At 62.4% G+C, this 109,799-nt stretch carries 126 protein-coding genes, 2 tRNA genes, 1 other RNA gene and 3 pseudogenes (1 of these 132 running past the window's edge); 71 read left to right on the top strand and 61 right to left on the bottom strand.

Features of this window, described 5'->3' with window-relative positions; genetic code table 11:
* The 16 genes from WOB96_RS09305 to WOB96_RS09230 form a co-directional block, all read right to left on the bottom strand.
* Positions 1-61, bottom strand: the 5' portion of a protein-coding gene (locus WOB96_RS09305; RefSeq protein WP_341371021.1) for an oxidative damage protection protein. Its footprint begins 212 nt before the window's first position; only the first 61 of its 273 coding nucleotides appear in the window; its start codon is at positions 59-61; its stop codon lies beyond the left edge, outside the window.
* Between the two features lie 85 nt (positions 62-146).
* Positions 147-1,229 (bottom strand): A/G-specific adenine glycosylase, encoded by a 1,083-nt coding sequence (mutY, locus tag WOB96_RS09300; protein ID WP_341371020.1) that lies wholly within the window; start codon positions 1,227-1,229, stop codon positions 147-149.
* Positions 1,219-2,613, bottom strand: coding sequence for an AsmA family protein (locus WOB96_RS09295; protein WP_341371019.1), 1,395 nt, complete (start codon positions 2,611-2,613; stop codon positions 1,219-1,221). The genes mutY and WOB96_RS09295 overlap by 11 nt, the downstream gene beginning before the upstream one ends.
* On the bottom strand, positions 2,610-4,304 hold the full coding sequence (ptsP, locus tag WOB96_RS09290) for a phosphoenolpyruvate--protein phosphotransferase (protein ID WP_341371018.1): 1,695 nt from the start codon (positions 4,302-4,304) through the stop codon (positions 2,610-2,612). The genes WOB96_RS09295 and ptsP overlap by 4 nt, the downstream gene beginning before the upstream one ends.
* Positions 4,301-4,567, bottom strand: a complete 267-nt coding sequence (locus WOB96_RS09285; protein WP_341371017.1) for an HPr family phosphocarrier protein — start codon at positions 4,565-4,567, stop codon at positions 4,301-4,303. Before WOB96_RS09285 ends, ptsP begins: the two co-directional genes overlap by 4 nt.
* 16 nt (positions 4,568-4,583) lie before the next feature.
* On the bottom strand, positions 4,584-5,045 hold the full coding sequence (locus WOB96_RS09280; RefSeq protein WP_341371016.1) for a PTS sugar transporter subunit IIA: 462 nt from the start codon (positions 5,043-5,045) through the stop codon (positions 4,584-4,586).
* Positions 5,042-5,950, bottom strand: a complete 909-nt coding sequence (rapZ, locus tag WOB96_RS09275; RefSeq protein ID WP_341371015.1) for an RNase adapter RapZ — start codon at positions 5,948-5,950, stop codon at positions 5,042-5,044. Before rapZ ends, WOB96_RS09280 begins: the two co-directional genes overlap by 4 nt.
* A complete protein-coding gene (gene hprK / locus WOB96_RS09270; protein ID WP_341371014.1) occupies positions 5,943-6,974 on the bottom strand; it encodes an HPr(Ser) kinase/phosphatase in 1,032 nt (343 codons plus the stop codon). The genes rapZ and hprK overlap by 8 nt, the downstream gene beginning before the upstream one ends.
* 2 nt (positions 6,975-6,976) lie before the next feature.
* Positions 6,977-7,432 (bottom strand): PTS sugar transporter subunit IIA, encoded by a 456-nt coding sequence (locus WOB96_RS09265; protein ID WP_341371013.1) that lies wholly within the window; start codon positions 7,430-7,432, stop codon positions 6,977-6,979.
* Positions 7,433-7,440: 8 nt separating this feature from the next.
* Positions 7,441-7,770: a ribosome hibernation-promoting factor, HPF/YfiA family gene (gene hpf, locus WOB96_RS09260; protein WP_341371012.1), complete on the bottom strand. Its 330-nt coding sequence runs from the start codon at positions 7,768-7,770 to the stop codon at positions 7,441-7,443.
* 22 nt (positions 7,771-7,792) lie between these two features.
* Positions 7,793-9,223, bottom strand: a complete 1,431-nt coding sequence (locus WOB96_RS09255) for an RNA polymerase factor sigma-54 (protein ID WP_341371011.1) — start codon at positions 9,221-9,223, stop codon at positions 7,793-7,795.
* 48 nt (positions 9,224-9,271) lie between these two features.
* A complete protein-coding gene (gene lptB, locus WOB96_RS09250) occupies positions 9,272-9,994 on the bottom strand; it encodes an LPS export ABC transporter ATP-binding protein (RefSeq protein ID WP_341371010.1) in 723 nt (240 codons plus the stop codon).
* The gene (lptA, locus tag WOB96_RS09245) at positions 9,991-10,509 is read right to left on the bottom strand and encodes a lipopolysaccharide transport periplasmic protein LptA (RefSeq protein WP_341371009.1); all 519 of its coding nucleotides are present in this window, start codon (positions 10,507-10,509) and stop codon (positions 9,991-9,993) included. The genes lptB and lptA overlap by 4 nt, the downstream gene beginning before the upstream one ends.
* On the bottom strand, positions 10,499-11,065 hold the full coding sequence (lptC, locus tag WOB96_RS09240; protein WP_341371008.1) for an LPS export ABC transporter periplasmic protein LptC: 567 nt from the start codon (positions 11,063-11,065) through the stop codon (positions 10,499-10,501). Before lptC ends, lptA begins: the two co-directional genes overlap by 11 nt.
* Positions 11,062-11,601, bottom strand: a complete 540-nt coding sequence (locus WOB96_RS09235; RefSeq protein WP_341371007.1) for a KdsC family phosphatase — start codon at positions 11,599-11,601, stop codon at positions 11,062-11,064. The genes lptC and WOB96_RS09235 overlap by 4 nt, the downstream gene beginning before the upstream one ends.
* Positions 11,598-12,587: a KpsF/GutQ family sugar-phosphate isomerase gene (locus tag WOB96_RS09230; RefSeq protein WP_341371006.1), complete on the bottom strand. Its 990-nt coding sequence runs from the start codon at positions 12,585-12,587 to the stop codon at positions 11,598-11,600. Before WOB96_RS09230 ends, WOB96_RS09235 begins: the two co-directional genes overlap by 4 nt.
* Before the next feature lie 188 nt (positions 12,588-12,775).
* Here WOB96_RS09230 and WOB96_RS09225 point away from each other — a divergent pair, with 188 nt between their 5' ends.
* From WOB96_RS09225 to WOB96_RS09200, 6 genes are all read left to right on the top strand, one after another.
* Positions 12,776-13,210, top strand: a complete 435-nt coding sequence (locus tag WOB96_RS09225; protein ID WP_341371005.1) for a hypothetical protein — start codon at positions 12,776-12,778, stop codon at positions 13,208-13,210.
* A 103-nt stretch (positions 13,211-13,313) separates the two neighbouring features.
* Positions 13,314-14,870 (top strand): type IV pilus assembly protein FimV, encoded by a 1,557-nt coding sequence (locus tag WOB96_RS09220; RefSeq protein ID WP_341371004.1) that lies wholly within the window; start codon positions 13,314-13,316, stop codon positions 14,868-14,870.
* Positions 14,871-14,878: 8 nt separating this feature from the next.
* A complete protein-coding gene (locus tag WOB96_RS09215; RefSeq protein WP_341371003.1) occupies positions 14,879-16,012 on the top strand; it encodes a response regulator in 1,134 nt (377 codons plus the stop codon).
* A gap of 58 nt (positions 16,013-16,070) precedes the next feature.
* Positions 16,071-16,610, top strand: a complete 540-nt coding sequence (locus tag WOB96_RS09210; protein ID WP_341371002.1) for a GTP-binding protein — start codon at positions 16,071-16,073, stop codon at positions 16,608-16,610.
* A 2-nt stretch (positions 16,611-16,612) separates the two neighbouring features.
* The gene (locus tag WOB96_RS09205) at positions 16,613-17,248 is read left to right on the top strand and encodes a roadblock/LC7 domain-containing protein (protein WP_341371001.1); all 636 of its coding nucleotides are present in this window, start codon (positions 16,613-16,615) and stop codon (positions 17,246-17,248) included.
* A 100-nt stretch (positions 17,249-17,348) separates the two neighbouring features.
* Positions 17,349-17,711 (top strand): roadblock/LC7 domain-containing protein, encoded by a 363-nt coding sequence (locus WOB96_RS09200; RefSeq protein ID WP_341371000.1) that lies wholly within the window; start codon positions 17,349-17,351, stop codon positions 17,709-17,711.
* A gap of 67 nt (positions 17,712-17,778) precedes the next feature.
* Here the strand turns inward: WOB96_RS09200 and rimO are convergent, their stop codons facing one another.
* Both rimO and WOB96_RS09190 read right to left on the bottom strand, forming a co-directional pair.
* Positions 17,779-19,095, bottom strand: coding sequence for a 30S ribosomal protein S12 methylthiotransferase RimO (gene rimO / locus WOB96_RS09195; RefSeq protein ID WP_341370999.1), 1,317 nt, complete (start codon positions 19,093-19,095; stop codon positions 17,779-17,781).
* Between the two features lie 50 nt (positions 19,096-19,145).
* Positions 19,146-19,640, bottom strand: a complete 495-nt coding sequence (locus tag WOB96_RS09190; RefSeq protein ID WP_341370998.1) for a hypothetical protein — start codon at positions 19,638-19,640, stop codon at positions 19,146-19,148.
* Between the two features lie 181 nt (positions 19,641-19,821).
* Here WOB96_RS09190 and glyQ point away from each other — a divergent pair, with 181 nt between their 5' ends.
* The 8 genes from glyQ (at position 19,822) to WOB96_RS09150 (ending at position 26,248) form a co-directional block, all read left to right on the top strand.
* Positions 19,822-20,697: a glycine--tRNA ligase subunit alpha gene (glyQ, locus tag WOB96_RS09185; RefSeq protein ID WP_341370997.1), complete on the top strand. Its 876-nt coding sequence runs from the start codon at positions 19,822-19,824 to the stop codon at positions 20,695-20,697.
* Entirely contained in the window at positions 20,694-22,778 is a 2,085-nt protein-coding gene (gene glyS, locus WOB96_RS09180) for a glycine--tRNA ligase subunit beta (RefSeq protein ID WP_341370996.1), read from the top strand. Before glyQ ends, glyS begins: the two co-directional genes overlap by 4 nt.
* Before the next feature lies 1 nt (position 22,779).
* Positions 22,780-23,325: a D-glycero-beta-D-manno-heptose 1,7-bisphosphate 7-phosphatase gene (gene gmhB, locus WOB96_RS09175; protein WP_341370995.1), complete on the top strand. Its 546-nt coding sequence runs from the start codon at positions 22,780-22,782 to the stop codon at positions 23,323-23,325.
* On the top strand, positions 23,322-24,038 hold the full coding sequence (locus WOB96_RS09170; RefSeq protein WP_341370994.1) for a lysophospholipid acyltransferase family protein: 717 nt from the start codon (positions 23,322-23,324) through the stop codon (positions 24,036-24,038). The genes gmhB and WOB96_RS09170 overlap by 4 nt, the downstream gene beginning before the upstream one ends.
* Before the next feature lie 76 nt (positions 24,039-24,114).
* The gene (locus WOB96_RS09165) at positions 24,115-24,381 is read left to right on the top strand and encodes a hypothetical protein (RefSeq protein WP_341370993.1); all 267 of its coding nucleotides are present in this window, start codon (positions 24,115-24,117) and stop codon (positions 24,379-24,381) included.
* 32 nt (positions 24,382-24,413) lie between these two features.
* Entirely contained in the window at positions 24,414-25,004 is a 591-nt protein-coding gene (locus WOB96_RS09160; RefSeq protein WP_341370992.1) for a cob(I)yrinic acid a,c-diamide adenosyltransferase, read from the top strand.
* 64 nt (positions 25,005-25,068) lie between these two features.
* The gene (locus WOB96_RS09155) at positions 25,069-25,608 is read left to right on the top strand and encodes a TlpA family protein disulfide reductase (protein WP_341370991.1); all 540 of its coding nucleotides are present in this window, start codon (positions 25,069-25,071) and stop codon (positions 25,606-25,608) included.
* Positions 25,609-25,702: 94 nt separating this feature from the next.
* A complete protein-coding gene (locus tag WOB96_RS09150) occupies positions 25,703-26,248 on the top strand; it encodes a C40 family peptidase (RefSeq protein WP_341370990.1) in 546 nt (181 codons plus the stop codon).
* Positions 26,249-26,254: 6 nt separating this feature from the next.
* Here WOB96_RS09150 and WOB96_RS09145 read toward each other — a convergent pair whose 3' ends face one another.
* Positions 26,255-27,481: an OmpA family protein gene (locus WOB96_RS09145; RefSeq protein ID WP_341370989.1), complete on the bottom strand. Its 1,227-nt coding sequence runs from the start codon at positions 27,479-27,481 to the stop codon at positions 26,255-26,257.
* 228 nt (positions 27,482-27,709) lie between these two features.
* Between WOB96_RS09145 and WOB96_RS09140 the strand changes: the two genes are divergently transcribed.
* A complete protein-coding gene (locus WOB96_RS09140; protein WP_341370988.1) occupies positions 27,710-28,648 on the top strand; it encodes a carbohydrate kinase family protein in 939 nt (312 codons plus the stop codon).
* A gap of 48 nt (positions 28,649-28,696) precedes the next feature.
* On the opposite strand, the gene WOB96_RS09135 is transcribed toward WOB96_RS09140, so the two are convergent.
* Positions 28,697-29,083 carry a rhodanese-like domain-containing protein gene (locus WOB96_RS09135; protein WP_341370987.1) on the bottom strand — a complete coding sequence of 129 codons (387 nt, stop codon included), beginning with the start codon at positions 29,081-29,083 and terminating at the stop codon, positions 28,697-28,699.
* A 140-nt stretch (positions 29,084-29,223) separates the two neighbouring features.
* On the opposite strand from WOB96_RS09135, the gene WOB96_RS09130 reads away from it, so the two are divergent.
* Both WOB96_RS09130 and lgt read left to right on the top strand, forming a co-directional pair.
* Positions 29,224-30,453, top strand: a complete 1,230-nt coding sequence (locus tag WOB96_RS09130) for an EAL and HDOD domain-containing protein (RefSeq protein WP_341370986.1) — start codon at positions 29,224-29,226, stop codon at positions 30,451-30,453.
* 6 nt (positions 30,454-30,459) lie between these two features.
* Complete coding sequence (lgt, locus tag WOB96_RS09125; RefSeq protein WP_341370985.1) at positions 30,460-31,245, top strand: prolipoprotein diacylglyceryl transferase; 786 nt, start codon at positions 30,460-30,462, stop codon at positions 31,243-31,245.
* On the opposite strand, the gene WOB96_RS09120 is transcribed toward lgt, so the two are convergent.
* A complete protein-coding gene (locus WOB96_RS09120; protein ID WP_341370984.1) occupies positions 31,246-31,716 on the bottom strand; it encodes a hypothetical protein in 471 nt (156 codons plus the stop codon).
* A gap of 416 nt (positions 31,717-32,132) precedes the next feature.
* On the opposite strand from WOB96_RS09120, the gene WOB96_RS09115 reads away from it, so the two are divergent.
* Both WOB96_RS09115 and WOB96_RS09110 read left to right on the top strand, forming a co-directional pair.
* Complete coding sequence (locus WOB96_RS09115; RefSeq protein WP_341370983.1) at positions 32,133-32,276, top strand: entericidin A/B family lipoprotein; 144 nt, start codon at positions 32,133-32,135, stop codon at positions 32,274-32,276.
* 223 nt (positions 32,277-32,499) lie between these two features.
* On the top strand, positions 32,500-33,549 hold the full coding sequence (locus tag WOB96_RS09110) for a complex I NDUFA9 subunit family protein (RefSeq protein ID WP_341370982.1): 1,050 nt from the start codon (positions 32,500-32,502) through the stop codon (positions 33,547-33,549).
* Position 33,550: 1 nt separating this feature from the next.
* Here the strand turns inward: WOB96_RS09110 and WOB96_RS09105 are convergent, their stop codons facing one another.
* Complete coding sequence (locus WOB96_RS09105) at positions 33,551-34,759, bottom strand: class I SAM-dependent methyltransferase (RefSeq protein ID WP_341370981.1); 1,209 nt, start codon at positions 34,757-34,759, stop codon at positions 33,551-33,553.
* 19 nt (positions 34,760-34,778) lie between these two features.
* Here WOB96_RS09105 and WOB96_RS09100 point away from each other — a divergent pair, with 19 nt between their 5' ends.
* Positions 34,779-35,522: a pteridine reductase gene (locus tag WOB96_RS09100; RefSeq protein ID WP_341370980.1), complete on the top strand. Its 744-nt coding sequence runs from the start codon at positions 34,779-34,781 to the stop codon at positions 35,520-35,522.
* Here the strand turns inward: WOB96_RS09100 and folK are convergent, their stop codons facing one another.
* Both folK and folB read right to left on the bottom strand, forming a co-directional pair.
* Positions 35,523-36,017 carry a 2-amino-4-hydroxy-6-hydroxymethyldihydropteridine diphosphokinase gene (gene folK, locus WOB96_RS09095; RefSeq protein ID WP_341370979.1) on the bottom strand — a complete coding sequence of 165 codons (495 nt, stop codon included), beginning with the start codon at positions 36,015-36,017 and terminating at the stop codon, positions 35,523-35,525.
* Positions 36,010-36,366, bottom strand: coding sequence for a dihydroneopterin aldolase (gene folB, locus WOB96_RS09090; protein ID WP_341370978.1), 357 nt, complete (start codon positions 36,364-36,366; stop codon positions 36,010-36,012). Before folB ends, folK begins: the two co-directional genes overlap by 8 nt.
* 71 nt (positions 36,367-36,437) lie before the next feature.
* Between folB and plsY the strand changes: the two genes are divergently transcribed.
* Both plsY and WOB96_RS09080 read left to right on the top strand, forming a co-directional pair.
* The gene (gene plsY / locus WOB96_RS09085) at positions 36,438-37,037 is read left to right on the top strand and encodes a glycerol-3-phosphate 1-O-acyltransferase PlsY (RefSeq protein ID WP_341370977.1); all 600 of its coding nucleotides are present in this window, start codon (positions 36,438-36,440) and stop codon (positions 37,035-37,037) included.
* A 64-nt stretch (positions 37,038-37,101) separates the two neighbouring features.
* Positions 37,102-37,668: a DUF1003 domain-containing protein gene (locus tag WOB96_RS09080; protein ID WP_341370976.1), complete on the top strand. Its 567-nt coding sequence runs from the start codon at positions 37,102-37,104 to the stop codon at positions 37,666-37,668.
* 20 nt (positions 37,669-37,688) lie between these two features.
* Here WOB96_RS09080 and WOB96_RS09075 read toward each other — a convergent pair whose 3' ends face one another.
* Both WOB96_RS09075 and tsaD read right to left on the bottom strand, forming a co-directional pair.
* Positions 37,689-38,213, bottom strand: coding sequence for a tetratricopeptide repeat protein (locus tag WOB96_RS09075; RefSeq protein ID WP_341370975.1), 525 nt, complete (start codon positions 38,211-38,213; stop codon positions 37,689-37,691).
* Positions 38,210-39,214, bottom strand: coding sequence for a tRNA (adenosine(37)-N6)-threonylcarbamoyltransferase complex transferase subunit TsaD (tsaD, locus tag WOB96_RS09070; RefSeq protein ID WP_341370974.1), 1,005 nt, complete (start codon positions 39,212-39,214; stop codon positions 38,210-38,212). The genes WOB96_RS09075 and tsaD overlap by 4 nt, the downstream gene beginning before the upstream one ends.
* Before the next feature lie 205 nt (positions 39,215-39,419).
* Here tsaD and rpsU point away from each other — a divergent pair, with 205 nt between their 5' ends.
* From rpsU to WOB96_RS09040, 6 genes are all read left to right on the top strand, one after another.
* On the top strand, positions 39,420-39,635 hold the full coding sequence (rpsU, locus tag WOB96_RS09065; protein WP_341370973.1) for a 30S ribosomal protein S21: 216 nt from the start codon (positions 39,420-39,422) through the stop codon (positions 39,633-39,635).
* A 1-nt stretch (position 39,636) separates the two neighbouring features.
* A complete protein-coding gene (locus tag WOB96_RS09060) occupies positions 39,637-40,089 on the top strand; it encodes a GatB/YqeY domain-containing protein (RefSeq protein ID WP_341370972.1) in 453 nt (150 codons plus the stop codon).
* 33 nt (positions 40,090-40,122) lie between these two features.
* Positions 40,123-42,447, top strand: a complete 2,325-nt coding sequence (locus WOB96_RS09055) for an endonuclease MutS2 (RefSeq protein ID WP_341370971.1) — start codon at positions 40,123-40,125, stop codon at positions 42,445-42,447.
* Positions 42,447-44,222 carry a DNA primase gene (gene dnaG, locus WOB96_RS09050; protein ID WP_341370970.1) on the top strand — a complete coding sequence of 592 codons (1,776 nt, stop codon included), beginning with the start codon at positions 42,447-42,449 and terminating at the stop codon, positions 44,220-44,222. Before WOB96_RS09055 ends, dnaG begins: the two co-directional genes overlap by 1 nt.
* Before the next feature lie 108 nt (positions 44,223-44,330).
* Positions 44,331-46,196 carry an RNA polymerase sigma factor RpoD gene (rpoD, locus tag WOB96_RS09045; RefSeq protein ID WP_341370969.1) on the top strand — a complete coding sequence of 622 codons (1,866 nt, stop codon included), beginning with the start codon at positions 44,331-44,333 and terminating at the stop codon, positions 46,194-46,196.
* A gap of 93 nt (positions 46,197-46,289) precedes the next feature.
* Positions 46,290-46,366, top strand: a tRNA-Ile gene (locus WOB96_RS09040).
* 72 nt (positions 46,367-46,438) lie between these two features.
* On the opposite strand, the gene WOB96_RS09035 is transcribed toward WOB96_RS09040, so the two are convergent.
* Positions 46,439-47,581, bottom strand: coding sequence for a tyrosine-type recombinase/integrase (locus tag WOB96_RS09035; RefSeq protein ID WP_341370968.1), 1,143 nt, complete (start codon positions 47,579-47,581; stop codon positions 46,439-46,441).
* 3 nt (positions 47,582-47,584) lie between these two features.
* Positions 47,585-48,100, bottom strand: a complete 516-nt coding sequence (locus WOB96_RS09030; protein WP_341370967.1) for a hypothetical protein — start codon at positions 48,098-48,100, stop codon at positions 47,585-47,587.
* Between the two features lie 136 nt (positions 48,101-48,236).
* Between WOB96_RS09030 and WOB96_RS09025 the strand changes: the two genes are divergently transcribed.
* From WOB96_RS09025 to WOB96_RS08975, 11 genes are all read left to right on the top strand, one after another.
* Positions 48,237-48,491, top strand: coding sequence for a helix-turn-helix domain-containing protein (locus tag WOB96_RS09025; protein ID WP_341370966.1), 255 nt, complete (start codon positions 48,237-48,239; stop codon positions 48,489-48,491).
* Positions 48,492-48,506: 15 nt separating this feature from the next.
* Positions 48,507-49,634 (top strand): DUF7146 domain-containing protein, encoded by a 1,128-nt coding sequence (locus WOB96_RS09020; protein ID WP_341370965.1) that lies wholly within the window; start codon positions 48,507-48,509, stop codon positions 49,632-49,634.
* A complete protein-coding gene (locus tag WOB96_RS09015) occupies positions 49,631-50,716 on the top strand; it encodes an AAA family ATPase (protein WP_341370964.1) in 1,086 nt (361 codons plus the stop codon). Before WOB96_RS09020 ends, WOB96_RS09015 begins: the two co-directional genes overlap by 4 nt.
* A 340-nt stretch (positions 50,717-51,056) precedes the next feature.
* A complete protein-coding gene (locus tag WOB96_RS09010; protein WP_341370963.1) occupies positions 51,057-51,503 on the top strand; it encodes a hypothetical protein in 447 nt (148 codons plus the stop codon).
* On the top strand, positions 51,500-51,820 hold the full coding sequence (locus tag WOB96_RS09005) for a hypothetical protein (RefSeq protein WP_341370962.1): 321 nt from the start codon (positions 51,500-51,502) through the stop codon (positions 51,818-51,820). The genes WOB96_RS09010 and WOB96_RS09005 overlap by 4 nt, the downstream gene beginning before the upstream one ends.
* A gap of 66 nt (positions 51,821-51,886) precedes the next feature.
* Positions 51,887-52,750: a hypothetical protein gene (locus WOB96_RS09000; protein WP_341370961.1), complete on the top strand. Its 864-nt coding sequence runs from the start codon at positions 51,887-51,889 to the stop codon at positions 52,748-52,750.
* A 2-nt stretch (positions 52,751-52,752) separates the two neighbouring features.
* Entirely contained in the window at positions 52,753-53,115 is a 363-nt protein-coding gene (locus WOB96_RS08995; protein WP_341370960.1) for a hypothetical protein, read from the top strand.
* 432 nt (positions 53,116-53,547) lie between these two features.
* Complete coding sequence (locus tag WOB96_RS08990; protein WP_341370959.1) at positions 53,548-53,823, top strand: hypothetical protein; 276 nt, start codon at positions 53,548-53,550, stop codon at positions 53,821-53,823.
* 673 nt (positions 53,824-54,496) lie between these two features.
* Positions 54,497-54,961: a tyrosine-type recombinase/integrase gene (locus WOB96_RS08985; protein ID WP_341370958.1), complete on the top strand. Its 465-nt coding sequence runs from the start codon at positions 54,497-54,499 to the stop codon at positions 54,959-54,961.
* Complete coding sequence (locus WOB96_RS08980) at positions 54,958-55,290, top strand: DUF6883 domain-containing protein (RefSeq protein ID WP_341370957.1); 333 nt, start codon at positions 54,958-54,960, stop codon at positions 55,288-55,290. Before WOB96_RS08985 ends, WOB96_RS08980 begins: the two co-directional genes overlap by 4 nt.
* 9 nt (positions 55,291-55,299) lie before the next feature.
* Positions 55,300-55,509: a DUF4926 domain-containing protein gene (locus WOB96_RS08975; protein ID WP_341370956.1), complete on the top strand. Its 210-nt coding sequence runs from the start codon at positions 55,300-55,302 to the stop codon at positions 55,507-55,509.
* Positions 55,510-55,530: 21 nt separating this feature from the next.
* On the opposite strand, the gene WOB96_RS08970 is transcribed toward WOB96_RS08975, so the two are convergent.
* Positions 55,531-55,728, bottom strand: coding sequence for a hypothetical protein (locus tag WOB96_RS08970; RefSeq protein WP_341370955.1), 198 nt, complete (start codon positions 55,726-55,728; stop codon positions 55,531-55,533).
* Between the two features lie 561 nt (positions 55,729-56,289).
* On the opposite strand from WOB96_RS08970, the gene WOB96_RS08965 reads away from it, so the two are divergent.
* The gene (locus WOB96_RS08965; protein ID WP_341370954.1) at positions 56,290-56,439 is read left to right on the top strand and encodes a hypothetical protein; all 150 of its coding nucleotides are present in this window, start codon (positions 56,290-56,292) and stop codon (positions 56,437-56,439) included.
* A 114-nt stretch (positions 56,440-56,553) separates the two neighbouring features.
* Here the strand turns inward: WOB96_RS08965 and WOB96_RS08960 are convergent, their stop codons facing one another.
* The 12 genes from WOB96_RS08960 to WOB96_RS08905 form a co-directional block, all read right to left on the bottom strand.
* The gene (locus WOB96_RS08960; RefSeq protein ID WP_341370953.1) at positions 56,554-56,979 is read right to left on the bottom strand and encodes a response regulator; all 426 of its coding nucleotides are present in this window, start codon (positions 56,977-56,979) and stop codon (positions 56,554-56,556) included.
* Between the two features lie 85 nt (positions 56,980-57,064).
* The gene (locus WOB96_RS08955; RefSeq protein ID WP_341370952.1) at positions 57,065-57,385 is read right to left on the bottom strand and encodes a helix-turn-helix domain-containing protein; all 321 of its coding nucleotides are present in this window, start codon (positions 57,383-57,385) and stop codon (positions 57,065-57,067) included.
* Positions 57,378-57,824: a hypothetical protein gene (locus tag WOB96_RS08950; RefSeq protein ID WP_341370951.1), complete on the bottom strand. Its 447-nt coding sequence runs from the start codon at positions 57,822-57,824 to the stop codon at positions 57,378-57,380. Before WOB96_RS08950 ends, WOB96_RS08955 begins: the two co-directional genes overlap by 8 nt.
* A gap of 69 nt (positions 57,825-57,893) precedes the next feature.
* A tRNA-Arg gene (locus WOB96_RS08945) sits at positions 57,894-57,970 on the bottom strand.
* 57 nt (positions 57,971-58,027) lie between these two features.
* Entirely contained in the window at positions 58,028-59,461 is a 1,434-nt protein-coding gene (locus WOB96_RS08940) for an MFS transporter (RefSeq protein ID WP_341370950.1), read from the bottom strand.
* Positions 59,462-59,568: 107 nt separating this feature from the next.
* Positions 59,569-60,351, bottom strand: coding sequence for a TIGR00282 family metallophosphoesterase (locus WOB96_RS08935; protein ID WP_341370949.1), 783 nt, complete (start codon positions 60,349-60,351; stop codon positions 59,569-59,571).
* Between the two features lie 68 nt (positions 60,352-60,419).
* Positions 60,420-61,013: a 5-formyltetrahydrofolate cyclo-ligase gene (locus WOB96_RS08930; protein ID WP_341370948.1), complete on the bottom strand. Its 594-nt coding sequence runs from the start codon at positions 61,011-61,013 to the stop codon at positions 60,420-60,422.
* Between the two features lie 31 nt (positions 61,014-61,044).
* A non-coding RNA gene (ssrS, locus tag WOB96_RS08925) (6S RNA) lies at positions 61,045-61,217 on the bottom strand.
* Between the two features lie 10 nt (positions 61,218-61,227).
* Positions 61,228-61,545, bottom strand: a complete 318-nt coding sequence (locus tag WOB96_RS08920; RefSeq protein ID WP_341370947.1) for a cell division protein ZapA — start codon at positions 61,543-61,545, stop codon at positions 61,228-61,230.
* Positions 61,546-61,547: 2 nt separating this feature from the next.
* The gene (locus tag WOB96_RS08915; protein ID WP_341370946.1) at positions 61,548-61,799 is read right to left on the bottom strand and encodes a hypothetical protein; all 252 of its coding nucleotides are present in this window, start codon (positions 61,797-61,799) and stop codon (positions 61,548-61,550) included.
* A gap of 48 nt (positions 61,800-61,847) precedes the next feature.
* Entirely contained in the window at positions 61,848-63,857 is a 2,010-nt protein-coding gene (locus WOB96_RS08910) for a UvrD-helicase domain-containing protein (RefSeq protein ID WP_341370945.1), read from the bottom strand.
* The gene (locus WOB96_RS08905) at positions 63,857-64,588 is read right to left on the bottom strand and encodes an SDR family NAD(P)-dependent oxidoreductase (protein WP_341370944.1); all 732 of its coding nucleotides are present in this window, start codon (positions 64,586-64,588) and stop codon (positions 63,857-63,859) included. The genes WOB96_RS08910 and WOB96_RS08905 overlap by 1 nt, the downstream gene beginning before the upstream one ends.
* 96 nt (positions 64,589-64,684) lie before the next feature.
* On the opposite strand from WOB96_RS08905, the gene WOB96_RS08900 reads away from it, so the two are divergent.
* On the top strand, positions 64,685-65,089 hold the full coding sequence (locus WOB96_RS08900) for a truncated hemoglobin (protein ID WP_341370943.1): 405 nt from the start codon (positions 64,685-64,687) through the stop codon (positions 65,087-65,089).
* A 53-nt stretch (positions 65,090-65,142) separates the two neighbouring features.
* On the opposite strand, the gene WOB96_RS08895 is transcribed toward WOB96_RS08900, so the two are convergent.
* From WOB96_RS08895 to WOB96_RS08840, 13 genes are all read right to left on the bottom strand, one after another.
* A complete protein-coding gene (locus tag WOB96_RS08895; RefSeq protein ID WP_341370942.1) occupies positions 65,143-65,340 on the bottom strand; it encodes a DUF2283 domain-containing protein in 198 nt (65 codons plus the stop codon).
* Between the two features lie 65 nt (positions 65,341-65,405).
* A complete protein-coding gene (locus tag WOB96_RS08890; RefSeq protein WP_341370941.1) occupies positions 65,406-65,573 on the bottom strand; it encodes a hypothetical protein in 168 nt (55 codons plus the stop codon).
* Positions 65,574-65,648: 75 nt separating this feature from the next.
* Complete coding sequence (locus tag WOB96_RS08885) at positions 65,649-65,996, bottom strand: DUF3024 domain-containing protein (protein WP_341370940.1); 348 nt, start codon at positions 65,994-65,996, stop codon at positions 65,649-65,651.
* Positions 65,997-66,103: 107 nt separating this feature from the next.
* Positions 66,104-66,607: a hypothetical protein gene (locus tag WOB96_RS08880; protein ID WP_341370939.1), complete on the bottom strand. Its 504-nt coding sequence runs from the start codon at positions 66,605-66,607 to the stop codon at positions 66,104-66,106.
* A 43-nt stretch (positions 66,608-66,650) separates the two neighbouring features.
* Positions 66,651-66,950 (bottom strand): type II toxin-antitoxin system RelE/ParE family toxin, encoded by a 300-nt coding sequence (locus WOB96_RS08875; RefSeq protein WP_341370938.1) that lies wholly within the window; start codon positions 66,948-66,950, stop codon positions 66,651-66,653.
* Positions 66,951-67,220 carry a type II toxin-antitoxin system Phd/YefM family antitoxin gene (locus WOB96_RS08870; RefSeq protein ID WP_341370937.1) on the bottom strand — a complete coding sequence of 90 codons (270 nt, stop codon included), beginning with the start codon at positions 67,218-67,220 and terminating at the stop codon, positions 66,951-66,953. It abuts the gene before it with no gap.
* Positions 67,221-67,374: 154 nt separating this feature from the next.
* A complete protein-coding gene (locus WOB96_RS08865; protein ID WP_341370936.1) occupies positions 67,375-67,665 on the bottom strand; it encodes a HigA family addiction module antitoxin in 291 nt (96 codons plus the stop codon).
* Between the two features lie 173 nt (positions 67,666-67,838).
* Positions 67,839-69,422, bottom strand: a complete 1,584-nt coding sequence (locus WOB96_RS08860; protein WP_341370935.1) for a sigma 54-interacting transcriptional regulator — start codon at positions 69,420-69,422, stop codon at positions 67,839-67,841.
* 135 nt (positions 69,423-69,557) lie between these two features.
* A complete protein-coding gene (locus WOB96_RS14495; protein WP_423229732.1) occupies positions 69,558-69,830 on the bottom strand; it encodes an FmdB family zinc ribbon protein in 273 nt (90 codons plus the stop codon).
* 95 nt (positions 69,831-69,925) lie between these two features.
* Complete coding sequence (locus WOB96_RS08855; protein WP_341370934.1) at positions 69,926-70,582, bottom strand: beta-class carbonic anhydrase; 657 nt, start codon at positions 70,580-70,582, stop codon at positions 69,926-69,928.
* Between the two features lie 346 nt (positions 70,583-70,928).
* A complete protein-coding gene (ilvA, locus tag WOB96_RS08850) occupies positions 70,929-72,440 on the bottom strand; it encodes a threonine ammonia-lyase, biosynthetic (protein ID WP_341370933.1) in 1,512 nt (503 codons plus the stop codon).
* 67 nt (positions 72,441-72,507) lie between these two features.
* Complete coding sequence (locus tag WOB96_RS08845) at positions 72,508-73,434, bottom strand: YheT family hydrolase (protein ID WP_341370932.1); 927 nt, start codon at positions 73,432-73,434, stop codon at positions 72,508-72,510.
* Between the two features lie 52 nt (positions 73,435-73,486).
* The gene (locus tag WOB96_RS08840) at positions 73,487-73,705 is read right to left on the bottom strand and encodes a (2Fe-2S)-binding protein (protein WP_341370931.1); all 219 of its coding nucleotides are present in this window, start codon (positions 73,703-73,705) and stop codon (positions 73,487-73,489) included.
* A 188-nt stretch (positions 73,706-73,893) separates the two neighbouring features.
* On the opposite strand from WOB96_RS08840, the gene WOB96_RS08835 reads away from it, so the two are divergent.
* The 11 genes from WOB96_RS08835 to WOB96_RS08785 all read left to right on the top strand — a co-directional run bounded on the left by WOB96_RS08835 (position 73,894) and on the right by WOB96_RS08785 (position 85,947).
* Positions 73,894-74,364: a host attachment protein gene (locus WOB96_RS08835; RefSeq protein WP_341370930.1), complete on the top strand. Its 471-nt coding sequence runs from the start codon at positions 73,894-73,896 to the stop codon at positions 74,362-74,364.
* A gap of 100 nt (positions 74,365-74,464) precedes the next feature.
* Complete coding sequence (locus WOB96_RS08830) at positions 74,465-75,334, top strand: YicC/YloC family endoribonuclease (protein ID WP_341370929.1); 870 nt, start codon at positions 74,465-74,467, stop codon at positions 75,332-75,334.
* A gap of 40 nt (positions 75,335-75,374) precedes the next feature.
* A complete protein-coding gene (gene gmk / locus WOB96_RS08825; protein ID WP_341370928.1) occupies positions 75,375-76,007 on the top strand; it encodes a guanylate kinase in 633 nt (210 codons plus the stop codon).
* Between the two features lie 80 nt (positions 76,008-76,087).
* Positions 76,088-76,342, top strand: a complete 255-nt coding sequence (gene rpoZ / locus WOB96_RS14490; protein WP_423229731.1) for a DNA-directed RNA polymerase subunit omega — start codon at positions 76,088-76,090, stop codon at positions 76,340-76,342.
* Between the two features lie 8 nt (positions 76,343-76,350).
* A complete protein-coding gene (locus WOB96_RS08815) occupies positions 76,351-78,603 on the top strand; it encodes a RelA/SpoT family protein (RefSeq protein WP_341370927.1) in 2,253 nt (750 codons plus the stop codon).
* A gap of 1 nt (position 78,604) precedes the next feature.
* Positions 78,605-79,549 carry a mechanosensitive ion channel family protein gene (locus tag WOB96_RS08810; protein WP_341370926.1) on the top strand — a complete coding sequence of 315 codons (945 nt, stop codon included), beginning with the start codon at positions 78,605-78,607 and terminating at the stop codon, positions 79,547-79,549.
* A gap of 45 nt (positions 79,550-79,594) precedes the next feature.
* Positions 79,595-79,975 (top strand): RidA family protein, encoded by a 381-nt coding sequence (locus WOB96_RS08805; protein WP_341370925.1) that lies wholly within the window; start codon positions 79,595-79,597, stop codon positions 79,973-79,975.
* Between the two features lie 18 nt (positions 79,976-79,993).
* Positions 79,994-80,197 carry a DUF1858 domain-containing protein gene (locus WOB96_RS08800; RefSeq protein ID WP_341370924.1) on the top strand — a complete coding sequence of 68 codons (204 nt, stop codon included), beginning with the start codon at positions 79,994-79,996 and terminating at the stop codon, positions 80,195-80,197.
* A gap of 2 nt (positions 80,198-80,199) precedes the next feature.
* A complete protein-coding gene (gene recG / locus WOB96_RS08795) occupies positions 80,200-82,245 on the top strand; it encodes an ATP-dependent DNA helicase RecG (protein WP_341370923.1) in 2,046 nt (681 codons plus the stop codon).
* Positions 82,246-82,295: 50 nt separating this feature from the next.
* Positions 82,296-83,942, top strand: coding sequence for an ATP-binding protein (locus WOB96_RS08790; protein ID WP_341370922.1), 1,647 nt, complete (start codon positions 82,296-82,298; stop codon positions 83,940-83,942).
* 73 nt (positions 83,943-84,015) lie between these two features.
* The gene (locus tag WOB96_RS08785) at positions 84,016-85,947 is read left to right on the top strand and encodes an MHYT domain-containing protein (RefSeq protein WP_341370921.1); all 1,932 of its coding nucleotides are present in this window, start codon (positions 84,016-84,018) and stop codon (positions 85,945-85,947) included.
* Here WOB96_RS08785 and WOB96_RS08780 read toward each other — a convergent pair.
* Positions 85,935-86,762 (bottom strand): hypothetical protein, encoded by an 828-nt coding sequence (locus WOB96_RS08780; RefSeq protein WP_341370920.1) that lies wholly within the window; start codon positions 86,760-86,762, stop codon positions 85,935-85,937. The two genes, WOB96_RS08785 and WOB96_RS08780, sit on opposite strands and share 13 nt — an antisense overlap.
* 157 nt (positions 86,763-86,919) lie before the next feature.
* Here WOB96_RS08780 and WOB96_RS08775 point away from each other — a divergent pair, with 157 nt between their 5' ends.
* From WOB96_RS08775 to WOB96_RS08740, 8 genes are all read left to right on the top strand, one after another.
* Complete coding sequence (locus WOB96_RS08775) at positions 86,920-87,378, top strand: CopD family protein (RefSeq protein ID WP_341370919.1); 459 nt, start codon at positions 86,920-86,922, stop codon at positions 87,376-87,378.
* A 57-nt stretch (positions 87,379-87,435) separates the two neighbouring features.
* A complete protein-coding gene (locus WOB96_RS08770; protein WP_341370918.1) occupies positions 87,436-87,900 on the top strand; it encodes a chorismate--pyruvate lyase family protein in 465 nt (154 codons plus the stop codon).
* Positions 87,901-87,904: 4 nt separating this feature from the next.
* Positions 87,905-88,762, top strand: a complete 858-nt coding sequence (ubiA, locus tag WOB96_RS08765; RefSeq protein WP_341370917.1) for a 4-hydroxybenzoate octaprenyltransferase — start codon at positions 87,905-87,907, stop codon at positions 88,760-88,762.
* Between the two features lie 289 nt (positions 88,763-89,051).
* On the top strand, positions 89,052-91,262 hold the full coding sequence (locus WOB96_RS08760; protein ID WP_341370916.1) for a primosomal protein N': 2,211 nt from the start codon (positions 89,052-89,054) through the stop codon (positions 91,260-91,262).
* Positions 91,263-91,334: 72 nt separating this feature from the next.
* Positions 91,335-93,080 (top strand): arginine--tRNA ligase, encoded by a 1,746-nt coding sequence (argS, locus tag WOB96_RS08755; RefSeq protein ID WP_341370915.1) that lies wholly within the window; start codon positions 91,335-91,337, stop codon positions 93,078-93,080.
* 24 nt (positions 93,081-93,104) lie between these two features.
* On the top strand, positions 93,105-93,971 hold the full coding sequence (locus tag WOB96_RS08750; RefSeq protein ID WP_341370914.1) for an SPOR domain-containing protein: 867 nt from the start codon (positions 93,105-93,107) through the stop codon (positions 93,969-93,971).
* Between the two features lie 213 nt (positions 93,972-94,184).
* Positions 94,185-95,558, top strand: coding sequence for a DEAD/DEAH box helicase (locus tag WOB96_RS08745; protein WP_341370913.1), 1,374 nt, complete (start codon positions 94,185-94,187; stop codon positions 95,556-95,558).
* A gap of 83 nt (positions 95,559-95,641) precedes the next feature.
* The gene (locus WOB96_RS08740) at positions 95,642-96,271 is read left to right on the top strand and encodes a thiol:disulfide interchange protein DsbA/DsbL (RefSeq protein WP_341370912.1); all 630 of its coding nucleotides are present in this window, start codon (positions 95,642-95,644) and stop codon (positions 96,269-96,271) included.
* Between the two features lie 72 nt (positions 96,272-96,343).
* Here WOB96_RS08740 and WOB96_RS08735 read toward each other — a convergent pair whose 3' ends face one another.
* The gene (locus tag WOB96_RS08735; protein ID WP_341370911.1) at positions 96,344-97,204 is read right to left on the bottom strand and encodes a ferritin family protein; all 861 of its coding nucleotides are present in this window, start codon (positions 97,202-97,204) and stop codon (positions 96,344-96,346) included.
* A gap of 74 nt (positions 97,205-97,278) precedes the next feature.
* Here WOB96_RS08735 and WOB96_RS08730 point away from each other — a divergent pair, with 74 nt between their 5' ends.
* The 7 genes from WOB96_RS08730 to WOB96_RS08700 all read left to right on the top strand — a co-directional run bounded on the left by WOB96_RS08730 (position 97,279) and on the right by WOB96_RS08700 (position 103,189).
* Entirely contained in the window at positions 97,279-98,070 is a 792-nt protein-coding gene (locus WOB96_RS08730) for an SDR family oxidoreductase (protein WP_341370910.1), read from the top strand.
* A 420-nt stretch (positions 98,071-98,490) separates the two neighbouring features.
* On the top strand, positions 98,491-99,324 hold the full coding sequence (gene thiD / locus WOB96_RS08725) for a bifunctional hydroxymethylpyrimidine kinase/phosphomethylpyrimidine kinase (RefSeq protein WP_341370909.1): 834 nt from the start codon (positions 98,491-98,493) through the stop codon (positions 99,322-99,324).
* On the top strand, positions 99,324-99,977 hold the full coding sequence (thiE, locus tag WOB96_RS08720) for a thiamine phosphate synthase (RefSeq protein WP_341370908.1): 654 nt from the start codon (positions 99,324-99,326) through the stop codon (positions 99,975-99,977). Before thiD ends, thiE begins: the two co-directional genes overlap by 1 nt.
* Before the next feature lie 175 nt (positions 99,978-100,152).
* The gene (gene hemL / locus WOB96_RS08715; protein WP_341370907.1) at positions 100,153-101,439 is read left to right on the top strand and encodes a glutamate-1-semialdehyde 2,1-aminomutase; all 1,287 of its coding nucleotides are present in this window, start codon (positions 100,153-100,155) and stop codon (positions 101,437-101,439) included.
* 11 nt (positions 101,440-101,450) lie between these two features.
* Positions 101,451-102,230 (top strand): M48 family metallopeptidase, encoded by a 780-nt coding sequence (locus tag WOB96_RS08710; RefSeq protein WP_341370906.1) that lies wholly within the window; start codon positions 101,451-101,453, stop codon positions 102,228-102,230.
* A gap of 128 nt (positions 102,231-102,358) precedes the next feature.
* Entirely contained in the window at positions 102,359-102,757 is a 399-nt protein-coding gene (locus tag WOB96_RS08705; protein WP_341370905.1) for an HIT family protein, read from the top strand.
* Positions 102,758-102,769: 12 nt separating this feature from the next.
* A complete protein-coding gene (locus WOB96_RS08700) occupies positions 102,770-103,189 on the top strand; it encodes a ComEA family DNA-binding protein (RefSeq protein WP_341370904.1) in 420 nt (139 codons plus the stop codon).
* A 117-nt stretch (positions 103,190-103,306) separates the two neighbouring features.
* On the opposite strand, the gene ccsB is transcribed toward WOB96_RS08700, so the two are convergent.
* Both ccsB and WOB96_RS08690 read right to left on the bottom strand, forming a co-directional pair.
* On the bottom strand, positions 103,307-104,494 hold the full coding sequence (ccsB, locus tag WOB96_RS08695; protein ID WP_341370903.1) for a c-type cytochrome biogenesis protein CcsB: 1,188 nt from the start codon (positions 104,492-104,494) through the stop codon (positions 103,307-103,309).
* Positions 104,495-104,568: 74 nt separating this feature from the next.
* Positions 104,569-106,419, bottom strand: coding sequence for a cytochrome c biogenesis protein ResB (locus tag WOB96_RS08690; RefSeq protein ID WP_341370902.1), 1,851 nt, complete (start codon positions 106,417-106,419; stop codon positions 104,569-104,571).
* A 213-nt stretch (positions 106,420-106,632) separates the two neighbouring features.
* On the opposite strand from WOB96_RS08690, the pseudogene WOB96_RS08685 reads away from it, so the two are divergent.
* Positions 106,633-106,890: pseudogene (locus tag WOB96_RS08685) on the top strand (transposase); the annotation flags it as partial.
* Positions 106,891-106,950: 60 nt separating this feature from the next.
* Positions 106,951-107,087, top strand: a pseudogene (locus WOB96_RS14485) (IS5/IS1182 family transposase); the annotation flags it as partial.
* A 151-nt stretch (positions 107,088-107,238) separates the two neighbouring features.
* On the opposite strand, the gene extI reads toward WOB96_RS14485, so the two are convergent.
* The 3 genes from extI to WOB96_RS08670 are packed head-to-tail and all read right to left on the bottom strand — an operon-like array spanning position 107,239 to position 109,244.
* Entirely contained in the window at positions 107,239-108,474 is a 1,236-nt protein-coding gene (gene extI, locus WOB96_RS08680) for a selenite/tellurite reduction operon porin ExtI (RefSeq protein WP_341370901.1), read from the bottom strand.
* 7 nt (positions 108,475-108,481) lie between these two features.
* The gene (locus tag WOB96_RS08675; RefSeq protein WP_341370900.1) at positions 108,482-108,982 is read right to left on the bottom strand and encodes a hypothetical protein; all 501 of its coding nucleotides are present in this window, start codon (positions 108,980-108,982) and stop codon (positions 108,482-108,484) included.
* A complete protein-coding gene (locus WOB96_RS08670) occupies positions 108,969-109,244 on the bottom strand; it encodes a hypothetical protein (protein WP_341370899.1) in 276 nt (91 codons plus the stop codon). The genes WOB96_RS08675 and WOB96_RS08670 overlap by 14 nt, the downstream gene beginning before the upstream one ends.
* A gap of 106 nt (positions 109,245-109,350) precedes the next feature.
* Between WOB96_RS08670 and WOB96_RS08665 the strand changes: the two genes are divergently transcribed.
* Both WOB96_RS08665 and WOB96_RS08660 read left to right on the top strand, forming a co-directional pair.
* Positions 109,351-109,638 carry a hypothetical protein gene (locus WOB96_RS08665; RefSeq protein WP_341370898.1) on the top strand — a complete coding sequence of 96 codons (288 nt, stop codon included), beginning with the start codon at positions 109,351-109,353 and terminating at the stop codon, positions 109,636-109,638.
* Positions 109,611-109,799: pseudogene (locus WOB96_RS08660) on the top strand (integrase core domain-containing protein); the annotation flags it as partial. The gene WOB96_RS08665 and the pseudogene WOB96_RS08660, both read left to right, overlap by 28 nt.

The following is a 109,799-nucleotide window of genomic DNA, read 5'->3' as shown; positions in this document are numbered from 1 at the left end:
GAGGTACCGCCAGACCTTCGGCTTCCTGCCCAAGCTTCACACAATTGACCATTCTCGCCATGATGCGCTCCTTTCAAGATGTTTTAAATTTGACCGCGGGATCACCGGGATGATCCGCGCATTCTAACCAAAGCGGCCCGTCAATCCTACCAGAGCTTTGGCTGCCCGGTGCCGGCAAGCTGATGCAGGATGCGCTCGGTCGGCCGCGCCAGGCCACGTCTGCCCGGGTCGGCCGGGGACACCCAGGCGAGATCTTTGGCATCCCGGATGCCCTTGGTGCCCATTGAACGCATCAGCAGCGGGATATAATCCAGATGAAAATGCGTGAAAGTATGACGCGCGGCCGGCAACGCGCCCGCAACTTGCAGATGCAGCCCGAGATCCGCTGCAAAGCCTTGCGCGGCCTCACTCGGGCCTTCCAGCTCATCACGCGCGCGCTGGGGCAGTGTCCAGAGCCCACCCCAGAGCCCGGCCGGCCCCTGGCGCTGTAGCAGCACGCGATGCTGGCCATCCTCGATGATGCTCAGCCAGGCCAGACGCACCGGCATTTGCCGCCGCTCAGGCCGGCGCGGCAGTTGCGCCGTCAATCCCTGCAAGTATGCCTGACAGCCCGGCTGCAGAGGGCAGAGCGCACAGGAGGGCTTGCTGCGGCTGCACAGCGTGGCACCCAGATCCTGAATGGCCTGATTGTAATCATGCGCTGCATTCACAGGCGTTTCGGCCTCGGCCAGCGACCAGAGCAGACGCTGGCCCTCGCTGCTGGCGGGGTCGCCTGCAAAGGCATGATAGCGGCTCAGGACGCGCTTGACGTTGCCGTCGAGAATGGCCCAATCCTGGTCATAGGCGCTGGCGAGGATGGCATGTGCGGTGCTGCGACCAATGCCCGGCAGACTCATGGCGACAGCGGGGTCCGCGGGAAAGCGGCCGCCGTGCTCGGTCACGATCACTTTCGCGCAGGCATGCAGGTTGCGGGCGCGGGCGTAATAACCCAGCCCGGTCCAAAGATGCAACACTTCATCAATGTCCGCCGCGGCGAGGCGCTCAAAGTCGGGAAAGCGCTGCAGGAATCGCTGGTAGTAGGGCAGCACGGTTTTGACCTGGGTCTGCTGCAGCATGATCTCGGCCAGCCACAGGGCATAAGGGTCGCGCGTCTGGCGCCAGGGCAAATCCAGACGGCCATTTTCCCGGTACCAGGCCAGCAGCGCAGGCGCGATGGGTTCAGCGGACATGCCAGCCCTCACCATTCATCCCCAGTTCCAGAAGCAGATTGCGCCCGGAAAGCTTGCCGCTTTCGAAGCGGGCGAGCCGCAGTTCGCCCGAGACCGGCCAGTCCGGCAGCGGGGCTGCATTGGCGGCAGTTGTCGTGGAAGCCTTGCCCGAGCCGGCGGGCAGATAGCGATCCAGGGACAGATGATCCATTTGCGCGAAGAACTGTGCCTGAAAAGGTGCTGCATGCAGGCGCAGCCAGCCGGAAAAGCTGCTCTGGTCCAGCCGGCCATCGGCCACGCGCAGCAGCCAGTCATCATTGGTCTGGGTGAAAGCCAGGCGCAGGGCAGCCTGCGCATAGACCTGAGGATCACGCGTGGATGGCAGGGGAAAGCCCCAGGCACCTGCCAGCCGACGAAGATCAAAGGGCGGCATCTGCACTTCACCCCTCAAGCTGGCATCAGCGCCCTGATAACGGACCCAGCCGGAGGCCCTGGCACCCTCACCGGCATCGACCTGCAGGGCATTGAGCGCCAGAGACAGAGGGCTGGTTTGCAGCACGAGATCGGACTTGCCCGCCAGCTGCCGGCCCTGAACATGCAGCCGAGCAGTCAAGCCCCGGGCTTGCCAATGTTGGCCATTCGCACCCTGGCGGGACAGCACTGGCGCCCTGAGCTGCAGCATGACGGGCTTTTTCGCGGCAAGCGTCAGGTCGAGCCCGGAGTCGGCAAGGCCCGCCAGCCAGCTTGCAGGCCCGGGCTGAATCCGGGTGGCGAAATCCAGCCGCCCGGCCTGCTCGCCGAATTGCCACCGGCCACCCAGATGCAGCGGAAAGGCCTGCTGCCGCTGGATATTGTCCATCTGACCGCCAAGATCCGTGAGGAGCAGTTGCCGACGATTCTGATCCTGCCAGGAAAGCCGCCCATGGCGCAGGCGCAGGGTATCGAGTGACTGGAACAGAGAGGGTCCGGGCTTTGGCTGCAGTAAACGCTGCATCAGCACCTGCCAATTGCCGACGCCCTGGGCATTGCGCTGCAGCATCAATCGCGCACCGTCGATTTCAAAGTCCCGCAGCCGCAGCTTGCGTTGACGCAGCCAGGGCCAGGGCTCAAGACCCACGCGCAGGCGTTCGACAGCGAGCAGATCGCCACCGAAACCGGCATCGGCCGGCACGTGTATCTGGTTCAGCTGCACCGAAGGGATGGGCAGCAACTGGAGATCCACCACGCCTTCCACCCGGACCGGTCGGCCCGCCTGCTCGCTCAGTCCCCGCACGATCAGGCCACGCAAATAGTCCGTTTCCCGCAGATAGAGCATGAGCGCCAGCAGCAATGTCAGCAGCAGCGCCAGCAGGATGGCGGTCCAGCGCAGGCCAGCCGCGATAGTCCGGCCGGAAAGCAACTTCACATGCAGCTTAAAAGTTGCTCGGCATACTGCCGGGCATCTGCGTAACTCGCCCCCCGGATGATTTCCTTGACCTCGGGAATGGCGCTGGGATGCATGCTGAACTCCTGCAGGCCCAGCCCCAGCAACAGCCGGGTATAACGCGGATCACCCGCCATTTCCCCGCACATGGCCACTGGAATGCCGGCCTGGCGGCCTGCGCGGATGGTATTGGCGATCAGGTGCAGCACCCCTGGATGCAGGGGATCGTAAAGGTAGTTCACGTCGTCATCGACACGGTCGATGGCGAGCGCATACTGAATCAGGTCATTGGTGCCGATGGAAAAGAAATCCAGGTGGCGGGCAAAGGCACAGGCCGCCATGGCCACGGCAGGGACCTCCACCATGCCGCCAATCGGCATCTGCGGGTCGAAGGCATGGCCCTCCGCCGTCAGCTCTTCCCGGATTTCCTTCACCAGGGCCAGAGCCTGGTGCACCTCCTCAATGGCGGAGATCATCGGAATCATCATCCGCATGTGCCCAAAAGCCGAGGCCCGCAGGATGGCGCGCAACTGGGGCCGGAACAGGTCCGGCTCGCGCAGGCACATGCGGATGGCGCGCAGACCCAGAGCCGGATTGAGGACATGGCTGTGCGTACCGGCTTCCCGGCGTGAACCATCGACCTGCTTGTCGGCCCCCAGATCCAGGGTGCGGATGGTCACCGGATGGCCGTCCATGACCTGCACCACGCGCAGATACGCCTCGAACTGCTCCTCTTCGCCCGGCGGCTCCTTGCGGTTCATGTACAGGAACTCGGTGCGGTACAGCCCGACGCCGCTGGCCCCATATTCCTCCGCCAGCGTAACCTCCTCGGGCAGCTCGATATTGGCCTTCAGCTCCACGGTCACGCCGTCGGTGCTGCAGGCCGGCAGATGCCGCTGGCGGATGAGCCGGCGCTCGCGCACATGGCGACGCTGCCGGGCAGACTCGAATTGTGCGATCACTGCCGGTTCCGGGTTCACCAGCACCATGCCGAGATCACCATCCACCACCAGCAGATCATTGCTGCGGATGAGCTGGGTGCCATTGCGCAGGCCCACCACCGCGGGCAGGCGCAGACTGCGGGCGATAATGGCGGTGTGCGAGGTCGGCCCGCCAAAATCCGTAACGAATGCAGCGACCTGATCGCGTTTCATCAGTACGGTATCCGCCGGCGACAGATCGTCGGCAATGATGATGTGTTCCGAGGCCAGCCAGCTGCGATTCGGTCCATGCTGGCCCAGCAGGTTGCGCAATACCCGCTCGGTCACCTGCATCACATCGACCTTCTTGGCGCGCAGGTATTCGTCCTCCATGCGGTCGAAGATCTCCACCAGCCGATCCCGCTGGCGCTTGATGGCCCACTCGGCGTTGATCTGCTCCTCGCGGATGGCCCGCATCGGGCGCTCCCGCAGGGCGGAATCATCGAGCATCAGCAGATGGGCATTGATGAAGAAGGCGGTGTCCTGCGGCGCATCCTCGGGGATGGCGTCGCGCACGGCCAGCAACTGCTCGCGGGTCTGGCTCAGGGCCGCCTGCAGGCGCAACACCTCCTGCTCGATCTCCGCCTTTGGCAGGTTATACTCCGGGATCTCCAGATTGAAGCGTTCCAGCACGAAGGCCCGGCCAATGACAATGCCGCCGGAAACGCCGATGCCAGCCAGCTCGAAGCTCATTCTTCCTCTCCAAAGCGGGAAGCGGCCAGGGCCAGCAGGGCCTCAGCGCAGGCTTGCGCCTGATCGCCCTCGGTCTCCAGGGTGAGTACCGTGCCCTTGGAGGCCGCCAGCATCATCACCCCCATGATGCTCTTGCCATTGACCCGCTTGCCGCAGCGTTCCAGCCAGACCTCACAGGGAAAGCTGGAGGCCAGGGTGACGAACTTGGCGGACGCCCGGGCGTGCAGCCCAAGCTTGTTGACGATAGTGAATTCCGTGCGCATCTCCCCCCCTTGCGACTTATGGCGCGCCATTGCCGGTGCCGGCCTGCTGGGTATCCACCCTTTTGTCGCCGCAATTTCGCCAGTAATCAATCATCTCGCTGGCCAGCAGAATGCCTTCCCGACCACCCTGGATGGCGCGCTCGATGGTATCCCCCAGACTGGCCTGGCGGGCACTCATGATCCGCACCAGCATGGGCAGGTTCACGCCGCTGAGCACGTCCACGCGCCCCGCCTCCACCAGCGACATGGCGACATTCGAGGGCGTGCCACCGAAAAGATCAGTGAGAATCAGCACGCCAGCACCCTGGTCCACCCGCCGCACGGCGCCTTCCACCCGTTCGCGGACGAGCTCGACGGCATCATCGCGGTCCACGCCGATGCATTCGAAACAGGGGTGCTCGGGCCCCAGCACATGAAAAAGACTCTTGGCCAGGGCCTCGGCCAGACCATCATGGGTAACGATCACGACACCGATCATGGCAGTACCCGGACCTGCGCCAGCTCGCGATGATGCAGAATGACCTTGCGCCCGGGCGCCAGCAGGGCTGCCGCCAGCCGTTCGGCCAGGTAGACACTGCGATGCTGGCCGCCGGTACAGCCCAGGGACACCGTGACATAGTTACGGCACTCCTCCTCGAAGGCTGGCAGCCACTTGCCAAAGAACTGCTGCAGGTCCTGAAACATGGATTCCACGCTCGCTTGTGCAACCAGAAAATCGGCGACAGGCTGGTCCTGACCGGTCAAAGGTTGCAATTTGGGATCGTAATGGGGATTGGGCAAACCGCGCAGATCGAAGACGAAATCCGAATCCAGCGGCACGCCATGCTTGTAGCCAAAAGACTGAAAGAGCAGCACCAGCCCATCCTGCTCCCGACTGGCCAGGCTCCAGGCCTGCACCCGGGTGCGCAGCTGGTGGGTATTGATCTGGGAAGAGTCGATGCGTTTGCTGGCCGCCCCCAGCAACGGCTGCACCATTTCCCGTTCGCGCTGCAACCCATCGCGCAGGGCCAGGGCAAACTGCCCCTGGTCTTCTCCGCCCGCACTGGTCAGGGGATGACGCCGGCGCGTCTCGCTGAAGCGCTTGATCAGGCTTGCCTCGTCGGCCTCCAGGAAAAGGATGCGCGGCTTGATGCCCTGGCTGTCGAGCAATTCCAACTCAGCCGGCAAGGCGCCGAGGAAGGCGCGGTTGCGCACATCGATGCTGACCGCCGCGCGGATCTCGCTCGAATCGGCTTGACTCAGGAGCTGTTCGCCAAAGCGCGACAGCAGGGTGGCCGGCAGGTTATCGACACAGTAATACCCCTGATCCTCCAGGGCCCGCAGCGCGGTCGACTTGCCCGAGCCGGACAAGCCGCTGATGATGATGAAATCCATGTCAGTCACCCGAATTCGGGATGGTCGGCAATGTGCCGGGAGCCGCATCCGCCGGAATCATCGACCGATGCAGCTGGGCCTCGAACTGGGCCAGGGTGTCCACCCCGGATTCCTTGAGAAACTGGCTGCGCGCCGCCACTTCCACCAGTACGGCCAGATTGCGCCCGGGCATCACCGGCAGGGTGATCCGCGGGATCGAAACGCCCAGGATCGGCAACTCCCCCACCGCTCCGCGCAGGCGGTCGATGCCCGCCATATCCGCTACGGTCATGCGCTTGAGCTCGACGGCCAGACGCAGGCGCTTGGAACGCAGGATCGCTGCCGTGCCGAACATGTCGCGAATATTGATGATACCCAAGCCGCGCACTTCCAGATAGTCCTGGATGGCGGGCGGACAACTGCCGACGATGACATCCGGCGCGGTACGCGCAAACTCCACGGCATCGTCCGCGATGAGCCGGTGTCCATGACTGAGCAGTTCCAGCGCCAGTTCGCTCTTGCCGATGCCGGACTCGCCCATGAGAAAGATCCCCATGCCCAGCACGTCCATGAACACGCCATGGCGGGTCTCGCGCTCGGCCAGCAAGCGCGACAGAAAATACTGGATGCGGGCAACCAGATAGGGCGCGGGCAAGGAGGAAGAGAACACCGGGAATTCGGCGGCATTGGCGGCTTCGAGCAGAAAATCGGGCGCCGGCCGCCCCTCGCCGATCACCAGGGCCACCAGCGAGGGTACGAACAGCTGTTGCGCCAGGCGCTCGGCTTTCCCGGCACAATGCTGCTCCAGGTAATGGAGTTCGGCCGCGCCCAGTACCTGGACCAGATTGGGATGGATGAAATTCAGAGGCCCGACCAGCGTGGTCCGGGGCAGTTCATGGCTGGTGGCAGGCGATGCCCCCTGTTCGGTCCAGTGCAGGGTTTCCAGACAGCGCTCGCCGCCGCGACGCCCGGCGACCCAGACCAGTTGCAGGGGATCGCGCAATTGCTCGAACAAGGCGTTGACGCTGATCCGGCCGGGATGTTCCTCAAGCATGGTCAGGGAGCCTGATCGAGCAGGATCTGATAAAGCTCTTCCGGGGAGGCAGCTTTCAGCAGGCGCGCCCGCAGATCCGGACGGCTGAAGATCTCGGCCAGCCCGGCCAGCAGTTGCAGGTGTTCAGTGGTGCTTTCCGCCGGCACCAGCAGGGCAAAGACCAGGCGCACAGGCTCCTCGTCGGCGGCATCGAAGTCCAGGCCCGCCGGATAGCGCCCAAAGGCGCCGATGGCCTGCTGCAGCCCGGCCACCCGGCCATGGGGAATGGCTACCCCATGGCCGATGGCGGTACTCCCGAGCCGCTCACGTCCAGACAGGCTGCTGAACACCTCGGGAGAGGACTCGCTGTCCAGCCCGCGGCTCAACAGCTCCGCCATCTGTTCGAGAGTACGCTTCTTACTCCCGGCGGCCAGATCGCTGGCAATGCGGCTTGGGTCCAGCAGGGATGCAATGTGCATGGGTGAAGTCAGAGCTCGGTTACCTGGGTCTTGTCCAGGTTATGGTGGGGATGATGGTTGGTCAATTTCTCCTTGTAGCGGACCACCTGCCGTTCGAGCTTGTCCGAAGCGGCATCGATGGCCGCGTACATGTCCTTGTCTTCCGCCTCGGCGTGCAGCGTCTGGCCGGCAGCAAAGAGCGTCACCTCGATGGAATTGCGGAACTTCTCCTGCCGCAGGACTACCTCCGCATCGATCACGTTGTCGAAGTACTGGTCCACTCCGCCGATCTTTTCATTGACATAGTTCTTGAGCGCTTCCGTCAGATCCAGGTGCTGTCCGGTGATTTTGAGATGCATACAGACTCCTTGCTGCTATGGCTCAGGTAAGCCTTTTGCGTTGGCTGGAAGGAGAGATATTGAGACTCTCCCGGTATTTGGCGACAGTACGTCTGGCAATTTGGATGCCGCGTTCGGCCAGCAGTTCCACGAGCTGACTGTCGCTCAAAGGCTTGCGGGGCGATTCCTCGGCAATGAACTTGCCGATCAGGGCCCGGATGGCGGTCGCCGAGGCAGCACCGCCGGTATCGGTACTGACATGGCTGGAGAAGAAATACTTGAATTCGAGCAGGCCGCGCGGGGTCAGCATGTACTTTTGATTGGTCACGCGGGAGATGGTGGACTCGTGCATTTCCACGGCATCGGCGATATCACGCAGGACCATTGGTCGCATGGCTTCCGGCCCACGCTCGAAATAGGCGCGCTGACGCTCGACGATGGCCGTGGCCACCTTGAGCACCGTTTCCTGACGATTCTGCAGGCTCTTGAGGAACCAGCGCGCCTCCGCCAGATTGTCCTGCACGAACCGGTGTGCCGTATCGTGACCGTTCTCGGCCAGTTGGGCGTAGCCCTGATTGATGCGCAGGCGCGGCATCGCCTCGCTGTTGAGCTCGACACGCCAGCCACGCCCCTGACGGCGAACCACCACGTCCGGCACCACGTACTCGGCCGGCTTTTCGTTCATGTCCTCGCCAGGCCGGGGGTTCAGTCCCGAAATGAGCTGCACGGCCGCGCGCAGCCGGTCCTCATCGACCCCGAGCACCTGCTTCAACTGGGCATAGTCGTGGCGGGCCAGGGAAGTCAGGTGCCTGGTGCAGATGAGCCGTGCCTCGGCCAGCCCCGGCGTATCGGCATCCAGACTCGAAAGTTGCAGACAGAGACACTCGCTGACATCGCGGGCGCCAACGCCGGGCGGATCGAAGTGCTGGATGCGCTTGAGGACGGTACAGACCGCTTCCTGCTCGACGCTCAGGGCTTCCGCAGCATCCTCGATGCTGATCTGCAGATAGCCGCACTCATCAATGGCATCTATCAACAGCTCGGCAATGTCGCGGTCCTCCTCGCTGAAGGGAGACATGCGCATCTGCCACAGCAGATGATCGCGTAAGGTCTGCGGCGCGCTGTTGCGCGACTCGAACTCCGGCAGGTCCTCATTGGTCTGGGTACCGGAACCAGCCGGCGCCATGTCAAAGACATCCTCCCAGGCGCTATCGACCGGTAGATCTTCGGGCAGGGACTCCGAAACCAGGGTCAGCGGGCCATCCGGATCACTGGCTTCGCTGGCAGGCGCCGGCATTTCGGCAGGGTTGGCGGGCGGCGTTTCATCTTCTTCCAGCAGCGGATTGCGGTCCAGCATGTCCTGAACTTCCTGCTGCAACTCCAGCGTGGACAACTGCAGCAGGCGAATCGCCTGCTGTAACTGCGGGGTCATGGCAAGTTGCTGACCCAGTTTCAATTCCAGAGACTGTTTCATGCGTATAGCCGTTTCCCGACTGTTGGAAGCATCCTGGAGCGAATGCGTTCAGATACGAAAACTCTCGCCCAAATAGACTTTCTTGACCATATCATTATAGACGATTTCCTCAGGAGTCCCGGTGGTCAGCACGCTCCCCTGATTCAGGATATAGGCCCGTTCGCAGATGCCCAGCGTTTCACGGACATTGTGATCCGTTATAAGAACACCAATATTGCGCGCCTTCAAGCCCTGCACCAGCCGCTGGATCTCGATCACCGAAATCGGATCGACTCCGGCAAAGGGTTCGTCCAGCAGGATGAAGCGCGGTTCGGTGGCCAGGGTACGGGCAATCTCGACACGCCGACGTTCCCCGCCGGACAGGCTGTGCCCCAGGGTATCCCGGATATGTTGAATATGGAGTTCGTCGAGCAGATTTTCCAGCCGCTCGCGCCGCTCCTGTGCCTGCAGTGGCAGGGTTTCCAGTACTGCCAGGATGTTGTCCGCCACGCTCATGCGACGAAACACCGATGCCTCCTGGGGCAGGTAGCCCACCCCGAGCCGGGCTCGCTGATGCATGGGCAGACGGCTGATGTCCTGGTCGTCGAGCATGATGCGACCGGCATCAGGCCGGATCAGACCGACCACCATGTAGAAAGTGGTGGTCTTGCCGGCCCCGTTCGGGCCGAGCAGGCCGACAATCTCGCCCTGATCGAGAAAGAGCGAGACATCATTCACCACCTGGCGGCGACGATAACTCTTGGACAGGTGTTCGGCACTCAGACGGATCATCTGCTGCTACCAGCCTGCCCGCCCTGACCCGGCAAGGCCGCGTCGCCACTGGAATAGAATATCGACTTGACCCGCTGGCCGCTCTTGCCGGTCACTTCGGTACGCTGTTCGCGCAACAGATAGGTGATCCGCTCGCCGGCCAGCTCGTTACTTTCCTGCCGGATGTGCGCATTGCCACTCAGGGTGATGCGCTCCTGGCCGGGCTCATAGACCAGCTGTTGCCCATCCCCGCGCCGATCCGCCTGCCTGAGCCTGACGGGATTGCCGGTGGCGACGATACGCTGCACCGCCTTGCCGCTACCCTGGATGAGCACTCGATCGGCGTTGATGGTCAGATCTCCCCGATGCACCACCACGTTTCCGGTGTAAGTTGCGCGCTGCGCGCGTTCATCCACCTGCAGGCTGTCGGCACTCACCTCGATCGGCTCCGCAGCTGCCCGCTTCTCAGCCGCGAAGCCGGGTCCGGACAGGCCGGACAGCCACAGGATTCCCAGCAAAACCACACTACGGTGCATAATAGGCCCTCACCTGTGACAGCAACTGAGCGGTTCCCGCCGGGATGGACATGCGCATGCCCACGCCGCTCATCCAGTCATCCCCGCGAATCAGACGAACCGCCGAGGGGCTGGTCATCAGACCGGCCCGGGGATCATAACGCAGCATATCCGTCTCGGCATGATAATCGGGAGCCATCTGGACGCGAACCGACTGGTAGAGGGATACGATGCCGGAGTCGTCCTGCACGCGGCCACCAGTCGCCTGCATGGCCACCGGCCCGCCGGCCTGGGGCCTGAGGGCGCGCAGCTTGTATAAAAAGGTGGCCCCGGCCTGGGGATCATGATAGGCCTGGGCAGCTTCGGCATGAAACTCCAGACTGCCATCAACGCGGTACTGGCTCAAGCGCACGTTCTCGACAGCCAGATCACCGCTCTGCAACGATCCTCCCCAGTCCAGATTCGGTCCTACCGGCTGCGGTTCCTGCCAGGTCAGCACCAGGATCAGCAATAATGCCAGGATGGTGAGCAGGGCAGCTGGAGAAAACGCGGGTATGCTCGGGCCGGGCAATCTCATGCGGGCCCCTGCTTCGACAGATACTGCGCCATCAGTTCATCCATGCGCCCCTGTCCCCGCAAAAGCAGATCGCAGAGTTCGCGGACAGCCCCCCTGCCACCAGCATGGCGAGAGACAAACTGGACCTGCTCCAGCACAGCCTCATGCGCATCGGCAGGCGCCGCGGCCAGGCCAACCCGGCTCAGGATCGGAAGATCCACCACGTCATCGCCCATGTAGGCAATCTCGTGATCCGCCACTCCGGTGGACTTTTTCAGCTCCACGAAGGGCAGGCGCTTGTCGAGCGCCCCCTGATACACATAGGTGATTCCAAGGTCCCGGGCCCGCGCCTCGACCACGCCGGAACTGCGACCGGTGATCAAGGCGATCTGGATTCCGGCACGCTGCAGCAGCTTCAGGCCATGCCCGTCACGCACATGGAAGGCCTTGTACTCCTGGCCGAGGTTGTCCATGAAGATGCTGCCGTCCGTGAGCACGCCATCTACATCCAGTGCCAGCACGCGAATGCATTCGATCCTTGATTCCAGCGGCTTCATACCACCCCCGCCCGCAGCAGGTCATGCATGTTCAGCGCCCCGACGAGCCTGCCATCATCCACCACCAGCAAGCCATTGATGCGGAACTGCTCCATCCGCGCCAGGGCTTCGGCGGCCAGTGCCTCCGGCCCGATCACCTGCGGATTGGCATGCATCAGTGTCCGTATCGGCAATTCCAGCACATCCGCACCCCGATCGAGCGCCCGGCGCAGGTCACCATCCGTGAACACACCCGCCAGGCTGCCATCAGCCTCCAGCACCGCGGTCATGCCAAGCCCCTTGCTGCTGATCTCATAGACGGCCTGGCGAAGCGTGGTATCCGCATTCACCACCGGCAACCGTGATCCGCTGTGCATCAGATCGGCCACCTGCAACAACAGGCGCCGCCCCAGGGCGCCACCCGGATGCGACAGCGCGAAGTCCTCGGGCGTGAAACCGCGTGCCTGCAACAGGGCCATGGCCAGGGCATCGCCCATGGCCAGCGCCGCCGTGGTCGAAGCCGTCGGCGCCAGATTGTGCGGGCAGGCCTCGCGCGCCACGAACACATCCAGATGCACGTCCGACCGGCGCGCCAGGGTCGAGCTCGCCCGACCCGTCATGGCCACCGTGGGAACCTGCATGCGCTTGATCAAGGGCAGTATCGCCAGGATTTCTGCGGTCTCCCCGGAATTCGACAGGGCCAGCAGCACGTCATGACGCGTCAGCATGCCTAGGTCGCCATGGCTGCCCTCGGCCGGATGCAGAAACAGCGCCGGACTGCCGGTACTTGCTAGGGTGGCGGCGATCTTCTTGCCGATGATGCCGGACTTGCCCATGCCGGTGACCACGATCCGCCCCGGGCAATTCAGCAGGAGCTCGCAGGCACGGTCGAACTCCGGACCAATCCGGTCTTCCAGGGCCGCAACTGCCTCGGCCTCCAGGCGAATGACGTCGCGAGCCAGACGACATAGATCGGAAAGGCGCTCATTGCTGGCGGGAAGGGTCATCTGAGTTTTTTCCTGAAAATACAAGGCCAAAGCAAAATTCATCGCAGTATATCCCAAACACGGAAAAGCCCCAAGCCACACCGCCTGCCGCCCAAGGATCCCGCCCGCTTTCACGCGGGGCGGAATTCCTGTTCAATAAGCAGCTTTCAAGGATAAAACCGCTGGCACATCGATTTCCGGAGAGCACCATGGAGCAGCCCTTTCTTCATACCCTGCGCAGCGCCGCCCAGGGCCAGAATCAGCCCGGCCACACGGAGCTGCGCGAAGCCCTCAAGCACCTTCACCGCCTGCTCGTCGATCTCGCGGCCGATCTGCAACTTGAGTACATCGGCCCGCTGGCCGGCCTGCCGCCAGCCCCGGACAAGCATCGCCTGGTGATCCGCGATCACACCTGGAACGTCCATGAACACAGCTGGGGAGCGGCGATCTGCAGCACACAGGCGGGTGCCAACTGGCGCGCCGACTGGCCGCTGCATGGCGCCAGCCGCGAACGCCAGATGGTCATCGTCCAAGCCCTGCCCGAATTCATACAGGGATACCGCCTGAGCCTGGAAGAAGCCGGCCTGGGCCAGCGCAACAGCGCCAGACGCATCGCGCAGATCGCCGATTTCCTGCGGTCTTGACAAGTTGTCCACAACGACTATGTTCAAGACTACACGGCCGGCAACAATTCCATAACGGACAAAACCACCAAGAACAAGCCCGGCGCGACCCCAAAGGCGAGGAATGGATTCTTTCACCCTTCTCACGGATGGCATCCAGCAGCTTCCCGTTGCCAGCAAGGCAACTATTGCCCTGATGCTGATGCTCCTTCCAGGCGCCATCCTCCTCAAGCTCCGGCAGCGCAAACAGTTGCTGAAGACGGAAGCGCCGGTCCACGCGTCTTCCATCCCGACTTCTGCCCAGCTCACAGCCGACACCAGGGTACCGGCCCGCGATGAATCCGGGGACAGTGCCGGAGCCGCCGAGGTATACGAAGTCGACCCCCTCCAGGAAGTCGAGATCTACCTGTCCTTTGGCCACCTGGAACAGGCGGCCACCACCCTGCGCTGGCATGTCGAGCACCACCCGGAAGACCTCGACAACTGCCTGCGCCTGCTGGATCTGTATCTGGAAATCCCGGACATGGTCGGTTATGCGGAGATCCAGGAGCGGCTCTGCACCCTGTCGGCGGATCGCAAACTGCGCCAGGATACCATCATGCGCGGCCTGGTCGCGGACCCCGACAACCTCCACCTGCGGGTCCTGGCAGACAGCTACCTGGGCCTCGACCCCGAGGCCGTCGACGCATTCCTGGCCCAGCATCAGCCCGCGCCGGATCTCAAGGGAGAACCCACTGCCAGCCAGGCCCGACCAGACGAGTCCGAGCTGGCGCGCTCGGTCGACAAGGCACAGAGCGCGCTCAAGCAGGCGCTCGTCAACCCGGAACCTCTGGACCTGAGCGGACTGGATAGCGGCAGTGACAAGCCAGGCCCGACCTGGAGCCCAACACCATCCGGCCTGGAAAATCTGCCCCTGGTCCAGGGGCAGTTCAGGCTGACCGCTGCGCTCGGCGTCCGGGAGGCCCAGGTCGTGGATTGTTTCATGTCCCCCATTCAGGCGGCCGCGATCCATCAGGAACTGAATTTGCCGGAGCCGGCGATTGCCGGCCTGCGCCGCGCCATTCTTTTCGAGCCGCGCAAGCTCGGCTATCACGTGGCACTGCTGAAGATCCTGTTTCAGCTGCGTCGCACCAATCACTATGCCGAATCCCTGCTGTCGCTCTACCTGACGCTCTGGGGAGCCGGCAAGGACCTGCGGGAGCGTCTGCTGGGGCTGGGCCGCAAACTGGGCGAGCACCCCTTGCTGTTACAGCTGGGCGATGTCGATCAACGCGAGGGCGGTCTGGCCAGCCTGGCAGGCGACTGGGGATTGAACATCCCCCTGGCCGCCATTCCTTTCAGTCATCCCGCGCTGGTGGAGGAGCGGGTCCGTTCCGGTTACAGTGTATCGCGCAGCGACAATGGCGATCACATCCTGCAGGAATTTGACCAGCTGCTCGACTTTGGCCAGGTCGAGGAAGCCATCTTCCTGCTCGAGGACACTCTCAGCCGCGACCCGCAGCTAACACAGTATTTCCACCCCTTGATGGAAATGTATGAGCGTACCGCCGATCTCCAGCGTTACAGCCTGTTCGCCGAAAGCATTCTGCAACACGCGAAGCTGCCCCCGGAAGAAACACTCCAGTTCATGCTGGAAACAGGTGAACGCCTGAAGCGCCAGGCAAGAACACGCGTCGTCTGAGGAAGCCCATGACTCCAAACCCTATACCGAACAATGAAATCCTGGTTCTTGCCGTGGGCATGGACGCGCGCAAACAGGCCGTATTCCGCATGGCGTTCAAGATGCACAACAAAGCCAGCTACCGCATGGTGGATGGCGATGCTGGCCAGCATGCGGATCTGGCCATCGTCGACATCGACAGCCCGGATGGCGCCGAGTTATGGCGGCGCTTCCGCAGCGAACACCCCCTCTTGCCAGCGCTCATCGTTTCCGCCGCCGAACAAGCCCAGGCGCCAGCACCCGTCCTGAAAAAACCGGTTCGCATGGAAAGCCTGTTTCCGCAACTGGAAACCCTGCGTAGCGGCAAGTTCCAGGTTGCGGCGGCAGAGACCGCTCTGGCCGCACCCGCGCCTGCCCCGCTCCAGGAGGCCCCGGCCAGCCCCGTGAAAGCCGAAGCGCCATCCGGGGCAGCTTCCGCCAGTGCCGCGGTTAGCCAGCCGGTCAGCATACGCCCGGAGGATGTCACCTACTTCGACCCGGCCCATGGTCTGCTCGGCCTGCTGCACATGGTCCAGCGCGACAGGATCTCGGCCATCATCCAGGACGCAGGCGGCACGCCGCTGCTCATCGCCCATCCTGGCAGCAACGAGGTACAACTCCTGGTGGAGCCCGCCCGGCTCGAAGCACTCTGTAGTCAGGACAACGGCGCCTTTCGGGCCCGCACGCCCAAGCTTGGTGATGATTTCAAGGCAGGCAGCCGCCAGCCGCTCGACGCCCTGATCTGGCAGATAGCGATCTGGAGCGCCAACGGCCGGCTGATCCGCACCCTGCGACTCAATACGCCGGTACAGCTGAAATACTGGCCGAATCTGACCCGGCTGGCACCCATCCCAGGCGCCCTGCGCATGGCGGCCTTCCTGACCCGCTCCCCGGTCAACCCGGTACTGACCTCAAGGATGTTGCAAATTCCGCCCAAGGATCTCTTCAACTTCCTGGCAGCCAGCCACAGCCTGGAACTACTGGTCCTGCCCCAGGCGAACACCGGCACGGCGGTGCCAACAGGCACCCAGACACATGCGCAAGCAGCGCCACAGCAATCCACTGCCGCACCGCAGAAACGTGGATTCCTGAGCCGCCTGCTCAAAAAGATTGCCGGTATTTGACGCTTTCACGGGGAGACGCGCCCAGAGTGGCGCGCATGAAACATAAGGAGCCCAGCGCTTGAGACAGGACAACAAGATCATCTTCACGGGCCCGGTAGGTGCCGGCAAGACCACCGCCATCACCGCCATCAGCGATACGCCGCCGATCAAGACCGATGCCGCGGCTTCGGACATGACCCTGAACCGCAAGGGACACACCACGGTCGCCATGGACTACGGTGTCCTGCACCTGGACGAAAACACCAAGGTACATCTCTACGGCACACCTGGTCAGGAACGCTTCGACTTCATGTGGGACATCCTGACGCAGGGCGGCCTCGGCCTGGTATTGATGCTGGATAATTCCCGCAAGAACCCCATGAAGGACATGCACTTTTTTCTCAATGCCTTCAAGGATTTCATCGAGCGCGTGCCAGTGGTCATTGGCGTCACCAAGGTTGACCTGAGCCTCTCGCCAAGCATCCGCGAGTATGCCGAAGCACTCAGCCAGATGGGCATGCGCCCCCCGATCTTCGAGGTCGATGGCCGCCGCAAGGATGACATCAAGAATCTCGTCATGGCCCTGCTGTTTTCCATCGACCCTGGTCTGGAAGGCTGAGCATGGCCGCCGAACTCACCCTCACGGGAAAACTCTATGCCCAGGCTACGCCAGCCGGGTCATTTTATGCCATATCCAGTCCCAATCCCGACAAGCACCGGCAGACCCTGATCAACATCCTGCGCCACGGCGAAACCCGACCAATGGGAACCGAGGAAGTCCTGGCCTGGACCGGTGAGGAAAAGCTGGAAGAAGGCCTGCGGGTCATCCTGCGGCTGCAGCGACTCGGCATGCTGCGCGGCGTCGAAACCCCCATACCTGCGGTACAGGACCGCCTGGAAGACATCCTGCCCGGCCTGATCGGGAACCTCTCGGACAAGGAAAAGGCGATTCTGGCCGACGACAACGGCTTCTATCTCGCGGCCAGCGGCTACCCGCATGAAGCGGCTGAAGAACTGGCGGGACTGGCGGCCGACCTGCTCGCCCTGCACAACCGCCATCAGCGGCTACTCAAGAACAATCTGAGCCTTGCCTCGGAGTCATGGGCGCTGGTCGACCCGGCGGGCCGGGCGGAACTTGGTTTCTGGCCACTGTATGTGGGCCGGCAAAGCTTCGTACTGGTGATCGGTGAAACGCCGCGCCTGCAGAACCAGGAATTCGTGACGCTGGTTCAGGCACTGAACAATCGCTATGCCTGATTTTTTTCGATCAACGGCATCCCTCTTTTGAGCGGATCGCCTATATTACAACAAATAAGGCCCAGGTCCGCGAAACCTGGGCGCGTCCGGGAGAAACCAAATGCGCGAACAAATGCTCAAATCCGTCCTTAGCGACCTCAATGGAACCTCGGCCGATGTAGAGGCCTCAGCGGTGATTTCCACCGACGGTTTGACCATTGCCTCCATGCTGTCGGTCGGTATGGATGAGGACCGCGTGGGCGCCATGTCCGCCGCCATGCTGTCGCTCGGCGACCGCACAGCTGCGGAGCTGAGCCGCGGAGAACTGGAACAGGTCATGGTCAAGGGCGAAAACGGATACATCCTCCTGATCCATGCTGGACGGGACGCAGTCCTGACGGTGATCGCCCGCAAAGAGGCAAAGCTCGGTCTGGTGTTCCTGGACGCCAAGCGTGCGGCGGCCAACATCTCCGAGTTGCTGTAAGCCCATACTGCTTCACCCCGGACTCAATACCGGCCGGCCCATGAGGACAGGCCGGCCCGCGGCGTGCTCAGGCCGCGGGATCTCCTGACCAGCGGGCGAGCAGATCATGCTCGGTAGCTTCCCGCACCTTCGCCCTGAGCAGATCCCCCACTCGCGCCCCAGCAGCACCTTCCACGAATACCACACCATCGATTTCCGGTGCGTCGCGAAAGCTCCGGCCGATGGCGAGATCCTCGACCGGATCCACCTCGTCGATCAGCACTTCGATGCTGCGCCCGACCTGGGTGGCAAGCTTTTCCGCACTGATCTGTGCCTGCAGGGCCATGAGCCGCGCCTTGCGCTCCTCGCGGACCTCGGCCGGCACCATGCCGGGCAAGTCATTGGCCGCGGCACCCTCCACCTCGGAGTAGGTAAAGCAGCCCACCCGGTCCAGGCGCGCTTCATCAAGAAAGTCCAGCAGTAGCTCGAAATCCGCCTCGGTCTCACCCGGGAACCCGGTGATGAATGTACTGCGGATCACCAGTTCCGGACAGATCTCGCGCCAGCGCGCGATGGTCTCAAGCTGGCTTTCGGCCCGGCCCGGCCGGCGCATGGCCTTGAGGATGGCCGGGCTGGCATGCTGCAGCGGCACATCGAGATAAGGCAGGATCAGCCCCTCCGCCATCAGCGGCATCAGTTCCGCCACATGCGGATAGGGATAGACGTAGTGCAGCCGCACCCATGCGCCGAGCGTTCCCAGTTGCCGGGCCAGTTCGGTGATGCGCGTCTTCACCGGGCGGCCGTCCCAGAAATCGGTCCGGTACTTCAGATCCACGCCATAGGCGCTGGTGTCCTGGGAAATCACCAGCAATTCCCGGACGCCCGCCTTCACCAGATTCTCCGCCTCGCGCAGCACCTCGCCCGCCGGTCGGCTGACCAGGTCGCCACGCATGCTCGGGATGATGCAGAAGCTGCAACGGTGATTGCAGCCCTCGGAGATCTTCAGGTAGGCATAGTGCGGCGGGGTCAGCTTGATGCCCTGCTCCGGAATCAGACTGACAAAGGGATCGTGCGCCGGTGGCAGGGCCTCGTGGACGGCGGCCATGACCGCCTCGGTCTGATGCGGGCCGGTAACTGCCAGCACCTGCGGATGCGCGGCGCGGACCTCCTCGGCGCGCGCCCCAAGGCATCCCGTGACAATGACCCGGCCATTCTCGGCCAGCGCCTCGCCAATGGCGTCCAGCGACTCCTCGACGGCATCATCGATGAAGCCGCAGGTATTGACCACCACGACATCGGCATCTTCGTAGCTCGGGGCGATCTGATAGCCCTCGGCCCGTAGCTGGGTCAGAATGCGTTCGGAATCCACCAGGGCCTTGGGACAGCCCAGGGAGACAAAACCCACGCGGGGAGCGTGGGATGCAACAGACTTCTTCTTTATCACGAAAACCTCAATTACTGTTGCGGTTGCTCGATGGGTCCCGCACCACCACCGGCCTTGGTCTCGATGGACGTGTAACTGATGCCCGCCTCTAACTTCTGCAAGGCCGGGGCCGGGGTGACCGTCACCGGCTGGCCCTTGCGGTAGGCATCCAGGACATTGCCCGGGCTGATCATGGTCTGACCGTCATCCTGGGGTTCCGTGACATTCGCGTTCAGCACGATGAATGCCGGATGCTCGGGATTGAGTGGAGAACCCTCGGGGTAGATCTGGTTGAGATAGGCCACGATATCCGGGTGCGTGGCCCCGCCCTGCTGGACCCGTGCAAGGTCGGACCGGACCACCTGCACGGCGCGCTCGAAATTGGCCCGCATGGCGGCCTTTTGCGTCTCGGTGACATCCCCCTGGCGGAAGGGGTTCCAGAAATAATTGAGCGTGGCCCAGACGACGAAAATTGCCAAGGCTATGATATAGAGCGTCTTCGCACTTAGAATCCGTTTTGTTGCCATGACCGACCTCCTTTTATCAGTTTTATCGGAACTGTCAACAACGATCGAGAACGATGCTGGCACCGGAACCAGAAAGCATCGTCAATGATCGGTGCTTTTGACGTCAAGCGACTTTGTTCAGATAATACCCGCAGACAAAGCGCCGGCAGCCGCCCGGACCACACCAGACAAGAGAATCAGCGTGACCTTTCAGGAACTCATCCTCAATCTGCAGGACTACTGGTCGGCGCAGGGCTGCGTATTGCTCCAGCCGCTGGACATGCCGGTCGGCGCGGGCACCTTCCACCCCGCCACCTTTCTGCGCGCCATCGGCCCCGAGCCCTGGCGCGCAGCCTATGTGCAGCCCTCGCGCCGGCCCACTGACGGCCGTTACGGGGAGAACCCCAACCGCCTGCAACATTATTACCAGTTCCAGGTGGTGCTCAAGCCCAATCCCGCCAACATCCAGGAGCTTTATCTCGGATCTCTCAGAAGGCTCGGGCTCGATCCGGCGGTGCACGATATCCGCTTCGTCGAGGACGACTGGGAATCGCCGACGCTGGGCGCCTGGGGGCTGGGCTGGGAGGTCTGGCTCAACGGCATGGAGGTCACCCAGTTCACCTATTTTCAGCAGGTGGGCGGGCTCGACTGCCATCCTGTCACCGGCGAGATCACCTATGGGCTGGAACGCCTGGCCATGTACATCCAGGGCGTGGAAAGCGTCTATGACCTGGTCTGGACGCCGGGCGTGAGTTATGGCGACGTCTATCACCAGAATGAGGTCGAGCAGTCGCGCTACAACTTCGAAATTGCCGACACCCAGGAGCTTTTCCACCGCTTCGATGCCAGCGAGGCCGAATGCGAGCGACTGCTTGCCGCTGACCTGCCCCTGCCTGCCTATGAGCGGGTGCTGGAGTGCTCGCACAGCTTCAACCTGCTCGACGCGCGCCATGCCATTGGCGTGAACGAGCGGGCGCGCTTCATTGGCAGGGTGCGCAATCTCGCCCGCAGCGTGGCCCAGGCTTATCATGCCCGGCGCGAGGCCCTGGGCTTCCCGCTGGTGGAGAAAGGCGCATGACGCATCATGACCTGATTCTGGAGATCGGCTGCGAGGAGATTCCGGCAAAGGACCAGCAATTACTGGCCCAAGCCCTGGCTGATGGTCTGCTCGCGGCTCTGGACGAGGCGCAGATCAGCGCGGGCGAATGCCAGCGATTCGCCAGCCCGCGCCGGATCGCGGTTCTCCTGCGCCATGTGGCCGGTGAGCAGGCAACCCGCGAAGTGATCAAGCGCGGTCCGGCGCTGGAAAGGGCCTTCGATGCCGACGGCAAGCCCACGCCGGCAACCCAGGGCTTCGCCCGCTCCAACAAGGTGGAGGTAACGCAGCTGGAGCGGATGACGCTCGACAAGGGCGAGTTCCTGGTCTACCGGCAAGTCGAGGCCGGGCGCCCCACGGCAGAGGTGCTGCTGGAGCTCATTCCACAAGTGATCAACCGGCTGCCGCTACGCAAGCGCATGCGCTGGGGTAGCTCACAGGCAAGCTTCGTGCGTCCGGTGCAGTGGATGCTCGCGCGCCTTGGCGGCGTGACGCTACCGCTGCACTGCTTCGAGCTGCAGGCCGGCGACCTGAGCCAGGGGCATCGGGTCATGCACCCGCAGGCGCTGCGCATTGCCGAACCTGCCCACTATGCCGACTGCCTGCTGGCAGGCAAGGTCATGGCGGATTTCAGGGCGCGGCGCCAATACATCGATGACGCTGTGCGGCGGCTTGCCAGCGAACTGGACGGGCTGGCGCTGATGCCGGATGCCCTGCTCGACGAGGTCACCGGCCTGGTGGAATGGCCGGTGGTGCTGGCGGGCGCCTTCGAGGAAGGCTATCTCGCCATTCCGCCGGAAGTGCTGACCACCGTGATGATGCAGCATCAGCGCTACTTCCCCCTGCGCCGCCCGGGCTCTGACAAGGCGCTACTGAATCGATTCATCTTCGTCGCCAACCTCGAAAGCCGTGACCCGGCGGCCGTGATCCACGGCAACAGCCGCGTGTTGCGCGCCCGCCTGGCCGACGCCGAATTCTTCTGGAACGAGGACCGCAAGCGCACCCTCGCCTCGCGCCGCCCCGAACTGGAGCAGGTGCTGTTTCAGCGTGGCCTGGGCAGTCTGCTGGCAAAAAGCGGGCGGCTCGTGCGCCTGGCGCCGGTACTGGCGAATGCGGTTCAGGCGGATGCCCAGGCGGTACAAAGGGCAGCGGAGCTGTGCAAATGCGACCTGCTCACCGGCATGGTCAGCGAGTTTCCGGAGCTGCAGGGCATCATGGGCGGCTACTATGCAGCACATGATGGCGAAACCAGTGAAGTGAGCAGCGCCATCAGCGGGCACTATGCTCCGGCAGGCCGCGGTGATGCCATTCCGCTGGATCCAGGCGCCCAGGCCCTGTCGCTGGCGGACAAGCTCGACACCCTGGCCGGGTTCTTTGGTCTTGGCCAGATCCCGACCGGAGACAAGGACCCCTTTGCCCTGCGCCGCGCCGCGCTGGGCATCCTGCGCATCCTGCTGGAAGGCAATGTCCCGCTGGATCTGCCCCAAGCGATTGGGGTTGCGGCCTCGGCTTACGGCCCGGCCTTCGGGGACAAGCACCCCGGCTTTGCTGACCAGCTCCTTGATTTTTTCCTGGAACGCCAGCGGGTCTTTTTCCGCGAGGAAGGCTTTTCCGCCGACCTGGTGGAGGCCGTGCTCAGCCTGCGACCTGCAGATCCCCTGGATGCCCGCAATCGCCTGGAGGCCCTGAGCCGCTTTCGCCAGCGCCCCGAAGCCGAGGCACTGGCCGCCGCCAACAAGCGCATCGGGAATATTCTGCGCAAGGAAGCCATCGAGCATACCGGCGCGGTTCAGGAACGCCTGTTGCTGGCACCGGCTGAAATCGAGTTGTGGCGCGAATGGCAGGCCCTGCAGCCCCCGGTGGCGGACTTGATGCAACAGGCTGATTACGGCGCCGCACTGGACCTGCTGGCAGCCCTGCGCGCGCCGGTGGACCGCTTTTTCGATGAGGTGATGGTCATGGATGAGGATCCGCAGGTGCGCGCCAATCGCCTGGCTCTGATCGGCACCCTGCGCAATGCATTCCTGCAGGTGGCCGATTTCTCCTTGATGCAGGGTAGATAACATGGCGAAGCTGATCATCCTGGACCGCGATGGCGTCATCAACGAAGACAGTGACACCTTCATCAAATCCGCCGAGGAATGGAGAGCCATCCCCGGCTCGCTGGAGGCCATTGCCCGTCTCAACCGCGCCGGTTATCGGGTCGTCATCGCCACCAACCAGTCGGGCATTGCCCGGGGGCTGTTCGACGTCAAGGCCCTGGCCGGCATCCATCAGCGACTGCGCAGTGAGCTGCAGAGCCTCGGCGGTCACGTGGACGCAATCTTCTATTGCCCGCACCACCCCAACGATGACTGCCTCTGCCGCAAGCCGCGCACAGGTCTCTTTGAAGAAATTGCCGAACGCTTCAACACCAGCCTCGAAGGCGTGCCAGCCGTCGGCGACAGCCTGCGCGACCTGCAGGCCGCGCGCGAGGCCGGGGCCAAACCCATCCTGGTGCGAAGCGGCAAGGGCGAAAACACCCTGGCTTCCGGGCTGGTGGGGGAGGACATCCCGGTCTATGACAACCTGGAGGCGGTCGCGAAAGCCCTGCTGGCCCCGCCGGCATGAATACCGCCCGCAGCCTGGTCTTTTACCTGGGGTTCGGGATCTGGACCATTTTCTGGGGCACGGTTTCGCTGCTGTTTGCCTTCCTGCCCAGAAAACAGCGCTACTGGTTTGCCCAGATGTGGGCGCGCGTCAGCATCGCCTGGCTGGCCCTGAGCTGCGGCATCCGCCATCGCGTCACAGGCCTTGAACACCTGTCTGGCCGGCCGGTGGTCATCCTGTCGAACCACCAGTCTGCCTGGGAAACTATCGCCTTTCTGACGATATTCCCCCGCTTTGCCTATGTGCTCAAGCAGGAACTGTTCCGGATTCCCTTCTTTGGCTGGGCCCTGCAGTTGTTCTGGCCGATCGGCATCGATCGCGAGGCGGGGCGCGATGCCGCCCGCCAGGTGCTCGAACAGGGCCAGAAGCGCCTCGATGCCGGCGTCTCCGTACTGGTGTTTCCGGAGGGAACGCGCCAGCCGGCGCACCAACTGGGACGTTTTGCCTCCACCGGCGCCGGGCTGGCCGTCAAGGCCGGCTCGGACCTCGTGCCGGTGGCGCACAATGCCGGGCAGTTCTGGCCGCGCACGGAGTGGCGCAAGTACCCAGGCGTCATCGAGGTTCGCGTCGGTCCGCCCCTGAGCTGTCAGGGAAAGACTGCCATCGTTCTGAACCGCGAGGCCCAGAGCTGGATCAGCCATCAACTGAAGGACATGCAGCAAGGCTGCAGATGACCGAAGGTCGCTAGGCCAAAGCGTCTCCCTGCCTCACAATGCCTGCCGGTCTTTCCACCTTTTCCGGCAAGGATTCATGACAGAAGCGATTGGCTGGCTGAGCTCCTTCATCCTGCTGCTGACCATCGGCAAGCAGATCTACAAGCAATGGCAGGCCGGCGTCAGCGAGGGCGTATCGAAGTGGCTTTTCATCGGCCAGACCGCGGCCTCCCTGGGGTTTTCGGTCTATAGTTGGCTGCTGCAGAACTGGGTGTTCGTGGTCACCAATGTGCTGATGCTGCTCAGCGCGCTAATCGGCTTCGGCATCACCCTGCACCAGAGACGCCGATCGCGTGGCTCCTGAAACCAGCCAGTTCCAGCAGCATTCAGGTTTCATTGCACGAGGACACCATGGGCAACCGGCTCAGCAGGATCTATACCCGTACCGGCGATGACGGCAGTACCGGCCTGGGCGGCAATCAGCGGGTCGCCAAGGATCACCCCCGCGTTGCGGCGCTAGGGGACGTGGACGAAACCAATGCGACCATCGGCCTGATCCTGTCCGCGCCCGGCGTGCCAGCCGACATTGCCGGCCAGTTGCTGGGCATCCAGCATGACCTCTTTGATCTCGGGGCGGATCTCGCCTACCCGCTGGATGCTCAGGGAGAGCAGCTACGCCTGCGTGCCGAGCACATTACCCGCCTGGAAGACCTGCTCGATCGGCATAATGCGGGACTGTCGCCCCTGAAGGAATTCATCCTGCCGGGCGGCACGCCCGCAGCGGCCGCCTGTCATCTGGCCCGGACCGTCTGCCGGCGCGCGGAACGCAGTGTCGTGACACTCAGCCGGGAAGAGAAGCTCAATACCATTCTCATCAGCTATCTCAACCGGCTCTCGGATCTGCTCTTCGTGCTGTCGCGGGTGCTGAACGAGCAGGGGCGCCGTGACATTCTCTGGCAGCCAGACCGTACCCGCGCTCAAAGCTGAATGCTCTTTGCCAGCGCAGGACGCAGACATTATCCTGTCAGTCCGACCCTGCAGCGAGCATGACATGAGCGATCAAGCACCGAAACCCGCCTGGTGGCGCCCTGGCCGACACTGGATTCCGCACTGGAGCACCTGGCTCATCCTGCTGGTGGCAGCCTATTTCTGGTGGCGCCCACTGGCCTGGGTCAGCGATCCCATGACCCCGGCGCCCGCGATCTCCGCCCAGCTACTCGATGGCAGGACTTTCGACCTGAACCAGCATCGGGGCCAGGTGGTCCTGATCAACGTCTGGGCCCCCTGGTGCCCTCCCTGCCGCCGGGAGATGCCGGCGATGGCGGAATACTACCAGGCCAACCAGGATCGTCCCTTCACCATCCTCGCCCTGGCGGATGACGAGGAAGCAGCGGTGCGGGATTTCGTGCGCAAGCAGGGCATTCCCTTTCCGGTGGGGCTCACCCGTCAGGCCAGTGGCCTGGCGGCACTCGGCGACATCAGCCGCATTCCGACCTCCTTCATCATCGACAAGCAGGGCCGGGTGGTACACCGGATTACCGGGCCGCTCCATCCCGGCCGCCTGCACAGCCTGATCGATCCCCTGCTCTGAGCCGCTTGACCGCCCCCCGTCTGGCAGCTATATGAATGCGGAAAACGCAGAACAGGGAGAAATCATGCAGCAGCATACAAACCGGATGCCATGCTTGCGACATGTCCGGTGGATGCTGGCAGCGACCAGCATCCTTTGGCTTTCCGGCTGCGCCAGCCTGAATGCACCACAGCGCGAGACCACGGCTTCGGATCTCACCACGCTCAATGCCGCTCAGACGGCCACCCTCGTCCGTTATGCCCAGAGCCTCCAGGGAATGCCCTATCGCTATGGCGGCAGTGAGCCACAGACCGGATTTGATTGCAGTGGGCTGGTTTGTCACGTCTATGGGCGTTACGGATACTCATTGCCGCGCACGAGCCGCGAAATGGGCAATCAACTGCAGGAGATATCTCAGGACATGCTCATGCCGGGCGACCTGGTGTTTTTCAACACCACCGGCCAGCATTTTTCTCATGTGGGTATTTACATCGGCGAGGATAAATTCGTGCATGCCCCCAGTAGCCGCACGGGGCACGTGATGACCAGCAGCCTGAAGCAGGCCTACTGGGCGAAGCGTTTCGAAGGAGCCAGGCGGCCACTGACACAAGGTCAGATGGCCGCCCGGGATCTCTTGCAGGAGCCCCTGAGGGCTCCGTAAAGCAACTTACTGGGCTGGCTGCATCATGGGAGAGGATGAATCCATGCCACCCGTGCCGCCCGACTGACCAGCAGGTCCCTGCTGCTGCATGGGGCGCACACTGCGCTCCGTGCTGGTACGTTGCACCTGGATGGTGGTCCGCACTTCCACACGCCGGTTCTTGGCCCGACCGTCAGCCGTCTTGTTCGAAGCGATCGGACGGCTCTCACCCAGAGCGCGCACCTTCAGGCGCTCCGAGGGCACACCCTTGTCGGTCAGATAGTCCTTGACCGCCTGGGCGCGCTTCTTCGACAACTGGCGGTTGTAGCTTTCGGAACCGATGCTGTCCGTATGCCCGTCGACAAAGAATTGCGCATCCGGGTACTTCTGCGAGAACTCGACGATCTCGTCCAGCGTGGGGTATGCACTCGGACGAAGCTCGGCCTTGTCGAAGTCAAACTTGGCGGCATCGATGGTCACCGGCTTGTTTTCCAGCAGCGTGCGCTCGGTTTCCGTAACGACTATGGGCATCGACTCGACCTGAGCCGGCTGTACGGCTGGCGGCAGTTCCGGGGCTGGCGTTGGCTCCGGGGCCGCTGCAGCGACCGGAGCCGGCATGGGCTTGCTGCCACCAAAAGCAAATCCAACACCGGCGGTGAGCCGCAGATTGTTCAGCACGCCACCGGGATCTGCCGGGGTATTCCAGAGCATTTCATCCTGGGCGTCCAGGCGCAGGTCCAGGCTCTTGCCCAGACGGTGTTTGTAGCCAAGTCCCCAGAGCGTCATCAGGTTTTCGGTACGGTCATCATTCCCGGTAACCGCACTCTGCGCGTAACGATAGCTGGAAGCACCCACGCCGATGGTCATGTAGGGAGTGCTGTCGCGATCCAGGGCATAGAGGACACCGACCAGGGCGCCGGAGAATTGGCCCTTGAATCGATCACCGCCGGAATAGGCACTGTAGGGAAGACCGGTAGGTGCAAGATCATCCTTGTAAGGCACGTGCGCGTAGTTGAGATCCAGCTCCACGCCAAAGTGCGGCGAAGTGCGAGTACCGATCCGCAAGCCGGCAGTACCAGCGTTATTCTTGCTACCGAGCCCGAAATGGGCACTATCATCATAGAAGGTGTTACCGCCATAGAGATTGATATAGGCGCCACCAATGGTGGCGCGGTCCGAGGCTGGCTCTTGAGCCATGGCACTCGTACTGAAGGCAGCCGCAATTGCAGCTACCAGAATGGTGGATTGGCGCATAAGATTTCTCCTTATCGTTCATGTTGATGGGTCATCTTTTGCTGCTCTACAAGCAACAGGACATATAACCGCCCTGGTACCCTGGCCGAATACGGCAGCCACGCGTGTTAGAGTGTATGTCATAACAGACGGTTGTGGCTATAATGTAAAAATTCAAGGGTAAATGCTTGTGTCCATCGTACTAAGACCTTAGTCTCTGCCCTCCCCCCAATCGAGGAATTTCCGAACATGGCCATTCTGATCTGTGGCTCGCTTGCCTACGACACTATCATGGTCTTCCCGGACCAATTCAAGCGACATATTCTGCCTGAACAAGTACATATCCTGAACGTATCCTTTCTTGTTCCGGAACTGCGCCGAGAGTTCGGTGGCTGCGCGGGCAACATTGCCTACAACCTGAAATTGCTGGGCGGCGAGCCCTGGATCCTGGGGACGGCTGGCCAGGACTTTGGGCCCTACAGCGAATGGCTGAGGCGCTGGGAGATCGAGACCCGCCACATCCGGCTGTTGCAGGAATACTACACGGCCCAGGCCTTCATTACCACCGACCTTGATGACAACCAGATCACCGCCTTTCATCCGGGGGCCATGAGTGAAGCGCACCAGACCCGCATCGACAGCACGGATCTCGGGCAGGTCAGCTGGGGCATCGTGTCCCCGGACGGGCGTGAAGCCATGCTGCAGCACGCCAGCGAGTTCGCTGCAGCCGGCATTCCCTTCATTTTCGATCCCGGCCAGGGTTTGCCGATGTTCGATGGCCCGGCTCTGCTGGACCTCATCGACAAGGCCAGCCTCGTGACCGTCAACGACTACGAGTCCAGGCTCATCGAAGAGCGTACCGGGATTTCGGCCAGGAAATTGAGCGAACGCGTGGAGGCCTTCGTCATTACCCGTGGCGAACATGGCTCAGTGATACTGCACGAAGGAATGGCGCTGGAGGTACCGGCGGCAAGGCCACAGCAGGTGGTGGATCCCACCGGTTGCGGCGATGCCTACCGCGCCGGCCTGCTGTTTGGGCTGGAGCAGGGCATGGATCTGGAAACAACGGCCCGGATTGCCTCGCTGATGGGGGCGATCAAGATCGAGCAGCACGGCACCCAGAATCACGTCTTTGACCGCGACGGCTTCAACGTCCGTTTTGCAGAGAATTTCGGCTACAGCCTTTGAGTTCCCAGGCAGCGGCAACCCAGCCGCTGCCTGCCGGAAAGCCTCTGATCACTCCTCGACGGGAAAGCCCTCGGCTTCCCAGACATCCATGCCACCGGCCAGGCTGTATACTTCCTCAAAGCCCATGTCCTGCAGCGTGCGCGCGGCCAGGGCCGAGCGGCCACCGCTGGCGCAATAGAGCACCACCGGGCGGCAACGGGCATCGCAGAGCAGGGGATGGCGATGCCTGGTGCCGGGATCGGCCGCCGCTTCCAGGGTGCCCCGAGGCACCAGGATGGCGCCTGGCAGATGGCCCGCCTGGAACTCCTCGGGTTCACGCACATCCACCAGCAACAGATCGTCCCGACCGCGGCTCCAGTCCTCCAGCGAATCGGCGTCGATCTCCTGAATCTGCCGGCGCGCCTCCGCGATGAAATCTCCCAGGGTTTTTGCCATGACTCGATCTCCGTGCTTTCCTGTCCAAAGTGACTATCTTTTCACCAGCAGATCCAGGCAGTGATTCCTCCCTGCCGGGTGCCTGCCCCTATCAGGGCTTTTTATGATAGGCTCTGGCGAAATGCAAACACGAGCAGAATATGTCCAGCACGCATTATCTTGGCCGCCAGTTGATTCTCGACAGCAGGGAAGCCATCCTGGGATATGAATTTTTCACCCGGTCCTCGCCCAATGCCGAAGAAGCGATGATCGAGGATCCCGTTCTCGCCTCCGCGCGGGTGCTGATCAGCATCTTCAGCAACCTGGGTAGCGCCGAGGTGCTGGCCGGACGCAAGGCCTTCGTCAATTTTCCCCACGAATTCCTGGATGAGGCCAGCCTGGCGCTCTTCCCCAAGGACCAGCTGGTACTTGAGTCAGAGGCCGGTACACAGGTTGACCCGGCCTTTGTGCAGGGTTGCAAGGATCTGCGGGCCAAGGGGTATACAATTGCCCTGGACAACTTCCTGCCCAATGCCGCAAACCTCGCGCTATTGCCGCTGGTCAGCTACGTGAAACTGAACATCCAGCAGATTGCCCTGGAGCAGATGGCCGGGCTGGTCAAGGTCCTGCGCAAGTTTCCGGCCAAACTGGTCGCCTGCCGGGTGGAAACCCAGGAGCAGGCCAGCGCATGCCGGGAGGCCGGATTCGACTATTTCCAGGGCTACTACTTTGCCCGCCCCGTACTGCTGGCCGACAATACGCCATCCAGCAACAAACTGAGCGTGATCCAGCTGCTCAACCTGCTCATGGGTGAAGCAGAGATCAGCCAGCTCGAGGAAATCATCAGCCGGGATGCGGCCTTGTCTTTCAAGCTGCTGCGCCTGATCAACTCGGCCGCGATGGGGCAGGCACAGGAGGTCAGCAGTATCCGCCGCGCCCTGATCACGCTCGGGCGACAACAGCTTTACCGCTGGCTCACCCTGATCCTTTTCGCCGGCACCTCGGACAGGCCACCCTCCGCCCTGGTGACGACTGCCGTGGTCAGGGGCAGGCTGGCGGAACTGCTGGGCCAGCAGGCCCTGCAGCAACAGGCAGGACAGCGCGACTTTCTGGATCAGCTCTTCATCACGGGCATGTTCTCATTGATGGAGCCACTGCTGCAGATGCCTCTGGCAGCCGTATTGAAGGAAATCCGGCTGCCGCAGGACATCGTCTCCGCCCTGCTGGACGAATCCGGACCCTATGGAACGATCCTGGCGCTGGTCAAGGCGGTCGAGGCTGGCGACAGCCCGCGTATCACCCAACTCAGTGACAGGCTGCATATCGGACATGACAGCATCAGCCGGGCCCATCTGGAAGCGATGGCCTGGGCCGCAAACTTCAACGGATGACCCAACATGCTCACTTTTCCCCAGTTTGATCCGGTGGCACTCCAACTCGGCCCGCTGGCCATCCGCTGGTACGGCCTGATGTACGTTCTGGGCTTCCTGGGCGCCTGGTCCCTGCTGAAATATCGCAGTCGCGCGCCGCACTGGCACTGGACCGGGGAAGAAATCTCCGATTTCATCTTCTATGCCGCCCTGGGGGTCATCCTCGGTGGACGGCTGGGATATGTGCTGTTTTACAATCTGCCCTTCTACATGGAGCATCCCGCTGCGATGTTCGCGGTCTGGGAAGGCGGCATGTCCTTTCACGGCGGCCTGCTGGGCGTGATCTTCGCCGGCTATCTCTTTACCCGCAAGACTGGCAAGGATTTCCTGCGCACGGCCGATTTCATCGCCCCCGTGGTGCCGATCGGCTTGGGCCTCGGGCGTCTCGGGAATTTCATCAATGGCGAACTCTATGGCCGGGCAAGCGATGTACCCTGGGCCATGGTCTTTCCGGGCGGCGGGCCCATGGCCCGGCATCCATCCCAGCTGTACGAGTTTCTGCTCGAAGGCGTGCTGCTGTTTACGGTACTCTGGATTTACAGTGCCCGTCCGCGGGCGCGGGGGGCGATATTCGGCCTGTTTCTGGCAGGCTATGGACTGGCCCGCTTCCTGGTGGAATTCACCCGCGAGCCGGACGTGCAGCTTGGCTACATACTGGGGCCCTTGAGCATGGGGCAACTGTTGAGCATTCCCATGATCCTGCTTGGCCTATGGCTGATTTTCCGGGCCGACAAGCCGGAGCAGACCGCCTGATCACTGCAGGCGCGGCTCCTCGGGCGCAACGAAGTTGAGCCGGGCATCCAGCATCAGCACACTGGGGACGCCATTCTCCACCGACCAGGGCAGGATTCTCACCTGCACGGCATCGGTCATCCGCTGCGCGCCTTCCAGATAGGCACCCTGCTCGATCTGCAGCATCATCTGGCCCGGCTCGCCATGGACTGGCCAGTCGCGGATATGCATGGGCCGGGCGCCCGCGAGCTCTTCTCCCCGGAAATGAATCAGGTCCTGGACAGAAGCATAATCCGGGAACAGCAACATGCCCTGGGTTTCCGGGCCGCCCGCACCACTTTGCTCCCACACCATGCCTTCAGGCGTATCAGCCAGCGCCGCACCATATCTGTCATCAAAAAGAATCCAGGGTCGCCCGATTTCTTCCGCATAGACGCAGGCTGCTTCCTTGATCTGGGCCAGATCACGTGTTATCCAGTTTGCCATGCTCATTGCCACCTCCAAGTACTTTCAATCCACCTGTACACTGAAATATATTGTGGCATTGCTCGCGCATTTCAAGGTCTCGCCGAAAAGCCTCGGAATCTCAAAGGCACTGCGAATAAGGATTCATCATCTTATACCACGAACGCTTTTGCATCCTGCATTTGCCGTAGTGTTGCGGGCCACGCCTCCCGCCTTAAGACCTATACATGGCGAATAAATCAGCGTTTCTCCTTGTTTTTCACATGGCTGCACATTTTTATGAAAAATCCGTGTCAGTTGCCATTGTGGCAGGATGCCAGCCAACTCATGCCGCTCGACCCAACTTCACGGACCGACCTTTGTTGTATTGAGTCTACAACTGGTAGATATAAAGTTACTGCTGCGGAATGATCCTGCTCATCAGGTAAACTAGGAGGTAGCAAATGAAAATGGCGAAGGCGCTGGTGCTTGGAACGGTACTGATGGGTTATCTCGGGCTTGCAGCCTGCAACACCATGTCCGGACTGGGCGAGGACGTACAAACCGGCGGCGAGAAACTCGAAAAGTCCGCTGAAGAAAATAAGTAGCCCTGTCTCACCAGGAGGTCACGTGATCCTTTGCCGGGATCGGTGGCCTCCTGCCCGCTTCTCACATCGCAAGCTCAGCAACCCGTGCCATTTCTCCACACACCCCTCATTTCCTGTGCAGCCCATCCTATGGCTTGACGATTCCACATCCGGCGGGGAAAATCCCTGCTTCACAAGATAGGCTGTAAAACTCACTGATTCGCAGCAGTTCAAGGGGAAAGGCATGACCATTCGCAAGGTTTGCATCCTTGGCGGTAGCGGCTTCGTTGGCCGCCACATTGCCGAGAGACTGGATGCCAAGGGCATAAGGGTAAGGATTCTGACGCGCAACCGGGAAAATCACCGGGAATTGCTGGTCATGCCTAATGTGGAACTGGTGGAAGGCAATCCCCTGGATCCAATGACGCTTACCAAGCAACTGGAGGGCATGGATGCCGTCATCAATCTGGTCGGCATCCTCAACGAGCGCAAGCGTGGCCGCAACGATCTTCCGCCCGAGCGTCGCGGTGACTTTCACCAGATCCACGAGGAACTGCCCCGGCTGGTGGTCAACACCTGCGGCAAGGTCGGCGTATCACGGGTTCTGCACATGAGCGCGCTGGGAGCGGATCCCACCGCCCCCAGCGCCTATCTGCGTTCCAAGGGGATTGGCCAGGAGATCGTCCGTCAGGCCGGAGAGGACAGCGCTGCCAAGGGCTGGTTCACTTATCTCGACGGTCCCAAGCTGGTCTGGGGCCAGGGTCTGCAGGTCACAATTTTCCGCCCTTCCATCATCTTCGGCCATGGGGACAGCTTCTTTACCCGCTTCGCCCGCTTGCTGCGGCGCATCCCTATGTTTCTGCCCTTGGCCAAACCCCATGCCAGGCTGCAACCGGTCTGGGTCGAGGATGTGGCAGAGGCCTTCGTCCGGGCCCTGGACAATTCGCGCACCCATGGCCAGATCTATGATCTTTGCGGACCGCGCAGCTATACCCTGCGAGAACTCGTGGAATACACGCGCTCGGTGATAGGCAGCCACAAGGCCATCATCAATCTGCCGGACTGGCTGGCCTATGTCCAGGCCAATGTGCTTGAACGCCTGCCTGGCAAGCTGATGACCAGGGACAATCTTCATAGCCTTTCCGTGGACAACGTCTGCGAGGCTGACTGCTTTCCGGCGTTTTTCGGCATACAGCCCGAAGCCATCGAGACCGTGGTGCCGGGCTATCTTGGCAAGGGCCGCAGCCGCACCGAGCGCTTGTCCCGCATTCGCCTGGGCCGCGAATCACGCTGAATCAAAACGCGCCCGCGAGTCCCCGGCCAAAGCCCGGCAGGGGGCCTGGCATTCTCCGGCCAAGCGCCAGCACCTTGAACATTTCGCCCATTTCCCCGGGCAAGGTCAAGCGCTTGACCTGGTTGGCCAGGGCCAGCTGTACTGCCGGATCGGCCGATAGAGATTCCATCAACACCGATTGCAGGCCGGCATCCATCAAGAACTGGGCCTGGGTGGCGAAGCCAAGCACATCCAGGCCCGCCGCCTGCCCCGCCTTCGCCACCGCCGAAAAGTCCACGTGCGCGGTGATGTCCTGCAGGCCGGGATATTTCAGCGGATCGCCGTGGGCGTGGTGCCGGTAGTGACACATCAGCGTACCCATGTTGCGCTGCGGGTGGTAGTACTCGCCAGTCAGGAAACCATAGTCCACCAGCAGCAGCACGCCTGAGTGCAGACGCTCCGCCAGGGCCTGGACCCAGGCCTGGGCCGCGAGATTGATCTCGGTCTGGTAAGGCGTGGGCAGACCCGCGCCCAGATCAGTCCAGCGTTCCCGCAGCAGTTCGCCCGGCGCCAGCCGGTCCCACGCAAAACCCTCCCCGCTCCAACGCACCGCTTTTTCCCAGAGCCCGCCGTCCGCGTCCGTCTCGATCAGATGCACCGGCATGGCGTCCAGCACCTCATTGGCAATCACCACGCCCGAGAAAGTATCCGGCAGCCGGTCCAGCCAGCGCACCCGCTCCGCAAGCCGCGGCGCCTTGCGCGCCAGCGTCTCCTGTTGGCGGACACGCAGGTCCGGGCTGAGTTCGAGAATGGCATATTCCGCCGGGGCCAGGCCCAAGTGCTCCAGTGCCAGCAGCAGATCGGCTGCTAGCACGCCGCTACCGGCCCCGAACTCCAGGATCATGTCCCCGCCCTGCCAAAGAGCCGCGGCCACGGTATGCGCCAGGGTGCGCGCAAACACATCCCCAAGCTCCGGCGCGGTGACGAAGTCCCCGCCGGCCCCAAAACGCTGCTGACCGGCCACATAATAGCCCAGCCCCGGCGCATAGAGCGCCATCTCCATAAAGCGTCGAAAGGGCAGAATGCCGCCTTGCTGCTGGATTTCAGCGCGGATGCGGTCAGTCAGGGCCGCCGCATGGGCCAACTCATCATCTGAGGGCTCCGGCAGGACGGGTGGCTTACGCAGGTTGACGGGATCGTTCGAGCTGGGACAATGGGGCTGGTCTGACATGGATTTTCCGGAGGTGGCAGTGACTGAGACAAGTGGCAAGGTGGCCTTCATTACCGGGGCCGCCAAACGGGTAGGCGCCGGCATTGCCGAACACCTGGCCGCGCGCGGCATGCAGCTTGCGATCCATTATAACCGATCCGCAAGCGATGCCGAGCTGCTGGCATCCCGCCTTCGGGATCGATACGGGATCGAGGTGCTCACGCTGCAGGCGGACCTGCGGGACATCGCCGCCCTCGCGCCCCTGGTGGATCAGGTAGCGTCTCACTTCGGACGGCTGGATGTCCTGATCAACAACGCATCGGCCTTCTACCCCACACCCGTCGAGGGGGTGACGCCCGATCAATGGCAGGAACTGCTGGACACCAACCTGCGCGCGCCCTTCTTTCTCGCCCAGGCGGCCATTCCCTACCTGCGTGCCAGCCAGGGCTGCATCATCAATCTCGCCGATATCTATGGTGACCGGCCCCTGGCCAATTATCTGCCCTACAACATCTCCAAGGCCGGCATCATCATGCTGACCAAGTCACTGGCCAAGGAGCTTGGGCCGGAGATTCGCGTCAATGCCATAGCCCCCGGTGTCGCGCTCTGGGCGGATGGCTCTCAGCCGGCCGAGGACACCCGCCAGCGGGTGCTGGCCAAGACCGCGCTCAAGCGCGCCGGCAGCCCCGAGGACATGGCCAAAGCCATTGCCTTTTTCATCTTCGATGCGCCCTACGTGACCGGGCAGGTGCTGGCGGTCGATGGCGGACGCAGCGTGTATTGATCAGCTCAGATCGACACTGACCGGCTTCAGGTCCCGGGCCGCCAGCTGATCGAAGGCGGCCCAGTGCCAGGCGAGCGTCCTGCCGGTGGCGGGATGGCGCAGGTCCGGCGCAAGATCTCGCAGGGGCTTGAGCACGAAGGCGCTGCTCAGGATATCCGGGTGTGGCAGGCGCGGATCCTCGTTGGCGAGATCGCCATAGAGCAGCAGATCGATATCCAGGGGAAAGGTTTCGCCCCGGCGCGCGGTCCGACCACACCGGGCCTCGATATCGCGAAAACGGTTGCGCAGCGCCGCGGGCGGCAGGTCCGCATGAAAGGCGACCACCAGATTATAAAAGGCCGGGCCTCCGAAGCGGCTGTCCGCGCTTTCGTAAACCGGCGAAAGCTTCAGCGGACCGACACAGGCGCGCAGGGCATCGAGCGCCAGCCGCAGATGCCGCTCCCGGTCCACATTGCTCCCGAGACCGGCATAAACGAGCGGCAGCGCTCTAGTCACGCTGGCCCCGCTCAATGATGACCCCGACATCGCGGGAACCACGCACCGCACCGGGCTTGTGGATGGTGACCCGCACCCAGCGTACCCCGAACTCCTCCAGCACGATGCCGGCGATGCGCTCCGCCAGCGTTTCGACCAACTGAAAGCTGGACGACTCGACAAAGCCGATCAGGCGCTTGGCGATCTCCTTGTAATTGATGGTGTCTTCCACCTGATCGCTCTGGGCGGCCTTCGCCGCATCCGCCGCCATGTCCAGATCGATCAGTATGGCCTGGCGGACCTGGCGCTCCCAGTCATAGATCCCGATCACCGTCTCGATTTTCAGTTCGCGCAAAAACAGAAGATCCATAGCCACTCCTTGTCAGAAAGCCACACTATAAGCGATGCAGCCCCTTGACGGCATCCCGGGAAACCATTCCAATGTGGATCATGCAAAATGCCTTCCTGATCCTTGCCGCCTATCTGATTGGCTCCATCACCACGGCCGTGCTGGTCGCGCGCGCGCTCGGCCTGCCCGACCCGCGCTCGCAGGGCTCCGGCAATCCGGGCGCGACCAACGTCCTGCGCCTGGGCGGCAGGAAGGCGGCCGTGCTCACCCTACTGGGCGACATGTTCAAGGGCATCCTACCCGTGCTGCTGGCGCGCGGACTGGGTGCGGATGACGGCACGCTCGCGGCCGTGGCGCTCGCCGCCTTCCTGGGGCATCTCTTTCCGGTGTTTTTCGGCTTTCGGGGCGGCAAGGGCGTCGCCACGGGCCTGGGCATCTATCTCGCGCTATCGCTCCTGCTGGGGCTCGCGCTGGCTCTCGTCTGGCTGGCCATGGCCAGGCTCTTTCGCATCTCCTCCCTGGCCGCCCTGAGCGCCGCAGTTGCAGCCCCTCTGCTCACCTGGTGGTTGCTGCCCGGCAGGCCCTTCCTGCTGCTTTCGCTGATACTCGCTGTGCTGCTGCTCTGGCGCCACAAGGACAACATCCAGCGTATCCTGGCCGGCACGGAAAAGCGCATCGGCGAGAAGGCCTGAACCGACCTTCGCCCCGCCAAAACGCGCACGAACTCCCGTAAGATGGCCGCCAAGGAGAAATGGCATGAATACGGGCACAGGGCATCAGGAATCAGGCAGCGGTCTGGCACGGATCATGGAACGCAACATCCGCGCCCTTCTGACCCGCTACCAGGAGGAGCAGGTCCACGAAGGCTGGCAGGAACGGGCGGCGGCCGCCATCACCCGATTCACCGGCAGCATGACCTTTGTTTACCTGCATCTCTTGCTGTTCGGCGGCTGGATTGTGATCAATCTTGGCTGGATGCCTGGAATCCGCCCTTTTGACCCAAGCTTCGTCGTGCTGGCCATGATCGCCTCGGTCGAGGCAATTTTCCTGTCCACCTTCGTGCTCATCACCCAGAACCGCATGGCGAAGCAGGCCGATAAACGCGCAGACCTGGACCTGCAGATCAGCCTGCTGGCCGAACACGAAGTCACCCGACTGATCGAACTCGTCACGGCCATGGCCCAGCACATGGAGATCGACGCTGCCCGCAATCCGGAGCTCTCCGAACTTGCCAATGATGTCCAGCCCGAGGTCGTGCTTGACCGGATGGACACCATCAAGCAGAAAGTGCGGCAGGAAACCCGCGACAAGGACAGGGGCTAACCCGCGGCATCACGCAGGCATCAGTCCCAGATCTCCCAGGCCTCCATCCGTTCCCGGATCCATTCGGCCAGCTTGGCCGCCGGACGATAGCCCGGCGCATACTCCTGCGCCGCCCGCGCGGACTCGTAGGCCCGCCGCAGCTTGCCCTGGTGCAGGTAATAGCGCGCCAGGTTCATGTGGGCCAGGTGCGGGCTGTCGAAACACTTCGAACGCAAGGCGCGCCTGAGCGCAAAAAGCGCCTCATCCACCCGCCCGGTCTCCATGAAATATGCGCCCAGATCATTCCAGGCATGCCCAAACTCCGGATCGATGCGGATGGCGTGCTTGCAGGCAGCGACGGCGGCATGGTGATCACCGCTCTCCGCCTGGGCCCAGCCCAGAAAGGTCCAGACCACCGCGGTCTCCTGTTGCGCCAGGGAGCGCTGGTAGCAGGCGATCGCCTCCTGCAGATGGCCGGTCTGCTGCCAGTCAAGTCCAGTGCGGAAATCCTCGTCGCACTCGACCTGCATCTCGATCAGGGAACCTTCTCCGACTTGCTCTCTCATGCAGGAACCTCCAGATGTTCCAGGGGCCATCGGGCACGGACGGGAAAATCCGGGGAGCTGCTTTCGCCAGCCTGCAAGCGCAAGGCCCCAGCCAGCGCGATCATCGCGCCGTTGTCCGTGCAGAAACTCGGGCGTGGATAGTAAACCGTGGCCGGCAAGTCCCGCAGCCGCTCGCGCAAGCGCCGGTTTGCCCCCACTCCGCCCGCCACCACCAGTCGCTGCAACCCTGTCTGTTCCAGCGCCCGGCGACATTTACCGTATAAAGTATCGATGACCGCCGCCTGGAAGGAGGCCGCCAGATCCGCGATCTGTACCGCTGACCCCTGCCCCTCCCAGCGCTTGACCTGATGCAGCACGGCCGTTTTCAGGCCACTGAAGCTGAAATCAAGGCCTGGCCGGTCCAGCATCGGACGCGGCAGGGCATAGGCCGCCGGATTGCCCTGCTCCGCCAGTGCCGCAATCGCCGGTCCGCCGGGATAGCCCAGCCCAAGCAGTTTGGCCGTCTTGTCGAAGGCCTCACCGGCGGCGTCATCCACGCTTTCCCCCAGAATCCGGTAGCGGCCGATACCATCCACCTGCACCAGCATGGTGTGCCCGCCCGATACCAGCAGCGCCACGAAGGGAAAGGCCGGTGGTTCGGGTTCGAGCATGGGTGCGAGCAGATGTCCCTCCAGATGATGCACGCCGATCACCGGCACGCCCCAGCCGAAAGCCAGCGTGCGCGCCAGGGTGGCCCCCACCAGCAAGGCCCCGATCAGACCCGGGCCCGCGGTCGCTGCCACGGCATCCGGCCGCTCCACGCCTGCCTCGTGCAGCACCTGACGGATCAGGCCCGGCAGGCGCCGCACGTGATCGCGTGAGGCCAGTTCCGGCACCACTCCCCCATACACCTGATGAATCGGGATCTGGCTGTACAAGGCTTCCGCCAGCAAGCCTCGCTCGGTATCGAACAGCGCAACGCCCGACTCATCACATGAACTCTCGATTCCCAGTACCTGCATGTTTAGACTCGCTATCTTCCAGAATTTCCCGCATTCGACCCAGCCAAAGGGCGCATGTTCAAGTCAAACTAGCACAAATCAACCCCTGTCGGGACAGGCCGCGCCGCATCAGACCAAAAGCTTTTTGACATGCGCAAATGGGCTATCTATAATGCGCGATTCTGGAAAATACCATAGCCCAATTTTTGAAAGGTAACCCCAATTCATGCCAACAGTTCGAGTGAAAGAAAACGAACCCTTTGAAGTTGCCCTGCGTCGCTTCAAGCGCTCCTGCGAGAAAGCCGGCGTGCTTTCCGAGGTCCGCCGCCGCGAGTTCTACGAAAAGCCGACCGAAGAGCGCAAGCGCAAGGCCGCCGCTGCCCGCAAGCGCACCTTGAAGCGCATCCGCCGCCAGCAGCAACGTCTGGTACGCATGTACTGATATGAGCCTCAAGGCGCGTATCACCGAAGACATGAAGGCCGCCATGCGGGCCAAGGATAGTGAGCGCTTGCTCACTATCCGCATGCTTCTGGCCGCCATCAAACAGCGCGAAGTCGATGAGCGCATCGAGCTGAGTGACGAACAGGTGCTCGGCATCGTCGAAAAGCTCATCAAGCAGCGCAAGGAAGCCGCCAGCCAGTACGCCGATGCCGGGCGTCAGGATCTGGCCGACAAGGAACTGGCGGAAAACACCATCCTCCAGGCCTACATGCCAGAACCCCTCTCCGAATCCCAGATCGACGCGCTGATCGAATCCGCCATCGCCGAAACCGGGGCCAACTCGGCCAAGGACATGGGCAAGGTGATCAGCCAGCTCCGTCCCACCCTGCAGGGTCGCGCCGACATGGGCCAGGTGAGCGCCAAGATCAAGGCATCGCTCTCCAATCTCGGTTAAGCCTCTCGCGCTGTCAAGCGCAAATGAACGGTCATGCACGATCACCTGGAAAGCATTGACCTTCCGGCATTGCGTACTTACTGGCTGGCGCTGGCCAGCCATGTCTATGGCCGCAATCACATAGCCGCCCGCCAGCTCGCGACCAGCTTCGAAGAAGCGGAAACCGGCCTGCGCTGGACCGCCGCTTTCATGGATTTCCGCCGCGCCGGCGAGGACCTACCCGCCCAGGAACTCCCCGATATCCAGCCCCTGCTTCAGGCCGCCCAGCGGCCCGGGGCCTGGCTGGATGCCGCCGACCTGCTGGCCGTGGTCCAGGTCCTGCAGGCGCTGCGCGACTATCGCCAGGCACTGCTGCGGGCCGAGCCGGAAACCCTGATCCAGCAGCTGGCCAGTCGCTTCGATCTACCCACAAACCTTGCCGAGCGCCTGCGCCAGAGCCTGGATGAGGATGGTCAGATCAAGGATCAGGCCTCGACCGAGCTTGCCCGGGTGCGACGCCAGATACAGGCCACCCGGCGTGAGATCCGGCGCATCCTGCAGGGCCTGCTGGGCCGGGGCGATCTGGCCGAGGCCTGGCAGGAGCAGCTCATCACCCTGCGCGCCGAGCGCTACGTACTCCCCGTGCGCACCAGTCACAAGGGGCGGGTGCGCGGCATCGTGCACGACCGCTCCGCCAGTGGCGAAACCCTGTTCGTCGAGCCGCTCGACACCATCGAACTCAACAATCAGCTCATTGCCCAGCAGCAGGAAGAGCGGGTCGAGCTCATCCGCATCCTGCAGGACCTGACCGCATTGCTGGGGGAATCCGCCCCGCTCCTGGAGGCCCGGCTGGCCGACATTGCCCAGCTCGATGGCCTGCGGGCGGGAGCCCTGCTCGGCGAACGCTATCGCGGCGAACTCCCGGAACTGGCCCCTCAGCCCGCCTTTGCACTGCGCGAATTGCGCCACCCCTTGTTGTGCCTGCAGCTTGGCGTCGAACAGGTGGTGCCGACCGATCTCAGCCTCGGCGAACACAAACGCCAGCTCATCATCACCGGCCCCAATACCGGTGGCAAGACGGTGCTGCTCAAATCCGTGGGGCTGATCCATGCCATGAGCTATCTGGGGCTGCCCGTACCGGCGCGCGGGCGTTGCGGCTGGTTCCCGCGCATCCTGACCGTGATTGGCGACGAGCAGAGCATCGCGCTCAACCTTTCGACCTTTTCCGCACAACTGCTGCGCCTGCGCGAGGCCCTGGACCATGCCAGCCAGGACAGCCTGGTACTGCTCGACGAGCTTGGCTCCGGCACCGATCCGCGCGAGGGCGGTGCGCTGGGCACGGCAATCACCGAGGCCCTGCGCGATCGTGGCAGCCTGAGCCTGGTGACCACCCATCTCGACGCCTTGAAGCACTATGCCCTGCGCGAAAGCGCCACCGAGATCGCCAGCATGCGCTTTGATGTGGAAGCACTGCGTCCCACCTACCAGCTACAGCTTGGCATCAGCGGCGAGAGCCATGCCATCGACATCGCCCAGCGCCTGAACCTGCCGGACAGCATCACCCGGCGCGCGCGCGTACTGCTGCAGGAGCAGGAAAGCGAGGCCGAGCGCCTGGTGCGGGAGCGCGACCAGATCCTGAATCAGGCGGAGGCCGCCCGTCAGGATGCCCAGAGCGCCCTGTCAGCGGCGGAAAACCAGCGCCGCCAGGCCGAACAGGATGCTGAGCAGGCCGCCGCGGAACGGGACCGTGCTTACGAGGAAACCCTGCGCGAGTGGAACCAGACCCTGCAGGAAGCGCGCAGCCAGGTCAATTCGCGGATTCGCCAGCTCAAGCACGGCCGCGACACGGCTGGGGCCAACGAAACCCTGAAGCAAATGGACAAGCAGTTTCAGCGTCCGGCGCGGCCCGCCAGCCCTCAGACCAAGCGCCAGCCCCAGGCAGGCGACAGCGGCATCTTTCACCCCTACCGCCTGCCCGCCACCGTGCTGCAGGTGGATGAGGCCCATGACCGCATCCAGGTGGATGTGCGCGGCAAGCAGCTCTGGGGCCGTCTGGCCCAGTTCGAGCCCCGCGCTGGCGCCCAGAACCAGACCCCAAAGCCCGTGGCCGCCAGCGTGAGCCTGCCCGCCGCCGACCCGGTGCTGCAACTCGACCTGCGCGGCCAGCGTCGCGAGCAGGCCCTGCAAAACCTGCTAAATTACCTGGATGACGCCAATACACATGGCCTGCGCCAGATCAGCATCCTGCATGGAACGGGCAATGGCGTGCTGGCCGAGATGGTGCGGGATCTGCTGCGCCAGGACCCGCGCGTGCTGCGCTTTGGCCTGGCGCGACCGGAACAGGGGGGCGCCGGCGTGACCGAGGTGGAACTCCAGTAATGGCCCGCATCCCGCAGGCCTTCATCGATGAACTGCTGGCCCGCTGCGACCTGGTCAGCCTGATCGATGCCCGCGTGCCCCTGAAAAAGGCCGGACGCGATCACGTGGCCCGCTGCCCCTTCCATCAGGAAAAGACCCCTTCCTTTCACGTCAGCCCCGACAAGCAGATCTACTACTGCTTCGGCTGTCATGCGCATGGCAACGCCATCGGCTTTCTCATGGAATATGAGCGGCTGAGCTTTCCCGAGGCGGTTCGCGACCTTGCCCAGATGACCGGCATGCGCATGCCGGAAGAAAGCGATGGCCCGAAACCTGCGGCAGAAAATCATCCGCTCCTGATCCAGCAGCTGGAAGCGGTCGCCAGGCGCTATCAGGAACATCTGCGCAAGCACCCGCCCGCCCTGGCCTACCTGCAGCAGCGCGGCCTGAACGAGGAGACCATCCGCCAGTTCGAGCTAGGCTTCGCGCCGGCCCGCTGGGATTTTCTGGTCAGAGAATTCGGCCAGAAGCCGCAGGAACGCGACATGCTGCTCGGTAACGGCCTGATCATTCCCCGCGAAGGGAAAGAAGGCTACTACGACCGCTTCCGGGATCGCATCATGTTCCCGATCCGCGATCATCGCGGGCGCCTGATCGGCTTCGGTGGCCGGGTACTGACGGCCGATGCCCAGCCAAAATACTTGAATTCTCCCGAAACTCAGCTATATCACAAGAGCGATGTGCTCTACGGCTTCTTCCAGGCCCGTGACGCCATCCGCGCAGAACAAAAGGCGCTGGTGGTGGAGGGCTATATGGATGTCATAGCCCTGCACCAGCAGGACATACGCTTCGCAGTGGCTACCAGCGGGACCGCAACCACACACAGCCATCTGGAACGATTGTTCCGCGCCGCGCCCGAAATCGTTTTCTGTTTCGATGGCGACCGTGCCGGGCGCGAAGCCGCCTGGCGCGCGCTCGACAACGCGCTCCCCGCCCTGCAGGAAGGCCGGCTGTTGCGCTTTCTGTTTCTGCCGGAAGGAGAAGACCCGGACTCCTACGTTCGCAAGGCCGGACGGGAAAGCTTTCTGACACAGCTTGAGCAGGCGATACCGGCGCTGGATTTTCTGCTGGCGCGGCTGGGTGAACAGGTGGACATGAGCCGCACCGATGAACGGGCCCGCCTGGCGAGCCTGGCCAAGCCCTATCTGGACAAGGTGCCACCCGGACCATTGAAGCAGCTCTATGACCAGCGCCTGCGGGAACTTGTCGGGCTGGCGCCGATCCAAAAAGAGTTCAGGCCGCGGGCCAAAGCCCAGCGCCAGTCACGCGCCAAACCGACGCGACTGTCCCTGGTGGCCCGCAGCATGGCGCTGCTCTTGCAGTTGCCGGAGCAGAGCGCCTGGCAAGCCATCAACCGCCCGCGGCTGGCGGAGGTCAGGGCGCCAGGCATAGGCCTGTTGTGCCAGATGCTTGATATTGTACTAGAAACACCCCATATGAATACAGCCATACTGCTTAGCCGGTTCAGCGAACATCCATCCTTGTCGCGGCTCGCAGCCCTGGCCAGCCTGGATCTGGGCGCGCTTTCCGGGCCGGAAGACGGCAAGGCCGAAGTGCTTGCAGCGGATGTAGCCGGATGCGTGGATGCACTCAACGAGCTGTCCCGCCAAGCTCGCTTCGAGGTGCTCAAGGCCCGCGCCAATGACAGCGAGCACCCTTTGAATGCGGATGAACTCAAGGAATTTGTCACCCTGCTGCAACGCAGTCGTCCCAGCCGCAGCGGCCAGGAGAGCTGAGATATATTGCAACAGCGGGCTATACCATAGATTCATGATAAAGTTATAATGGTCAGTTTCCGCGCAGACGGGCCCCATTTCCATTCAGGTAATAGAGGTAAGGGATACATGGATAGCGAATCCCAACGCACAGAGTTGAAGCGCTTGATTGCCAAGGGTAAGGAGCAGGGTTACCTCACCTACCGTGAGGTCAACGACCACCTGCCCGATGAAGCGCTGGACGCTGAGCAGATGGAAAATGTCATTGCCATGATCAATGACATGGGCATTGAGGTCTTCGAGGAGGCCCCCGATGAGGAGGCGCTCCTGTTGGAGGATTCTGCGCCCGCCACTGCTGCGGAAGACGCCGAAGAGGCCGCCGAGGAAGCCCTTGCCGCCGTGGAGGCCGATTTCGGCCGCACCACCGATCCGGTGCGCATGTACATGCGCGAGATGGGCTCGGTGGAGCTGCTCACCCGCGAGGGCGAGATCGAGATCGCCAAGCGCATCGAGGAAGGCACCCAGCAGGCCATTCGCGCCATCGCCACCGTGCCCACCACCATCGAAACCCTGCTGCAGACCGCTGAAAGGGTGATGCAGGGCGAGATCCGTCTGGACGAGGTGGTCGATGCCTTCATCGATCCGAATCTGGTCGAAAACGCAGCTGCTGCTGACGAGGCACCGCTCGAAGAGGAAGACAGCGAAGCCGATGGCGAGCTGATCGACGACGACAGCAGTGACAGCGACAGCGAAACCGCGGTGGACAAGGGTCCGCAGATGGAAGAAGCCATCGAGCGCTTCCAGGCCCTGGGTGACAAGTATCAGTCGCTGCTGGCCGCTCGCGACCAGCACGGCGTACGCAGCCCCGAGTACAAGGCCATCCAGGCCGAGCTCGCTGCCAGCTTCATGGAGATCAAGCTCAACAGCAAGCAGATCGACGTCATGGCCGAGCACCTGCGCTCGCTGGTCGAGCGCGTACGTGAAGCGGAGCGCCAGCTGCTGGAAATCTGCGTCGAGGATGCCGGCTTCCCGCGCAAGGAATTCATCCGCAGCTTCCCCGGCAATGAAGGGCGGCTTGAGTGGCTTGACGCGGTGATCGCCAGTGGCAAGCCCTACGCCGGAACGCTAGCTGAGCACCGTGACGCAATCCAGGCCGTTCAACAGCATCTGCAACGCCTGGAGTTCGAGGCCGGCCTGACCGTCACCGATCTCAAGGAAGCCAGCCGGCTCATGTCCATCGGCGAGGCCAAGGCCCGGCGCGCCAAGAAGGAAATGGTCGAGGCCAACCTGCGGCTGGTGATCTCCATCGCCAAGAAGTACACCAATCGCGGCCTGCAGTTCCTGGATCTCATCCAGGAAGGCAACATCGGCCTGATGAAGGCCGTGGACAAGTTCGAATACCGGCGCGGCTACAAGTTCTCGACCTATGCCACCTGGTGGATCCGCCAGGCCATTACGCGCTCCATTGCCGACCAGGCGCGCACCATCCGCATCCCGGTGCACATGATCGAGACCATTAACAAGCTCAATCGCATCAGCCGGCAGATGCTGCAGGAAATGGGCCGCGAGGCCAGCCCCGAGGAACTTGCCGAACGCATGGAGATGCCCGAGGACAAGATCCGCAAGGTGATGAAGATCGCCAAGGAGCCGATCTCCATGGAGACACCCATCGGCGATGATGAAGACAGCCATCTGGGGGACTTCATCGAGGACCGCAATACCATGGCGCCCATGGATGCCGCGCTGGGTGCCGGCCTGCGGGAAGCCACCGAAGAAGTCCTGGCGACCCTGACCCCGCGCGAAGCGAAGGTGTTGCGCATGCGCTTTGGCATCGGCATGAACACCGACCACACCCTGGAAGAAGTGGGCAAGCAGTTCGACGTCACCCGCGAGCGCATCCGCCAGATCGAGGCCAAGGCCCTGCGCAAGTTGCGCCATCCGGGCCGCTCCGAACGTCTGCGCAGCTTCGTCGAAGGGGAAACCACCTCGCTGTAAGGTCATTGCCGCCTGCGGGGCGGAAAGCTTTCCGCTCCGCAGCCGCTTGCGGTACAATCCAGGGTTTACTCTATCGTATTCTTGCCTCTTTCAGGGCCTGTAGCTCAGTCGGTTAGAGCAGGGGACTCATAATCCCTTGGTCCTCGGTTCGAGTCCGAGCGGGCCCACCAATAAAATCAAGGGCTTGAGTGGATCACCACCAAGCCCTTTTTCTTCGTCTGTGTAATTCCTGTGTAATCGTGTCAGGGCCTGTGTAGCTTGTACCTGTCTTCCAGCAGGTCCATAGCGGCCTGAATATGCTCGCCGTTCTGATGCGAGTAGCGCAAAACCATTTCAAGCGTCTTGTGTCCCGAGATCCGTTGCACCGTGGGCAGGTCCACGTTGGCTTGCACCAGGTGCGTGATTGCCGTATGCCGCAACGTGTGCCGGACCACTGTCACGGGATCAAGCCCGGCATTCAGCACGGCGCGTCGATATGCCTTCTCAATCGCCACCACATGCCCCGTCCGGGATTTCTGGGCGGGAAATAGCCACTCCTGACCCGGCATGGCAGCGTCCACATAGCCATGCAGGAACGTTGCGAGGTTCTGCGTGATGGGCTGTTCCCTGGCCCCGCCCTTGGCCTGGGGGATGAATATCACGCGCCTGGCGAGGTCGATATGCTCCAGGCGGATAGACAGGATTTCCATGCGGCGCATGGATGTTTCCAGGCCGATCACGATGAACGGATAAACATGCTGGCTTTGATCCTGCCGGGCAGCGTCCAGCAGGCGTGCGGCCTGTTCCGTAGTGAGATAAACGATCCGGCCTTTCCCTTCCGGGCTGCGGTTGATCTTAGCGGGCTTGTGGCTGATCCAGCCCCATTCAACCGCTTTGCTGAAAAGATGCGAGATCACCGCCAGTTCCCGGTTCACCGTGGCCGGCTTCGCGCCAGCGTCCAGGCGCTGCTTTTTGTAACGCTCCACGTCAAAGGTGCTGAGCTTGGCCAGCGGCTTGTCCCCGAAAAACGGGCTGATATGCTGGCGAAGTTGCCGGGCCTTGATCTTGAGATTCTTCCCGCCCTCCTCCGCCAGCTTCTCCACGTACTGCTTTGCGGCATGGCGAAAGCCAAGGGCAACTTTCCGGCCCTGGGGCAGATTCAGCCGGCCTTCACGGGCATCGGTGCGGGCCTTCTCTATGAAGTCTTCTGCCTTCTTGCGCGTCACACCGGAAGATTCCAGTCCGATCACCCGATGGATGCGCTGACCATCCACCATGATATTCACGGTATAGCGACCATCCCCATTGGCGAGCCGGTCAAAGATGATGCCGTGCTCCGAGATCTTGCCACCAGGCGCAACCTTGCGGGCGGCATCGCGGGTTAACTTGCTGAACTTGAGAGGCATATTTTAATCCTCAGGGTCGGGCTTGCCATTTCTTAGCCGCTCATCTCTGTCACCAGCTGCTGGCAAATGCATCCCGATGTCACCAGCCGCAAACGCTGCTATAAACTCCCAATCTTGCCGAATCGCTGGCATGTAGGGGATTCTTCTGTTCTCCAATTCCCAGTCCTTCCAATATGCACGAGTTTGCACAATCACTTTCCACACGAGTTGTTCATCGTGGGTCAGCAAGTCTGGATGGTGCATTGCGAGATTGACCAGCCTGTCAGGCTCTTCTGGGTCCCAAACCTGTTGTACAAGGCCGGCAACCGTCAGCATCTCATGCTCTTGCCAACCTGGGCCGGTTCTTAGCACCACATGTGAAAGCGATTCTTCCACTGCCCACTCGATAAAACTGGACAGGGTTCTTCGCTGCTTTCTGGCAGCCATTTCAGCCGCAAACTTCAGCTTGGGATCAAGCCTGACAGTGACCGTCTCTGACCGGCTGAGCTTCCCTCCCGCACCCTTTTTCTTCTCTGCCATGACAACTCCTTTGCGTCAAAACATCCGGAAACTTCCCGGACATTCTATGACCACATGTATTGTTTGACAATACTTATTTTTAATCCATAAACTTCTATCACACGTACCATCTTTAACCACAACTTGAGGAACTAGCATGGCCGAACACGGGACGATGATGACGGTAGAAGTACGGATGCTGCCGGATGGACGACTGGACACGAAGAATGCAGCGGCCTATGTCGGGCGGAGTGAGAAGACGCTGGCGATATGGCGGAGCGAGGGCACCGGCCCCAAGTTCATCAAGCGGGGTCGGGTTTTCTATTTCAAGGATGACCTGGATAGCTGGTTAAATGAAGGAGGGAGGTTCACAAGCGCGGCGCAAGCACGGTCTTCAGCATCTGAACACTAGACGGAGGACTGAGCCATGCAGACAAACGAAAAGGCCGGTCCCGCCAGACCGGCCCTCAGCAGCTACCACCCGGCAGCCTTATCAAAGCTTTATTCAGGCGCCAATTATAGCAATTCCCGCATCGATGCAGCCACCGTCAAAGGCCGTATCGATCCCAGCACCTACTATGCTGGCGAGCTGATGGATGCCCCGGTTTCACGTTGGCGGGGCAACGGCTGGAATGATGGCGGGCTCTGCCCCTTCCATGCCGACAATCGTGCCGGCAGCTTCCGGATTCACCTGGGCAGCGGCGCCTATGATTGCTTTGCCTGCGGCGCCAAGGGCGGCGACCTGATTGCCTTCCACATGCACAAGCATGGTCTGGGCTTTGCCGATGCCCTGAAGGACCTGAGCGGCACGCCAGTAGCACGGACACCGGCACCGCGCACGGAGACCAGGCCTAAGCCTGCCGAATCCCCGGAGATCAGACGCGGGCGCTACCAACAGATGATGCAGGCGGCCCGGCCCATCGAGGCCAGCGACCCGGCAGCCCGCTATCTGCATGCACGTGGTCTGAGGCTGCCCACTTTCCCCGTTGTGCTGCGTCATGCACCGGCCCTGAGTTATCGCCATGCCGACGACAGCAAGACCTTTCACCCGGCTATGCTGGCAGCGGTACAGGGACCGGACGGGGGGCTGGTGAGCATTCACCGTACCTATCTGATTGCCGACGGCGCCAAGGCACCAGTACCCGAGCCCAAGAAGCTGATGCCGGCCATTGCCGAGGGCGCTACCCGTGGCGCGGCGATTCGCCTGTTTCCTGTTCAGAATGGGCGGCTGATCCTGGCCGAGGGCATCGAAACCGCGCTGGCGCTGCACCAGTTCACCGGCTGGCCGGCCTGGGCCTGCGTGTCGGCACCGGGACTGGCATCCGTGATCCTGCCACCCCATGCGCGAGAGATCATCATCGGCACCGACCTGGACCGGAGTGCGGCGGGCGAAGAAGCCGCAAGAACGCTCCGGGAGCGGCTGCGGGCACAAGGGCGAAGCGTCCATATCCTGATGCCATCCAAAGACCACCTGGCGCGCCTGGCGGCCATCAATGGAGCCATTCCAAAGACCTGCGATTGGGCGGACGTGCTGACGATGGAGGGCGCGGCATGAGCAGCCTAAGCGAGCAGATCTATACCGAGCTGGCCAGCCCCGAGGAAGTGGCCGAGACATTGGGCGGCGTTGAACTGGCAGGCAATGAGGAACGCGAATCCCTGCCCCGTGTCCGTGCCGTGGGCCTGGATGAACTCTTATCCAAGGAATATCCCCCGCGTGAGTGGGTCATGGAGCCGGTCATTCCTACGCAAGGCCTGGCCATGATCTTTGCTCAGCGCGGCATCGGCAAAACCCACCTTTCCCTTGGCATTGCCTATGCAGTGGCCAGCGGCGGCAGCTTCCTGAAGTGGCAGGCACCAAGACCGCGCGGCGTGCTGTTCGTGGATGGGGAAATGCCCGCCGTGACCATCAAGGAACGCCTGGCAGGCATCGTCCTGGCGAGCGAGAAAGAGGCCACGGCGCCATTTCGGATCATTACCCCCGATGAGCAGGAGCATGGGCGAACTCCCGATTTGAGCAGCCCTTTAGGTCAGATCATGGTGGATGAGCACATCACCGATGAGATTGCCCTGATCGTGGTGGACAACCTGTCCACCCTGGCCCGCACCGGCAAAGAGAACGAAGGGGAATCCTGGCTATCCATCCAGGAATGGGCACTGAAATGGCGGGCACGCGGCAAGAGCATCCTGTTCATTCACCATGCCGGCAAGGGCGGCCAGCAACGGGGCACCAGCCGCCGTGAAGACGTGCTGGATACGGTTATCAACTTGCGGCGCCCTAGCCAGTACAGCCCGGAAGAGGGCGCTGTTTTCGAGGTGCATTTCGAGAAGGCACGCGGCGTGATGGGGGATGCCGTGGCGCCCTTCGAAGCCCGCATGGGAACACCGGATGCCAGTGGCAATCCCTGGAGCGTACGGAGCGTGGAAGACAGCACTTATGAGCGGGTCATTCAGTTGCTCGAAGAGGGCCTGAGTCAAATAGAAATTGCCACCGAGTTGGGCATACACAAGTCCCGCGTTTCACGTCATCGCAAGCGCGCTATTACGGAGGGGCGCTATCGGGAATCCAACAAACCCGCATCTGCCAAGCGTAACAAGCCAGCCCGCGACTGGAGCGAGGAGGCCGAGGATGCAGACTGATCCACAAAAGTTGCGCGTTGCACACCCTATAGAGACGCAACCCGCAACTTTTCACCAGAGCGGCGCAACCGTGGCCGCAACCCAAAGCGCAACCGCCAGCCTCAAAGCCTTGGCCCGTCTGGCTTTGCAGGGAAACAAAGCGCAACCGAAGGCGCAACCGGCCTGCAACTCAGGCCAAAACAAGGCGCAACTCGACCCCGAAAAAACACCCGCAAAAGTTGCGCCTGTTGCGGCTGCTATTCCTGCTACTCCTGAGCACCCGAGTAGCGAAAGTAGCGGGAATAGCAATGACCCTGTACCCGCACCCGTCCCTGTAACGACACCCGAAGACGCGGCAGCCATGCGTCTGTCTGCCATCGAATCCAGCGGATTGGCGCTGCTGGTGCGGGTGGATGATGGTTACATGGTCTGGGCGAGTACCACGGCGACAATTCCCGAGGCCTGGGCAGCCTATCCACTCTTCACCACCGGAGAACTGCGACTGATCCCACCAGGCAACAGGCAGGCGGCGCGGGATTGGCTGGCGCTCAAGCGGACGTTCCCGGCATCGACCATGCACCCGGTCAGCGAGGCTGAGGCACCGACCACGCCACCAGCGACCGAGTACGTCACCTGCGCCACCTGCCAGCACTACCAAGCCGGCGAGCATGGCGGCATCGGCACTTGTGCCATGCAGGAGGATCAACGCACCACGCCACCAGCAGAGCGTTACCCGGCAGGCCACCCTATCCAGCCAGCCCTATACCCCAACGCCAAGCGCCTATGCGCCACCTGGGAGGCCCGATGAAACAGCACATGACCGTGACACAAAAGAAGATGGTTTCCGAAATCATGGCGGACGTCCAGGCCGGGCGATTCCTGCACCGTGCCGTGGACAGGGCCTGGGACCGCCATCCGCGCATGACCTGGGGGCAAGTGTCGGAAGTGGCCCGCTACGTCGAAAAGCGATTACGCGGCACTGCCTGGGGACGGGCTGCCCTGACCCGCGACAAGGAGATCCTGGACGCCATCGAAGCCGAGCGCATTGCCGAGCGCAACGCGGAACATAGTCGAGAACGGCAGGCGCACGCCATGCAGGAACGCAAAGGCAAAGTGTTGCACTGAAAATCTGCCCACAGGTAATAGCCCGCAAATTCACCCAAGATGGGGCCTCACTCACCCGGAGGCCCTATGTCCACACCCTTTGACCGCTTTGTCGAGCAGGAACAGCAGTTCGCCCAGTCCCAGCAGACCGCCATGGCCACGGCTTCCCAGCTTCGCGCCGACGCCCAACAGATCCATATCGAAACTGAAAGCAGCATCCGCGAGATGCCCGAACATGAAAACAAGCGCAACGCGCGACCCATGCGAGACGACGCGGCAAGCCGCATGGCCACGCTGCGCGAGCAGGCGGCACGCATCGAGGAGCAGGCCCGTCATGCCGACTATCACAAGCGGCCCGTCCCTGATGCGGCCATGCTCCAGGCGGCCAGCCGCCATATCCAGCAGCTGGAAAACGAGCTGAGACAGACCGAAGCGGCGCTGTCGAGCACGGCACCTGATGAGGGCACCGAGCAGGGGCGCTTTGCCCAAGCACGCCACGCCCTGGAAGATATGCTGGCGGGCCTGGCCCTGGGGCGCAAGAAGCAGAGCGAAGCGGCCAAGGCGGAAGCCGAGTACGACAAGGCCCGCGAGCAGCTGGCCCAAGCCGAGCGAGCTGCCGAACGGGCAGCGGCCCGGCGTGCTGGCCTGGAGCGGCGGCGCGATACCCTGAACCAGATGCTGCACCAGGCCCGCGAGGATCAGGCACGGATGCAGGCGGCGGCAGCCCATGGTCTGGCGCTGAAGTACGCGGCGGAATATACCAGCACGGCACAGGAGCTGATGCGTCTGGGCGCACTGATCCAGGCAGCCGGCATCCGCTCGAACATTCCCCTGTTGCCGAGCACCCTGCATGTCAGCATGCCGGAGCTGCCGGGCGCACCGGACACCCTGGCGCCCAGCCCTGAGCAGCAGGCAGCAGCCCTGGCCCAGATCACAGCGGAGGTCGGTTAAGCATGAGCCGCTATGCTCACCTGACCCTGGCCACCCTGGCCGAGATCGTCGGCACGCCAGCAGCGCTGAAGCTGGCGGCCTGCTGGGGCGGACTCACCCTGTATGTACCCGACCAGGCCAGCCCGGACCATGCGATCACCCGCATGGTGGGCCTGGATGCCTTCGTGGAGCTGGTGCGCGTCTATGGCGGCCAGTCGCTCTGGATACCGAGCGCGAGCTTTGTCAGTGATGCCCGGCAGGCGCGGGTCTGTTACCTGCTGGAGCTGGGCGTGGCCGTGTCGCGCATTGCCTGGCTGCTGGGCCTGACGCCTGAGCGGGTCAGACAGATTGCCGGACAGCGGCAGCCCTCAACAACAACCCCATAAGCGCCCGGAAATCTCCGGGAAACCGCGGCATCGCGTCCCCGTGGTACGGCCACCCGCTCCAGGGACCCTGATAGGCACCCACCCACCACGGGGCTACTAAGGCCGCGGTTTATGGCTAAATTCCGGGATTCCAACTTGATTGTTTTCAAGTTGCACGGCAGCGGCGAGCCTGGCCAGCAGGGGGACCCTGGACGGGATAGACGTCACCACGGGGCACTGAGGCCGCGGATTGCGCCAGTTTTCCGGCCAGTGCATATGCTCCACCACTAGGCGGCATCGATGCAGGCGGATATTGGGCTTGCGGCCTGGGCACCCTGAGCACTGCGGGACCGCCTATCCCCTCAATGTCATACGCACGGATGACGCCTTGCCATTGAGTGACAAGTCACATATTGTTATAAACGTGACAAGTCACATAATTTAGGGGGAGATATGTCAAAGCCAGTCGAGCAGAAAAATCGTGGCCGCAAGCCTTCCGGCGCACGCGCCATGACGCCAGCGGAACGGGCAGCGGCAAGCCGCTTCAAACGTCGATATGAGCAACCGACAGGCGTGTTCAGTGGCAAGCAAATCGGCGTGATGCTCTCAGGGGATGCCCATGGCGCCCTGCTGGACCTCAAAGAACAGTTTAGTGACAAGTCACTAAAACAGATCATTGACGAGGCTCTTGTGCATTACGCTAAATCAGTGACAAGTCACACAAGCTAGGCTGTGGAACGCTCCACCCGGAAGACGCATCCATTGAACTGATGACCTGGACACCCTGAGCATGGGCAGACCTGGGGAGGGGGGATCAAATCTTCAGGACTTCATGCCGGCATGACCGCGCGCCTCACCAGATTTTTACACCCGCGAAATTAAAAAATCGGACGCCTGCCCCTGGGCGAGCGTCCAAAGAGTTCCCAAGAAATCCCAAAAGTTCCAGAAATTTCTGAAAATTGGTATTTTCGGAAACAACTCTGGATCACTTTTCCCACCGGAAAAGCCGGGTTCTGGTCTGTGTAATTCCTGTGTAATCGTGCACGAATAGGCCCGGAACTTTGAGGATTTCAGCAGAACTCCTGTCTGACAACGGAACTCCGCAACTCCTTGAAAACAAAAGATTTGAGAACATGCGGGAATGATGCAGAAACTTACGCTTGAGACCTCATAATCCCTTGGTCCTCGGTTCGAGTCCGAGCGGGCCCACCAGTAAACACAAGGGTTTGGCTGAAATGCCAGGCCCTTTTTCTTTGCCCCTTTGAATATTTGCTCCAATTTTGCTCCAATTGCTCCACAGGCTTGGGGCAAGGAGTAGGTATGGCGAGCATCCGCTGGCGCGGGGAATTGCAGTGGGAAGCGCGCATCCGGTCGGCGCCGGGAAAAAAACCGCATCCGCGCCTTGCAAAACTACCCCATTGCCACGCGCCCCCTGAGCACAATCCGCGGCCGTGACGTGGCGACCTACCTGCGCACCCGCGAAACCGAGGGGGCGGGCCCGAACATGCGCCGGATCGAACTGTCGGAGTTGCGCTGGGAGGATGTGGATCTGGCGGGTGGGACGGTTTACGTCCGGGATCCCAAAAACCGGCATCCCCAGACTGTACCGCTGTCCCATGGCGCCGTTGCCGGACTGACGGGCCTGGTTTTCCATGACCTGCGCCATGAGGCCACGTCGAGGCTCTTCGAGCGCACCGACTTGGACATCATGGAGATCCGGACGATCACGGGCCACGAAACCCTGCAGATGCTGGCGCGTTATACCCATCTACGCACGGCGCGGCTGGCCCAGCGCCTGCGAGGTGCGCCGAGAATCCCGCTTGCATCAACTGACAGGAACGCGGCCCAGGCGGGTGCCGACGCGTGATCCTGCCGAATGGAGAGAGGGCGATTGTAGACATCGCCAAGTTGCGGGACTATTGTTTGAATGATGGGCATCCTGAAGGGCGTCACAAGGCCCGTGTGTTCCGCTCGGCGTTGGGATTGGCGTCCCCTGATGCAGCGATATTGCGGGACGCCCTGCTGGATGCCGCGCGGGTGAACGATGCGCAGCCAGGCTTGTCGGATTTCTATGGACAGCGTTTCGTACTGGACTTCCGGATGCGCCACGCTGGCCGTGATGCAATGGTGCGCGCCGCCTGGATCATCCGGGCTGGGGAAGATGCCCCGCGCCTGACAAGTTGCTATGTGTTGTGAGGGAATGCCATGAAACTATTTGATGTTGTCGCCTTGACCGAGGACCTGCCCGATCGGCATCTACTGCGGGGACAGGTCGGGACATTGGTCGAATCGCTCGCCCCGGACGTCTATGAGGTTGAGTTCGCGGACCCGGATGGCCGGACCTATGCTACAGTGGCCGTGCCAGCCAGCCACCTGATGGCCCTGCACCACCAGCCGCACGCCACCGCTGCCTGATCCCCGCCCCATGCGCGCCGATCAGGCGCCGGCGCCCTTCTCCAGCATCTCGTCGCTGAGGCATTCCATCGCCTCGGCCAGGGACTGGCGCTCCTGGGGTTCCAGTTCGTGATGCAGCCGGCGCAGCACGCGGGCAATGCCATGGATGCCCGAGAGCGCGTGCAGGATCCACTCGGCTTCCGGCAGGATGGGTGCGGCGGTGTCTGTGTCGTGTTGCATGGGTACTGCCTCCCTGTTTTTATGCCGGCTGATGCCGGTGGAATAGGTATATCAGCCTTTGGTATTACGCGCAATCCCCTGATTTAATTACGTTTTCTTATATAGAATACCATAGTGGCCGATGCCCCCAGCCCCTTGTTATTTGGCAACGTGTCACATATTCCTAGAACTGTGACAAGTCATATAATTTAGGGGTAGCCATGACAGTCGAGCAGAAAAAGCGTGGGCGCAAGCCTTCCGGTGAACGCGCCATGACGCCAGCGGAACGGGCACCCTGAGCACGGGCAACCCGCTTGACGCCGCCAGGGCGGCTGGCTTACCGTACCCGTCCAGGTGCTAGAAACACCTTTCACGTAGCGGCATCCGCGCCCGAAAGCATCGCGGTATTTTTTCGCCTGTATGGCGCCTTGTGCGTCCCGCGGCTGTCCGGCTTTTATGTCGGGAGTGCGGCCAATACAAGACCCTTCGGGGGAATACGCCCGCCGTCTACGTGCGGTTTCTAGCTCCCGGCGCCCATCATCTGATGAGCGCCTACCGTGCCACAACGTAGGAGCCATACCAATGATTACCGGCACCATTCCCACCCTCTGCCACCTGAGCGAATCCAACAACTTAACTAGCCTGCCCTTTGTCACTGACCTGAAGGAAAACGGAAAAGTGCGGCGCTGTAGCTGGGCATTTCATCACTCCAACCGTCCCTTCAAATCCTAAACTCAATCAAGCGGACATCTATCGTGACAGAGGGGGGGATGCCACAATGCCCTCGAAGCCAACCAGATCCATTGGCTTGAGATAAACCAGGTAAAGGGAATCGGAGCGGGAAAGCTAGGGCGTGCGGGGCGGCAGGCATTTGTGCTGCCACCAGTACTGCAGAATCTCTTCCATGATGGCCTGGAATTCGAAATAGCCGACCAGTTTCGGCACGAAGAGGTCGGCACCGAGCGCGTAACAGTGCTCGATCTCGCGCGGGTCCGTGGTCGTCGATGAAACCATCAGGGGAATCCGCTGCGTATCCGGGCAACGCTTGATCCTGGTCAGCACATCAAAACCGGACACCTTGGGCAGGTTGAGGTCCAGACAGATGAGATCCGGGCGGAATCCCTCCGAAGAATCAGCGGGAAACAGACATTCCAGCGCCTGTGCTCCGTCGGTGGCCGTTCTGATCTTCAGTTCCGGCAGCTTGCGGCGCAAGGCCCGCATCAGCAGGAAGGCATCATCTGCATTGTCTTCGACCAGCAGCAGGAAACTCATCGCAAGACGTCCCGGGCACAAATCCACGCAAGCCGGGAAGACAGCAGAAACCAGCACTTGCCAGGTGGGGCTGGTAGCAGGCACATCAGATCAGGACCACCTCGATCTGACCTGACTGTTGTTCATCCGGGAGCGACTTGACGACGATATGCACATCATTGCCAAGCCTGGTCAGACACTCAATCATTTTCGCTTCGCTGATGCCCCGGAACTGACCGCGCAGGAGATTGGATAATTTCGGCTGGGAAATGCCGATCAGACGTGCCGCCACTTCCTGGCTGATGCCACGCTGTTTGATGGTTTCACCGATCTTCACCGCCAGCCTTGCCTTGACCAGCATGTTTTCCGCATCGCGCAGCCCTAAGTCAGCATAGACATTACCGCTTCCTGGTTCGATATCACGCATGGTGCTGGTTCTCCACTTGTGCTTTCACCAACTGCAGGCGCGACTGCAGCAAGTTCATGTCGGGACTGCTGACCTGATCTGCTGCACGGTGAAAGCAATACAAAACATATACCGCCTCAGTGTGCGACAGAATATAGACCGCACAATAGGCGCCCTGGTGCCACTGCTCCAGCATGCCGAGCTTGCCGAAATCAAGCTCCTGGATGCACTGGACCTGTTCGTGGCGTCTGCCCGACTGAGCAAGATAGAGGGTATATGTACAGGTATCCCGCACGCGGTCAGGAAAGGCCTGCAGCATGGCCTGAAACTCCTGCAGCGATTTACCGACCCAATGAATTTGTTTTTCCCTGTTGATCATGACCAGATTATACCCAAAATGGTATAAGATCCAAGATCCTTGCGGATAATACCTTTTCAGGGTATCCAGAAGGGCTTGCACAGGGTAAATGGCAGAAAGCGGTCAAAATGAAAGAAGGGCCTGCAGTTGCCTGCAAGCCCTCTATGTTCATGGCGCGCGGTATAGGATTCGAACCTATGACCTTTGGCGTCGGAGGCCAACGCTCTATCCAGCTGAGCTAACCGCGCATGTGACGAGGGCTGATTTTACCCGGCATGTCCACGCCTGTCCATCGGCAAAACAACTCAGGGCGAGGTAGCCAGCCCCTCGTCGCCTGCCACGCGCATGACCGCGGCCAGGGCGCTCTCGTCGACCACCTTGCTGTCGACCTTGCAGTAGGCTACCTCCTCGTCAGGGAAGACCGCAGCCTCGACCACGCCGGGAATGGCCAGCAGGCGGGCCTCGATCGCGCGGGCCTCAAGCTCGCTCACCGCGCCCACATGCAGCACCCGGGTGGCAACATAGCGCGGCTGGCGCATGCCGATGGCGACCAGCAGCCAGGCGACAAACAGCCCCAGCACCGCCCAGAACACGGTGGCGTAGTTGTTCTGTACCGGGTCGTAGAGCAGGCCGCCGATTGCGCCACCGACAAAGGCCCCGAGAAATTCGGCGGTGGTATAAACCCCGATGGCCGTGCCCTTCACGCCGGCCGGCGAAATTTTCGATATCAGTGAGGGCAGGCTCGCCTCCAGCACATTGAAGCCGGTGAAAAACACCAGCAGGGCCAAGGCAATCCAGGCCAGGGAGTCATGCGACAAGGCCATGATGAGCACGGATATGGCGAGCGTGGCGATGGCGCCGACGAAGACCTGCTTCATCTTGCGCCTTGACTCGGCAATGATGATGAAGGGCACCATCAGAGCGAAGGCGATGAGCATCACCGGCAGATACAGCTCCCACTGGCGCTCCAGCGGCAATAGCGGATGGCGCGGGTCCATCAGCACCAGCGGCAGCACCACGAAGAGCGCGGTGAGTGCCGCGTGCAGGGCAAAGACGCCAAAATCCAGGCGCAGCAGTTCGGGATCCTTCATCACCCCGGCCACCATGGCCGGACTGAGTTCGGCATCGCGGTGGTGGCGCAGCAGCTTTGGTGTGGGCACCACGGTGTAAAGAAAGATCAGCGAGATCAGGCCCAGCCCGCCGATCAGCCAGAAGATGCCATCGACACCGATCCAGCTTGCCAGCAGGGGACCCAGCACCAGCGACACGGCAAAGGAGAGACCAATGGTGATGCCGATCATGGCCATGGCCTTGGTGCGGTTCTCCTCGCGCGTCAGATCCGCCGAGAGCGCGATGATGACGGAGGCCACCGCCCCCGCGCCCTGCACGATACGCCCGATCAGGACGCCGTAGATGGAGTCGGAGGCCGCCGCGATCCAGCTACCGGCAATGAAGAGTATGGTGCCGATGAGAATGACGGGCTTGCGGCCATAGCGGTCGGAGAGCATGCCAAAGGGGATCTGCAGCAGCGCCTGGGTGAGGCCATAGGCGCCCAGCGCCAGGCCGATCAGCGCCGGATGCTCGCGCACGCCTTCGAGCTGATGGGCATAGATGGAAAACACCGGCAGCACCAGAAACAGCCCCAGCATGCGCAAGCCGAACATGCCCGCCAGCGACACCGCTGCCCGTCTTTCCTTGCCGTCCATGCCAGCCTGCTGTCTGCCCTGCCCTGCCTTCATGCCTCGCCCCAGTATCTTCAAACGCCGGCAAAAGTTTGCCGAACCGCAAAAGCGCGATTATAAGCAAAAAACGATCTGCCGACAGTCAAGCTTTGTCACAGGCAGGATCATTCGCGGATGCTGATTCTTTCGATGCCCTGGCTGCGGCCACTGACGGGATCCACGCGGATCAGCACGGCGCTGAGCGTGGCCGGCCCGGGCGCCACCTCCAGGCGCTCGGGGAGTTTGGTGAGAAAGCGCTTGAGAGCCCCCTCCTTCTTCATGCCGATCACCGAATCGTAGGGGCCGGTCATGCCGACATCGCTGATATACGCCGTACCTCGCGACAGCACCCGCTCATCGGCCGTGGGCACATGGGTATGGGTGCCGACCACGGCGGATACCCGGCCATCGAGATGCCAGCCCAGGGCCATCTTCTCACTGGTGGTCTCGGCGTGCATGTCCACCAGGATCATCTTCAGGTTGTCGGGCTTGGCGGCCAGCACCTGGTCGGCGGCCTGAAAGGGACAGTCCAGGGTGGGATGCATGAAGGCCTGGCCCATGAGGTTGAGCACGCCGACGGGCTCGCCACTGGCGGTCTGGCCGACATGCCAGCCGCTGCCGGGTGTGCCGGAGGGGAAATTGTGGGGCCGCAGCAGGCGCGGTTCGCGGGTGATGTACTCCAGGGCTTCCTTGCGGTCCCAGATATGATTCCCGGAACTGATGACATCCACCTCGTGCTCGAAGAGCTCCCGGCAGATCTTCTCCGTGACGCCGAAGCCGCCGGCGATGTTCTCGGCATTGACGACGATGTAATCCAGCATCAGCTTGTCCTTGAGCGGGCGCAGATGCCTGAGCAGCACGCGCCGCCCGGGTTCGCCAACGACATCACCGACAAACAGCAGATTCATGGTCAAGCTCCCTCGAAGAACTGCCCATGATAGTGCATGCGCCCGCCTCTGGCCATGCGCCGAAGGCGCTAAGATGCCGCGGGGTACCAGGCCTGTTCGGTCTGAATGCCATCGAGGGCGATATCCCAGGACTCGCGCGGCAGCTGCGGGATCTTTTGCAGCTCATAGGCCAGGCCGATCACATGCGGGCGGCGCCAGTGGCGCGACCAGCCCAGATGCTGCAGGGCGCGGTCATAAAAGCCGCCGCCCATGCCAAGGCGTCCACCGTGGGGATCAAAGGCCACCAGTGGCGTGAGAATGAGATCGAGCTGGCGCGCTTTCAGCAAGGCGCGGCGCGGTACGACAGGCTCCGGAATGCCGAAGCGGTTGGCGCGCATGGCGGTACCGGGCCGCAGCCGGGCAAAGCGCAGGGAACGGCCAAAGAGTGGATCGAGCACCGGGAGAAAAGCCTGCTTTTTCATCCGCAGGGCCAAACGCAGCAATAAGGTGGGATCGATCTCGCCATCATTAGTCAAGTAAAAGGCGATGCTGCGCGCGGCCAGAAAGCGCGGATTGCGGCTCAGTTCGCGAGCCAGACGGCGGGCGGCCTGATGCGCCTGCTCATCGGAAATGGCGCGGCGCAGACGCCGCATGTCCCGGCGCAAAACCTTTTTGTCGATCATCTGGAGAATCTAATGGGGATTTTGAAATGAGACATCCCCCGCCTGTGCCGTAGGTTGTTTCCCTTGAACCCGAAGGTCAGGTGGGCGCCTCCACGTCGCTTCAGGCTACTCGCTAGAGCGGCTCACCACGACGATCATGAAGCTCCCAGGGTGATAACTGTTGGTTCAAGAATTTACCCGTACCTACGAGCACCGCAGGGGATGCAAAACCACCTTATCCCGATTGAATGAGGCTGTCAACCATGCCCTGGAGCCGTCCGGCGAGGCTGTCGAGATCGCCCTTTTGCGCTGCCACCTGGGCCTGCAATTGCACCACTTCGGCGGCCAGATTCAGGGCCACCATCAGCGTCAGCCGGTCAGTCCCGACGATCCTTCCCGAACGCCGCGCCTGCTCCAGCTGCTGGTCGAGATAGCTGGCGGCGTCCAGCAGGCAATCCGCCTCTTCCGGGGGACAGGCAATCCGGTAGCTGCGCCCGAGCAACTGGATATTGATGGTCTGAGAGGCGCCGTTGACCGGCTGCTTGATGTCCAATGTCACTCCTCGACCGGTTCCAGATCGTTGAGCAGGCGTTCCAGCCGTCCGCAGACCACCTCCTGGCGTTCGCGCAAGCGCTGATTCTCGGCCTGCAACTGCTCGATCTGGCGGTTCAGGAGCAGCAGGCGCGGGTCATCGTCCTGTCGCTTGCCGCGCTGCGCCCGGTAGTCGGCAAAGAAACTTTCCAGTTGCTGCAAGAGGGGCTCGAAACGGGGGTCCTGCAATGGGAAGACCTCGCGGACAATTTGCAATCGTTCCTATCATACTAGCGGATGACCGGCCTGAATCAAAGCCGCGTTCTATTTGCTACCGAGCATCTGGCGCAACTGCGCCAGCGTCCCCTGGGCAACCGCCTGGCGCTGTTCCTCGCTGTTGTTCTCGCCTTCCCAGCGCAGGTCCTCGGCGGGCAGCTCGCTCAGGAAGCGCGAGGGTTCGCCGGCGATCCACTCGCCATAGCGGCGACGCTTTCTGGCCATGGTCAGCACCAGCAGGAATTGGGCGCGTGTGAGTCCGACATAGGCCAGGCGCCGCTCTTCCTCGATGTTATCCGAGTCGATGCTGTTGCGGTGCGGCAGGAAACCTTCCTCCATGCCCACCAGAAACACATAGGGAAACTCCAGGCCCTTGGCGGCGTGCAGGGTCATCAGGCGAACCTCGTCGCCGCCCTCCTCTTCCTGGCGCTCCAGTACAGAAAAGAGACTAAGCCGGCCAAGGATCTCGGGCAGGCTGCGGGGGCCATCCTCGGTTTCGAGCATGCGCTGTACCGAGTCAAAGAGACTGTTGATGTTCTCCAGCCGGCGGCTGGCGCCACGCTCATCGAACTGGTCGCGCAGATAGCCGGGATAGTCGATGGCGTCCGGCAGGCGCCGCAGCTCGGCGGCGAGTTCGCCATCCGTGGTGGTGGTCTTGTCGATCTGCTCGTTGGTGCGATTGATCCAGTCACCGAAGCCGCGTAGGGCCTCCAGGGCGCGAGTGGGCAGATGCTCGCCAAGATCCGGCTCCCAGATGGCTTCAAAGAGACTCTTGTCACGCTTTTGGGCGAATTGCCCCAAGGCCTCCAGGGTGGTGCCGCCGATGCCCCGGCGCGGCGTGTTCACCGCACGCAGGAAGGCGAGGTCATCGTCCGGATTCACCAGGAGGCGCAGATAGGCCATGAGATCCTTGATCTCGCCACGCGCGAAGAACGAGGTGCCGCCGGTCAGATGATAGGGCACCCGGGCGGCGCGCAGGGCGGTCTCGAAGGCGCGCGCCTGATGGTTGCCGCGATAGAGGATGGCGAAGTCGCTGAACCTCGCCTGGCGCTGGAATTTCTCGGCCAGCAAGAGGCTGACCACCTTCTCTGCCTCGTGGGTCTCGTCATCGCAGCGCACCACGCGGATCGGCTCGCCGTGGCCGAGCGTGCTCCAGAGCTGCTTTTCATAGAGATGCGGGTTGTTGGCGATCAAGCGGTTGGCGGCGGTGAGAATGCGCCCGGTGGAGCGGTAGTTCTGCTCCAGCTTGATCACGTTCAGGTCCGGGAAGTCCTGCCCCAGCCGGTGCAGGTTCTCGGCCTCGGCGCCCCGCCAGGCATAGATGCTCTGATCATCGTCGCCCACGGCGGTGAGATTGCGCCGCATGCCCAGCAGCCACTTGATGAGCTGATACTGGGCGCTGTTGGTGTCCTGATACTCATCCACCAGCAGATAACGCACCCGCTCCTGCCAGTGGGCGCGGGCCTCGGCGTCATGGGCGAAGAGCTGATTGGGCAGGCTGATCAGGTCGTCGAAATCCACCGCGCTGTAGGCCTTGAGCGCGCGCTGGTAGAAGGGATAGAGACGCGCGGCGCGGCTGTGCAGAGGGTCACCTTCCAGTGGTACGGCCTCCGGCGCGAGGCCGGCGTTCTTGAAACGCGAGATGCGCCCCTGGATGCCTTCGGCCAGATCCGGGTCGTCCTGATTGTCCTTCAGGAGATCACGCACCAGGGCCACGGTATCCGAGGCATCGAGGATGGAGAAGGCCTTTTTATAGCCGAGCCGGTGGATCTCCTGGCGCAGGATCTGCAGCCCAAGGCTATGAAAGGTCGAGACCGTCAGCCCGCGAGTGGGCTGGCCCTGGCAGAGCTGGGCGACGCGCTCGCGCATCTCGCTGGCGGCCTTGTTGGTGAAGGTCACGGCAAAGATGTGCCTGGCATCCACGCCATGCTTATCGATCAGGTGAGCGATCTTTTGCGTGATCACACGGGTCTTGCCGGAGCCGGCCCCGGCCAGCACCAGCATGGGTCCATGAGCGTGCAGCACGGCGGCCTGCTGCTGGGGATTGAGCTCTGCCATCAACCGCGATGTATCTTGTCGACGCGCGCCTGGGCGGTGGGTTTCAGAATGATCTGGTCGATGTTCACGTGGCTCGGGCGGGTGACCGCCCAGACGATGCTGTCCGCCACGTCCTCGGCGCTCAGTGGCTGCAGGCCCTCATAGACCTTGCGGGCGCGCTCGGCATCTCCCGCGAAGCGCACGAGACTGAATTCGGTTTCGGCAAAACCGGGATCGATCTCCGTCACCCGGATCGGCTCGCCCAGCCATTCCAGGCGCATGGTCTCGGAGATGGCGCGCACCGCGTGCTTGACGGCGGTATAGCCCGCTCCACCGGCATAGGTTTCGTGTCCGGCGATGGAACCGAGATTGACCACATGGCCATCACCCGAGGCGCGCAGTTGCGGCAGCAGGGCTTTCGTCACGCGCGCCAGGCCCAGCACGTTGCTCTGATACATGGCGAGCCACTTGGCCTCATCGAGTTCGGCGATGGCTTCGAGCCCCAGCGCGCCACCGGCATTGTTGACCAGCACGTTCAGGACCGGAATTTTTGCGGCGAAGGCGGCCACGCTCTCGGGATCGGTGACATCGAGCATCAGGGCCACGCCATCGATCTCGGCGGCCAGGGCCTGCAGGCGGTCCAGCCGTCGGGCGCCGACATACACCTTATAGCCCTGGGCGGCCAGCATGCGGGCCGTGGCAGCGCCGATGCCGCTCGACGCGCCGGTTACGACTGCGGTTTTCTGTGTCATGGGTTTGGTTCACCTGAAGGGGTCAAACGCCTGCATTGCCACAGGCACCGGGAGCATCTTATCTTAAGGGAAACCTCTCGCCTTGTGGAGCATTTCATGTCCGACATTGAACCGAAACCCGCGCCGCGCAAGCTCCAGCCACTCTGCGCCCAGATCCCCCTGCCCACCATCCGCGCGGTGGTGGATGACTTCTACAACCGCATCCAGCAGCACCCGACCCTGAGTGGCCCCTTCAGTGTGGTCGGCGACTGGGACCTGCACAAGGAGCGCCTGATCCATTACTGGTGGACGGTGATGGGTGGCCAGCCCTACCGCGATTTTGGCTATGCGCTGGGCGACAAGCACGCGCCGGTAGGCATCAGCAATGCCCTGGTGGACGACTGGCTGGCGCTGTTTCATCAGACCATGCTGGATCACATCGCCCCGGAATTGGCCGAGCGCTGGATGCGACTGGCCAGCGGCATCGGCGAGAGCCTGCGGCTGATGTTTGCGCGGGATTAGGGGTCATGGGTCGTGGGCCAGCGGCGCGCATTGCGCAGTCGCTGAATGATCAGTCAGGCCGCCACTTGTTCAAAAGAGAAGTGAGGAATATCTGCTCGCTCGCTGGCATGCTCGATGGTGATGCCGCAGATGTGACCTGCCTTGTCGAGATCCAGCAGCGTGTTTTCATCCAGATCCTTGGTCTCGGCCACTTCAGTGGTGCGAAACTCGATATAGAGCGTATCCGTTTCCTGGAAATACTGGATCTTCATGGCATGAACCCTCGATCGAAAAAGGCATTATGAACCGTTTCGCCGTCAGGCAGCAAAATAACACGTTAATACCTGCCCCCTGCTTCCGGCACTGCTCCCCAGCGCCGAATGCGGCCATCCTGCTGAATCACTTCCCGTATCGGCTGATGCACGACCCGCTCGATCCAGTGCAAATCGATACTAGCCCGATCGGGTCTTTGCCGCATGGCCTGAAAGTACTGGGTATATTTCATAACTGAATCACTCCGGATTCTGCCAAATTACCCTGCAAGCGCCCGTCTCTTAGATGGAGCTTAGACGCGACCTTCTCAGCCGAAGAAGCAACAATATTCATCGCGACCGACCACGTCGAGAAAGGCTTCGAGCGAATGCATTTCAGGGTTGGGCTCGTACCCATGCCACTTGAGATCCTTGCGCATCCAGAAGACTTTCCATCGATTCTGTATGCGCACGAACGTGGCCTTGGCAACAAGCGTTTCCCGCTTTCTCGACTTGTCCTGCCAATCGGGTCGGATCTCGAAGATTTCGACGCTCTGACCAGTGATACGGTAATCGATGTCCAATCGGTCGCGAATGTGCGCTGGCGGGCGGCGACGTTCGAGGAATTGTGCGAGCACTTTCTTGCACCGCTGAAGTTCAAGCTCCGTGAATGCCATGTGACACCTGACGTTCAAAGTGATCGGCCACCGGAATCCGAAGGGCGGAAGGATTCCACAATCGCGGCTCGCGGGTAGCCCGATTGACCGGGAAGTCAGGGCGCATATCACACATTGAACAACCCTTGACTGCGAAGGTGGGACAGAACACCCGAAAATTCCCTCTTGTAGTTTGGGCCAAGCCATGCGACTCGTGACACAACGCCGTCCGTCACATATCGCCCGCGATAGCGAACGACGCCAGTCTCAATGATGGCGCCGGAACCGCCAATGATACTTCTGACTCGCTCAGTCAGGCCGAGCACACCATAGGCGACCTGGCCCGACGGATGGATGAAGACGGAATGCGACCGCGTGTCCTTGAGGTAAATCCATTTCGCCACTTCGAGGCCACGTATGGCGGAGACGACTTCGCCGGGCACCGGCACTGATTCTGCAGTCAATCCGCTCAGCGCTCTGTCAAGCAACGAACGGTCAGCCATATATTTCTCCCGGGCAACGGTCAGCACCTCCAGAATTTTGTGCTTGGCGGGCGGTGCACCATAGATCTCACCCATTATCAGGGTGTACCCGCGGATGAATGCTGAAGCATCACGCTCGGCGATGATCATTGGTGCAGCGCCTTAGGTCTGATTAAGCGGCTGGGGCGAGCTGTCATGTTTCTTCATCGGGAAGCAATAGCAACCGCTCGCTTCTCCAGACCCGAACCAGATTCACAGAGGCCACATCCCGCAGGTAAATCACACGAAACGGCGGATGGATAATTTCCCGGATGCGCTCCTGATCAAACTCGGGGACCTTTCTACCTGAATCAGGGTGATCACGTAGCCGTTGCACATTTTCCAATATGGCATTTACAAACTTTTGGCCAATGTCCGGGACATCCTGCTCCAGGTAGTACGCTTTAATCTCCTGGAGATCACTCAGGGCAGAGCGAGCGATGATGATTTCCACTTACTCTGCGCCAAGTATTTTCTTCGCCTCGGCCAGTGTGGCGGTGTTTCCTTCCCGGATGTCCGCCAGTCCCTGGGCCACAGCCTTGATGAACCGCAGCTCTTCGGCAGTCTTTTCGTAATCGTCGAGACTCTGGACGACAGCAACCCCTCTGCCTCTGCTGGTCAGCAGGACTGGCCTGTGTGTATCGTTCACCTGGCTTACGACTTTGCCCGGGTTGATCTTGAGACCGGACAGGGGAATGACATCCTCTGAAAATTTCGTTTGCATGACAACGCCCTCTTTTCCAATAGGGCCATTTTTAGCACCTGTCTACAGGTGCCGTCAAGAAAACAGTACAGTCTGCATGGATTTAGGACTGCGCCTCGTTGGCCGCGCCCCTTGAATGCGATGTCAGGCTCTCACCAGCTGAAGCTTGGCGACCTTAGTTCAAGTTTACCCGTTGTCGGGCCATCCAAAGATCATGGGCATCCTGCATGGCAAGCCAGCTCTCGGGCGAGCGGCCCAGCGCCTTGGCGAGCCGCGGCGGCATTTCAGGCGTGACACGACTGAATCCGTTCAGAACCCGGCTGAGGGTGGAAGACGACACCTCGAGTTTCTCCAGGAATTCCATCAGCTCCCCCGGCTGCTCGGGAAATTCGAAGCGATAGATCAGTTCATTGCGCACCGCCGGTGAGTGCCCGCCGACCATGTGGCGGACGTGCAGCTTGGCCATTTCGTTATCGGACAGGTCTGTGGCCGCATAACCGGCCGCATTCAGGCACTCGGCCCTGGGCATCCTCGCGCGAGCGGGTGCTGATGCCAACAAAGATATGCGCGCTGTCGCGGCCATTGAGGCGCTACTCAAATCGGGATAATGTCGGCGCCAGCCCGGCACACATGCCCAGCTTATTTGCCTGGTTTTCGATAAGTCGCGGCGTCGATATTGTAACTTCGCAACTTCTGATGAATTGCCCGGGGCGTGATGCCTATCTCACGGGCTACTGCGCTTACGTTGCCGGCTTGACGTTGTAGGGCATCGCGTAGAATCTTGGTCTCGACATCCCGAACCGCGCCTTGTCTACGCCTGCGCAAATCCTCTATTTGCGACAAGCCGGTCTCGGCCGAGAGTTGCACGCCGAGCTCGTCGATAACCTGTCCCCTGGCGAAAAGGAATGTGCGCTCCAGCACATTTTCCAGTTCACGCACGTTGCCAGGCCACTCGTAGGCCATAGCCTGTCCCCAGGCCCGGCTGCCCAGTACTTTCCGGGGCCTCTGGTAACGCGCCGCTAGACGCGACAGCAAGTGATTGATCAGTGCGGTAATATCCTCCCTTCGCTCCCGCAGGGGAGGAATATGGATGGGCACGACGTTTAACCGGTAGTAGAGGTCCTGCCGGAAGCCTCCCCCAGTTAGAAGTTTGTCCATTGGCGTATTGGAGGCGGCAATGATGCGCACGTCTGCGTGCAATACTTGTTTTCCGCCCACTCGCTCGAACTCGCCTTCCTGCAGCACGCGCAACAGATTAGCTTGTGACAAGAGCGGAAGGCTATCGACCTCGTCAAGAAACAGCGTACCGCCCGCAGCCCGCTCGAACACGCCCTGGCGCATTTCATGCGCCCCAGTGAAAGCCCCCTTCTCGTGACCGAACAAGGCACTCTCGATCAGGTTATCCGGGATCGCCCCGCAGTTGACGGCAACGAACTTGCCCTCGCTACGCTTGCTGAGCGCATGGATAGCGCGGGAGATGATTTCCTTGCCTACGCCAGTTTCGCCGTTGATTAGGACGTTGGCCATGGTTGGGGCCACCAATTCGACGGCTTCCAGTGCTTCGCGCATAACGAGGGATTCGGCCACGATTTCCGGCCCGCCACGGCAGCCTTCTGGCGCGTTTCCGGTCGCAGGACACCAGATCCGCGCCATTTTCTCCGCTACCCGCACGGTCACGTCTTCCAAGGCCATGCGGGACACGATAGCACCGTCCTGGCTGACGTATTCGTCGCCATACTTGTCCCGGGCCGTCTCCCGGTCAAAATGGATCAGCACTTCGCAGCAACCATCATTATTCGCAATGCGCCGACGCAACTCCACCTTTGCGTAACCGAAATTACGAGCGGCAATGCCACCGAACACGGACGACGTCATGCGGCACAGCTCCGGCGCTTCCTTGACCCGGTCGCCGAAGGGGCAGCGGGTGTTCATCACGCGGATGGCTCCCGCCTCGCCCGTAGCCGGCGCAAAGCCACCGCCGATCTGGTTCTTGATATTGATGACCAACGCAGTGTATTGATCGCCACTGATTTCACCAGACAGGCCGAGTTGTTGGCGGACATGGGCCTCCAGACAGCTGCTGGCGGTCAGCCCCAGAATCTGGATATGGTTGTGACAGGCTGCGTCCTCTTGCGGCAGTTGTCCCGCAAGCTTGACGCTCTGCGTGAAGAACATTTGCAAAAACGAGAGTGGGATCAGCTCGGAAAGCAATGCGTGGGACATGGACGATCCTCTTCAGAAAGATGAGGGAGGCACTGCGGAGCTGCGATGTCACAAAGTACGCGGCGGGCCCACAGCCATGTTCTCATCCTAGCACGGCAGGCTAGATGTGCAGGACAAACAACCCAATAGGCGTATTCAATTCGTCTTGACCGTACTCGTCGCGCGGGGCGCGCAACAACTACAGCCCGGCTTATGGCCATTTGGGCCGGCCTCCGTCCTAAATGCCGGCAACGAGCGCATTGCGAGTTCACGCCCCCGCGCCATTTGGCCATGTATGGCCGGAGCTACTAAAATGGCCTTCTCCGCCACGCCACCACAGCTGGGACAATCTGGCGCGTGCTCGCTCATGGCGTGGCTGGCTTCGAACGGTGTCCCGCACTCACAACAGCGATAATCATAGGTCGGCATAAATGAATTCCCAGATTAAATTATGACCGAACGCGCCGCTCTAGGCGGTGCGTTCTATTTCTTCTTACAACTTGCGAGCATGCCCTAAATGCCGATCAGACCCACCGTGGGGGTTGATTCTGACTCACCCCGAAGTCCGTGCTACGGACATCAGGCACACGCCCTCGCACTTTGGCATCCAACGTGGGCGCCCGCAGCCTACGATTCTCCACTTCCCAGATCCAGCCACTGACCACGACATGCTTGGGAATCAGGGGATGATTGCGGATCGTCTCAATGGTACGCATGCATGTCACATCCACATCGTCCATCATGCCGATCCACTTGGCGAACCCGCCCTTGTCCAGCTTCAGTTCGGGCAGAGTCGGGTCCAGAGTCAGGTTTTCCGTGTCTACGCCCTTTTCCTTCAGCATCCGCTCTAGGTCGTTGGCATTGGCGGACAGCATGCCGCACTGGGTATGCTGAACGATGACGATTTCCTTGGTGCCGAAGAAGTTGCAGGTCAGCATGGCTGAGCGGATCGCGTCGTCGGTGACGATGCCGCCCGCATTGCGAAAGCAGTGGGCGTCGCCGCCACCAGCTGGGCTGTCCACGCGAATCCCCAAAGCCTCGTCCACAGGCAGGCGCTCGTCCATGCAGGCCAGCACCCAGAGGGATCTGTCATTGTGGCCTTCGGGGCCATAGCGGCGCCGTAGGGCCCAATGGTCGTAGGAATCAGTCCGCGCGTTCAGTTGGTCCTTCAGTGTTGTCATCTTGCGTCTCCATTTAAAATTGAGTTAAGCGGATGTCCGACACTCGGCTAAGAAAAGACCCAATTTGATAGTCACCAGGCGACAGGTCCGCAACAACTTCGAAGCAAAACCTGTGCCTTTTAATTTTACATTTAAAAACAATCGGATATGATTATTTAAGGGGGTTGGATGAGATCGCGCGCTTCCCAGGGAATGCGACCTCAAAAGGCTGGAACAACTAAGGCACGGGGCCATAGGCTGGCGAGAATGTGTAGCTTCCTATAGGAAGCAATAATTCGCACTGCAAAATAAAGGGCCAGTTCCCGTTCTTGTTCAGTTCCTTTCGAAACGAGCGGCAGCAGTGACCTTACCCCAGAAAAAACCGATAGGCCGGATTGTCATCCTCGCGCACATGGGGATAGCCCAGCCTTGCCAGAAACTGCTCGAAGGCCGGCAGGTCCTCGGGTGGCACCTCGATGCCGGCGAGGATGCGGCCGAAGTCCGCGCCGTGATTGCGGTAATGAAACAGACTGATGTTCCAGTGGCCGCCAAGCTTTTCCAGGAATTCCATCAGTGCGCCGGGCCGCTCGGGAAATTCGAAGCGATAGATCAGTTCATTGCGCACCGCCGGTGAGTGCCCGCCGACCATGTGGCGGACGTGCAGCTTGGCCATTTCGTTGTCGGACAGGTCCGTGGTCGCATAACCTGCTTCATTCAGGCACTCGGTCAGGCCCTGGGCGTCCTCGCGCGAACGGGTGCTGATGCCAACAAAGATATGCGCGCTGTCGCGGCCATTGAGGCGATAATTGAATTCGGTGATGACGCGCTTGCCGATGGTGCCGCAGAAGGACTGGAAGGCGCCGGGGCGCTCGGGGATGGTGACGGCGAGCAGGGCCTCGCGCGCCTCGCCGAGTTCCGCCCGCTCCGCTACGAAGCGCAGCCGGTCGAAGTTCATGTTGGCGCCCGAGAGCAGGGCCACCAGGCGCTGGTCCTGGACGCCCTGGCGCTCGGCATAGGCCTTCAGGCCGGCCACCGCCAGCGCACCGGCCGGTTCCATGATGGCACGGGTGTCGTCAAAGACGTCCTTGATGGCGGCGCAGATCTCGTCATTGCTGACCCGGATGATCTCATCCACGGTCTCGCGCACGATCTTGAAGGTATGCTTGCCGACCTCGCGCACCGCCACGCCATCGGCAAATATCCCCACCTGATCGAGCCTGATCCGCTGCCCGGCCTGCAGGGACTGGTACATGGCGTCGGCCTCGAAGGGCTCGACCCCGATCACCCGCACATCGGGCATGAGCACCTTGAGAAAGCCCGCAATGCCGGCAATCAGCCCGCCCCCGCCGACCGGCACGAACACGGCATCGAGCTTGCCGTTGCTCTGGCGCAGGAGTTCGTCACCAATGGTGCCCTGCCCAGCAATGACCAGCGGATCGTCAAAGGGATGGATGAAGCTCATGCCGGTTTCGGCCACGAGCTGATCGCAATGCGCCTGGGCATCGGAATAGCTGTCGCCCGCCAGCACCACCTCGGCACCCAGAGCCCGCACCGCATCCACCTTGATCTGTGGGGTGGTCTGCGGCATCACGATCACGGCCCGCAGCCCAAGGCGCAGGGCGGAGAAGGCCACGCCCTGGGCATGGTTGCCGGCACTCGCAGCGATGACGCCGCGGGCGCGCTCGGCCTCACTCAGATGCGCGATGCGATTGTAGGCACCGCGCAGCTTGAAGCTGAACACCGGCTGCAGGTCCTCGCGCTTGAAGAGCACCTGGTTGCCGAGACGGCGGGAGAGATTGGCGGCGGGTTCAAGCGGCGTTTCCCGCGCCACGTCATAGACGCGGCTGGTGAGGATCTGGCGGATAAGGGTATTGAGCATGGGGCCTGCGCGTAAATAGCGGGAATATAACACGAAAGGCGGATAGGCTGAATGCCGGTGGCAAGCGCTAGAGCTGCTCGTCGAAAAACCCCAGCAGACGCATTGGCAGCCAGTCCAGATTGCCCGGAAAGGCACCACTGACAAAGCCCACATGCCCGCCGGATTCCGGGTACTCTGCCTGCACGCAGCTTGGCAGGGCGGCCGGATCCGGCAGGGCGGCGGCCGGATAGAAGGGATCATCCCGGCTGTTCAGGAGCAGGGTGGGCAGGGTGATATTACCGAGCAGAGGCTTGCTCGACGCCCGCTGCCAGTAATCATCCACGCCGGCAAAACCGTGCAAAGGCGCGGTGACGGCATCGTCGAAGCCGCGCAGATTGCGGGCCCGGCGCAGGGCGGCTAGATCATAGATGCCAGGATGACGCTGCAGGCGGGCGACAGCGCGGGGTTTGAGGCTGCGCAAAAAATGCCAGGTATAGACGCGGTTGAGACCCACGCCCAGCACCTCGCCGGCCACGGCAAGCTCCATCGGCGCACAGACGGCGGCGGCGCCATCGAGGACATCCCCGGCCGCGGTACCGCGCTCGCCGAGATACTTCAAGAGGGCGTTGCCGCCGAGCGAGACGCCAACGGCAAGGCAAGGTGCAGATCGCCCACGCGTCAGGCGTTCCAGGATCCAGGCGATTTCGGCGCTGTCGCCGGCATGATAGGCGCGCGCCAAACGATTGGGCTCGCCGCTGCAACCGCGAAAATGCGGCACGACGAAGCGCCAGCCGCGTTGCCGGCAGGCGGCGGCCAGAGCGCGGGCGTAATGGCCGCCCGAGCCGCTTTCCAGGCCATGGAAAAGCACCAGCAAGGGTGACTCGCGGGAACCACTGACCCAATCGAGATCGATGAAATCCCCGTCCGGGGTTTCCCAGCGTTCGCGTTGATAGCTGACAGGAGGACGTGGCGCGAACAGGGCGGCATAGAGCGTTTGCGCATGGCCGCCGCGCAACCATCGAGGGGCTACAAAGGGAGGAGTCCGAGGCAACGAAGATGCGCGGACGCTAGTCTTCGATATAGGCGTCGTTGGCCTTGAGGAAGGCTTCCAGATCTTCCAGGCAGCTGCCGCAGCCGGTACCGCAGCCGGCATGCACCATGATCAGGTCCATGAAAGGCAGGGGCTCGGCTCGCTGGCGCGCGAGGATCTCGTTGAAGGTCGCTTCCGAGCAGCAGCAGTAGGGGCTCAGATCGACTTGCGTATCTTCTTTACGTTGGGCGGACATGGGAACTCCACAGCTTAAAAATGGCCTATCCTTAGACAGATCGGCGCACGATGGTTCCGGCGTACCAATGATATAGGAGCCTCAGTCGGACGCCAAGGCCATTATAAAGGCCTTTTTCCTGATCTGTCCGCAAATCGCGCGTACAGCGATCAACTATTCCATTTGTCCAGAAAAACAATGGAGCGGCCATGACCACCACCTGGATTCTCGTTGCCAATGCCAGTAATGCCAGACTGTTTGCCAACCGGGGCTGCAACAAGGGCCTTGAACTACTGGAGGAGCTCGAACATCCCGACAGCCGAAAAAAGGGTATTGATCTTGTTACCGACGACCGCGGCCGTCAGCAACAAAGCGCAGCTCCCAGCAAGGGTCGTCCTGGTGCCACCGCCTCCCGCCCCGCCATGGAGCCATCCACGGGCCCCAAGGAAGTGGAGGCACAGCAGTTCGCGCAGGAGCTGTGCGAGCGCATGAATCAGGGGCGTACCCAGAAGGCATATGACCGCCTGGTACTGATCGCCCCGCCGCACTTCCTGGGCCTGCTGCGCGAGACCCTGGACCACAACACCGCCAGTCTGGTGATGGACAGCCTCAACAAGGACTACACCAAACTTGCCGAAAAGGATCTCACCGAAACCCTGGGCGGCATTCTCTGCCCCTGAGCCTTGCACAGTGAAGCCTCGGGCGCCATGTCACAGGGTGCAGCGCGGCGCCAAGCCTGATATGCTCAAGCGTTGACAAACATGCCATCGAGGAACTGCCATGACGCGCAGCATGACCGCCTTTGCCCGGCAGGAGCAGAATGGCCCCTGGGGCCTGCTCTCCTGGGAACTGCGCTCGGTGAATCACCGCCATCTGGAGATCAGTCCGCGTCTGCCCGAGGAATTGCGCGCCTTGGAGGGCAAGGTGCGCGAAACGATCCAGGCGCGATTGCGCCGGGGCAAGATCGACGCCACTCTGCGCTGGGCGCCACCGGTGGCCGGCGAAAACACCGCCCTGCAGGTCAATGAGGACCTGCTGCAGGAGCTGTCGCGACTGGCCGGAGATCTCGCTGACCGCTTTGAGGCGAAGGCGCCGTTCTCGGCCCTGGAGCTGTTGAAATGGCCGGGCGTGCTGCAAAGCCCGGCGCTGGACAACGAGCAGCTACAGGCCAGCGCCCTGCAATTGCTGGAGCACACCCTGGAAGAGCTGGGCGCCAGCCGCGCGCGCGAGGGCGAAAAGCTTGCCGGATTGATCCGCGAGCGCCTCGACGCCATGGAAACCGTGATCAGCGAGGTACGCACGCGCTTGCCGCAGGTGATCGCGGATTATCGTCGGCGACTGGAGGAGCGGCTTGGGGAATTGCGCCGCGACATGGACCCACAGCGTCTGGAGCAGGAAATGGTGCTGTTTGCCACCCGCATCGACGTTGCCGAGGAGGTTGACCGGCTCGGCACGCACATCAACGAGGTGCGCCGCGTCCTCAATGGCCGTGACGCGGTGGGCAGACGCCTGGATTTCATGATGCAGGAACTCAACCGCGAGGCCAATACCCTGGGCTCGAAATCGGCCGACACCCAGACCACCCAGGCGGCAGTCAGCCTCAAGGTCCTGATCGAGCAGATGCGCGAGCAGGTCCAGAACATTGAATGATGACCCGGGTCAGGAGCACCTGGCCCCGAAAAGGAAGCACATGCTGGACGGCAATCGTAACGGTATTCTCTGGATCATCTCCGCGCCCAGCGGGGCCGGCAAGACCAGCCTGAGCCGGGCGCTGATCGAACACACGCCACAACTGCGCCACTCGGTGTCCTATACCACGCGCCCGGCGCGGCCCGGTGAAACCAGCGGCGAGCATTACCATTTCATCGACATCCCCACCTTCGAGCAGATGGTCGACCAGGGTGCCTTTTTGGAACATGCCCGGGTATTCGGCAACTACTACGGTACCAGCGAGGACTGGGTCAAGCGCCAGCTGCTGGTGGGCACGGACGTGCTGCTGGAGATCGACTGGCAGGGCGCGCGCCAGGTGCGCGAGCGCCTGCCAAAGCATACCGTGAGCATCTTCATCCTGCCGCCGTCCACGGCGGCGCTCGAAAGCCGTCTGCGCCAGCGTGGCCAGGACGATGACAAGGTGATCGCGTTGCGCATGCAGGAGGCACAGCGCGAGATGGTACATTACGACGAGTATGATTACGTGGTGATCAATGACAGCTTTGAGCTGGCACTGGAGCAGCTGCACAGCATCGTCGCGGCGGAACGGCTGCGGCTCTGCCGCCATACCGAGGAAATGCGCCAGCGCATGCACGAGCTGCTGGGCCTCTAGCCCTTGCAGACAGGCCTGCGCATTTAAGCTAAGATATTGTTTTCATTCACACTGTTTTTGAACCAAGCAAAGGATGCAAAATGGCCCGCGTGACCGTTGAAGATTGTCTGCACAACATCCCCAACCGCTTCGAGCTGACCCTGGCGGCCGCCCGGCGCGCGCGTCAGCTCGCCATGGGTGCCACCCCGCTGGTGCCGGACGACAAGGACAAGCCCACCGTCATCGCCCTGCGCGAGATTGCCGAGAGCAAGGTTGGCGCCAGCGTGCTCGATGAACCCGTGGTGACGGAGTTCGCCAGCACACAGCGGCGAATAGAGGAAGACCCCATCATCTAGGGCAACTGATGCACTTCATTCCACCCGCCAGCGAAAACCGCCTGTCCAGTTCGGATGCAGCCCTGCTGCAACCCCCGGAACCGGCGCATCCCGACTGGCACGCGCCCCTGCTCCCCGACCTGCAGCTGCCCGATCCTCCGGGACCGCAGGCCTTCGATGCCCTGCGCGAGGTGCTCGGGCAATACATGGAGCCAGACGAGGTCGAGGCGGCCTATCTCACCTTCGTCTATGGCGCAATGGCGCATCAGGGCCAGAACCGGCGCAGCGGCGAGCCCTATATCCACCACCCCCTGGCCGTGGCCCGCATCCTCGCTGAACTGCGGCTCGACCTGCCCTCCATCCAGGGCGCCATCCTGCATGACGTCATCGAGGATACCGGCGTCAGCAAGGAAGAGCTGGCGCGCGTATTCGGCCAGAGCGTGGCGGACCTGGTGGATGGCGTCACCAAGCTCGGCAAGGTGCACTTCGAGACATCCGAGGAAGCGCAGGCAGAGAATTTCCGCAAGATGCTGCTGGCCATGTCCAAGGACATCCGGGTGGTGCTGATCAAGCTCGCCGACCGGCTCCACAACATGCGCACCATGGGCGTGATGATCTCGGAAAAGCGTCGGCGCATCTCGCGCGAGACCCTGGAGATCTATGCCCCCATCGCCCAGCGCCTGGGCATCAATCCGATCCGCATCGAGCTCGAAGAGCTGGCCTTCGCTCACCTCTATCCCAAGCGCTGGCATGCGCTCTCGGAAGCGATCCGGGCCTCGCGCGGCAACCGCAAGGAAGTGGTGACGCGGATTCGCGCGGCCATCGAGGAGCGCCTGCGCCAGGAAGGCATCAGCGGCGAGGTGCTGGGACGCGAGAAACACATCTACAGCATCTATCAGAAGATGCAGAAGAAGTCCCTGTCCTTCAGCGCCGTCAGCGATATCTATGCGTTTCGCATCATCGTCGATTCGGTGGACACCTGCTATAGGGTGCTGGGCCTGATTCACAATCTCTACAAGCCGATTCCGGGGCGCTTCAAGGACTATATCGCCATCCCCAAGGCCAACGGTTATCAGTCCCTGCATACGGTGCTGTTCGGGCCCTTCGGGCATCCGATCGAGGTGCAGATCCGCACCGAGGACATGCACCGGGTCGCCGAGGCCGGGGTGGCGGCGCATTGGCTCTACAAGAGCGGCGAGTCCTCCAGCCGAGCCCAGGCCCAGGCCCGCGCCTGGGTGCAGCATCTGCTGGAACTGCAGCAAAAGGGCGGCGACTCGCGCGAGTTCCTGGAGAGCGTGAAGATGGATCTGTTTCCGGATCAGGTCTACGTCTTCACCCCCAAGGGCAAGATCATGAGCCTGCCGCAGGGCGCCACTGCCGTGGATTTCGCCTATGCCGTGCATACCGATATCGGCAATCACTGCATCGCCGCCAAGGTCAACGACCAGTTCGTGCCCTTGCGCACGCTGTTGAAAAACGGCGACCACGTGGAGATCATCACGGCCCAGAGCGCCTCGCCCAATCCGGGCTGGCTGGATTTCGTTGCCACCGGCAAGGCGCGGGCAAATATCCGCATGCATCTGAAGAATATCCAGCACGCCGAGGCCGAGGCCATGGGCAAGCGCCTGCTGGACAAGGCACTGCGCTCGATGGGCGGCACGCTGGAGGCGGTACAGGAGCAGGACTGGCAACGCATCCTGCCCACCTTCCGGGTCGGCTCGGCCACGGAGCTGCTGGAGGCCATCGGCATGGGCAATGCCTATCCGCTGGTGGTGGCGCACAGTCTCCTGCCAGAGCAAGTGGAAGGTGAAGGCGGCGTGCCCGAGCGGGACAAGACCTTCTCCTTGAGCATTCGCGGCACGGAAGGCATGGCCGTCACCCTGGCGCGCTGCTGCCATCCGATCCCGGGCGATCCCATCCTCGGCTTCGTCACCGCCGGGCGAGGCATCGTCGTCCACACCCATGACTGCCCGAACATCCAGGAATGGCGCAAGCGCCGCGACAAGTGGGTGGACGTGCAGTGGGATGCCAAGGTCAGCGGCGAATATCCTGTGACCATCCGTACCGTGGTCGAACATGCGCGTGGCGTGCTGGCCAGGCTCGCCACCCTGATCGCCGAGGAGGGTTCCAATATCGATCACGTCGACATCGAGGAGCGGGATGGGCTCTATACCGGCATCACCTTTACCGTCGATGTGACGAATCGCCAGCACCTTGCGCGCATCATGCGCGCGCTGCGCAGCCTGCCGGTCGTGTCCCGGGTCCAGCGCCTGAAAGGTTAGCATGAGCACATCCGCCCTCTCGCAGCCCGGCTGGCTGAGTGATGCCATCACCATCATCAATTATCCCCTGTTCCAGTTTGGCGGGGTGGTCATTCGCCCTTACGGCCTGTTGCAGTTCCTGCTCATCCTCTTTCTGGGTTACTGGCTGTCACGGGCCGTGCGTCATGCCGTCACGCGGCTGGCCGCCGATGGCACCCGCTTCGATCCGAGCGCTGCCTATACCCTGTCGCGCATCCTGCATTATGCGATCGTCGCGATTGCCATCGTGGTTGCGCTTTCAAGTCTCGGCGTCAACCTGAGTCATCTGGCCTTTCTCGGTGGCGCGGTAGGTGTGGGTCTGGGCTTCGGGCTAAAGAACATCTTCAGCAACTTCATCTCGGGCATCATCCTGCTGTTCGAAAAGACCCTGAAGGTGGGCGACTTCATCGAGCTTTCCAGTGGCACGCGCGGACTGGTGAAGGAGATCAACGTGCGTTTCACCCGGGTGACCACCAATGATGGCGTGGACATCCTGGTGCCGAACTCGGATTTCATCAACGGTCAGGTGGTGAACTGGAGCTTCGATGAGCTGACCCGGCGCATTCACATCCCCTTCGGGGTTGCCTACGGCAGTGATCGGGAACTGGTGCGCCGGGTGGTCAGCGAGGCCGCGGCCCGCCTGCCCGGCACGGATCTGCATGATCGGCGTGCGCCGCAGGTCTGGCTGGTGGGCTTTGGCGACAGCGCCCTGAATTTCGAGCTGGTGGTCTGGGTGGATCGCCAGCGCATGGTCAGCCCCGGCGCCACCCAGGCCGCTTATACCTGGGCCATCGCCGAGGCCCTCGACCAGCACGGCATCGAGATCCCCTTTCCGCAGCGCGATCTGCACATCCGCTCCGGGCTGGCTGATCTCGAGCACAGGCGTGCCGAAATCCCGCTGCCGGAGCAGCGGCTGGCGACCAAATAGAACTCAATCCCGGTATCGGGCGTCCAAGTGCGAGGTGGTGAAGCAATGTCCAGAGAAGCCGTTCATAGCGAGCAAGCCCCGGCCGCGATCGGTACCTACAGCCAGGCCATGATCCAGGGGGGACTGCTCTGGCTCTCCGGCCAGATCCCGCTGGATCCGCACAGTGGCCAACTGGTGGAAGGCGACTTCGAAACCCAGCTCAGACGGGTGCTCGACAATCTGCAGGCGGTCTGCCAGGCCGCTGGCACCGAGCTTGGGCGGGCCGTGAAGCTCAACGTCTACCTGACGGATCTCGGCAACTTCGCCACCGTCAACCAGGTCATGGAAGGCTACTTCGACCGGCCCTACCCGGCGCGGGCCGCCGTGCAGGTGTCGGCCCTGCCCAGAGGTGCCGTGGTGGAAATCGACGGAGTCGTGGCGCTTTGAGCCCGTCCGGGAGGAAGCATGCAAGAGAATATCGAACCCAGTCTGCGCATCATGGAACTGCTTGCCAGTCATCCCGAGCTGCGCGAGGTCCTGCACCGCAATGGCGCGTTCTGTGATGAATGCGTGGCCGCGAACTTCGATACGGTGCAACAGGCGGCGATCATGCATGGTCTTGATGTGCAGGAATTGATCGCGCAGCTGCGGGCCGCGAAGTCCTCCTGAACTTGCCCGGCATCGATCCCCAGGCGCCAGTCAGCACCCTCAAGGGCATCGGCCCGGCGGCCTTGCTGCGCCTTGGCAATCTGGGGATTGCGCGGGTCCAGGATCTGCTGTTCCATCTGCCGCTGCGTTATCAGGACCGGCGCCGCATCCTGCCCATCGGCAGCCTGCAACCCGAACAGGAAGTGGCGGTACGCGGCCAGATCGAGCTGGCGGAAGTGGTGCCCGGCAAGCGCAATATGCTGGTGGTGCGCATCAGCGACAACACCGGCTTCCTGTCGCTGCGCTTTTTTCACTTTCACCCGGGCCTCAAGGCGCAATTGCGCCGGGGACTGGCCATCTGGTGCTTTGGCGAGGTGCGCCGGGCCTTCAATGGCCTGGAGATGATACACCCCGAGTGGCAGGTGGCGGCCAGCCCCATCGCTCTGAACACCCCCACCCATCTGACCCCTTTTTATCCGGCCACCGAGGGCCTGAACCAGGCGCAACTACGCCGCTGGATCGGCGAGGCCCTGGACAATCTGAGCGCGCTGCCAGACCTCCTGCCCGAGCCGCTACGCCAGGGGCTGCCGGATCTGCATACCGCCCTGCGCACCATTCATCAGCCTCAGGGCGAGCCGCCCGATCCCTTCCACCCGGCCCACCGGCGCCTGGCCTTCGAGGAGTTGCTGGCGCACAGGCTGGCCCTGCAACTGCTGCGCAGCCGGCGGGTCATCGAGGAGGCCCCGGTGCTGGCCGGCGCGGGCCGGCTCTGGGAAGACCTGCTGGCGCAACTGCCCTTCCAGCCCACTGGCGCGCAACAGCGGGTGATCGCCGAGATCCGCGCCGACATGGCGCGCGCCACGCCGATGCAGCGCCTGCTACAGGGCGATGTCGGCGCCGGCAAGACCCTGGTGGCGGTGGCGGCCAGCCTCTATGCCATCGAGGCCGGCTATCAGGTCGCGCTCATGGCGCCCACCGAGATCCTGGCCGAGCAGCACCGCGAGAGTTTCGCCCGCTGGCTGGCGCCACTGGGGATTGACAGCGGCTGGCTGGCGCAGAAGCAGGGCAGTGCCGAACGGCGCGAGACCCTGGCGCGACTGGCCAGCGGCGAGATTCGCATGGTGGTGGGCACCCATGCGCTCTTTCAGGAAGAGGTCCGCTTCCAGCGCCTGGGCCTGGTGATCATTGACGAGCAGCACCGCTTTGGGGTAGATCAACGGATGCAGTTGCGCGGCAAGGGCGAGAACCCGCACCTGCTGGTCATGACCGCCACGCCCATCCCGCGCACCCTGGCCATGACCCTGCATGCCGACCTCGATCTCAGCGTGCTTGATGAACTGCCGCCGGGGCGCAGCCCCATCGACAGCGTGGTCATCAGCGATCAGCGCCGCGAGGAAGTGATCGAGCGGGTGCGCCACGCGGTGCTGACCGGCCGGCAGGTCTACTGGGTCTGCCCGCTCATCGATGAATCCGAGGCCCTGCAGTTGCAGGCCGCCGAGCAGAGCTATGTCGAACTCAGCGAGGCCCTGCCGGAACTGCGGGTGGGCCTGGTGCATGGACGGCTCAAGGGTGCGGAAAAGAGCGCGGTGATGGAGGCCTTCAAGGCCGGCGAGATCCAGTTGCTGGTAGCCACCACGGTGATCGAGGTCGGGGTGGACGTGCCCAATGCCTCGCTGATGATCATCGAAAACGCCGAGCGCCTGGGCCTGTCGCAATTGCACCAGTTGCGCGGCCGGGTCGGGCGGGGCAGCGCCAAGAGTGCCTGCGTGCTGATGTATCACCCGCCGCTGTCACAAAAGGGCCGCGATCGGCTGGCCATCATGCGCGAGAGCCAGGATGGCTTCGTGATCGCCCGCAAGGACCTCGAACTGCGTGGACCCGGCGAGTTTCTCGGCGTGCGCCAGACGGGCCTAGCCAACCTGCGCATCGCTGATCTCAGTCGCGATGAAGACCTGCTCGACCAGGTGGCCGAGTCGGCCGCGGCCCTGCGCCAGACTTCGCCTGCGCTTTGCCATGCCCTGGTGGATCGCTGGCTGGCCGGGCGACTGGACTACGGCGACATCGCCTGATAGTGAACACGTGTGATCTCATCCAACAGGTACAAGGCAAACGCGTCACCATGACCATCGACAATGCCGCCAAACTCTCGGCCATCCTCGCCATACAGCAGGAAATCGCCGAGGCCCCGCTCGATCCCGAAATGCTGATGAGTCTCATCGTGGAGCGCACCCGCGCGCTTACGGGGGCCGAGAGCGCGGTGATCGAAGTGGTCGAGGGTGACAATCTGCGTTACCACTGCGTCTCCGGCATCTTGACTCCATTCCGGGATCTGCGGCTGGCCATTGGAAACAGTCTGTCTGGCCTGGCATTAAGGGGCAAGGGATTGCTGCGCTGTGATGACGCCGAGACCGACCCGCGCGTGGACCAGGAAACCCGCCGAAAAACCGGGGTACGCTCGATGCTGGTGATGCCACTGTGCCATGGTGACAACTGCCATAGTGTCGTGAAAGTGCTGTCCACTCGGACCCATGCCTTCACAACCGAAGATGAACTGGCCCTGCAGATGCTCGCCGGTCTGCTCGGCGCGGCCCTGCAGCATGCCCGGGACTTTCAGGCGCTGGAGAAGATCACGGTCGAACACGAACGTGCGCGGCGATTTCTGGAAGCCTTCATGGAACAGGCCGCTGAGGGTATCGTCGCCTGCGATGCCGAAGGCCAACTCATCCTCTTCAGCGAGGGAATCCGCCAGTCTCATGGCCGTGACATTGCCCCCATCCTGCCGGATGGCTGGGCCAGCTACTATGGCCTGTATCAGCCAGATGGCCTGACCCCGATGCGCAAGGAAGAAGTGCCCCTCTATCGCGCCTTTTGCGGAGAAAGCTTCCGGGGCGTGGAAATGATGATTTACACGCCCGAGGGTCAGCAGCGAACCGTGGTAACGCAAGGCCAGCCCATTCACGGCCCCGAGGGAGAAAGGCTCGGCGCCCTGGTGCTCATGCACGACATCACCGAGATCCGCCAGGCCGAGCAGGACCTGCGTCAGGCGAATGCCGCCCTGCGCCAGCGCAAGGCCGAGTTGACCGCGCTGAATCAATCGCTGGAATCCTTCAGCTACTCGGTCTCCCATGATCTGCGCGCGCCGCTGCGCGCGCTCGATGGCTTCGCCCGCATCCTCGAAGAGGACTACGGCGACAGGCTCGATGCCGAGGGCCAGAAGCACCTGGAACGCATCCGCGGGGCAAGCCAGCACATGGCTGCGCTCATCGACGCCCTGCTGGAACTGAGCCGGCTGGACCGCCAGCAGTTGCGGATTCAAAAGATCGATCTTGGCCAGATCTCCAGAACGATCAGCATGCGCCTGCGCCAGAGCGATCCGGCGCGCGAGGTCGTCTTCGACATCCCGGAAAAGCTGCCGGCAGAAGCGGATCCCGGGCTGCTCGAGCGGGTACTGGAAAACCTCATCGGCAACGCCTGGAAATTCAGTGCGGGGAAGTGTCCGGCACGGATCAGCATCGGTTCGGAAAGCCAGGGTGAGGAAATCGTCTATTTCGTGCGTGATAACGGTGCGGGCTTTGACATGAATTACGCGCATAAACTCTTTCAGGTGTTTCAGCGCCTGCACAGCAGCAGGGAGTTCGAGGGCATCGGCATCGGATTGAACATCGTCAAGCGCAGCATCGAGCGCCATGGCGGACGGATCTGGGCCGAGGGCAAACCCAGCGAGGGCGCAACCTTTCGATTCACGCTGCAACGGTCAATGGTCTGATTCCAGGTGGCTCCCTTGCCAGTAAAACTCCCAAGGCGCCACTTGCCATGCGCCATCAATACAGAGAAAAACATTGATCCATAGCAGCACCAACATCGCCATCCATGCCAGTTATGACCTGACCCTGGTCATGCTGTCGATCGTAGTCGCCATCGGGGCGGCCTACGCCGCGCTCGAACTGGCCGGCCGGGTCGCAGTGACGCAGGGCCGGCTGCGCCTGGTCTGGCTGCTGGGTGGGGCCACGGCCATGGGCATCGGCATCTGGTCGATGCATTTCATTGGCATGATGGCGTTTCAGATGCCGATGCCGATGCACTATGATTTCGGCACGACCGCGCTATCGATGATCATCGCCATCATCGCCTCTGGCGTGGCCCTGTTCATCAGCAGCCGCAACACGCTGGGTGCAGCCCCCTTGCTGGCCGGCGGGCTATTCATGGGAATCGGCATTGCCGCGATGCATTATGTCGGCATGGCAGCCATGCGCATGCCTGCGGTGCTCCACTATGATCCCTGGCTGTTTGCCGCGTCCATCCTGATCGCCATCACGGCATCCATTGCTGCGCTGTGGCTGGCCTTCAGGCTCAAGGGAGAAAGCCTGGCCTACTGGAGTTGGAAGAAGATCGGCAGCGCCACTGGCATGGGCATCGCCATCGCAGGCATGCATTATACCGGCATGCAGGCGGCCATTTTCGCCCCCCTGGGCGATTCCAGCGAGGCCCTTGCAAGGGGCATGAGCATCAACAGGCTCGGCGCGGCCGCACTTGGCTTCGGCGTGCTGCTGATGCTCGCGATCACGCTCATCAGCGTGTACAAGGAATTTCTGCAGCGCGAGCGGGAACGCCGTCAGGAACGCCTGTTGCAGGAAACCCGCGAGTTTCGCGACAAGGTCATGCAGAGCGTCAGCAACGCCATCTTCGCCCTGGATCTGCAGGGCCGCCTCACCCTCGCCAACCATCGTGCCGCCGACATGACCGGCCAAGCGCTTGAAACTTTGATCGGCCAGCGCTTTTCCAGTTTGTTCAAGGATACCAGCCGCAGCGAGATCGACGCGAGTTTCGCGCGAGTGGCAAGCCAGGGTGAAGAGATACGCGACATTGAAATCGAACTGCCCGACGCCTCGGGCGAGATCAGGACCGCCAGCATCAGCATGGCGCCCCTGCTCGAAGGCGGGCGGGTCATCGGCGTGGTGAGCACGGTTGAGGACATCAGTGAGCGCAAGCTGGCGGAAGATGCCATCCGGCAACTGAATGTAACACTGGAGCAACGAGTTGCGGAACGCACCCTGGAGTTGAGCGCCATCAATACCCGGCTTGAGACTTTGAATCGGGAACTGGAAACCTTCAGCTATTCCGTCTCCCATGATCTGCGGGCGCCATTGCGGGCAATTCATGGCTTCAGCCAGGCCCTGCTGGCAGATAGCCAGGGCAATCTGAGTCATGAAAGCCAGCAGCATCTGTCAAGAATACTGAGCGCCAGCCAGCGCATGGGCGTCCTGATCGATGATCTGCTCGCTCTGGCCCAGATCACCCGCAGCGAAATCCATCGGAAATCGCTGAACATCAGCGCCATCGTGCATCGGGTTGCCGAGAACCTGCAGGCGCAGCAGCCAGAGCGCCGGGTAGAGTTCGTTGTCCAGCCCCGTATCATTGCCTGTGGGGATGCGCGACTGCTTGAAATCGTGCTGGAGAACCTGCTGGGCAATGCCTGGAAATTCACCCGGCACCAGGCGAACGCGCGGATCGAATTCGGGGTGCGGGAAGAGTGCATCTACTTCGTGCGCGATAACGGGGCCGGATTCGACATGAACTATGCCGACAAGCTGTTCACGCCCTTCCAGCGTCTGCACAGCAGCAAGGAATTCGAAGGCACCGGCATCGGTCTGGCTACCGTCGGGCGCATCATCACGCGCCACGATGGCCGCATCTGGGCCGAGGGGAAGCCGGGAGAGGGCGCGACCTTCTATTTCACGCTCGGACCTGCACCGGGTGATCAGAACCTGTAGCCAACCCCCACCAGCACGCTCTGCTGGCGGGTGCGACTGCGTGGTTCCCGATAGAACTTGCCATTGTACTCGGAGACATTGGACTCGCCGTAGCCGAAGCGCTCGTAAGCCAGGTCGGCCTTCAGGTGCCAGCGGGCATCGAGGCGATAATCGAGCCCCGCGCCGAGCCGGTAGTAGGGCTTCCTGCCCAGTTCTTCCCGCAGATCGACGCTGTCGACATTGATCATCCCGTAAACCGTGCTGCCCCCGGCGGCCTGCAGGCTGGCCACCAGGCGCTCCGACAGGGCAGCCTGCGCGGTCAGGGAAAGCCCGGCATGCACATCGAAGTATTGTTCATCATAGCCGCCGATGCCCTGCAGGGAGCGATTCCAGAAACGGGATCCGATCTCGGCACCGGGAATGAGGGCCAGGGCGCCGCCAAGTGGCTGCAGATAGCCGATGCTGACGCGGGCGGTCTGCATCAGGTTGTCGGTGGTGGACTGGTGCGGCGTGATTTCGCCAGTGTTCAGGTTCTGCAGATAACCGTCGTAATCCGTCTCGCCCGCCGCCAGCCGCACTTGCGCCTGGTAGAGCCAGGCGTCCTTCAGCCAGCGGCCTTCCAGGGCCAGGGCTCCCAGCGTGCCGTCCTCCCTGTCGAGATAATCCGTCGGCACCTCGCCGTAATCGTCGTGCTCGAAATAATCCTGCCCCAGCGCACCGATCTGTACACTGACGGTCTGATTCACCTCGCGCAGCGGGGCAGGGATTTCCGCCAGGGCGGATGTTGCTTGCAAGGATGACAGGACCATGGTCAGGCGCAGGACGGACGTTTTCAAGGAACCTCCTCGGCAGGGACGCAATTCGCAGTAGCCCGGATCATGCCAGTGCCTCATCAGCGTGGCAAGATACCTTCAAAGTGCATTGACCTTGCCGCTTAAAGCAGGGAATATCCATGAGCAGCCTCACCGATCACCCATAAGGAGAACCGCGCCCATGCTCTATGGCATCCTGAAATTCCTGCACGTCGCCGCCATGCTCACCTGGGTCGGCGGGATGTTCTTTGCCTACATGGTTCTAAGGCCGGCGGCCGCGGAACTGTTGCAGGCGCCAGACCGGCTGCGGCTCTGGCGCGGGGTGTTCGGGCGTTTCTTTCCCTGGGTCTGGGCGACGGTGGCGCTGATCCTCGTCAGTGGATTCGGCATGATCTTCGATACCGGCGACATGAGCACCGCGCCTATCTATGTCCACCTCATGCTGGGTCTTGGGCTGGTAATGATGCTGATCTTCGCGCACGTCTTCTTTGCGCCCTACCGCCGCCTCAAGCGCCAAGTCGAGGCCCAGAACTGGGCGGATGCCGGCAAGGCCCTGGGACAGATCCGCATGCTGGTGGGTATCAACACCCTGATCGGCTTCGTCGTGGTCTTCATCGCCACCCACAAGCTGCTTTTCTGATCCGTGCCGGTGTGCTCTGCAAGGCGGCCAGGGCCCGCCAGTCGGCCACCACGCGAGTTGCGCGGCTGGCTGGGGGTGTCGGGTTCCTTCACCGAGGCCCTGCGTCGGCATTGCCAGGGTGCGATCCGGGCACAGATCCTGCGCCAGGCCCATGTCCGACCCCGCCCCGACGAGGCCCGGCTGCTGCGTCTGGGTCCGGGCGAGCAGGCCCTGCTGCGTGAAAGCCTGCTGTACTGCAGCCACTGCCCGACGCCCTGGATCCACGCCCGCACCCTGATCCCGCTGCGCCACCTGCGCGGCACCCTCAAGCCCCTGGCACGCTGGGGCAGCCGACCCATTGGCGACCTGCTGTTTCGCAGCCCCTGCCAGGCCCGGCGCCTGCGGCTCGACATCCTGCGGCTGGCGGGGACGCCGGCAACTGCGGGACGTCTCTGGGCCCGGCGCTCGCTCTATCAAAGCTGTGATCAGCGCCTGCTGGTGCAGGAAATCCTGCTGCCGGCCCTCCTCCCTTTCCGTGAATGACATGATGAGCAAGATCCGGGACTATCTGGAACTGATGCGCATGCATCGCCCCATCGGCACCCTGCTGCTGCTCTGGCCAACCTACTGGGCCCTGTTTCTGGCCGGGCGTGGCCACCCCGACCCCCTGCTGGTGCTGGTCTTTGGCCTGGGCGTGCTGCTGATGCGCTCGGCCGGTTGCGTGATCAACGACTATGCCGACCGCGATTTCGATGCCCACGTGGCACGTACCCGCGACCGCCCGCTCGCCAGCGGCCGGGTCAGTCCGCGCGAGGCGCTAGGCCTCTTTGTCGTGCTGGTGCTGATCTCCGCCAGTCTGCTGCTCTTTCTCAATTGGTTGACCATTGCCCTGGCGGTGATTGCCCTGCTGCTGGCCGCGACCTATCCTTTCTTCAAGCGCTTCACCCATCTGCCCCAGGCCTACCTCGGCATTGCCTTTGGCTGGGGCATTCCCATGGCTTTCGCCGCCCAGACCGGACAGGTCCCGAATCTCGCCTGGCTCCTGCTGGCGGCCAATATCGCCTGGGTGCTCGCCTATGACACGGCCTACGCCATGGCGGATCGGCCGGATGACCTGAAGATCGGCGTCAAGTCCACGGCCATCCTGTTCGGGCGCTTCGATCGGCTGATGATCGCCCTGCTGCACGGTCTGGCGCTGGGGCTCCTGTACTGGGTGGGACGCCAGGCCGGACTTTCCTGGCCCTTCGACCTGTCCCTGCTGCTGGCGGCCGGACTCGCCCTCTATGAACAGTGGCTGATCCGCGATCGCGACCGCCTGCGCAGCTTTCAGGCCTTTCTGCACAATAACTGGATCGGCATGACCGTCTTTGCGGGCATACTGGGCGGACTGTACATACCCGCTTGAGGTCTTTTTCTGGTATGCATCTGGACTGGGTCCACAAAACAATTCACAAGCCGGCTCTGGCCGTGAATTCCGGGCTTGCACACACAATCCCAGCGACCCGTCAAGGCTCGGAAGACAAGCGCCTGATTCAATTAACCATTTACTTTCGCCATTTTTTTGGGCAAAGGCCTAAGCCCATTGTCTTACGAGACTTTTGTCCTAGTTTCCACGAGTGTCCACAAAGTTATCCACAGAATTTGTGAGCAAGCACAGTAAGTCCGCGCCACACAGGGTTTTTTCCGAAAATCACATGAACCGCTCCAGTTCCGCCCCAGGCTTTTTGCGCGTTGCCGTGTTTGCGCCGCTGCGCCAGACCTTCCACTATCTGCCCTGTCCCACGCCCTGGGCCTGGCAGCCGGGGCAACGGGTCCGGGTGCCCTTTGGAAAAGCCCAGCGGCTCGGGATCGTGCTGGGCCTGGATCCGGTCCCCGACCGGGATCCTGCGCAACTCAAGGCAGTCCTCGAAGTGCTCGACCCGGAGCCGCTCCTGCCCGCCAGCCTGCATGCCCTGCTGCATTTTGCCGCGCAGTATTATCATCACCCGGTCGGCGAGATCTGGGCCACGGCCCTGCCGGTACTGCTGCGCAAGGGACTGATGCCATTTCCGCCGGAAACCTGCTGGGGCCTGAGCGATGCCGGCCGGGCGCAACTGCAGGCCGGGCTGAAACGCGCGCCGCGCCAGCAGCAGGCGCTCGCTTTCCTGGCGGCACAGGCAGGCAGCACCCCGGAATCCGCCCTGCCCGCCGCCTGGGGCAAGGGCTGGAAGTCGCTGCGCGACACCTGCGCCGCCAAGGGCTGGATCTGCGCGCAGGCACCTGAAAGCCGGGCACCCCTGCAGATCCCGCCATCGCCCTTCGCGCTCAACCCCGATCAGACGGGCGCCGTGGCGGCCATCCAGGCCGCCCAGGGCTTTGCCCCCTTTCTGCTCGATGGCGTCACCGGCAGCGGCAAGACCGCGGTCTATCTGGAAGTCATCGCGCCGCTGCTGGCCCAGGATCGCCAGGCCCTGGTATTGGTGCCGGACATCAGCCTGACCCCGCAGTTATTGCAACGCTTTGCCGCGCGCTTTGGCGCCAGCCAGGTCGCGGCCCTGCACTCGGGACTGACCGACATCCAGCGTCTGGCCATCTGGAGCCGGGCCCGGCGCGGCGAGCTGGCGGTCATCATCGGCACCCGCTCGGCGCTCTTTACGCCCCTGGCGCGCCCCGGCATCCTGATCATCGACGAGGAGCACGACAGCTCGCTCAAGCAGCAGGATGGCTTTCGCTATTCGGCGCGGGATCTCGCCATTGTCCGCGCCCGGCTGGAAAACGTGCCGGTGGTGCTGGGTTCGGCCACGCCCTCGCTGGAGAGCCTGCACAATGCCCGCCAGGGACGCTTCCGGCACCTGATTCTGCCCAGGCGGGCGGGCAATGCCAGCCTGCCGCAGGTCGGACTCATTGATCTGCGCCGCCAGGCGCTGCAGGGTGGCCTGTCCCAAACCCTGATCAAGGCCCTGCGCGAGACGCTCGCGCGCGGCGAGCAGGCCCTGCTGTTCATCAACCGGCGCGGCTATGCCCCGGCCATTCTCTGCCATGAATGCGGCTGGGTGGCCAACTGTCGGCGTTGCAGCGCGCCGATGACCCTGCACCAGGGCGTGCGGCGCCTGCGCTGCCACCATTGCGGCGCCGATCACGCCATTCCGGCGCAGTGCGGCAATCCGCTCTGCGGCAGCCCGCAGCTGATCCCGCTGGGCCAGGGCACCGAACAGGTGGAAAGCGTGCTGCGCGCCCTGCCGGATCTCGAAGTACCGATCCAGCGCATTGATCGCGATGCCGTGCGGCGCAAGGGCGAACTCGAAGCCGCGCTGGAAGAGATCCAGCAGGGCGCGCCGCGCATCCTCGTCGGCACGCAGATGCTCGCCAAGGGCCACCACTTCCCGCAGGTCACTTTGGTGGGCATCATCAATGCCGACCAGGGGCTTTTCAGCGCTGACTTTCGCGGGCAGGAACGCCTGCTGGCCCAGGTGCTGCAGGTCGCTGGGCGCGCCGGGCGTGCCGAGCGGCCCGGACAGGTCTTGATCCAGACCCACCACCCCGACCACCCCTTGATGCAGGCCCTGCGCGCGCTCGACTATGGCGCCCACGCCGAGGTCCTGCTGACCGAGCGCGAGCTCACCGGCCTGCCGCCGTTCAGCGCCCTGGCCCTGCTGCATGCCGAAGCCCAGCAGCCGCCCCAGACCCTGGAATTCCTGCATGACGCGGCACGCTGCCTGCATCACCCCGAGCTGCGCGCCCAGGGTCCCCTGCCGGCACCCATGGAGCGCCGCGCCGGCCACTATCGCGCCCAGCTCTGGCTGCATGCGCCGCGCCGCGAAACCCTCGCCCAGGCGCTGGGGCCCTGGCTGCAGGCCATCGAAAAGCTCCCCAGCGCGCGGCGGGTACGCTGGACCCTGGATGTCGATCCGGTGGAGCTGCTTTGATCGCCGCTGCCAATTCCCCAGCGGCGCCGATTGCATTAAACTTGTCCACTAAAGTCATCCGAGAGTCAGCCCGTGAAAACCCTCCTCAGCACGCTCATCCAGTCCGCCCTGCAGGACCTGCAGGCCCGGGGCCAGTTGCCCGCCGATATCCAGGCCAGAATCCAGTTCGACCGTCCCAAGCAGCGCGAACATGGCCACTTCGCCAGCAATGTCGCCCTGATACTGGCCAAGGCGGCCGGGCGCAAGCCACGCGAACTGGCCGAGGCCCTGGTCGCCGCCCTGCCGGCCTCGGATCAGGTCGAACGTGTCGAGATCGCAGGTCCCGGCTTCATCAACTTCTTCCTGACACCGGCCGCCTTCCAGGCCGTGCTGCACCAGGCGCTCGATGATCCCGAAGCCTTCGGCCGCAGCGACACCGGCGCGGGCCGGAAGATCCAGCTCGAATTCGTGTCCGCCAACCCCACCGGCCCCCTGCATGTTGGTCATGGCCGCGGCGCGGCCTATGGCGCCACGCTCGCCAATCTGCTCGACAACGCCGGGTTTGCGGTGCACAAGGAGTATTACGTCAACGACGCCGGCCGGCAGATGGACATCCTTGCCGTCAGCGTCTGGCTGCGCTATCTCGAAGCCCTCGGCGTGGCCTACCCCTTCCCGCCCAATGCCTATCAGGGCAGCTATGTCCGCGCCATTGCCGAAGATCTGCGCCAGCAGCATGGCGAGCGCTTCCGGGTCGAGGCCACCGATCTTTCTGACCTGCCGGACCCGGCCAGCGAGCCCGAACCCTATCTCGATGCCCTGATCGAGCGGGCCCGCCGCCTGCTTGACAGCGATGGCTTTGCCATCGTCCATGCCGCGGGGCTTACCAGCATTCTCGACGACATCCGCGAGGATCTTGCCGAATTCGGCGTCACCTTCGATACCTGGTTCTCCGAAAAGAGCCTGATGGACCGGGATCTGGTCGGCCACACCATCGCAACCCTCCAGGCCGGTGGGCATCTATACGAGCGGGATGGCGCCCTGTGGTTCCGCTCCACCGCCTTTGGCGACGACAAGGACCGCGTGGTGCGGCGCGAGAATGGCGCCTACACCTACTTCGCCTCCGACATCGCGTATCACGCCAACAAATTCGCGCGCGGCTTCGAGCAGGTCATCGACATGTGGGGCGCCGATCACCACGGCTACGTGCCACGGGTCAAGGCGGCGCTGCAGGCCCTGGATCTCGATCCCGCGCGTCTGGAAGTACTGCTGGTGCAGTTCGCCATCCTCTATCGCGGCAGCGAGAAGGTCTCGATGTCCACCCGCGCCGGCGAGTTCGTCACCCTGCGCGAGCTGCGCCAGGAAGTCGGCAAGGATGCCGCGCGCTTTTTCTACGTGCTGCGCCGTGCCGACCAGCATCTTGACTTTGATCTGGAACTTGCCAAGAGCCAGAGCGACGAGAACCCGGTGTTCTATATCCAGTACGCCCATGCCCGCATCCACAGCGTGTTTCGCCAGGCCCGTGAGCGCGGCATGACGCTGCCGGACTGGCGCAACACGGATCTCTCTCCGCTCGACAGCACCCATGAGATCGAGCTCATGGACCGCATCGCGCGTTTTCCCGAAGTCGCCGAGCAGGCCGCCATCGACCGCGAGCCGCACCAGATCGCCTTCTACCTCAAGGACCTCGCCAGCGAGTTCCATACCTATTACAACGCCAGCCGCTTCCTCCTGGAAGATGAGCGCCTGCGCAATGCCCGCCTGAGTCTGGTGCGCGCCACGGGCTATGTCATTGCCCGCGGCCTGGGCCTGCTCGGCGTCAGCGCGCCGGAACAGATGTAGCCTGCGAGGCAGACCAGCAAGACGATGCGCGATTACAAGGGCAATACCAGCCGATCCTCGGGCCCGCAAAGGCGCCGTCCCGCCGCCGTGCGCAAGCCGCCACCGAAGGCCGCAAGCAGTGGCGGCGGGCCGCGCTGGCTGCTGGCTGGGCTTGCCGCGGGCCTGCTGGTGGCCTTGCTGGTATTCCTGAGCGGCCGCGAGGACCCCGCCAAACCCGACCTGCGCCTGAGCGAGACCGACGAGACCCCTGCCCGGGTTGCTCCCCCGCGTCCGGCACCGCGTGTTGAAGACCCGAAGCCCGCGCCAGCCAAGCCAGAAAAGGATCCCGAGGCCCTGGCCCTGCTGGAGGAGCCTCTCCCACCCCCCAGGCCGGCCCCGCCAGCGCCCGCCACGCCGGCAGCAAAACCCGCCCCCAGCACGGCAACCACCGCCTCGGACAAGGCCGAGAAGCCGGTGAAGACTGCCAAAGCCGAGAAGCGGCCTCCTGAGGAAGCCAAATATCAGTTCTATGACCTGCTGCCGAGCATGGAAGTCGAAGTCCCGGCCGATGCGCTCGACACCCCGCCTGGCAGCGCACCAGATCACGCCGCCGCCCGCCTGGCCGAGGGGGCGGCCCCGCACAGCGATCCGGCGCCCATTGCCAAGCTCGCCCCTGGCGAGTACTTCGTCATCCAGGCCGGTTCCTTCCGGGATCCCGCCGAGGCCCAGGCCATGAGTGCCAAACTTGCCTTGCGCGGTCTGCGCACGCGGGTGCGGCCGGTGACGATCCCCGGCCAGGGCAAGTGGTACCGCCTGCGCAGCGAACCCTATCATCAGGCCCAGGAAGCCAGCGAGGCACTGCAGGCAGCCCGCGCCAGCGGCGCCCAGGTCATGCTCATCAAGACCCGCTGACCACAGTCGGGCTGGCGCTTTCATAAGAAAGCGCGTATACTCGCCCTGTTCACTAAAACAGAACATACGCCACGTCCCTAGCCCCCTCAGTTGCACATCATTTCCGGGTTCGAGACGTTTTCAGGACCCTGGCCATTCAATTTAGGGCTCGCCGACGGCAAGCCTCAGGGTTCTCCTTACCCACTGCCCCACACGGGCAAGCGAGTACAATCAATGTCATTTGCAGAACTGAATCTTTGCCAGCCCCTCATGCAGGCACTGGCCGCCTCCGGCTATGACCAGCCGACCGAAATCCAGCGTCAGGCCATCCCCGCCGCCCTGAGCGGCCAGGATGTCATGGCCTCGGCGCAGACCGGCACGGGCAAGACCGCCGCCTTCGTGCTGCCGGCCCTGCAACGCCTGCAGACCCCGGCCGCCGTGTCCGGCCGCGGCCCGCGCGTGCTGATTCTCACCCCCACCCGCGAACTGGCGCAGCAGATCCAGGAAGCCATCCGCCGCTATGCCCGCTTCACCCCCTTGCGGGCCGGCGTGATCGTCGGTGGCGCCCCCTATCCCGCCCAGGAACAGATGCTGGCCCGCCCCCTGGATCTGCTGGTGGCGACGCCGGGACGGCTGATCGACCACATGCAGCGCAATCGGGTGGATTTCTCCCGCATGGAACTGCTGGTGCTCGACGAGGCCGATCGCATGCTGGACATGGGCTTTGTCGATGACGTGGAACGGATCGCCGCCGCGGCCCCGGCCTCGCGTCAGACCCTGCTGTTTTCAGCCACCCTGGAAGGTGGCCCGGCCCGTCTGGCCAGCCGCATGCTGAAAGACCCGGTGCGCATCCAGGTCGCCGGCGTGCGCGAAAAGCATGACAACATCGAGCAGCGCCTGCTCCTGGCCGATGGCGTCGAGCACAAGCGCCGCCTGCTGGAGCACCTGCTGCAACAGGACGAGCTGACCCAGGCCATCGTGTTCACCGCCACCAAGGCCGCGGCCGATCAGCTTGCCGAGAACCTGGCCGGTCAGGGCCATGCCAGTGCCGCCCTGCATGGCGACATGCGCCAGTCAGCCCGTACCCGCACCGTGCAGCGCATGCGTCGTGGACAGGTGCGCGTTCTGGTGGCTACTGACGTCGCGGCCCGCGGCCTGGACATCCAGGGCCTGAGTCATGTGATCAACTTCGATCTGCCCATGGTGGCCGAGGACTACGTGCATCGCATCGGCCGCACCGGCCGCGGTGGTGCCAGTGGTGTCGCCATCTCCTTCGCCGGCCCGCAGGAGCGCGGCAACCTGAGCCGCATCGAGCGCCTGACCGGTCATCGCATGGAGCGCAGCGTCATTGTCGGGCTGGAACCGCGCCAAAGCGAGAGCGCATCGCGCCCCGCGCCCCGGCGCACAGGTGCCCCCCGCCCTGGCCAGCAGCCCGGCAATCGCGCGGGTGCGTCAGCCCGTCCAGGTGACAGGACCGACGCGCCGGCGCGTCAGGGCGAAGGCCGCTATGGCGAGAACAGCCGCTTCTCCAAGGATGCCCCCCGCCGGGGTGAAGGCCGCGGCTGGAAGGCCGGCGAGCAGAATGGCCCGCGCCGGGGCTATCGTTAAATAGCGGTAAACCCTTCCCTGGTCTGTTGCGTTTGCTAAGATAAGTTATCGCGCCGGCAGGCGCTTCAGACCGAGGACATGGCATGAATCGACGCAACTTCCTGAACCAGCTCTTTCTTTTGCTGTTTCTGGGCAGCCCGGCATTTGCCTGGGCGCTCAGCGCCGGCACCGACTACGTTCCTCTGGAACGGCCGGTACCGGCGGACAACCGCAAGGGCGTGGAGGTAGTGGAGGTCTTTGCCTTCAGTTGCCCTCACTGCTATGAGCTGGAACCCGTGCTGCAGCAGTGGCTGCGCAAAAACGAGGGCCGGGTGAATTTCGTCGGTATGCCGGTGGTCGGCAATCCGAGCCAGGAAGGCATGGCGCGGGCATTCTATGCCGCCCAGGCCATGGGCAAGGAACACGCCTACCGCGAGGCGCTCTTCAATGCCATTCAAAGGCAGGGCATGGACTGGCAGGATCCGGCTACCTTTGTCCAGGCCGCCCGCCAGGTCGGGCTGGATCCTGACCGCTTTCAGGCGATGATGAGCTCCTTCTCGGTGGCCTCCAAGGTCAACCGGGCACGCCAACTCACCGAGGATTATGGCATCACCGGGGTACCCACCCTGATCGTCGCCGGCCGTTACCGCACCTCCCCGGCATACACCAATGGCGACAGCGAAAAACTGATGCAGGTCGTGGGCCAACTGGTGCAAAAGGTCAAAACCCGCTGAGGCCCAGAGCTCCAAAACAAAACCCCCGCCGGGCAACCGACGGGGGTTTTTCCTTGGCTGCGAGCAGGCCGTTCAGGCCATGGCGTCGGCACCATTGCTGCCGGGCTGCGCGCGCTCGAGCAGGCTCTTGCGATAACGGCTCAGATCCTTGGCCGTCTGTAGTGGCAGACCAAACAGGCTGGAGAGATTGCGCAGAATGCCGTTGACCACCTTCTGCTCCCACTCCCGGTCAAAGCTGATCTGCTCATCCAGCCAGCGCTCCAGCCAGCCCGGATCAGGCAGGCGGCTCTGCACCGTATCATTGGGGAAGGCGGCTTCACTGACGTGCAGATTGGTCGGGTGCAGGGCCTTGGCCACCTTGGTGTTTGCCATCAGCACGCCGAGCTTTGAGAAAGCCAGGCGCGCCTCGTCGCCGCAACGATCGATGGCGCGGCGCATGAACTTCAGATAGGCGTTGCCGTGACGGGCCTCGTCATGCGACAGCAGGGAATAGATGTGCTTGATCACCGGTTCGGTGTGCCACTCGGCGGCGCGCCGGTACCACTGGGTCAGGCGCACCTCGCCGCAGAAGTGCAGCATCAGGGTCTCCAACGCCGGGGCCGGGTCGAACTCGAAGCGCACGCCGTGCAATTCTTCCTCGGTCGGCACGAACTGCGGCGCGAAGCGGTTGAGATACTCGATGAGCACCAGCGCATGCTTCTGCTCCTCATAAAACCAGACCGACATGAAGGCGCAGAAATCCGAATCGTGCCGGTTGTCCCGCAGGAACATCTCGGTGGCGGGCAAGGCAGACCATTCGGTGATAGCATTCATCTTGATAGTATGCAGTTGCTCATCCGTAATCTTGTCCGGATCGAACTGGTCCCAGGGCACATCGTCCTGGAGGTTCCAGCGAACCTTTTCCAGCGACTTGAACAATTCCGGATAAAACATGCGTGCCTCCAGAGGAAACGCGGGCAGAGCCCAGGAAAAACATCAGCCTGCCATTTTAACAGGTTCCGATACAGATGCCATACTTCTCGCAAATTCAAAGGGTTTTCATCACCGGGGCCAGTAGCGGCATCGGCCAGGCACTCGCTGCAGCCTATGCCGGGCCCGGGGTGCAGCTCGGCCTGCTCGGGCGCGATGCCGCACGGCTGGAAAGCACCGCGGCCCTGGTTCGCGCCCGGGGCGGCCTGCCCCACTGTTTCAGCGCCGATGTCCGGGACGCGGACGCCATGCAGGACATCGCGGCGACATTCATTGCCAGCGCGGGGGTGCCGCAGGTGCTCATTGCCAATGCCGGTGTCAGTGTCGGGACACTGACCCAGTGCCCGGAGGACAGCAGCACCTTCCGCGAGGTCATGGACACCAACTGGCTGGGCATGGTGCATACCTTCAGCGCCTTCCTGCCGGCCATGCTGGCCGCCGGTGAAGGCCGTCTCGCCGGCATTGCCAGTGTCGCCGGCTTCCGCGGCCTGCCCGGGGCCGGCGCCTACTCGGCGTCCAAGGCCGCGACCATCAGCTATCTCGAAAGCCTGCGCCTGGAGCTGGCCGGCAGCGGACTTGCGGTCAGCACCATCTGTCCGGGTTACGTCGACACCCCGATGACGCGCATCAATCCCTATCCCATGCCCTGGCTGATGACCCCGGAACGGGCGGCGGCGCGCATGCGCCGTGCCATCGATCGGGGGCAGGCCTGGCTGGTGCTGCCACGCCCCATGAGCTGGATCGGCTGGGTCCTGCGACACCTGCCCATCAAAGTCTATGACCTCCTGTTCCGCCAGGCACCGCGCAAGCCCCGTCGGGTCAGCGGCTAGACATATCCCGCAGAGGCTACTTGTTCACAGCACCCATTTGTGGCAGTCAATAGCCAGGAAACAGCCACTCTTTCAAACCAGCTTTCTTCCCTGATCGCAAACTATTGATTTTCAACAAAAACCTTGATGACTAATTTTTGGGCAAGACGCCGCGAGCCTTCTGCTGTCACAATTTTGACAAAACCCCGGGCAACTACTCACAAACTTATCCACAGCATCGGGGGACAAGTCACCGGTCTGGTGATACCAAGGCCGGACAGGCCAAAGCCCTTGCTTGCGGGCATCACTGGTCTAAAATGATCCCCAGATCCGTCCTTTGTCGCCACCAGGGCCGGATCTGGCAAGCCACAGGAACGCCAAAAATCCGGCACAACACGGGCCACCTCACCACCCCACATCGCAGCGAGCAGGAGCATGATCATGCAGGCAGAAAACCCGTTTCCCGCCGTACTCAGCATTGCCGGCCTGGATCCCTCGGGCGGCGCCGGCATTGCCGCCGACCTGCTCACATTCGCCAGCATGGGCGTGCACGGCTGCGCTGCGCTCAGCGCCCTGACCGTGCAGGACACCCAGGACGTCAAGGGCTTCGTCAGCATGGACCCGACCGATGTCGCAGCCCAGGCCCGGGCGGTGCTGGAAGACATCCCGATTCGGGCGATCAAGCTTGGCATGCTGCCCAGTATCGGCATCATGGAAGCAGTCGCCGCCATTCTGATGGACTACCCAGACATTCCGCTGGTGCTCGACCCGGTACTGCAGGCCGGCGGTGGCGGCGCGCTCGTCGAGGAAGACCTGCGCGATGCCATGAAGACACTGCTGCTGCCCCGCTGCGCGCTCGTTACGCCCAACAGCCTGGAGGCGCGCCAGCTCGCGCCCGAAGCCGACAACCTGGAGGCCGCCGGTCAGGCGCTGCTGGCGCTGGGCGCGGATCACGTGCTCATTACCGGCGGCCACGAACCCACGCCCGAGCTGGAAAGCCTGTTGTTTCACGACAGCCGGTTACTCGAACGCTATGCACAGCCCCGGCTTCCCGGGCAGTATCACGGCACCGGCTGCACCCTCTCCGCCGCAGTGGCCGCAGCCCTGGCACACGGCCTGGACATGCGCAATGCCGTCGAGGAAGCCTTGGCCTTCACCCACAGCGCGGTGCAGTTCGCCTATCGCGCAGGCCTTGGCCAACTGATCCCTGATCGGCTGTTCTGGGCCCGCGACGACTACGATATAGACCCGCAATCCGGCCCCGGGGTTCACTGATGCACGACCGCCGGGACCGCGCCCGAAGTCTGATCCGGGGGCTGTACGCCATCACGGATGCCGAGCTGATGCCCGAGCTGGACTTCGTCACGCGGGCAGAGGCCGCGCTGCGTGGCGGGGCGCGCATCCTGCAATACCGCGACAAGAGCGCGGACATCGAAAAACGCCAGCGTCAGGCCATTGGTCTCCTGAGCGTCTGCATCAGACATGGCGCCACCCTGGTCATCAATGATGACGTCCTGCTGGCCCGCCGCATCGGTGCCCCGGCCGTGCATCTGGGCCAGGGCGACATGAGCATTCAGGACGCCCGCGCCGTGCTGGGACCAGAAGTGCTCATTGGCGTGAGTTGTCACAATAGCCTGGAACTGGCCATCAAGGCGCAACTGGCTGGCGCCGACTATCTGGCCTTTGGCGCCTTTCATGCTTCCAGCACCAAACCCGAAGCCGTGATTGCCGCACCCGAGCTGCTGCACAGCGCCCGCCGCCAGCTCTCCCTGCCCCTGGTGGCCATTGGCGGCGTCACCCCGGAAAACGGCGGCTTTCTGTTGCGCGCCGGCGCCGATGCCTTGGCCGTGGTCAGCGGCATCTTCGCCGCGGAGGACATCGAGGCCGCCGCCCGCCGCTTCGCCCGCCTGTTTTCCAGTCAAGCCTAGCTCGTCAACCGCAGCCCGGCCGGTACGTTGATCAGGAAATCCGTCCGGCGACTTCCACCACCCGGGCCTGTCCGCTTAACATAGAGAAACTCAGGCCGCCATGACGGAAAACGGATGGCGGCGGGTTCTTTGTTCCCTTTATCATGCTTTTGCATGGCCCGGCCCCGGAGATGACATGACGCACGCGCAGTCCCAGCAGCTCTTTGAAAAAGCCCAGATCCACATTCCCGGCGGCGTGAATTCGCCGGTGCGCGCCTTTCGCGGTGTCGGCGGCAGCCCGGTGTTTTTCGAGCGCGGCGAGGGAGCGCATCTCTGGGACGTGGATGGCAACCGCTACATCGATTACGTCGCGTCCTGGGGGCCGATGATCAACGGCCACAACCCGCCGGAGGTGGTGCGTGCGGTGCAGGAACAGGCCGCCCGCGGTCTGGGCTTTGGCGCGCCAACCGCCATCGAGGTGGAGATGGCCGACACCCTGTGCCGGCTGGTGCCGTCCATGGACAAGGTGCGCATGGTCTCCAGCGGCACCGAGGCGACCATGAGCGCCATCCGCCTGGCGCGTGGCTTTACCGGGCGCGACAAGATCATCAAGTTCGAGGGTTGTTATCACGGCCACGCCGACAGCCTGCTGGTGAAGGCCGGTTCCGGCATGCTGACACTCGGCGTGCCGACCAGCCCCGGCGTGCCGGCGGACTTCGCCCGCCACACCCTGAATCTGCCTTACAATGACATCTCGGCCGTGCGCGCCGCCTTTGCCGAATTCGGTGCCGAGATCGCCGGCATCATCGTCGAACCGATTGCCGGCAACATGAACTGCGTGCCGCCCGAGCCGGGTTTCCTGGAAGGTCTGCGCGAGCTGTGCGACACCCATGAGGCGGTGCTGATCTTCGATGAGGTGATGACCGGTTTCCGGGTGGCGCCGGGCGGCGCCCAGGCCCTCTATGGCATCACCCCGGACCTGACCACGCTCGGCAAGGTGGTGGGCGGTGGCCTGCCGGTGGGCGCCTTTGGCGGCAAGGCGGTGATTATGGACCAGATCGCGCCGCTTGGGCCGGTGTATCAGGCCGGCACGCTGTCTGGCAATCCCGTGGCCATGGCAGCGGGCCTTGCCAACCTGCGCCTGCTCGAAGCGCCGCGCGTTTACAGCGATCTGGCGGACAAGACCCGTCACTTGAGCGAAGGCATGCAGGAACGCGCCAATCGTGCCGGCATTCCCTTTCGCAGCAACGTGGTGCCGGGCATGTTCGGCTGGTTCTTCACCGAGGTCCCGAGCGTGCGCAGCTATGCCGACGTCATGCGCAGCGACGTGAATCGCTTCCAGAAATTCTTTCACGGCATGCTGGAACAGGGCGTCTATCTCGCCCCCAGCGCCTTCGAGGCCGGCTTCGTCTCCACCCGGCACGGCAGCGATGACATCGAGCAGACCCTGAAGGCCGCTGAAACCGTCTTTGCCAAACTTTGACAGGAGTCTCCATGGAAATGCGTGCAAGTATCCGTCGCACCGGCCTGAGCCTGCTGGTATTCGCCGGCATCCTGAGTGGCTGCGCCTCGGCCCCGGTCACCGGCCGGCAGCAGTTCCTGCTGGTCTCGGAGAGTGACGTCAACCAGCTCGGGGCGGTCACTTACCAGAAGGAACTGAGCGGACAGCCGATCAATCGCAATCCCCAGCAGGTCGCCCAGGTGCGCCGGGTGGGCGAACGCATCGCCCGGGTCGCTAACCGACCCGACTACAAATGGGAGTTCAATGTCATCGACGAGCCCCAGACCATCAATGCCTTTGCCCTGCCCGGCGGCAAGGTGGCGGTCTATTCGGGCCTGCTGAATCTTGGCTTGAGCGACGATGAACTGGCGGCGGTGATGGGTCACGAGATAGCCCATGCCATTGCCCAGCACAGCCGCGAGCGGGTATCCCAGGAGGTCGGTCTGAACCTGGCCATGAGCGTGCTCGGTGGCGGGCGCATCAGCCCGGCCACCAGCCAGCTCATCAACACCGCCTTTGGCATTGGCGTGGAGCTGCCCTTCGGCCGACGCCAGGAATCGGAAGCGGATCTGGTGGGCCTCGACCTGATGGCGCGCGCCGGCTACAACCCCGAGGCCGCCCTGAGCTTCTGGCAGAAGATGATGCGCGCCTCGGCAGGCCAGCCCCGGCCGCCGCAGTTCCTGTCCAGTCACCCCTCGGATGAGGCGCGCCTCGCCGCCCTGCGCGCTGCCATTCCCCGTTACATGCCCATCTACAGGCAGGCCCACAGGTAGCCGGCGGCTTTGCCTTGCCCGCCGATTCTGGGCTATAGTTGATGTCGGAAAGACGCACCGGGTGGCCAGCAGGCCCCAGCGTTGGCACCCACCCGGACCGTACAATATCTAATATAAGCGGACCCGACATGAGCACGATCTTTACCCGCATCATCCGGGGTGAAATCCCGGCCCAGAAGCTGCTCGAAGACGAGCGCTACCTCGCCTTTCTCGACACCCGCCCGGTCGCTGCGGGGCACACCCTCGTCATCCCCAAGCAGGAACACGACTACATCTTCACCCTCGATGACGAGACCCTGGCCGGGCTGCTCCCCTTCGCCAAGCGCGTCGTGCCGGCCCTGGAACAGGTGACCGGCTGCCTGCGCGTGGGCGTGATGGTGGCCGGGCTCGAAGTGCCCCATACCCATGTCCATCTGATCCCGATGCAAGCCATATCGGACCTCAACTTCGCCCGGGCCCGGCAAGCAACGTCCGAGGAACTGGCGGACATGGGTGAGCGCATCCGCGCCGCCCTGTCAAAATCCTGATACGGCGTGCCGATGCCTTGCCGTCTGTATCTTGTGGGCCTGCTCTGCCTGCTGGTCGCAAGTCCCCTGCGGGCCCAGCCGCTTGACCTCAACCAGGCCGACCAGGCAGCCTTTGATCAGCTGCCCGGCATCGGCCCTGCCAAGGCCCAGGCCATCATCGAGCACCGGGCGAAGCATGGCCCCTTCACCAGCGTCGAGGCCCTGGATGCCGTACCGGGCATCGGCCCGAAGCTGATGGAGCGCCTGCGGGATCTCGTCAGCGTAAGCCCTGCCAGCAACAAACCCGACAGCAAGCCAGCACTCAAGCCGGCCGGCAGGACCCTGGAGCCAGCACCCAGGCAGGAACAGCCCGCCGCCATCATCAGCGGCCAGGGCAAGACCCGCTTTTTCGATGCCCAAGGCCGCCCCATGCGCCCTCCCACCCGCCCCTAGCGGGAACTGGGGCCAGCCTGCATTCGGGTGAGGCGCTTGCGCGCCAGCTTCCATCAGGCAAGCTGGTAACGAACGAAAAAAGCCCCGCACTAGGCGGGGCTCGGGTGATCAGCGGAACTAGAGTTCGCCGTAGGAGTGCAACCCGGACAGGAACATGTTCACGCCCAGGAAGGCAAAGGTCACCACCAGGAGACCGATCAGCGACCACCAGGCCAGAGGCCGGCCGCGCCAGCCCTTGCTGATGCGTGCATGCAGCCAGCCGGCGTAGTTCAACCAGACGATCAAGGCCCAGGTCTCCTTGGGATCCCAGGACCAGTAGCCGCCCCAGGCCTCAGCCGCCCACATCGCCCCTAGGATGGTGGCGATGGTGAAGAAGGCAAAGCCAACCGCAATCGACTTGTACATCAGGTCATCGAGCACCTCGCCGGTTGGCAGCACCCGGGTCATGAGGCCACCCCCGGCCGCCTCGCTGCGCGAGCGCATCAGGTAGGCCACGCCGACCATGGCCGACAGCGCGAAGGAACCATAGCCAATGAAGTTGGCCGGGACATGGATCTTCATCCAGTAGCTCTGCAGGGCCGGCACCAGCGGCTGGATTTCCTGGGCCTGGCGGGTAAATGTGTACCAGAGCAGAAAGGCAACGGCGGCCGTGACCACCAGCATGACGAAGGCACCCAGGCTGCGGGTGGCGTAGCGCTTCTCGTAGAAAAGATAGAAGAGTGCCGTGATCAGGCAAAACAGGATGAACACTTCATAGAGATTGCTGACCGGAATGTGGCCCCAGTCCGGGTGAGCCAGATAGGTCTCGCGCCAGCGCACCATCAGGCCGATGAAGCCCATGGCAATCGCCGACCAGGTCAGGGCCGTGGCGCTCCTGCCGACGAACTCGCTTTGCGTCGGCAGGTAGGCGATATAGGTCAGGGTGGCGAGCACGAACAGCGCACTCATCCACATGACCGCCGAGGGGCCAGAGATCAGGAACTTGAGAAAGAAATTCTGCTCGGCCGTGGCGCCCTGGCCGTACAGCCAGATGGCAAAGAGGCTCGTCCCCGCCACCACCAGGGACAAAACCTGCAGGGCGCGCCAGCGCACGCCCAGCACCGCCATGCCCGCATAGCTCAGCAGCAGGATGACGTGTTCGAAAACGTCGAGATCGGCCCCGTACTTCAGGAGTACGCCGCCGACCCCGGCGCTCAGCAGGGCCAGCCAACCCCAGTCCCGGGCGCCAAGATTGCGCCAGAACGGCCGCGGCTGATCCATGCCGCCCTGGTGCTGATGCAGTACCTGTGAGTGCGTCGTAGCCATGTTCACTCTCCGAATAGGCGTCCAGCGCCCGTGATATGAAGCAATTTACTCCCCTGGATTTGGCGGGACAAGTGCTAGACCTGTCCCGCTTTGTCATTTCGGGCCTTGAGTCGGGCACCGATGCGCCCGGCCAGTTCCGCAAAGGCCTTCTGGAAGTCCAGGACATTACGATTGCTGTTGCCGGCCAGCAGGAGATCCGTGCCGCCGTCCTCGCGTTGCCGCAAGCGCAGCCAGACCTTGCGATGCGGCAGGTAAAACAGGATGAAGATGCCGATGACCATCATGATCGAACCAAAGTAGACGATGTTCTTGCCTGGCGAACGCGTCATCTGCAGCCCGGTGGCCTGGCGCTGCTCAAAGTTCTTGAGACTCAGCAGAAATGGCACCGGATATTCCCGCAACTGCATCAGGGCTTCGATGGATGCCTGGAAGAACCAGGCCTGATCGGCAGCATTCATGTTTGGCGCGAAGCGCTTGACGGTTTCCTGGAACGCATTGACGAAAAGCTGCTCGGGTGGCGCATTCGAGCTGGCAAGACGCTTGCGGACCTCGGTGAAGTACTGCATGAAGAGCTCCGGCGTGCCATCCGGGCCGGCGGGGATGAACAGGTAGCGGAAGGGCTGATCCAATTCGACCCGCACCCCCTGCAGGAAGTAGCCGTGGCCCTCCCGCTGGAAAGGCAGCATGTAGGTCTTGAATTCGCGGCCCTTGCCGGTGGCATCGCGCACGAGGTAGTCAAAGCTCGGGCCCAGGTTGATCATCTTGCGGCTGGTATTCTTGCCGGCATCACCCGCGCTCTCGGCCGGTACGACATTGAACATCTCGAAGTTCTTGAGCTCGATCTGGTACTGCCCATCCCGTGACTTGAGGTTCTCGCCCACCCGCCCGCTCAGGGTGATCGGGGTGCCATCGGGACTGTTGAGAAAATAGCCCTTCATGTTCAGCAGCGACCCGCCATCGGAGAAGCTCGCCTGATAGATGGCCACCCCCTTGTAGATCATGGGGTGATTCACCGTGATCCGGCCCGACTTCACCGCCTTGTCGCCCTCGTAGATCACCACGTCGCTCGCGAAGGTCTTGGGCATGCCGGTGGAGTAATGCTCGATGTGGAAACCCTTGACGAACACCCGGAAGCCGAGGTCCTGTACCAGATAGCCGTTGCCGGTCTGGAGGAAGATCACGCCCGAGGAATCCCCCTCGGCAATGCTGACATTGCCCCGGAAGGACGGGTTCTTCGGGCTGAGCCAGGCGCTGTCCGGAATCGTTGCCACCGGCTTGTTGAAGTCCGTTTCCGGCTCCAGGGCGCCACGCATGATGTCGAACTTGATCGGCAGATTGCCATCGAGCAGGCCGCCAATGAAGATCACGATCAGGGCCAGGTGGGTCAGGATATAGCCGAGCCGGTTCAGGGCGCCCTTGTGACCGGCGAGGCTCTCCACCCCATTCTCGCCCTTCTCCGCACGCACGCGATAGCCGGCCTGCTGCAATACCGCACTGGCTTCCGCCACCGCCTGCGCAGGCGCCATGGCGAGCTGCAGTTCGCGGTGCTCCGGCATGTTCAGCAGGGCCTTCTCGTGCATGCGCACCCGCAGCTCGCGCATCTCGCGCAGCATGTTGGGGGTCTGACGCCAGAGACAGGCGCTGGTTGAGATCAGCAGGAAGGCGAGAATACTGATGAACCACAGGCTGTGATAGACATCGAATAGATTCAGCGCCTTGAAGACCTCGAACCAGTAGGCACCGAACTCGATGATGTAGTCCTGATAGGACTGGTTCTGCTTCAGGATGGTACCGATGATCGAGGCAATGGCGAGCGCCACCAACAGGGTGACGGCCAGACGCATGGACCCGAGAAACTGCATCAGGCCATAGGTACTACCCCGGTCAGTGGAAGAGGATTCGGGCAGGGAAGCGGCGTTGGACACCGGAAACTCCAGCTAATTGTGTGTGCAGCAGAAAGCTTAGACCACTTCAGTAGGGTCTAAAGTTCCGGAAAACAAAAAGGAACGGACGCGCTTCTGCCCCTCGGCGGGGCTCTCGGAGCACCCGGATACTGCCCGTAATCCTTACAGTGCCCAACAAAATAGCCATTTCTTGCCCCTAGCTCGTATCGAGAGGAGCGTGTCACGGCCAAGCCTCTGCTGGATGACGCATTGTGGGCAAAGATCGAACCCTTGCTGCCGCCCCATCCGCCACGCCTGAGGGGTGGACGACCCCGACTACCGGATCAAGCAGCGTTGCCCGACATCCTCTTTATACTACGTATCGTCATTCCTTGGGAACACCTGCCCAAAGAGATGGGCTATGGCTCGGGCATGACCTGCTGGCGCAGGCTGCGCGACTGGCAGGCCGCCGGAGTCTGGCAACAGTTGCATCAAATCATGCTGGTCCACTTGCAATCCTATCCAGGTACTTCATCCAGGTACTCGGAGCCATCCCCCCGGTGCGGGGACTGCCGGGGCATCGAATCCCGTGAACGCCTGAGAGATACCGCAGGAAAGTCGAGCGCACTTTCTCCTGGTTGCACCGCATGCGCCGTTGGCGTAACCGCTACGAGCACCGCGCCGACATTCACCAGGTCTTCCTCCAACTCGGCAGCATTCTCTCATCGCCCGGAACTTCATCCAAAGGTTTTGTTAGAGGCTCTTACTCAAAAAGCCTCAGCCATTGTAAGATAGCCTGGGTAAGTCAATCGCCCGGACGGGCCGGGCGGCCGCACGTTCCGCATGGCGCAGGCAGCGACATCAGAAGACGAACTGCAAGCCCAGTGTCGCCTGGTCGTAATCCTGCAATGAAGGATTGGTCGGATGCTCGGTATCGAAGCTCACTTTTGCGTACTCGAACGTAACCTTGAGTTTCTGGCCGTCCAAGTAATAGTTGAAACCGGCGCCATTCCAGCTCCGGTCATAGTATTCCGCGCCAGCGAGAGTGCCGTTGTCGCTTATGACCCCATAGTCCTGCCCTTCGTTCCGCGCGAAGAACTGCAGGCGGCCGGGGCCAATCTTTCCCGGTAGCATATAGCCAGCCTTGACATAATAACCCTTTAAATCACTGTTGGCGCCAATATTGGGGTCGTCAGTAGACGGATTGTCCTTAAATGCCCCGCCAGTATCGTAATTGAAGTACGCGCCGGACAGGGTATAAACCCCACTTGCCGCCGGATACTCCATGAACGCATCGACAGTCCAAGCATCGTAGTCCTTGACATCAGCACGCATCGGATAATCGCCGTACGCCACACCTTTTTGCGTGTCGTATGCGGCGCCGATGGTAAACACCTTCTGGGTACCCAGATAAGTGCCCAGATAGCCGTAGTTGTATTCAGGATCCCAGAAACTATAGTGAACACGGGCGGTCCAGCGGGCATTGTTCTCCGGTGCGGATTCGCCTTCGATGCCGTCTGCAACCATGAAACGATATTGCAGCTTGGCATCCAGCAGGTTGCCCCAGATCGCCAGACCGGTATCACGGCTGCCGCTGCCGCCGAAGGGGGAATAGGACATGTCAGTGCGATCAAGGGTGAGCGGTTCCAGACACGCCTCAAGATTTTCCCGCGAGAAGGTATTTTTGAAACGACCGACGATGAAGCGCAGCTCGTCGCTATAGTCCAGCGTCACATAGGCGTCGCGATAGTAGACGCTCTTGTTGTCTTTGCCAAGCTTGCTGTCGTTGCCCGCCTCGAGCTGGGCATAAAAGCCGATGTAGTCGTTGTACTGGCCGGAAAAGGTCAGGCGATTGCGGCGCAGAAACGCATCGGTTGACGATGAGCTGTTATTCTCCGAAGTGAAGCCCTTGTTCTGCAACCATCCCTGGAGCGCATAAGTAAAGGTCAGCGAGCCCTCATCGCCGAACCTGATCGTCGGTCCTGCGTACGTAACAACCGGAAGCAGCGAAGACAGCGCCGCCGCGCAGCACGCACACGAAAGCGGGGCAAGACGCGCGAGGCTTTTGTGAATTCTTTTCATTATATTAATCATCATATCAATCTCATTTCACTCCCGAAAGCGGTTTGTAAACGCCTAGCACCTTGTTCAAGTCGCTCGTGTGGCAACTGGCGCACGATTGCGCACCACCGAAAGGTTTGGCGACGAGAGCCTTGTGCGCCAAATCCTGCTTCATGATGCGCGGGTTGCCGCTATGGCATCCGACGCAGGAGTTATTGACCTTTGCATGCTGCGCATGCCAGGGAGACTTGACTCTGTCGAAACCCGGCTGAGGAGCACGTTTGCCGTCGTGGCACTTGAAGCAACTGGAAGCCCCCATGCCGCAGGCATTGGCCAAAGGGATCGGAGACAGTTTCGATACCCCCTCCGCAACTGCGGCGGTAGCCTCGCCGCCCCAGCTCGACGCCACCCTTTCAGCCGCCGTGTTCTTGAGTGCAGCCCCAAACTCGGTCAGCGTGACGGCACACACACCGAAAACTGCGAGAAAAGCCGCCCCGCGCCATGCTTTGCCCCCTAGAGCACCCAAGGTTTTAACGAACTTCATTGATTTTCTCCTTTTCATTGAGACCAGAATCCTTACTAGCTTCCCACTTGCCATCGTCGGCACCACTGCCAGACTCTGGCAACTTTTTCCTACCCCTGCTTATGTCGGCTTCACTCATCCCGGAAATGCAGGAGCAGACAGGTCCGCTGGAACGATACTTCAACCTAGGGACTTTCTGCGCGTCGGCAAGGTCGTCCCCTGCCGCCAGCACGGGTGCCGAACCGAACAGCAGTGCCGCAGCCAGCAACAAAATTCGTTTCATTCGGCTTCAACGCCCCCGCATTCGATAACACCACACTCACTAAGCACGAACCGTGCCAATTAGTGTTGTCCTACAAATACAATGAGTTACGCGTTCGAGAGATTCTATGCCGATTGCAAGAATTGATTTGGCGAATGTCGGATTTCAATTTGCAATGAAGTTGAGTGTTTTGGCGCCCACGATCGGGATGACCTTCCCCCTTCAGGTAGACCATTACAGAGTTCGTGATGACCGTCCAAAGGAGGTCGGAGTCATGAAAAGAAGTCGGTTCAGTGAAGAGCAGATCATCGGAGTTTTGAAAGAAGCCGGGGCGGGCATGAAAGTGGCGGTGCGCTGGCCAGTAATGGGTCAGTTTATCTGGCCACTAACAGCAGGTTACGGGAGGAGTGTCTGAACCAGCATGTTTTCCACAGTCTGGAAGAGGTCCGGAGAATCATCGAGGCCTGGCGACAGGATTACAATCAGGAGCGGCCACACAGCGCCTTGGTTGGACTGAGTCCTGAGATGTTTCGGCGGCAGTTTGAATCAACAACAGATAGCCCGAATCCGAACTAG

It is taken from the genome of Thermithiobacillus plumbiphilus (genome assembly GCF_038070005.1).
Classification (GTDB): Bacteria; Pseudomonadota; Gammaproteobacteria; order Acidithiobacillales; family Thermithiobacillaceae; genus JBBPCO01.
The sequence above is the reverse complement of the archived record's forward strand: the minus strand, read 5'-3'. Positions and strand labels throughout refer to the sequence as shown.

Bases quoted from the DNA above. Each gene is read 5' to 3' on its own strand.
- mutY (WP_341371020.1), bottom strand. From the start codon at position 1,229: ATGTCCGCTGAACCCATCGCGCCTGCGCTGCTGGCCTGGTACCGGGAA.
- ptsP (WP_341371018.1), bottom strand. From the start codon at position 4,304: ATGAGCTTCGAGCTGGCTGGCATCGGCGTTTCCGGCGGCATTGTCATT.
- WOB96_RS09285 (WP_341371017.1), bottom strand. From the start codon at position 4,567: ATGCGCACGGAATTCACTATCGTCAACAAGCTTGGGCTGCACGCCCGG.
- WOB96_RS09280 (WP_341371016.1), bottom strand. From the start codon at position 5,045: ATGATCGGTGTCGTGATCGTTACCCATGATGGTCTGGCCGAGGCCCTG.
- hprK (WP_341371014.1), bottom strand. From the start codon at position 6,974: ATGCTTGAGGAACATCCCGGCCGGATCAGCGTCAACGCCTTGTTCGAG.
- WOB96_RS09265 (WP_341371013.1), bottom strand. From the start codon at position 7,432: ATGCACATTGCATCCCTGCTGGACCCAAGCCGCATTGCCAGCGATCTG.
- hpf (WP_341371012.1), bottom strand. From the start codon at position 7,770: ATGCATCTCAAAATCACCGGACAGCACCTGGATCTGACGGAAGCGCTC.
- WOB96_RS09255 (WP_341371011.1), bottom strand. From the start codon at position 9,223: ATGAAACAGTCTCTGGAATTGAAACTGGGTCAGCAACTTGCCATGACC.
- lptB (WP_341371010.1), bottom strand. From the start codon at position 9,994: ATGATCCGTCTGAGTGCCGAACACCTGTCCAAGAGTTATCGTCGCCGC.
- lptA (WP_341371009.1), bottom strand. From the start codon at position 10,509: ATGCACCGTAGTGTGGTTTTGCTGGGAATCCTGTGGCTGTCCGGCCTG.
- lptC (WP_341371008.1), bottom strand. From the start codon at position 11,065: ATGAGATTGCCCGGCCCGAGCATACCCGCGTTTTCTCCAGCTGCCCTG.
- WOB96_RS09235 (WP_341371007.1), bottom strand. From the start codon at position 11,601: ATGAAGCCGCTGGAATCAAGGATCGAATGCATTCGCGTGCTGGCACTG.
- WOB96_RS09230 (WP_341371006.1), bottom strand. From the start codon at position 12,587: ATGACCCTTCCCGCCAGCAATGAGCGCCTTTCCGATCTATGTCGTCTG.
- WOB96_RS09225 (WP_341371005.1), top strand. From the start codon at position 12,776: ATGGAGCAGCCCTTTCTTCATACCCTGCGCAGCGCCGCCCAGGGCCAG.
- WOB96_RS09220 (WP_341371004.1), top strand. From the start codon at position 13,314: ATGGATTCTTTCACCCTTCTCACGGATGGCATCCAGCAGCTTCCCGTT.
- WOB96_RS09215 (WP_341371003.1), top strand. From the start codon at position 14,879: ATGACTCCAAACCCTATACCGAACAATGAAATCCTGGTTCTTGCCGTG.
- WOB96_RS09205 (WP_341371001.1), top strand. From the start codon at position 16,613: ATGGCCGCCGAACTCACCCTCACGGGAAAACTCTATGCCCAGGCTACG.
- WOB96_RS09200 (WP_341371000.1), top strand. From the start codon at position 17,349: ATGCGCGAACAAATGCTCAAATCCGTCCTTAGCGACCTCAATGGAACC.
- WOB96_RS09190 (WP_341370998.1), bottom strand. From the start codon at position 19,640: ATGGCAACAAAACGGATTCTAAGTGCGAAGACGCTCTATATCATAGCC.
- glyS (WP_341370996.1), top strand. From the start codon at position 20,694: ATGACGCATCATGACCTGATTCTGGAGATCGGCTGCGAGGAGATTCCG.
- gmhB (WP_341370995.1), top strand. From the start codon at position 22,780: ATGGCGAAGCTGATCATCCTGGACCGCGATGGCGTCATCAACGAAGAC.
- WOB96_RS09170 (WP_341370994.1), top strand. From the start codon at position 23,322: ATGAATACCGCCCGCAGCCTGGTCTTTTACCTGGGGTTCGGGATCTGG.
- WOB96_RS09165 (WP_341370993.1), top strand. From the start codon at position 24,115: ATGACAGAAGCGATTGGCTGGCTGAGCTCCTTCATCCTGCTGCTGACC.
- WOB96_RS09155 (WP_341370991.1), top strand. From the start codon at position 25,069: ATGAGCGATCAAGCACCGAAACCCGCCTGGTGGCGCCCTGGCCGACAC.
- WOB96_RS09145 (WP_341370989.1), bottom strand. From the start codon at position 27,481: ATGCGCCAATCCACCATTCTGGTAGCTGCAATTGCGGCTGCCTTCAGT.
- WOB96_RS09140 (WP_341370988.1), top strand. From the start codon at position 27,710: ATGGCCATTCTGATCTGTGGCTCGCTTGCCTACGACACTATCATGGTC.
- WOB96_RS09135 (WP_341370987.1), bottom strand. From the start codon at position 29,083: ATGGCAAAAACCCTGGGAGATTTCATCGCGGAGGCGCGCCGGCAGATT.
- WOB96_RS09130 (WP_341370986.1), top strand. From the start codon at position 29,224: ATGTCCAGCACGCATTATCTTGGCCGCCAGTTGATTCTCGACAGCAGG.
- lgt (WP_341370985.1), top strand. From the start codon at position 30,460: ATGCTCACTTTTCCCCAGTTTGATCCGGTGGCACTCCAACTCGGCCCG.
- WOB96_RS09120 (WP_341370984.1), bottom strand. From the start codon at position 31,716: ATGAGCATGGCAAACTGGATAACACGTGATCTGGCCCAGATCAAGGAA.
- WOB96_RS09115 (WP_341370983.1), top strand. From the start codon at position 32,133: ATGAAAATGGCGAAGGCGCTGGTGCTTGGAACGGTACTGATGGGTTAT.
- WOB96_RS09110 (WP_341370982.1), top strand. From the start codon at position 32,500: ATGACCATTCGCAAGGTTTGCATCCTTGGCGGTAGCGGCTTCGTTGGC.
- WOB96_RS09105 (WP_341370981.1), bottom strand. From the start codon at position 34,759: ATGTCAGACCAGCCCCATTGTCCCAGCTCGAACGATCCCGTCAACCTG.
- folB (WP_341370978.1), bottom strand. From the start codon at position 36,366: ATGGATCTTCTGTTTTTGCGCGAACTGAAAATCGAGACGGTGATCGGG.
- plsY (WP_341370977.1), top strand. From the start codon at position 36,438: ATGTGGATCATGCAAAATGCCTTCCTGATCCTTGCCGCCTATCTGATT.
- WOB96_RS09080 (WP_341370976.1), top strand. From the start codon at position 37,102: ATGAATACGGGCACAGGGCATCAGGAATCAGGCAGCGGTCTGGCACGG.
- WOB96_RS09075 (WP_341370975.1), bottom strand. From the start codon at position 38,213: ATGAGAGAGCAAGTCGGAGAAGGTTCCCTGATCGAGATGCAGGTCGAG.
- tsaD (WP_341370974.1), bottom strand. From the start codon at position 39,214: ATGCAGGTACTGGGAATCGAGAGTTCATGTGATGAGTCGGGCGTTGCG.
- rpsU (WP_341370973.1), top strand. From the start codon at position 39,420: ATGCCAACAGTTCGAGTGAAAGAAAACGAACCCTTTGAAGTTGCCCTG.
- WOB96_RS09060 (WP_341370972.1), top strand. From the start codon at position 39,637: ATGAGCCTCAAGGCGCGTATCACCGAAGACATGAAGGCCGCCATGCGG.
- WOB96_RS09055 (WP_341370971.1), top strand. From the start codon at position 40,123: ATGCACGATCACCTGGAAAGCATTGACCTTCCGGCATTGCGTACTTAC.
- dnaG (WP_341370970.1), top strand. From the start codon at position 42,447: ATGGCCCGCATCCCGCAGGCCTTCATCGATGAACTGCTGGCCCGCTGC.
- rpoD (WP_341370969.1), top strand. From the start codon at position 44,331: ATGGATAGCGAATCCCAACGCACAGAGTTGAAGCGCTTGATTGCCAAG.
- WOB96_RS09035 (WP_341370968.1), bottom strand. From the start codon at position 47,581: ATGCCTCTCAAGTTCAGCAAGTTAACCCGCGATGCCGCCCGCAAGGTT.
- WOB96_RS09030 (WP_341370967.1), bottom strand. From the start codon at position 48,100: ATGGCAGAGAAGAAAAAGGGTGCGGGAGGGAAGCTCAGCCGGTCAGAG.
- WOB96_RS09025 (WP_341370966.1), top strand. From the start codon at position 48,237: ATGGCCGAACACGGGACGATGATGACGGTAGAAGTACGGATGCTGCCG.
- WOB96_RS09020 (WP_341370965.1), top strand. From the start codon at position 48,507: ATGCAGACAAACGAAAAGGCCGGTCCCGCCAGACCGGCCCTCAGCAGC.
- WOB96_RS09015 (WP_341370964.1), top strand. From the start codon at position 49,631: ATGAGCAGCCTAAGCGAGCAGATCTATACCGAGCTGGCCAGCCCCGAG.
- WOB96_RS09010 (WP_341370963.1), top strand. From the start codon at position 51,057: ATGCGTCTGTCTGCCATCGAATCCAGCGGATTGGCGCTGCTGGTGCGG.
- WOB96_RS09005 (WP_341370962.1), top strand. From the start codon at position 51,500: ATGAAACAGCACATGACCGTGACACAAAAGAAGATGGTTTCCGAAATC.
- WOB96_RS09000 (WP_341370961.1), top strand. From the start codon at position 51,887: ATGTCCACACCCTTTGACCGCTTTGTCGAGCAGGAACAGCAGTTCGCC.
- WOB96_RS08995 (WP_341370960.1), top strand. From the start codon at position 52,753: ATGAGCCGCTATGCTCACCTGACCCTGGCCACCCTGGCCGAGATCGTC.
- WOB96_RS08990 (WP_341370959.1), top strand. From the start codon at position 53,548: ATGTCAAAGCCAGTCGAGCAGAAAAATCGTGGCCGCAAGCCTTCCGGC.
- WOB96_RS08975 (WP_341370956.1), top strand. From the start codon at position 55,300: ATGAAACTATTTGATGTTGTCGCCTTGACCGAGGACCTGCCCGATCGG.
- WOB96_RS08970 (WP_341370955.1), bottom strand. From the start codon at position 55,728: ATGCAACACGACACAGACACCGCCGCACCCATCCTGCCGGAAGCCGAG.
- WOB96_RS08965 (WP_341370954.1), top strand. From the start codon at position 56,290: ATGATTACCGGCACCATTCCCACCCTCTGCCACCTGAGCGAATCCAAC.
- WOB96_RS08960 (WP_341370953.1), bottom strand. From the start codon at position 56,979: ATGAGTTTCCTGCTGCTGGTCGAAGACAATGCAGATGATGCCTTCCTG.
- WOB96_RS08955 (WP_341370952.1), bottom strand. From the start codon at position 57,385: ATGCGTGATATCGAACCAGGAAGCGGTAATGTCTATGCTGACTTAGGG.
- WOB96_RS08940 (WP_341370950.1), bottom strand. From the start codon at position 59,461: ATGAAGGCAGGGCAGGGCAGACAGCAGGCTGGCATGGACGGCAAGGAA.
- WOB96_RS08935 (WP_341370949.1), bottom strand. From the start codon at position 60,351: ATGAATCTGCTGTTTGTCGGTGATGTCGTTGGCGAACCCGGGCGGCGC.
- WOB96_RS08930 (WP_341370948.1), bottom strand. From the start codon at position 61,013: ATGATCGACAAAAAGGTTTTGCGCCGGGACATGCGGCGTCTGCGCCGC.
- WOB96_RS08910 (WP_341370945.1), bottom strand. From the start codon at position 63,857: ATGGCAGAGCTCAATCCCCAGCAGCAGGCCGCCGTGCTGCACGCTCAT.
- WOB96_RS08905 (WP_341370944.1), bottom strand. From the start codon at position 64,588: ATGACACAGAAAACCGCAGTCGTAACCGGCGCGTCGAGCGGCATCGGC.
- WOB96_RS08900 (WP_341370943.1), top strand. From the start codon at position 64,685: ATGTCCGACATTGAACCGAAACCCGCGCCGCGCAAGCTCCAGCCACTC.
- WOB96_RS08895 (WP_341370942.1), bottom strand. From the start codon at position 65,340: ATGAAGATCCAGTATTTCCAGGAAACGGATACGCTCTATATCGAGTTT.
- WOB96_RS08890 (WP_341370941.1), bottom strand. From the start codon at position 65,573: ATGAAATATACCCAGTACTTTCAGGCCATGCGGCAAAGACCCGATCGG.
- WOB96_RS08885 (WP_341370940.1), bottom strand. From the start codon at position 65,996: ATGGCATTCACGGAGCTTGAACTTCAGCGGTGCAAGAAAGTGCTCGCA.
- WOB96_RS08880 (WP_341370939.1), bottom strand. From the start codon at position 66,607: ATGATCATCGCCGAGCGTGATGCTTCAGCATTCATCCGCGGGTACACC.
- WOB96_RS08870 (WP_341370937.1), bottom strand. From the start codon at position 67,220: ATGCAAACGAAATTTTCAGAGGATGTCATTCCCCTGTCCGGTCTCAAG.
- WOB96_RS08865 (WP_341370936.1), bottom strand. From the start codon at position 67,665: ATGGCCAAGCTGCACGTCCGCCACATGGTCGGCGGGCACTCACCGGCG.
- WOB96_RS08860 (WP_341370935.1), bottom strand. From the start codon at position 69,422: ATGTCCCACGCATTGCTTTCCGAGCTGATCCCACTCTCGTTTTTGCAA.
- WOB96_RS14495 (WP_423229732.1), bottom strand. From the start codon at position 69,830: ATGCCGACCTATGATTATCGCTGTTGTGAGTGCGGGACACCGTTCGAA.
- WOB96_RS08855 (WP_341370934.1), bottom strand. From the start codon at position 70,582: ATGACAACACTGAAGGACCAACTGAACGCGCGGACTGATTCCTACGAC.
- ilvA (WP_341370933.1), bottom strand. From the start codon at position 72,440: ATGCTCAATACCCTTATCCGCCAGATCCTCACCAGCCGCGTCTATGAC.
- WOB96_RS08840 (WP_341370931.1), bottom strand. From the start codon at position 73,705: ATGTCCGCCCAACGTAAAGAAGATACGCAAGTCGATCTGAGCCCCTAC.
- WOB96_RS08835 (WP_341370930.1), top strand. From the start codon at position 73,894: ATGACCACCACCTGGATTCTCGTTGCCAATGCCAGTAATGCCAGACTG.
- WOB96_RS08830 (WP_341370929.1), top strand. From the start codon at position 74,465: ATGACGCGCAGCATGACCGCCTTTGCCCGGCAGGAGCAGAATGGCCCC.
- gmk (WP_341370928.1), top strand. From the start codon at position 75,375: ATGCTGGACGGCAATCGTAACGGTATTCTCTGGATCATCTCCGCGCCC.
- rpoZ (WP_423229731.1), top strand. From the start codon at position 76,088: ATGGCCCGCGTGACCGTTGAAGATTGTCTGCACAACATCCCCAACCGC.
- WOB96_RS08815 (WP_341370927.1), top strand. From the start codon at position 76,351: ATGCACTTCATTCCACCCGCCAGCGAAAACCGCCTGTCCAGTTCGGAT.
- WOB96_RS08810 (WP_341370926.1), top strand. From the start codon at position 78,605: ATGAGCACATCCGCCCTCTCGCAGCCCGGCTGGCTGAGTGATGCCATC.
- WOB96_RS08805 (WP_341370925.1), top strand. From the start codon at position 79,595: ATGTCCAGAGAAGCCGTTCATAGCGAGCAAGCCCCGGCCGCGATCGGT.
- WOB96_RS08800 (WP_341370924.1), top strand. From the start codon at position 79,994: ATGCAAGAGAATATCGAACCCAGTCTGCGCATCATGGAACTGCTTGCC.
- WOB96_RS08790 (WP_341370922.1), top strand. From the start codon at position 82,296: ATGACCATCGACAATGCCGCCAAACTCTCGGCCATCCTCGCCATACAG.
- WOB96_RS08775 (WP_341370919.1), top strand. From the start codon at position 86,920: ATGCTCTATGGCATCCTGAAATTCCTGCACGTCGCCGCCATGCTCACC.
- ubiA (WP_341370917.1), top strand. From the start codon at position 87,905: ATGAGCAAGATCCGGGACTATCTGGAACTGATGCGCATGCATCGCCCC.
- WOB96_RS08760 (WP_341370916.1), top strand. From the start codon at position 89,052: ATGAACCGCTCCAGTTCCGCCCCAGGCTTTTTGCGCGTTGCCGTGTTT.
- WOB96_RS08750 (WP_341370914.1), top strand. From the start codon at position 93,105: ATGCGCGATTACAAGGGCAATACCAGCCGATCCTCGGGCCCGCAAAGG.
- WOB96_RS08745 (WP_341370913.1), top strand. From the start codon at position 94,185: ATGTCATTTGCAGAACTGAATCTTTGCCAGCCCCTCATGCAGGCACTG.
- WOB96_RS08740 (WP_341370912.1), top strand. From the start codon at position 95,642: ATGAATCGACGCAACTTCCTGAACCAGCTCTTTCTTTTGCTGTTTCTG.
- WOB96_RS08735 (WP_341370911.1), bottom strand. From the start codon at position 97,204: ATGTTTTATCCGGAATTGTTCAAGTCGCTGGAAAAGGTTCGCTGGAAC.
- WOB96_RS08730 (WP_341370910.1), top strand. From the start codon at position 97,279: ATGCCATACTTCTCGCAAATTCAAAGGGTTTTCATCACCGGGGCCAGT.
- thiD (WP_341370909.1), top strand. From the start codon at position 98,491: ATGCAGGCAGAAAACCCGTTTCCCGCCGTACTCAGCATTGCCGGCCTG.
- thiE (WP_341370908.1), top strand. From the start codon at position 99,324: ATGCACGACCGCCGGGACCGCGCCCGAAGTCTGATCCGGGGGCTGTAC.
- hemL (WP_341370907.1), top strand. From the start codon at position 100,153: ATGACGCACGCGCAGTCCCAGCAGCTCTTTGAAAAAGCCCAGATCCAC.
- WOB96_RS08710 (WP_341370906.1), top strand. From the start codon at position 101,451: ATGGAAATGCGTGCAAGTATCCGTCGCACCGGCCTGAGCCTGCTGGTA.
- WOB96_RS08705 (WP_341370905.1), top strand. From the start codon at position 102,359: ATGAGCACGATCTTTACCCGCATCATCCGGGGTGAAATCCCGGCCCAG.
- WOB96_RS08700 (WP_341370904.1), top strand. From the start codon at position 102,770: ATGCCTTGCCGTCTGTATCTTGTGGGCCTGCTCTGCCTGCTGGTCGCA.
- ccsB (WP_341370903.1), bottom strand. From the start codon at position 104,494: ATGGCTACGACGCACTCACAGGTACTGCATCAGCACCAGGGCGGCATG.
- extI (WP_341370901.1), bottom strand. From the start codon at position 108,474: ATGATGATTAATATAATGAAAAGAATTCACAAAAGCCTCGCGCGTCTT.
- WOB96_RS08675 (WP_341370900.1), bottom strand. From the start codon at position 108,982: ATGAAGTTCGTTAAAACCTTGGGTGCTCTAGGGGGCAAAGCATGGCGC.
- WOB96_RS08670 (WP_341370899.1), bottom strand. From the start codon at position 109,244: ATGAAACGAATTTTGTTGCTGGCTGCGGCACTGCTGTTCGGTTCGGCA.
- WOB96_RS08665 (WP_341370898.1), top strand. From the start codon at position 109,351: ATGCCGATTGCAAGAATTGATTTGGCGAATGTCGGATTTCAATTTGCA.